The organism is Clostridium neuense (assembly GCF_045310695.1).
In the GTDB taxonomy this organism is placed as follows: Bacteria; Bacillota; Clostridia; order Clostridiales; family Clostridiaceae; genus Clostridium_S; species Clostridium_S neuense.
In genome coordinates, this window is the sequence record NZ_JBJIAA010000001.1 from 225822 (window position 1) to 324335 (window position 98514).

Below are 98514 nucleotides of genomic sequence, written 5' to 3' on the forward strand. Positions count from 1 at the left end.
ATACAAGGCCTTAGCATATTTTTATTATATGGTTGAATTGATCTTAATTTTTTAAAGAAAGGGTCTCTAAAAGCATCAATAAGATGCCTTCCTTTTAAATTAACTGTAGAAAAATGAGAAAATATACATGGTTCAACATCTTCTTTACAATTAACATGAAAATAATATTTGCCAGCTATACAACCTCCAACATATGGTGCATCGTTAAAGAAGTCAATTGTGAAATACGGTTTTGAAGCCCTTATTTCTCGTGACCTCTTACCAAGAAAATCCCTTTGTTCTGCTGTAAGCATCATATCAAAATCATTATCTTCACCATTTACAGGCATAAACAAAAAATACCAGCTCATTTTTGAGCCTTTTTCAATAAGCATATCTGTAAATTCATCACTCAATACAGTATCTATATTAGTCCTTGTTACAGCCGAAGATACTCCAAATAAAATACCTCTCTCATGAAGCAAATCCATAGCTTTTATAACCTTTTTGTATGTTCCTTTGCCTCTACGATCATCTGTATCCTTCTCAAAACCTTCAATTGAAAGCATAGGTATGACATTTCCGCATTTTTTAAGCCTGTCTGCTATTTTATCATTCAAAAGAAGACCACTAGTAAACGGCGTAAACATCACATCATCATACTTTTCATATAAATCAAGCAAATAATCATTAAAGAAAGGTTCTCCACCAAGAATTATAATATAATAAATTCCAAGATCCCTTGCCTCTCCTATTATTCTGTCGACTTCTTCAGGTGGTATATCATCTTTTTTGCTAAAACTTGACGCATAGCATCCCTTACAATGAAGTGGACATCGCATCGATGGGCTTATCAGCATAACAAATGGTATTTTAGTATTTTCCTTTTCCATATACTTATTTTTTTTAGGTTCTGCATACCAATTAGCATTAGCAAAAAAGTTAGTAAAAAATTTTTTCAAACACTTTTTATCAGTATTCTTTAAAATATCTTGAATATAATCATGTTTTGTTTTATCTTCTTCATAGTATTTATAGACATATTCAATTTGCTCTATTGCCACTTTATCTTTTGTTAAAAAACGAACTGCTTTAAATATCTTATCTACGTTTTCCTCTGGATTCTTATCAAGATATCCGACAACCTTATTTACGATAGCTTGCTTGGCTGCCTTTTCTAAACTATTCTTGATTTCCATAAATAATTCCCTCCTAATAAAATTTAATAATCTATAATTTCATAAATTATTATCTATTTAAAACTTAATTAGAGCGATTATTTATGCCAATTATACTGTATGCTCTGTATTACATATATATCCAAATAAATCATATAAAATTCGTGTATATAGAAATTCCTTAAATAAAAAATATTGCGAAATAAAAGTATTTTTTAACTTCAACACTTTTACTTCGCTTACAATAAACTTTATTATTTTTCATTTCTAACATTTCAAGTCTAGCAGCTAGTACTTAGAATTTAGGTAATTTTATAGGAACTTGAATTTCAGTTAACCATTCCTCTTCACTCTTTTTATTCCATATACCATCAATATATGACTCTCTTATACTACCTATGACCTCATAATTATTTTCTTCTATCCATTTAAGTACAAAAGCGTATGTCTCTCTAAAGTTATCATAGCTACCTTTATGAAGTATACACACTGCATTTTCTATACAATCAATTTCTTTAAATTTTACTATTTTACTGTCTTCCTTTTTAGAAATTACTCTTTCACATACTTCTACATCTATATTTTCTTCCTTATATTCTCCATCATGATAAATTGTAAAACAATAATTGGGCTCAAATCTTTCACATTGAAGCCTATTTAATTCCTTTTCCATAATATTACTACTAATGTAAAACAACTCATCATATTTGCTTATAGTTTTTCTTATAGATGCAACTATAATTTTAGGTATATCTTTTATAATAGGTGTATACTTAAAGTCACTTTCTTTCTGTGAGAACTTATAAAAATTCTTTATTTGCGCTAATTTCATTTCTTCATTTTCTATGTTTCTTTTTATTTCTTTGGCCTTTAGTTTTAAAAACAAATTTAAAGTTGCTTTATTATCAATAACTTCTTTTATATCTTGAAGCGAAAGCCCCATTTGCTTAAGTGCTAATATCTCGTGAAGCTTTGGAAGCTGCGCCGTAGTATAGTACCTATATCCAGTAAGTTCATCTACATGCTCTGGCTTAAGAAGTCCTATTTCATCATAGTGTCTTAAAGTTTTAGTCGTTATTCTATTTATTTTTGAAAACATACCTATTGTATACAATAGACACACCCCTTTCAGTGCACAATTCTTGTAAAAAGCAGAGTATAGATTAGAGTCAAAGCGACAGCGGAGAAAAATGATCCTTCACTGTACTCTGTGCTCTGTTTCTTCATTCCCACCTAAAAGTTTTTATTGATACCGCTGTACATAAAATTGCCACAACCATTATAAACACAATCGAAAACATAACATTATTTACTGGCTTTCCCAGTGAAATTCCTTTTAATATTTTTATACCTTGAGTAAGCGGTAGTATATTTGAAACTTTTTGAACACTCTCCGGAAATATCTCATATGGAACTGTAGCACCCGATAAAAGCAGCATTGGAAAATAACATAAATTGCATGCTAAATTTGCTATTTTCATATTAGGCGATAAACTAGCAATGAGTATTCCTATACTATAAACTGATATTGCAACTAAGGCAAATGCTAGTATAAATTGAACTGCTGATCCTAACATCGTATATGAAAAGGCAAACTTACATACTAAGAAAACTCCTAAAGCCGAAATGGAAGCAATTATAAAACATATTAGCACTTCAACAGATATTATTTGCACTGGGCTAACTGGTGTGACTTTAAACCATTTTAATATCTTTTTATTTCTATAATCCGAAATAATTATTGGAATTCCCATAAGTCCCGTCGCACAAATTCCTACAGCAATAACTCCTGCAAAGGATGCTTGCATCATAGTGTAATGTGCCCCTCTAAAAGCTGGTTTGTTTCCGTATATTACTCCTATTAAAGCTGCAACTGCCATTGGAAAAATTATTCCAAAGAAAATGCTCTCTGTGCAGCGTAATTCTAGCTTAAATTCTACTTTAAACATAGTTTTAAATGCTTTCATATTCTAATTCCTCCTCACCTGTATAATATAAATAAGCATCCTCAAGCCTTTCTTTCCCACTGCTTTTTATTACATTTTCAACAGTATTTGAGATAACCATATTTCCATCTTTTAAAATACAAATCCTATCACACAAATATTCAACCTCATCCATATAATGAGAAGTTAAAAAAATCGATATCCCTTTATTCTTTAGTTTTTTTAAATACCCCCATATGTCCCTTCTAGCTTTAACATCTAACCCCGTTGTAAGTTCATCTAAAAACACAATCTCTGGATTTGGAATAAGTGCAAGTAAAACAGATAACTTCTGCTTTTGTCCTCCAGATAAATCAGAAACAAAGTTATTTCTTTTATCATAAAGCTTAAAATCTTTTAAAATATTTTTATAGTCAGCTGGATTTTCATAAAGTGCCCCTGTCATTTCACATATTTCTTTAACTTTTATTTTGTCTTGATAATTAGATTCTTGAAGCTGAACTCCTACTTTTTGAAAAAGCTTTTTTCTATCCCTTGCTGGATTCATTTGAAGAAGACTTATTTTCCCACCCTCAAACTTTTTAGTTCCAAGAATGCACTCACTGGTGGTAGACTTTCCAGCACCGTTATGTCCAAGAAGTCCAAAAATTTCTCCACGTGCTACCTTTAGACTTAAATTATTTACAGCAGTAAAATCACCGTACTTCTTAGTTAGATTAGATACCTCTAATACAATATCATTTGCCATTTTATCAACTCCTCTTGTAAAAGTCTAAGGCTTACCCTAAGGGCAAAGTCAATAGCAAATATATTTTAGTTGCTAAAACATATTGACATTTTTGTTTAGCTGCTATAAAATAATTTTGGTGATGAAAATGAACAAAGAACTAGAAATCATAGAAAAAGCTGAACGTATATTAAATATTATGAATCAAAGCAATAAAAAGCCTAAAGACTATGGAACTGGTGATGTTCTTTACCATTCCGAAATTCATACTATTGAAGCAATATACAATCATAAAAATGTCAATGCAAGCGAACTTTCAAGCATTTTAGGCATAACCAATGGTGCTGTTAGTCAAGTTACAAATAAGCTTATAAAAAAGGGACTAATTGAACAATACCAAAGCCCCGACAATAAAAAAGATGTTTTTTATAAACTTACTAAGCAAGGTGAAAAAGTAAATACAATGCATAATGAATATCATAAAAAACTTTACAACAAAATACACCAATATTTCAGTACTTCAAGCGAAAATGACATTAAAGCCATAAATAACTTTTTAGATTGGACTATATTAAATTGGCCAAAGGACTAGCAAAAACTTGTAGGTAACAACTTAGAACCTAAAAATTCTAAATTAAAAGTTTTTAATGTACTATAAAAATTCACGTTCAAAATTCCGTAGATACGAAGGAATTTTTTCCTTGCACTACTGTGGAAGTGAAATAACAATGCTGAAGGAACGATTTAAATAAATTCTAATAAATCTTGGTTCAAAAATTGTAAAATACTTAGATATTTCAATCTGTCTGAGCGTATGCGAGTTATTGAAATATCTTAGCATTTTATGATTTTTAAACCTTAGATTTATAGAATTTCTTTAACGCGATAAAGCATTGTTACTTCACGGATTATGTTTTAGCTACTAAACTATTTTGAGGAGGATTTATTATGAATTTAATTACATTTTACAAATTATCAGGTATTTTTATTATTTTAGTTGGAATAGGTTTTGCCATAAGCAACATAGGCATTGCAAAACTTTTTAATTATCCAAGCATTCTTAGAGAACCAGTAGATTCAATTCTCAATAAATATCAAAGCTGCGGAAAGCCATTAAAGTTTTTTTGGATGCTCTTTGTCTTGAGTTCCTTAATGCTTATCCCTACATCTACAATTTTCTATAAAATTTTAAATACAAATAAAACACCATATTTAATTATTGGAACTTCTTTTGGCATTACAGCCGGCATTTTCTATTGCTTAGGTCTTATGCGATGGGTTTTTTTAGCTGATACTTTATCAAAAGCATATATAAGAGAAAATACTGATTCAAAAACTAAAGATACTATTGCTCTTATTTTTAACTCATTTCACGTTTATACAGGGAATTCAATTGGTGAAACAATGGGATTTTTATGCATGGGACTTTGGATATCTATTTTAGGCATTTCCATAATTTCCAACTCAATATTTCCTTCAGTAATAGGTATAATTTTTATTATTTCAGGTATCGGTGTAGCCTCTGGACCATTAGAGTGGATAGGTTTTAAATATGTGAATAAAATCAATAAGATATCAATTAAAATATGGGCAGTTTCTCTTTTAGTTTGTGGAATTATATTAGTAAAATAAAAAAAAGTGCAAAGTAACAGCATTTTAAGATGTTAAATGAAAATTATAAATCATCTCTTCAATACTGTTACTTCGCTAATCTTGAAAGACAATGAAGCGTTGTTACTTTACTAATTCATATATTTATCCACATTGTTCTTATCTACCTTTTCAAATGGCACCCATATATACTTACCATCACTAGTTAAATTTTGCAAGCCAGATAAAGTATCTCCTGAGCCTAACTTTACAGCTGCTTTAACTGCACTTATGCTTTGACCTTTTGCAGACTGATAAACTGTAAGTTTCATGCTACCATCTTTAATAGCATTAAGTGCATCACTTAGAGCATCAATTCCTAAGACAGGTATTGCCTGATTATTAATTTTATTTTCCTTAAGCGACTCTATTACTCCAAGTGCCATAGAGTCATTATTAGCAAGTACGCAATCAAATTTTTTCCCAGTAGACAAAAATATATTAAACATTTCTTTTGCTTTTTCTCTACTCCAATCCGCATGATCTTCAAAAACGTACTCTGCTTTTATCCCTCTTTCACGCAAAGTATCCTTTATTGCCTCTGTACGTTCTCTAGCAGTGGGACCTTTTTCCCCCTCAAATAAAACAATCTTAATATCGTTTTTATCTTTAAAGTAATTACTAATATACTCAGCTTGATACTTACCAGCTACCTTCTCATTTGAAGCTACATATATATATTTGTTTCTTTCTAATACACTATCATCTGGCATAGTATTTATAAATACTATTGGAATTCCTTTAGAAGCTCTTTCAAGTTCTAAGGATGTATTTGGATCTACTGGAGCACATATTATAACATTATACCTGTCCGAAGCGGCTTCTTTCATATGGGATACTTGTGCCTCTACAGAGTCAGCTGCATCCATAACTGTTAGTTTTATATTTTGACTTTCCGCATAACTTTTTGCATTATCTATCATCAATTTACGGTAGTCATCAGATCCATCTGATATTGATAGTAAAACTTTCACTTTATTACTTGAAGATGTTGTACTATTTGAACTACATCCTGAAAAAATAGTAAAAACCGTAATTATAATTAATAATATAGATATTTTCTTCCTCATCAATTTATCCTCCTTGAAAACTTTACTTGTAAAATACAATGTAAAATTATCTATAACTTAAATATTTGGATCTGCTTATCAAGTTCATCAGATGTATTTGACAGCTTTTCTGCATCATTAGATATCTTTTGGCTGTCTTCCATAATATTATTTGCTTGATTAACCATAACTTCTGAAGTTGCTGAAATTTCTTCTGCACTTGCAGCCTGTTCTTCTGATATAGCCGCTACTGATGCTGCAACATCATCTAAATGTCCTATTTTTTCAATCATATTTTGAATTAACTTATTTGTTTCATTAACCATTTCAAAAATATTATTAAAAGTATCTGCAGTACCACTTATCAAGTAACTACTTTCCGTAATACTATTTGCACTTTCATGTGATTGTTTTACAGTATCTGAAACCAGCTTATTTATTTCATTTATAAGATTTGAAATATCTTTAACTGACTTAGAACTTGTATTTGCCAGCTTGCCAATTTCCGAAGCTACAACTGCAAAGCCTTTTCCAGCTTCTCCGGCTCTCGCTGCTTCTATAGATGCATTTAACGATAAAAGATTAGTTTGCTCAGCAATATCTCCAATTATATTGATAATGTTAGCAATCTCAACTGAAGATTTTCCTACTTTATTTATAGCTTGTTCAAGAGATGTTACGGATTGTCTTATATTTTCCATAGCTGTATTTACCTTTTCCGCATCTTTTTTACCTTTTTCAGAAACACTAATAGTACTCTGTATCTTGTCGTCTACAATATCACTATCACTTCTCGTATCAGCAACAACATTGGCTAGTTTTGTTGTATTTTCTGCAACCTCATTAACTGATGTTACCAATTGTTCTACTGTATCATTTAAGTTTTCCATAGATTGAGATTGAAGTTTGGAGGAATCATAAAGTTCCTTCGAAATTATTGTACTTTCATTAGCTTGTCCGTTTAATTTGTTTGAAGCTCCTTCAATATTGCTTATCATATTACGCATCACATCTATAAACTTTTTTACACACTTAAGCATAACAGCAATTTCGTCGTTTCCCTTTACCTTTACATCAACTGTAAAATCGCCATCTGTCATTGATACAATCGCATCCGTAAGTTTTCTTATTGGTTTAATAACTATTTGCACTACTCTTTCTACAAAAATAGCTAATATTATAATAGATATAATAGCTACTATAATCATAAAATTACGAAGTCTTGAAACATCTGAAAGAATTGATTTAGTTGGAACATAAGATACGAGAATCCAATCTGTCCCTTGTACTTGATTAAATGAAACCATATTTCCTTCAAGTTCACATGAATTATACTGCTTATTATTAAGCTTTACAGCAATATCACTAAGAAACTTATTATCATTCCTTGAGCTAAGTTTAGTTGAAATTAGTGAACTATCTTCGTAAGCTAGTACCGTTTTATCATTTTTATTTACCAAAATACTTTCCGCATTTTTCATGTCAATAAGCGAATTTACAATTACTGATATTTTATCTAGCGAGACATCCGCAGATATCACCCTTACTTTTCCGGAGTTATCATTTAATATAGCAGAAGCGCTAATTACATTTTTACCTGCTTCATTTTTATAAGGAGTACCAAATGCCATATTAATTCTAGTAAGTCCCTCATTATACCATACCGAATTTAATATATCCTTATCAGTTTTATTCGATTTTTGTGCTTTTAATAATTTTCCACTTCCATCTGCTATGTACAATCCTTCTGGATAATTATCATTATATCCATAATATTTATTTAAAAGCTTTTGCAATTGTGTATCATCTAAACTTGTGTCTTCAATTAGATTTTTTGCAGAATTAAATGATGCTAAATTTTCATCTAACCATGCTTCAATTTGATTAACTTGTTTTTTACTTGAAGTTTCTAGTAAATTGCTTGCTGAATTAGTTATAATTCGCCTACATTCAATATACGAAATGATAATTAATGCTGCCACTGCTATAGCCATCAATGGAATAATAATTCCAAGTAACTTTACTTTAATAGAAATTTTGTACTGTTTTTTATTCATAAAAATTCCCCTCCATTGTTATGCACTTCCCGTCAACATAATAAAATCTATTACTAAAGATAAACTACTATGAAACTTGAAATTTATTTGTACCAAAATACCGTCTTCTAGCATTATGGTGCACATGATTTTCAATAGTTGAAGCGGTCTATCTATAAAAATAAACCCTCCTGAAACTTGAAAGTTATTATATATATTATCGTACTCTTAACAATTTACTATATATTCTCATATATTATTAAATTTCACATTTAGCAAACACATTGCAAGAACTTACGATTTTTCCATCTTAGACTTTATGTATTAAATTAATTTATATATAAACTAGAAACTCATTTCAAGTACAAAATTAACGTATGAATAATCACTTATTGCACTTAATATATAAATTTTCAAAAGCCTTATTTCAACAAAAATAAAATACTGTAAATCATTTTTCTATGTATTTACAGCATTTTATTCAATTAATAAAAATCAACTCTTTTATTTATTCCACACATATCCATAAGCATTAATAATGCCATTTTCTCTTTCTAGATACACTCCTTGAATTTCAGGTGAAAAGCCTGGAAACTTATTTATTCCATCTTTTAATATTAAAAAATATTTTTGTGCAACTTTATTCCATCTCTCACCAGGAGCAACGCAAAATATTCCAGGTGGATATGGCAGTGCACCCTCTAACGCAACTTCTCCCACAATATCCTCTAATAAAACAAGCTTACAGTTATTACGAACTAGTTCCCAATTAGCTTCCTGTGCTGAAATCACCTGCTCCGGAAAGGAAGCTGCTCTAAATAACTTTTGTTGGTACGCCTTTGCATTATTATTTTTATAAAAATCATGCATTTCCTGGCAAAGCATCCTAATAGTATATCCCTTATAACGCTCTGAATTATTGCTATAAAGTCTAGGTAATACCTGCTCTAGTGGCAAATCTTTTTGTACAAGTTCTTCAAATTTAACGAGTTGATCTATCATCTTGTTCATTTTTTCAATACTTTCTGCTGGTGTTAATAAAAATAATATAGAATTTAAATCATTCTTTTCTGGTATAATTTTATTTTCTCTTAAATAACTTGCAAGAATAGTAGCTGGAATTCCAAAATCCTCATATTCCCCGCTTTCAGCATCAATACCAGGCGTCGTAAGCATAAACTTATTTGGGTCTACAAAATACTGATTTTCTCCATATCCCTCAAAAGAATGCCACTTTTCTCCAGGCTTAAACTTAAAAAATTCAATATTATTAGCAATTTCTTCTGTATCGTATTCTTCCCATTTCATTCCATTAACTATTGGTGGAATAAATGGCTTAAATAGCGAGCATTTTTTCAAAACAGATTTTCTTGCTTCTATACCTAGTTTTATACAATCCTCCCAAAGCCTCTTGCCTGCTTCTCCCTCCTGCATTCTAGCATTAACATCTAGAGCTGCAAACAGTGGATAAAATGGACTTGTAGATGCATGAAGCATATAAGAATTATTAAAACGCTTATGATCTACATAACGTTTTTGCCCTCTTATATGACTATCCTTCTTGTGTATTTGAGAGGTTTGTGAAAATCCCGCTTGCTGCTTATGAACAGATTGAGTAACTAAAATACCTGGATCTTCTGGTCCAAGGTTTAATAGTAGAGGTGAACACTCTCTCATCATTGGAATAAACTGCTCATATCCAACCCAGGCTGAATCAAACAAAATATAATCACATAGATGTCCAATTTTATCAACAACATATCTTGCATTATAAATTGTTCCATCATAAGTTCCAAGCTGAATAACTGCTAATCTAAAAGGCCTTTTATTTTTAGCTTTCACAGCATCAACTTTAGCTGCCAAATCCCGTAAATATTCTTGATCAAAGCAGTGTTCATCTATACCTCCAATAAATCCAAATGGATTACGTGCAGTTTCTAAATATACAGGCTTGCCACCTGATTGAACCAGTGCAGAATTATAAACTGATTTATGATTATTTCTATCAAATAATACTAGATCGCCAGGAGCAACTACAGCATTTATAGCCACAGAATTAGATGTGCTTGTTCCGTTCATTACAAAATAAGTCTTATCAGCATTGTATACTTTTGCTGCATGAACTTCAGCCTGCATAGCAGGTCCTTCATGTATTAATAAATCTCCAAGCTCAACATCCGCATTACAAATATCTGAACGAAAAACATTTTCACCGTAAAAATCGTATAAGCATCTTCCTGCTGGATGCTTGCGAAAATATTCTCCTCCCTGATGTCCCGGACAATCAAACTGCAAGTTTTTTTGATTTGCATAATTACTTAACATTTTAAAAAACGTAGGTAATACCATATCCTCATATTTGCTTGCCGCAGCTTCAATATTCAAGCTGTAAGACTTTATGTTAATTTCATTTACCTTTACAGAACTATAAACCTTACTTGTTAGTTCATTGCTAAGCTTATTTATATTTTTCAAAACAACAAAAACTGGTATTTCAAATTTTGTATCATAAACCTTATTAATTAATTCCACATCAGAATCAATTAATACTACTGCAGCTACATCTGTATAATCAGTATCTTGCGCCCAGACCAAAGTTCTGGTAGTTGAAAAATATTTCTTTGCTTCATTGGTGCAAGCAATTTTCAAATACTTCATGGCGATCCTCCTACGTATTTAATATATAAATATACTATATATTGTGCACTGTAAACTAATTTTATATAGTTCACAATTTTGGGATAACTTTAAATTTCTAGGTAGTATATCTATACGCTCTTTTATCTGTTAAATTAAACCTTTCCAAGGTCCTATTTTATAATTTTTTAAATCCCTTTGTCAATATATAATTTTTAGTAATCTCTAAGAATTTTATACATTAAATTATTACCTTGCCGCCTGAATAACACCACATGCCAATCTTCTTCCAGAACCACCTGCTGGTTGAGTTTTATAATCATCTGGCCCTTCATGAATTACTACTGTCTTACCTATAATTTGTGGAACTCTAAACTTATTTGTAAAAAATGTCATTCTAGCATATCCATTATTTGAAAATAGAACTGGAAAATCTCCTGCATGATTACCATGAGGCTGATTCGTAGGATTCCAGTGCTCTCCAGCTGCTGTAAATGGCTGTGCATTATTCCCAACTCTACAGCTTCCACCTTGATGTATATGAAAGCCATGAGGTCCAACTTGAGGTCTTCCAGCTGCTCCAGGTCTATATGGAGGAAGTCCATTAACTTCAACTGAAACCTCAGTTCCACCTCTCACATCTGTAAATGTTACAGTACCTCTAATATTGGGTGCTAATGGTCCTCCTACTATATTTGCTACAGCTCTCCTAGGTCTATTATTCATATTCATCTCATTTCTGTATCCGCAGTAACTTTCATCTAAAAAAGGGCATTGATATTGATTAAAATACATAGCTACCTCCAATTTAATATTACATTTTAGTCTATGTAATTTTAAAAAAAATTGTTACAACTCTGATATTTAAGGTGATACAGCTATACATTACCAAGTATACAATTTCAGAAAAGTCTAAAACTAATACTGATATGGAGGTGTTTTTTTATGAGTCATAGACCATTAGTTCCAGGTGCAAGAGGAAAACTCGAAAAATTAAAAGAGGAAACTGCAAATGAAATTGGTATTAGATTTAATGAGGGCTATGGTGGCAATGTAGCCTCAAAATCAAATGGATATGTTGGAGGTCCAGTTGGTGGATTAATGACTAAGAAAATGGTAGAGGATTTTGAAAAAAAATTAGCGAAGAAATAATGCTTCGTCGCATAAAAAAAACTCTATAAATCTAAGGTAGAAAAATCATAAAATACTAAGATATTTCAATAACTCGCTGAGAAAATGCTCAGACAATTGAAATATCTAAGTATTTCATGATTTTTCCACCAAGATTTATTAGAGTTTTTTTTAACTGTTCCTTCAGCATTATTTCTTCGCTCCCACGGTAGTTCAAGGAAAAAATTCCTCCGTACCTACGGAATTTTAGGCGTTAAGCTTTATAGTTAAATAAATTTTGATAATTTACATTGTATTAAACGGACTATAGAAATATAAAGTATCTAACATTTTATCTAAGAATCATATTGTCCATCCAAACCCCGATATATGTATATTCTTTGCATTTTTAGTTCAGCAAAGTAACAACATTGAAGAAATAGTTTAAATAAAATTTTATAAATCTTATTTAATATTTCAAGATGTTGTTGCTTCGCTATTTTTTATTGCATGCTAGTAGACATATTTCTGCATTCAGTTGCACATTGCTTGCAGACATCTGCACAAGTTTTACAATGCTGATCTTGAAACATACTACACTCAGTTGCACATCTGTCACAAATTGTTGCACATACATTACATATTTCTTTTATACTTCCGCTGCCTCTTGACATAAAACAAGATGATGTAGAACATATTTCTGCACAGTCTTGAAGAGTTTTAATACAATTTCTTCTTGCACTTACATCTTGCTCTTGCAAGCACATATCCAAGCATTCTTCGCACACCTGAGCGCATTTTCCGCATGCATCTATACAAGTTTGATGTGGATTTCCTCCTGTTCTGAGTGATCCTGCTGGTATATTCATTGTTGCTGGCATAAACAATTCCTCCCATTAAACTAGATTTTTAATACAAAATTTATTATCTACTTTAAGGTTAGAAATTATTCTGCTGAATTATTGCTTTCTTAATATATTAAATACTATCCTAATTACAACTACCAATACTATAAAAGCTATAAAAAAAATAAAAGTTTCCATTTTTCTTCTCTCCTATATTACAAATCTTTCTTAGAATAAATGTTAATTGATAGTGCCATAGAAATACCAGTAATTATTAAAGTAAGAGCATAAGGTCCTAAATTCTGCACTAGTTTAGGCAATGAAGTAATATACTGAAAGTCAATGGTATTAGATTGCAGCGCCTTTGCTATATAACCTGAAATAAATGGTACTATAAAAATAACCATTACCATTATATTTCTTAATTTCGTAAAACCAAACTTATACAAGGCTGGTATGGTAATATCAAAAAAAGTAGCTACAATTAAAAGAGAAATTCCAATCTGAGAAATATTTATCTTAATTGCATTAGCAGGTACTACAAACTCTGCAATTGCATAGCTAATACAGCTACAAATAAAAATTATAAAAACCAATAAATACTTTGCCTCTACTAAGGCTTTTCGTGTATAGGGAGTTGTACAGAGTAATATGGAACCTTTATACTTATCTTCTAACTGCCATATCATAGTATTTAATGTATATTCAAGCACAATTATAGTAACATAGAATCCCAAAATTCCAACACTATTTCCTGAGCGTATATTAAGAAAAATTGGTGCTCCACCTGCAAAAATAATAAAAAGCAACAAATATTTCTTTACTAATAAAAAATCCTTTTTAATAAGACTAAGCAGCATTATTATCCCCTCCTATATATGCAAGCATAATATCTTCAATAGTTGGTCTTTCTATTATTACATTTTTTATTTGCTTACGAACAGCTTCTTTGTTATTTGTAATTCCTTCAAAATTGTAATTAGTTTCATGAAGCTTTAAAAATAATTTTCTTGTATTTTCATTAAGCATGTCTTTACTGCCCTTAACTAATCCATGAGTGTCCATTATTATGTCCTTTTCTTCATTCAATACAATCCTACCGTTATCAATTAAAATTAATATATCCGCTACTTTATCCAAATCAGATGTAATATGTGTAGAAAAAAATACGCTTTTGCCATCTTCCTTCATAAATTCTAAAAGTATGTCCATTAGCTCACTTCTTACTAATGGATCAAGTCCACTTGTTGGTTCATCCATAATAAGCAAATCCGCATGATGTGCTAGTGCCAAAGCAATACTATATTTCATTCTCATACCCTTCGATAATGTAGATATTTTCTGTTTAAGTGGCAGTTTAAAACGTGCTATATATTTTTTAAATACTGCTTCATCCCAATTTGAATAGGCAGGAGCAACGATATTTTTCATCTCCATAAGCGTCATATCATCATAAAAATATCCATCATCTAAAACAACCCCTATGCGATTTTTAAGTTCTCGTTCATTTGCTTCAATTTCCTTTCCAAATAATTTAATACTTCCTGCATCCTTTATATTAAGTCCAAGAATTGATTTTATTGTCGTGGTTTTTCCCGCACCATTTATACCAATAAATCCTGTTATGCACCCTTCTCTAAGTGAAAAACTAACATCTTTTAAACTAAAATTTTCAAAACTCTTTTTTAATCCATTTACCTCCAAAATATTATTCATTACTAATCCTCCTCAAATAATAAATCCATCATAGAATACAATTCTTTTTTAGAAATTCCAAGTGATTTGGCTGTTTCCCATGCCTCCAAAAGCTTTGTTTCCACCATACGCCTCTTTGATTCCCTCAAAAGTTCAAGATTTTCTGGTGCTACAAATGATCCTTTTCCTGCTTTTGTTATAACAAAGCCTTCCGACTCAAGTTCATCATATACTCTTCTAGTTGTAAGAACGCTAACATGTAAATCATTCGCTAGTGCTCTAATGGATGGAAGTGCTTCTCCATCTTCTAATTCGCCACTAATTATTGCATTTTTAATTTGTTCTTTTATCTGCTCATACAAAGGTTTATCTGATACATTTGAAATAATAATATTCATTTGATTTTCTCTCCATCTTCGATACTGTTAATGTATGTAATACACAGCATATACACAATACACATTATATATAAACACTATAACCTTGTCAACATTTTCTTGATACAAAAAATAAAATTCCAAAAGGCATTAAACCTTCTGGAATTTTATTTTTTTGCAATTATTTCAAACAAACTTTCTTTATATTCATCTGGTGCATTTAAAATAAGTACTGGATTTTGATTAGTTAATCCTATTTTTTTAAAATAGCATTCATAAAACCTTCCTCCTAAAATTCTAAAAACATTTTTTCCACCAGTAACATCTATTGCCAACTATTTATCTGTTTAACATACATTGCTTTTGCAAAACTAAAATAAATTATTTGAAGTAACAAATAGATCCCTACAATAATCATTAAATATAAGCTGAGGCTGGCTTGTAACATATTACTGAGAGCTGCTATTGCAAAACTTGTGTGACTAACGCCTATAACAAAAGGCAAGAAAAAAATTATAAGGCACTGAAAACTCACTATTTTTTTCACTTCAGTTCCAGATATGCCTATCTTCTTCAAGGATATGAATTCTTGCCTATCCTTTTGAATTTCATTAAACAGCTTAAAATAAAGTATACTGCCTGTTGCTATAAAAAATAATATTGCAATAAAAGTTCCTATAAAGAAGAAGATCGACATACCTTTCATATTACTAGAAAATGATATTACCCTTTCTGTAAACTGAGCTTTCATTTCTTTTGGTATCTCATTTTTTAGCTCACTAACAGCTTTTTCTGCTTTCATCCAATTTTTTATATTGTAACTATAATAAACGCTAAATTCTTCACCTGAAATTTTACTCTTAAGCAAACCAAATTCTTTGTCGTTAACTACAATTGTGTTAGTATTTATTTCATCTGCATTAATTACAGTACCTGCTGCTTCTTCAATTATATTATATTTAAGACTTTTATCATCAACCTTTAGCTCCAAATGCTCATTATCCTCTGAAGTTTTAACACTTTTATTTCCTTCAAAGCTATGAGAATATATAATTGCTTCTCCTTTTTTAAGTGAAAAGACTGGCTTTTTTTGCTGTTTTGCTAAAGAATTATAATCAGCATTAGACATAATATAAAATTGGTCTTTACTGTCACCATTGTTATACTTAAAAGCTTTATTTTTAAAAGGTGATGTACTAGTTCCATTTATAAGTATAACTTTATTTTTATATTCTATCTCGTTCCCGTATTTGTCAAAAACTTTTTCAGCCTTTTTAGGCATTATTACCTTATGAGTATTTATCCCCCTCTCAATAAAACTTACGTCATGTGGAGAATTTAAAATCGTATCATTTTCAATAGCTTTCTGAAATGAATACACACTAGCAGATGAAGTCAAAGTCACAGCTGAAAGTATTGACACAGCAAAAAGTATCTTTGCATTATCACTTAATTTATAAATCATTTGAGAAAGCGCTACCATATTAAGTCCTTTGTAAAAGAAATTCTTGTTATTTTGAAGCTTATTTGTAAAATATACACTAAACTGTGAATAAAGTAGGTAAGTTCCCCAAACCGTTAACCCTAAAATAGGAAACATAGTGAACACTATAGCCTGATATGAAAATGCTGCCATTAAATACCCAGCTACAATAAGAACTATAGACAAAATTGCTTTCTTTTTTGAGAACTCTGGTACTGGTTTTGCAATTCTTGCTCCTTTTAAAAGCTGTATTATGTTATTATTCTTAATTTTATGGCTCACTATAAAGCCCATTCCTTGAAATAAAACTAAGAAACAAGCAATAGTTAAAGCTAAAGCCTTAAATGATATTGTTAGTGTAAGTTCTGAATCCAAGGCTAAAATTGCTGAAACTGCCATAAAAAATAATTTAGAAAATAAAATTCCAAGTAATAATCCTGTTAAAATTGAAAGTAAAGAAACAATAAGATTTTCAAGCATTACATATTTTCTTATTTCGCTTTTTGTAAATCCAAACATAGATAAAAGTCCAAATTCCTTTTCCCTGGATTTTAAAAAGCTTGAAATAGAATAATTAGTAAAAACAAGGGTGAATACAACTATTACAAATTCACATAAAAGCATTATGTTTGACATAATTGCTCCCATTTGACCCATGGTCTTTACATTCTTTATATTAGGACTATATATAAAATTTGCAAATATAAAGAATACCATTACCACAAAAGCATTGCTTAAATAATACATTATGAATTTATTTAAATTTCCTTTTATGTTTTTTAAAATAATACTACGCAAGGTCATTGTTTTTTCCTCCTATAAGAGTAAGTGCATCCATAATTTCCTTAAAGAAAGCTTGGCGATTTCCACCTCTTACAATTTCCAAAAAGTACTTTCCGTCCTTAATCATTATAATTCGTTTACAAAAACTTGCTGAAAATGGATCATGAGTAACCATCATAATTGTAGCTTCATTTTCACGATTTAGCTTTTCCAGCGACTCCATAACATCTTCCGCAGCTTTTGAATCAAGATTTCCTGTTGGCTCATCCGCAAGTATCAAACTTGGATTGTGAATTAACGCCCTCGCACAGGCTGCTCTCTGCTGCTGACCTCCTGAAGTTTCATATGGCCTTTTTTCTAAAATCTTCTCTATATTTAGTATCTCTGCAATACTTTGAACCCGTTTTTCTATTTCACTAACTTTCATCTTATCCATTACAAGTGGAAGTATTATATTTTCTTTTATTGAAAGTGAGTCAAGTAAATTAAAATCTTGAAATATAAACCCCAATTCATTTCTTCTAAATAAAGCAGCTTTCTTATCATCAAGATTTGATATATTAGTCCCATTTATAAAAATTTCTCCTGAAGATGGAGTATCTATTGTTGCAAGAATATTTAAAAGAGTACTCTTTCCACTTCCCGAAGGTCCCATAACCCCTACGAATTCTCCTTTTTCAACATTTATATTAAACTTATCAAGAGCTTTTACTTTTAATCCGCCTCTTTTATCTCCATAAACTTTAGTTATATTTTCTGCTTTTAATACTGACATTTACAATTCCTCCAAACTTTATATTACATACACACTAAATTCATTGTTAACTGTGAATTGTGCTCTGATTTACCTCTATTATAAAAAAAATAGAGAAACCAATGTATCGATTTCCCTTTCAAACACAAATTTAATCTTACAATGTTGAAAGATTAAATATACTTTTATTCTTATAAAACTCAATAGAAAAAACAGCACCCTTTCCTTCTTCCGATTTTACATTGATGCCATGACCTAATTTATCACATATTCTTTTTGCAAGATACATTCCCATCCCCGTAGATTCATCTGTTTTTCTTCCATTCTTACCAGTAAAAAAGGCATTAAATACTCTTGTTAAATCCTCTTTTGGTATTCCTATACCTTCATCTTTTATAGACAATATAATTTTTGAAGCTTCTTCTACAATATCAAAAGTAATATGCTTATTTTCCCCTGCCTTAGCTCTAGAATACTTTATAGCATTTACTACTATCTGATTTATAGCAAAAGAAATCCACTTTCTATCTGTTTCTACTGCTATATTTTCATTATTAATTATCTTAGGGAAAATATGATTTCTTATTAGAGATTTTTTATTTTCGTTAATAACTTTTCTAACAATATCTATTATATCAAGCTTTTCTACGTTAAAATCACCATTAAACTCATTAAGCCTTGCATTGTACAGCATCATATCAAGGCCATGCTGAAGTTTTTCATTTTCTTCCGCTATGCTTTCGAATAATTTTTTATTTTCTTCATTCACTTCATCTTGAAGTATAAGATTAATAACTGATACAGGTGTTTTCATCTGATGTACCCATTGATTTACAAAATATATGTACTGCTTATGTTCTTCCTCATAATTTACTGTTTTATTATTGCAAATTTTGTATAACTTAATTAGAATCTTTTTAAATGCAGCCTGCTCTTCAGTATTAGGAGTTCCTAAGTTTAATATATAATCTAAATCATCCTCTGAATTTAATATTCTATTTAGCTGGCTTTTAAAGCTTTTACTTTTATAATAATCATATATTAAAAATACTATAAACAAAAATAATGAGATTAAAAAGGCATAAACTACATTGCCTTTTGAAAACTTAACTTTATTTATTATTAAAGACAAATACATTATTAAAATGACTAATGCATTACTAAAAAAATAAACTACCATATAAGACAATTTATCCTTCAAAAAATCCTTTAACTTCACTTGCTCACCCCATATATAGATAAACCGCTTCAACTATTTAAATTCATGTGCACCATAATGCCCAGAAGACGGCATTTTAGTACAAATAAATTTCAAGTTTCAGAGTGGTTTATCTTTAAAGATAGACAACTTAGAATATTAAAATTAGCTGAATTCTGTTTTGGAACATGTTGGTTATATGAACATATATCAGTTGACAATGGACAATTGACAGAGGACAGTGTCTGAGAGAAGCGAAAGATAAATCATCCTTAACTGTCAATTGTCCTCTGTCAACTATCCACTGTTATAAATTCCAGTTATTTATCAGTTTGTATCCCTGTCCTCGTTTAGTTTCAATAGCATTTTTAATTCCTATGTCTTCTAATCTTTTTCTAACCCTCGTCATATTAACAGACAAAGTATTATCATCAACAAAATCCACATCATTCCATAATCCTTCTAATAAGGTTTCTCTAGAAACAATCCTATTTATATTTTTCAAAAGTAAGTATATTATCTGAAATTCCTTATTGCTAAGTTCCAAACTTTTGTTTTTATATTCTATGGTATTTTGATCTATATGTAAAAATAATCCACTTACCTCAAATATATCACTACTTCCACTTTCAGCATAACTTCCATAAACTCTCCTTATAACTCCCTTTATTTTTGCAAGAAGAACATCATAAGAAAATGGTTTTGTTATATAGTCATCACCACCGTTTTCGATTGCCATAACCTGATCCATATCAGAATCCCTCGCAGATATAAATATTATAGGAACATTTGAAATTGTTCTTATATCCCTACACCAATAAAAACCATCAAATACGGGTAAATTTATATCCATAAGAATAATGCTTGGATTGCTTTTTACAAATTCTCCTTTTACATTAGAAAAATCACCTACAGTATATGTTTTATATCCATACTTCTCAAGATGATTTTTTATAAGGCTCGTTATCTTTTTATCATCTTCAATTATCATTACACTGTACATACATTATTCCCCTTTAGTTCATAATACTTTTATTGTATCACACTTCATTTATATGGATAAACTAATTTAAACACAAATTATAGGAGGGATTTTATGACGCTAAATATTCCAGCCACCACTAAAAGAGTAGAACTGCATACTAGTAAATGTACTAACCAAAGAATTAGAAAAGAAACTCTAGATAATATCTCAAGCTATACTAATAAATCAAATGAAGAAATTCTAGCTAGAATAAATGAGTTAAATAAAGAATGGGATATTGAAAGATTACTTGAAACCAATGCAGCAGCTGTTGTAATTTTAGGCACTGTACTTGGATTTACGGTAAATAAAAAATGGTTTGTCATTTCTGGAATAGCAGGAGGTTTTCTATTACAGCATGCCATCAAAGGTTGGTGTCCACCAGTACCTATTCTTAGGCGGTTAGGTGTTAGAACTTCTTCAGAAATAAATTATGAAAAAGAAGCCTTAAAGGAAATGCGAAGGAACAATGCTGAAGGAACAGTTTAAAAAACTCTAATAAATCTTGGTAAAAAAATCATAAAATATCTTAGAATTTTATGATTTTTTTACCTTAGATTTATAGAATTTTTTTAATGTGACAAAGCATTGTTCCTTCGCTCCCACAGTAAGTACAAGAAAAAAATTCCTCCGTACCTACGGAATTTTAGGTGTGAATCTTTATAACCAATTAAATTTTTATAATATATTAATATTGATTTTTATTTAGCTCCAAAAATCCATGTGAGATATATCTACCTTTTCTTTTGCATTTACGCTTATATCAAATTTACCACTTGCTTTTTCACCAGCAATTCTAATTGTATATTCCCCATCTCTAGGTGTAGTAAATTCTATGTTTCCTTTATCACTTGTTTCATTCTTTTTTGCCACAATATTATACTTAGAATCTAAAACTACAAGATAGAACCTTCCAGCTCCAATCTTTGTATTATCACTAATATTTATTTTATTTCCTTTACTAGATGTAAACTTCATAAAAGACCATCTGCCATCAAACTTTTTAAAGTCAAATTTTTTAATATTTCCGCTATCTTCACCATTTCCATCATACACTTCAAAGCTTTTTTGACTTTCACCATTACCTGATAAATATGCATTTGAATCAATATTAGATAAATGATATTTATATATTAAAATTCCTACAGCCATAACAATTATTATGCATCCCAAAATCAACTTTCTTATATTTTTCACTTCTTACACCCTCATTTCTAAAACATACTCAAATACTATTATACATTATTTGCAAGCAGCAATCCATTATTGAAACTCTACAATTTATTTACATTAATTCATTACAACTTGATATACCAGCAAATTGTATGGCATAATTAAAATAATTAGTTAAATTTTAAAATAATGCTCACAATTTATGTGCTTTAAGCACCAGGAAAGGTGTGATTAATTTTATGTCTGCATCACTTGTTACTAAAAATGCATTGGCTAGTTCCCTAAAATCACTTATGCAAAAATATCCCATAAATAAAATATCAGTAAAAATGGTCACTGATAAATGTGGTGTTACTAGACATACCTTTTACAACCATTTTCATGATGTTTATGAATTACTCGCATGGATATTTGAAAATGAGGTCATTGATGAACTTGATGAATATTGCAGTTTATCTAACTGGAAAAAAGGAATTTTTATTGTTCTTAAATATACCTTAGACAATAAAATCATTTGTTCTAATACTTGCAACTCATTAGGCCGTGAGCATCTTGAAATGTTTTTAACAAATACCTTTAACAAAGTATTATCTGGTGTCATATCAGATATAACTAAAGACATGAAGGTAGATGAAAAAATCAAAAATGAAGTTAGTGAATTTTTCTCATATGCTATATCAGGTGAATTTTTGCACTGGATTAATAGCGGCTTAAAAGAAAAAGAAGAAGATATTGCTGACAGAATTGAAATAATGTTAGATGGAACCATCCTTAGAATAATGAAAGCTAATAGCAAATAATTTACACACTTTATTGAATTTGTGCAATTTTTTCACAGATTCTTTTTTTGTTCATTGAATATCATTCCCGAAAAAATTAATATAGAGATAACAAACACATATGCTTAGTTTAGAAAGGAAGAGATATTTATGAATAATTATCAAAGAATCAATCCAATCGCACCTAAGAATATTGAAAAGAGAAATGCATACCTACTTGGAGGTGGAATAGGTTCCCTAGCTGCTGCTGCCTTTTTAATAAGAGATGCTCATATGCCTGGTAAAAACATTCATATACTTGAACAACTCGATGTTGTTGGAGGCTCAATGGATGGAGCTGGCACAGCAGAAAAAGGCTACACAGCAAGGGGCGGCAGAGAAATAGAAGAACATTTTGAATGCTTTATGGAGCTTTATAGTTTTATCCCATCTTTAAAGGATAAGAATAGAAGTGTATTAGATGAATTCCGCGAACTTAATATAGAAGAACCAATTGAATCTCACTGCAGATTAGTAGAAAATCAAGGAGAAAAAGCTGATTTTTCAAGTCTTGGACTATCAACTGCCAATGCTATGGAACTTGCAAAACTTCATATGGCAACAGAAGAAGCACTTGGAGCAACAACAATAGGACAATTTTTCTCTCCTAGCTTCTTTAAGACAAACTTCTGGTATTTCTGGGCAACAATGTTTGCTTTTGAAAAGTGGCACAGTGTAGTTGAAGTTAAGCGTTATATGGAAAGATTCATGCACTTAATCGGCGGTATGAATAAATTAAAAGGAATACTTCACACTGAATATAATCAATACGATTCTTTAATTCTTCCTGTTATTGTATGGCTAAAGGATCATGAAGTAAACTTTGACAGTGGCTGCAAGGTTACAGACATTGATTTTGATTTTTCTAATAATGAAAAAATAGCTACTAAAATTTGCTATACTAAGGCTGGTAAAGATGAAGTTATAAGTGTAAATAAAGACGATTTAGTGTTATTTACAAATGGTTCTATGACAGAAAACACAACTAGAGGTGATCTTGATCATCCTGCTATTATAAATAGATCAGAAGATAAAGGCTGCTTTAGCGTATGGGAAAAGCTTGCTAAAAAATCACCAGACTTTGGTCACCCAGAAAAATTCTGCAGTGATATTGATAAATCAAAATGGATGTCCTTTACTGTAACTTTAAAAGATGATGATATTGTGTTCCCTTATCTTTATAAACTTACAGGAGATAAACCTGGAATGGGCGGACTTGTTACAATAAAAGATTCAAGCTGGTTTATGAGCTGGGTTGTTCCAAAACATCCTCACTTTGCTAATCAACCTGACAACGTAAAAGTTCTTTGGGCATATGCTTTGAACTTAGATACACCAGGCGATTATGTAAAAAAGACTTTTTCAGATTGTACAGGTCGTGAGATGTTTGAAGAACTTCTTTATCATATGGGCTTAAAAGATAGAATTCCTGAAATTCTTTCACATACAGTAAATGCAATACCTAGCATGATGCCTTATATTACTTCACAATTTATGCCTCGTATACCAGGAGATAGACCAGATGTAATTCCAAAAGGAAGCAAAAACTTTGGTTTCCTTGGACAATATGCAGAGGTTCCTCATGATTGCGTATTCACTGTAGAATACTCAGTAAGAAGTGCAATGATGGCTGTATATGGACTAATGGGCTTAGAAAAGGAAGTAGATCAAGTATATCCAAGCCAATATGATATTCGTGTACTGACAAATGCAGCAAAAACTTGCCTTGGTATTGATAAGCTTCCATTAGAAAATATACCATTAGGTGCACTACTCAAGAACACAGAATTAAAAAATTTATTATAATTATATAACTAAACACTCTAAAATTTTAAAATGGCTAATACTAAGTTTATCCTGTTAAACCGGATGAATTTGGTATTAGCCATTTAATCTTTAAATTTGTCCATCTTTACATATTTTAAACATGCCTACAGCGATTTCTTATCAAGTCCTATTGATTTTGCAGCTCCTCCAAAAAACCACAATCTATAACCTAAAAAATTAACTATCGTACTATTAATAATATAGATGCTTCGTTATGTGGTATTTTTATGAAAGTATGTAATTATGTATATCATTTTATATAAATTTTATATATTTTTTATAAAATGAACATGAAACCTACACCTTAATAATGTAATATTTTAATATAAAAATTTAATTGTTAATTTAGGAGGCTAATGTATGAATGGAAGGTTAAATATAAAAAAAGAGAAATTTTGCATTTCATTAATACTAATACTATCTGTTATATTAAATTTTGCAAATTTAGGTATTGAGGGTTATGCAAATACATTTTATTCTGCCGGTGTAAAAAGTATGCTTATGAACTTTAAAAATTTCTTTTTTGCTTCCTTTGATCCTGCTGGTTTTGTCACTATTGATAAACCTCCTGTAGGCTTTTGGCTTCAAGCTATATCAGCAAAAATATTTGGATTTAGTGGATGGAGCGTAATCTTACCACAAGCTCTCGCAGGAGTAATTTCAGTTGCAATCATATATCATATTGTAAAAAAATCTTTTGGAATTAAAGCTGGCTTAATTGCTGCATTATGCCTTGCAGTAACACCAATATCCGTAGCCGCAGCCAGAAATAATACAATTGACAATATGCTTGTAATGTTCTTACTACTTGCATGCTGGGCTGGTCTTATAGCTGCTGAAAAAGGGAAACTTGGTTACCTTATATTAAGTTTAGTCCTGGTAGGCATAGGTTTTAATATAAAAATGGTAGAAGCATACATGGTAGCTCCTGCTATTTATATAACCTATCTTCTTGCATCTACTATGAAGTTAAAAAAGAGAATACGGGATCTTATTTTAGGAACTGTTATACTTTTAGTAGTATCACTATCTTGGGCTGTAGTTGCAGACTTGATACCCGCAAGCAGTAGACCTTATATAGGCAGTAGTACTAACAATTCAGTTATGCAGCTTATTATAGGTCATAATGGTTTAGAACGAATTGGGCTCGGTGGCAAACATGGTTCTAAAGGAGCTAAAAATTCTAATGGTAATTTTCAAGGAAGATCCTTTAACAATAGTAAGTTCAAAAATAGTACTCAAATGCAGATAGGATCAAATAAACTCAAAAATAACTTTAATTCAGAAAATAAAAATAAGCGTTCTAAAAACGGTATGCAAAACTTTATGGAAAACAACTCAAATACCGGTATTATTAGACTATTTAGTAAAGGCAACATGTCAGATCAAATATCTTGGCTTTTACTCTTTGCTATAATTGGATTTGCTGCTGCAGCAGTGCAGGAAAAGCTTAAAGCACCTTTTGATACAAGACGAAAACTGTCATTAATATTATGGGTTACCTGGTTAATACCTGAGTTCATATATTTTAGTTTTTCCAAAAATGTAACACATACTTATTATTTAACAACAATGGCACCTTCCATTGCTGCCCTATCCGGAATTGGATTTTCCGCCATGTGGCAATTTTTCAAACAAAAAGGAGCAAAAGCATGGTTTTTACCAATTTCGCTTATAGCTAATGGATGTATTGAAATACTCATTTTATCTTATAATTCCAATAGTTCAAGTGGCTATAAAATTTTAATTTTAATAACAGCTATTTTATGTATACTAGCCTCAATGGTATTGTGCATAATAAATTCAACTAGAAATACTAATAAAAACTTAGCTAAATCACTAACCAGTATTGCTTTAATAGGAATTTTGGCAGCTCCTACAGTTTGGTCCTTTACTCCAATGTTTTATCAGATGAATGGAAGCAGCCCGTCAGCTGGATTAGAACTTGCACACAATAACCGTAATTCAAAATCCAATGTTAGTAATGATTCAAAACTTATAAAATTTCTAGAAAGCAATAGAAAAAATGAAAAATATCTTGTTATGGTTCCTTCTGCTTCCTCTTACGGATCTAATTTAATACTTGAAAGTGGTGAACCTGTAATGGCACTCGGAGGCTTTAGCGGCTCTGATCCAATACTTACTTTAGATAAATTCAAAAAATTAGTTAGTGATGGTGAGCTAAGATATGCCTTAATAAGTACAGGTAACAGCAGAGGCTTCGGAAATTTTAGTAGAAATAGCTCAAATAGCGGTATTATGAATTGGATTAAGCAAAATGGAAAGGCTGTACCTACTAGCGAATGGAAGAACTCAAATGCTTTAAGCATTCAAGATAAAAGTCAAAGATTCGGCGGTCAAAATAATTCTATGCAATTATATGATTTGAAAAATTCCTAATAAATCTTGGTTCAAAAATTGTAAAATACTTAGATATTTCAATTGTATGAGCATTCTTTCAGCGACTTACTCTCACTTCTTGGTATTTTATGATTTTTGAACCTTAGATTTATATAACTATTTAAGAAAATACTTTTATTTAGTTCAAGAATCACATGGGCTAAACCGCCAAAACCCCCATCGGTTTATGCGACGAAGCATTGTTACTTCGCAGTGCAATATAAATATCAACTTCTCCATTTTCTGCATCACCATTTAAGTACTCCTCAAAATCACCAGTATAACTTCTATCCAAATCCATCTTCCAAATTTCACTCCAAGCCTCGCCAACTATTTGTGGCAGTGGTCCATGCATAGAAAACTTAGCATATTTTCCTGCAGGAATAATTTTAAGAGTAAGCTCATTGTTCTCTAATTTTGAAACCTCGCTGCCAACAGTAACACGATACTTATCATCTAAATAGTCAGAATAAAGTCCAATGGAATGCTTATTAACTTTATTTTTAATTGCGTTATGTATTCCATCCTGATATAACTTTTGCCAAAGCTCATCAATAATTTCACCCATTTTCGGATCAGAATTGCTAGTAATTGCACTGACACCTACAATTATTTTTTCATCTAAATTTACAATTTCATAATTCATTTTATAGCCTCCAAACATTTTACACAGCTATTATACCTTACTCATCATGACAACTATATGTCATATTAAAGATAGCATTTTAAAGTGTTCATAAGCTTAGTTTTAATAGCCTCTCTAATATCTGCAGGTTCTAAAACCTCACATTCTTCACCAAAGGATTCTATATATCCAAATATCCACTCACCCTTAGGATAAGTAACTTCTACAATAAAACTACCGTCTTCATTTTTCCTATAGTTATTAAATTCATCATATACTCTAAAAGCTGATCGTGGTGCAAATTTCAATTTTAAGTTTACGCATTCTTCCTCGCTTATGCTTTTACGAAAAAATACCTGTTTTGGTGCTTTGCGATCAAAATTTGCTTCTAATATCCTTAATTCTTTAATTCGTCTTAACTTAAAGAAACGATAATCACACCTTTTTTTACAGTATGCATATACATACCAGGCACCTGCTTTAAAACACAGTTTCAGTGGCTCAACTTCACGGGTAATTTGCTCACCTTTAGCGCTAGCATAAGAAAAAGAAATGATGTTTTTACTTAGTATTGCAGATTTAATCGTATTAAATATTTCAGTCTCATTTTTAGCATCACTCGCCCATGAAGAAAGATCCACTTCAATCCAATCTGTATTAGATTCTCCAAATAAGCTGCTGAGTTTCTTAAGTGCTGTATCCGTTTCAATAAGATTAATAGTTTTTAAAGCTTTTAAAGAAGATAAGATATCCTTTTTTTCTTTATCAGTTAAAACAACTTTATTTAACACAAAATTAGGCAGAAGTGAAATACCACCGCCTTTTCCCTTACTCATGTAAACAGGAATACCTGTAGAAGATAATGTTTCAATATCACGATATATAGTTCTTGTTGAAACCTCAAATCTTTCTGCAAGTTCCTTAGCTGTTGCTGCTTTTTTATCAAGAAGAATATATATAATTTCAAACAACCTATTAATATGCATATTATCACCCTATTTTAGTATACACTGATAATATGACTTAGTGATGTCATATTAAAAAATTACAAAGTAGCAATACAAGGAAAAAATTCCTCCGTACCTCCTGAATTTTAGGCTCGAATCTTTGCAAGTAATTAAATTTTGTACATGCTAGCATTAGGCCACTTATATTTAGCATTGTAACCTGTACCTGTTTCAACTGTATGATCTACACCAACCAACTTAGAGTATGCATAGTGATGTGTTTCCCATTTATCATATTCATATCCCTATACACTTGGTCCATAATGAATAATGTGATGTTATCATCCAACCAATACCTAAAGGCGATGTATAGTTTTCTATTTCCCTCTTGAATAAAAGTTTATATAATAATTTATTTTTATAATCTTATAAAAAAATCATAACCCAGATAAAATCATAAGAAGCAGTGGAATTCCTAAAATAACAATAGAGTACCATTTCATACTCCACATTATTGCTATATACTCTCTAATAAAAGCACTTGGCAAATAATATAACGCTGTTTTGCACCCTAAGCCCTCTGCTTTCAAATTAATTTTTTTAGCAAAAAGTCCAGTTCTAAAAACATGATAATTATTAGTGACAAATATGCATTTATAATTTTTCTTCTCATTATCCATTATCTTCTTTGAATACTTTAGATTTTCAAGGGTTGTTGTAGATTTATCTTCACAAATTATATTTTTCTCATCAATATTCTTTTCCAAAAGGTATCTTTTCATGGCCTCTGCTTCAGATATTTTCTCGTCAGCACCCTTGCCACCAGAAACAATTATCTTAGCTTTTCCATTGAACCTTTTAAAAGCTTCAATTCCCTTATCAATTCTTTTAGCTAATAATGGAGAAACCCTTTCACCATCTAAAAGACCTGCTCCATGAATTATAATATAATCGTAATTTTTCCCCTTAGGCAAAATGCAATATAGAGATGAATAAATAAGTAAGGCAACAAAAGTAAAACCTATATATAATACAACAATCATGCTAAAATAGGTGATACCAATAAACCACTTGGACATCAAATGACTTACTTCAAGTAAACAAAATAAAATAAGTGGAGTCCAAATTCCAATTCCAAAAGCAAGTGCTAATAAATTAGGAATTCTAAATCCTTCTCGCTTAATTGTGATAATTCCTGCAGCAATAAACAAAATTGAAGTAACCACAATACCAATTGGCATAACACACAGTGCTAAAGCCACAACAAGTAAATTTAGCATTGTATTTTGCGTTCCAATCATAAGAATTACGCTGTAAAAGCCCATATTTAAAATGGCACATAACAGATATACTGCGTTTTTAAAACGCCTTTTTTCTCTTATAAAAGAAATTCCAAATAAAATTAAGAATATTATTCCTATGTAACAAAAAATCATTATACTTTCTTATATGATATCTTCACTTAAATATCATACTTTCCCCTTTCACCTTATCTCTTGTTATACTTTAATACTAATTTAATATAAAGGTAATCTTTGGTTTAAATTATATCTTATATGATATTCTATATCAATATTCTTAATCTCACTGTTAGTGATATTTTCACCAGTATTATTATTTATCTTATAGTAACAAATCTTCAAAGGAATCTATATACCTATCGCAAAAAAGCTTCATTTCTTCTTTTGTTTTACCTGACGCTTCATCATATACCCCAATTGTATAAAAACCAGCCATTTTTGCTGTCTTCATTGCATAATCCGCATCTTCATAAACTATTGTATCCTCTACTTTAGCCCCCATCTTCTTTATAGCAAGATAGTAAACATCAGGTTTAGTTTTTCCAACACCAACCTCATCACAGCATACAATGCAGGAAAAGTATTGCAGCACATTAAGACGCTTAAGTGCTGCCTCTGAAAGTTCAAGTGGTGTAGCTGTAGCAATGCACATGGTAACACCATCGCTTTTTAAACTTGAGAGATATTCCTTTACATATGGCTTTAGTTGTATTTGGTATCTATACTTATCTTCAATTAATTTATTTATATCAGAAATAATTTTTTCTACAGAAGCCTTAATTCCAAATTCTCTTTTAAAATAATTAGCAGATTCTGTCATAGACATTGCATTTATAATTTCATTTAAGTTTTTGGGAACCTTAATTCCATTTTGATTTAGATAATCTTCACCTAACTTCTCCCATGCAGACATAGAATCTATGAGTGTACCATCCATATCAAAAATAGCATATCTACATTTCTTCAACATTCATCTCTCCATTTATAATTTCTGGGGTCATATTGCTTATGGTATCAATTAAAAACATACGAAACATCATGGTCCCGCCTTCAAATTTTTTCATTTTTTTAAAGGCTATTTCTCCACTCACCCCCATTGCTGTTACTGCCGCTGCTGCTGCCTCTAAAGTATTATCTGGATTTCCTCCACAAAAGGCACCTATTAATGCTGTGGACATACAACCTGTCCCAGTTACCTTTGCCATAATAGGATTACCGTTTCGAATTACATACGCTTTGTCTTTGTCTGCTACAATATCTATAGCCCCAGAAATAACAATAACACTTTTAAATTCCATGCTCAATCTCTTTGCTGCCTTTACTGTCTCTTTAAGATTATGTTCTGTAACTTTATCTGCTTCACTTGCATCCACTCCTTTTGTAATGCCTTCTCCATTTGCTACTGCTTTGATTTCGGAGATATTCCCTCTTATAACAGAAAAATTCATGTTTTGGGATAGCTCTTTAAATACTTCATTTCTTAGCTTTGAAGCCCCCATTCCCACTGGATCTATAACTATTGGATGTTTCACTTCATTGCTCTTTTTTCCTGCTAAAATCATAGCAGTTACATCATGTACATTTCCCATATTAAGCACAAGGCTTTGACTATTTTCAGTTATCTCTCGTACCTCATCCTTATGATGCGCCATTGTTGGTGAACCTCCGCCAGCAAGTATAATATTTGCACAATCATTTACGGTAACAAAATTGGTTATACAATGAACGATAGGTTTACTCTTTAACATATTTTCAAATATTGCTTCAAACATTTATTTTCCTCCTTTATAGATATACAACATGAAAGTTTGAAATGGCTAATTTCAAATTTATTCTGCAAAACCAGAATTTCACTTAGAGTACAAAGTACAATTTTAATTGTGCAGCATAAATTTTAGTTGCTCAAGCATTTTGGCTTTATCTAATGCTTTTAGTAATAAATATCCCATTGTTGCACCTACTAAAGATGCTGGAACAAAAAATGGGACATATGTAAATATAGAAGTCTTTGGTAGACCATAAAACATTCTCATAAATGGATAAGAAACAATTGCACTTATAATTCCAGTTCCAATTACCTCACCAATAACTGCCCAAATTAATTTGTGGAACTTTTTATACAATAACCCTGATAAAAATGCACCTATAACTGCACCTATAATTGCTAAAATGGTGCTTCCATTTAATATCATTCTCATAGAGCCTATAAGCAGCGCACAAATAAATCCCCAAACTGGTCCTAAAAAAACTGCCGCTATGACATTAATAAAATGCTGAAATGGAGCCATCCTTGGAAAGGATACAAAAGTATTTAGTACATATCCCATTCCAGCCAATAATGCTGTAAATATCTCCTTTTTTAAAATTGTTTTTTTCATGTTTTAATCCTCCTCATTTCTATTTATAAAAAAAAGCATAAAAAGTAAATACACCCGCGGTGGTGCACCCCTTTTTATGCTTTCTATACAATTTTTATTAGCAAATCTCTAATTGTTCTTTGAAAATCTAGCTGCTTCTACGAATTTTAAAATAAACAATTAGCTGATTTACTTAAAAATTTTTATACTACCATAAAAGTTACGTGTTACCAATATTAAGTTTTTTATAAAATTTAATTTTATCGCATAAAAAAATGCTCTAATCGTACAGATTAAAGCATCATAATATCATCCTAATTCACGCTTTGCTCCCTACGACAGTGTTAACTGACAGGTTCTAAGGGTCAGGTTTTATCCTTCTCAACTATAATATAGATAAACAATTTCAAGTTTTAAGGTAGTTTATCTTTAGTTCCCCTGCAAACATATTAAATTTCACTTTAGTATATCATTAATTCACCTTAAAAGCAATGCGTGTACATCAAAGTAAAGAACTATTGTTCCTTGTAATCTCCTAGTATCAATATTGACATTGTACAGCTGCCTATTCAGTAAGTTATGCCTCATATTTTGTTATCTAATTCTTAACATATTCATATCTATTTATATCTGTTTGGATTTTTCCTTATTTTTTGAAAATATCTTTTCTAAAGCACTTGGAAGACTAATCATTGCCGGTAAAAATGCTGGTAGCATTATAAAGCAAAGTACAATAAGTCCTGTAATTACAGCTATAGCCAGTTCAATTAAAAGTATTAATCCTGAAGGTGCAAGCGTTGCAAAGGTTCCTCCAAGTATTATAGCTGCTGACATTACAACGCTTCCTATATGCTCTGAAGCTAAAACTATAGCCTCCTTATGAGATATTTCAGTGTATTCCTTAAAACGCATCATTAGGAATATACTGTAGTCAACTCCTAACGCTATTACTATTATAAAAGCGAAAAATGGAACAAAGGAAGAAATCCCCTCATAACCTGCTAAGTTTATAAAAATAAAATTTATTATAAAAATAGCAGCATAGTATGATCCTATAAGTGATGCAATTATAACAGCAGGTTCCCATAAGGATCTTGTAACAATAACTAGAACTAGAAATACTCCTATGAGCACTACCACCGTTGCTCTATTAAGATCTCTGCCTAATACATTGTTCATATCATTTGTCATAGCACTCGATCCAGATACTCCAGATTTAGCCTTTGAAAGAACTGAGCCTTTAAGTCCATCTGAAACAGCATTTTTTATTTTATCTATAGTTTTTAAAGACTCTGATGAATAAGGATCATTCTTCAAAACAACAGTTATTTTAGTTATTTTTTTATTCTTTGACATAAAATTGTCTGTTAATTTCTTAAAATCTTTATTAGTAAGAGCTTCCCTAGGAATGAAGAAGGTTTTATGTGAATTAAGCTGAGTTAAAAAGTTATTGGTTTTTCCTAGTCCACCTGAAATCTGCTCTAATCCTTTGTTAACATCACCAAGCTTATTGCCAAAGGTACTAAATCCATTAATACCATCTACAAGTTTTTGCTGCCCCGATTTCATATCTCCTAAACCCGTGCTTACTTTATTCATATTAGTAACTATTGTGCCTATTCCAGAAGAAGCTTTATCAAGTCCACTCTCTAAAGTCTTTAAGCCATCATCCATTTGAGATAAACCACTGCTTATTTGAGATAGTCCTGCATTAGCTTTTTCAAAACCATTAGTTAGAGCACTGTAATTATCATTTAATGTTTTTATTCCTTCAGGAGTAATTTGACTTAAGGATGATAATAACTTGTCAACAGTGCCTTTTAGCATCATATAATTATTATCAGTTCCAATATTAGGATAGCTCTTTCCCATAGTATCTATCAAAGGTTGTATTTTAGACAATGCATCCTTTACACCAAGAAGTGCCTTCGCTATTTCTTGATAGCTGCTGCCCATTTTTGAATAACCATTTTTCATCTTATTATAATTACCAGCTAGTTCTTCTAACCCGTTATTCATCTTTGCTAAGTTAGCCTGTATAGTATTTATACCATAAGCTATGCTTTGAGAATTATTTGAACCATTTCCTATACCATTCTGAATTTGTTGCAATCCATCAGACATAGCACTGACGCCTGTTTGAAGCTTTGTAGTACCATCAACCATATCACTAACCCCAGAAAAATCCGCTGACCCTAGCTTATCTTGAGCTGTTTTCAATCCATCGTATATTTTATCTACTCCACCATTAGTTTTTGATAATCCTTCTGTAACTGATTTAATTTGTGTATTGGTATAAAAACTTTCAATTTCTTTACCATTTGGCTGAGTTACAGAAGATACCTGTTTTACTCCGTCGATGTTCTTAATTCTTTCTGTTATGTTGTCAATAACAGAAAGAGCTTCATTATTATCAAGTTCTTTATTATTTTCAATTACAACAGTAGCTGGCATTGCTTGCCCTTTTCCAAAATGCTTCGAAACCAAATTAAAAGCTTTTGAAGAAGGCTGTGAATCTCCTAATTCACCAACAGTATTAAAATTTAACTTTTGCTGATGAAAAATGATTGTTGGTGCTATTATCAAAAGTATAACTATAACTGATATAATAGGGTATTTTGCTGTAACTGAAGATACTTTACCCCAAAACTTATTTTTTCCATGACCGCTAATTTTCTTAGATGGCCAGAAAAGTTTGTTTCCCAAAAACTTCATTGCAAAAGGTGTTAAAGTTAAAATTTCTAAAAGCAGTACTGTTACACCTATTACTACAGCAACACCAGATCTATAGATTGGTGATTCTGCAAATATTAAGCTAAAGAAAGCAATAAATACAGTCAATATACTGAAAGCAATAGTTTTACCTGCAGTTTTATAGGTATTGACTATGGCATCATCAATATCGTACCCCTTTGATAATTCTTCTTTAAATCTGTTAAAGAGTAAAATATTATAATCAGTTCCTATACCAAAGAGTATAAGTACAAGAAGCATTTGAGTAAGATTAGTTATGGGAAAATTAGCTTTATCTATTAATTGAGCAACAATTCCCATAGAGCAAAGATACGAAAAGGCTACAGCAATTAAAGAAACAAAAGGAGTAATTATTGATTTAAACATAATAACCAAAACTACTAGAATAAATACAACCGTCAATATTGCACTCTTTTCTACTCCTGACTGAGATGCCTTCAAATAATCATTATTTATAAAATCTTGTCCACTAAAATAGTACTCAGCTTTCACCTGTTTCAATTTAGAATTTAATTCTTTCTCAATATCATCTACTTCTCTCGTTCCCTTATCAAGCTTAAAAGTCACCATTAAGGTTGTACCATCTTTGGAGAGCAGTGAACTTTTTGCTTCTGGCATACTGAATGGATCTATCATATGACTTATTCCAAGTTTAGAACTAATATCTAAAATACCTTTTACTCCATATCTAATTTGATTCATTTCAGCATCAGAAATCTTATTCTTATTGTAAAAGACTATAATATCACTGTCACCCTTAGATGTATCTAACTTACTTAATATAGAATCCGAAATTACAGATGGGCTATTCTTATTTAAAGCAGTTTGCCCTCTAAGCCTAAGTATTGCATTTATATTTGGCTGAAATATTGTTAACAGTATAGTTGCAATTATCCAAACCACTAAAATAATCCATCTACTTTTTATGATTTTTTTCATCTTGTATTCCTCCTGTTCTAATAATTACTAGCAAAATTGTAGCATCTGTTATGTGTATCAAGTGTTACATGTGACATTTGTAACACATAGTTATATATGCTATTATATAGATTGAAAATATAAAATCAATATCTTTAAAACAAATTAGACAAATTGGAGGATTTGTAACATGTATACTAGAAGTAAAAACTTACAAGCGCTTCAATCTCAAAAAATGATTACTAATGCGCTGCTTGCATTGATGAAGGTTTACCCATATAGTGATATAACAATCACACAAATATGTCAGGAAGCTAAAGTCGTAAGGCAAACATTTTACCGTAATTTTGAGACAAAATTAGATATTTTAGAATTATATCTTGATGACATGGCTAAAAAATATGAATCAGATTATTTCGATGCTAAATTAGATGCGTACCAAATACTTAAGGATTTTTTTGATTTTTCACTATTATACAAGGACTTGTTTAAATTACTAGAAAAAAATAATCTTTTCTTTTTATTAAATAAAGTGATTACCATGAATATGTTTAATTTTTCGTATATACCTAAAATTACAGCAAAAATTGAAGCTTCTAAATTAGATGCATATGTATCCGACTTTATTGCTTCAACTATTTGTTCAATTTTTTCATTATGGGTCAAAAACAATTTTCAAGAAACTACAGAAGCGTTGGCAGATCTTGCAAAAGTATTCCTAATGGGAGTTAATACTAATAAAGTTGGATAACACTCCACTTTCACTTGATTCTTTCATAAAAATCACTGATAAAAGAGCCAGCGAAAAACCATTGGCTCTTTATTTATGATTCTTTTTTATTATTCAATTCTAAAACGCTTATTTATATTTTTTAGTTTTACTAACTGGAAAATACATTTCCACTTCTAAATTTTCATCATTATCACGAATATCTGAAGGAAATATTTGAAAAGATGGCAGTATATCCATTTCATAATTTTTTTCCTCTAGCTTATACATAAAAACTTCATCAAAACTCTTTTGGTAATTCTTCATATCACCAATATGCTTATAAAATAAGTACTCATGCTGAGGAAGTACAAAACTTATCATATCATGTGGAACCTTTTCAATATTTGACACCTGCACTGCAAAAACAAAAGAAAAAATAGAATCTGGCACAATATCTTTTCCTAAGGAATCTACACCTGCAAAACCATATATCCTGCCCCTATTAACTACATTGGATATCTCCTCTGCTATATTATTAAATTCTCTAATAAATTTAGGAAAATCCTTTTTATTAATAAACTTTGTATAGTGAATTCCAACAAAACTCATAGTTTCTTTATGAACTATAGTTAGAGGCCTTGATGGTTCTTTGTCAAAATATTCTTCTTTAAATTTCTTTTGAAACTTCTTCTGAAATTTTAAATGTGATTCCTTTCTTTTTCTATATTTTGAACTTAGTACCGATAAACTCTTATCTACAGCCTCCAAAGTCTTTCCAATAATCTCAATATTTCCTTCTGGTTTAATATAAGTACAAAACAATTCAAATTGCCTCTGCTCTTCTTCTGATATATCAAAAGTTATAGTGTTTTTTATATTATAAGCTTTATTAGCATAATTATCATTTTTTAAGTTTTCTTCTATTCTATTTTGTATTGTCTTCCATTCCTTCTCGTCAGTATCTACACTGTCCATAAGTTCTTTAGGAATATTTAACTTTGGTATATTGTCCAAAACTTTAACTAAATCCATCCAGGCATTTTCCTTTTCTCTGCTATCCATAGGCTCCGTTAAAAAGCTCTTAAAACAAAAAGACAACACTTTCCCATAAATGCCCGGGAAAATTCTTTCAATTTCAACAATCATAAATCCTTCACGTTCTTTTTGATTCATTTCAAGAGCTTTACTTAATATATTCATATCCTCTGTAACTTTTTTTATATCAGTATTATCACTTTTTAAATCATTAACGCAAGAAGATAAGACAGTTTTGCACTTTTCCATTTCATTAATTTGTTTAGTTAACTTTTTCGTATACTCTGCCATTACATTTAAAAGAGCTTCTGGGCTTTTTAGCGCCTCTTTAATTTCTTTAACAGAAAGTCCAAAACGCCTTAAAGTAGCTATTTGAGTTAAAACCTCTACATCCTTATCAGAGTAATTTCTATATCCATTTTCCTCCAATACAGATGGTTTAATTAAACCATTTTCTTCATAATAATTAAGAGCTTTTTTAGTAAGGCCAGTTAAAGCCTTAACTTCACTTATTTTCATATTATCCTTCTTTCACCTTATATAGTGAAACTAGCTCAACTACAAACTATTTATGTACCATAATCCCTTGAAAATTGGTGTTTTGGAACATAAATAGTTTAAGTTTCGCAGTAGTTTCACTATAGATAAACCAATTTCAAGTTCTATGTGTTTTATCTTTATCTAAGTTCAAGCTTACTAAATAAAAATTCACTTAAATACAATAACACTATAATAATTATAGTAGAAATTATAACAAACACAGATAATGCTAATATTGCATTTTTCAGGTAAATTGCCACTAATATAGTCATCACTGTAGATGGTAGAAACATTAAGTATGAAAGTGCAGTAGAAATAATTGAATTTTTACCTCTATCACTAGGCGGTGTTACCAAAACAATAACTACAATACTAAAGTAACATATGCAAATTGATGTAATTGCTGTAAACCACAAAAATATTAATTGTAAAACTGAAGTTTTTGTAAAAAATAACAAAGGTAAAATCATCAAGGTATCTGTCAATAGATTATTTATCATAGGTTTAACATGTATAGCTAATAGTTTCCTCGCAGCACTTCCAGGTAATAAAAATATATATTGCTTTTTAATTTCATATTTAAGAGGCGATGATATTTTTGATGCACCAACAGCTCCTTGTAAAAATATTAGTACAAATAGTAGATAAAAACTATTGAATTCCTTTCCTCTTAAAAAGTAGCACATAACAATTGAAGCTATTAAAGCAATTACATATCCAATTAACTTACCATTTTTAGCAGTTCTTTTGTTTATTATAGAGCTTTTCCAGATAAATGCCCAGGCACCTGTAAATTCTTTCGTATTGAAATTTTTAACAGGCTTACTTTTCTTTGAATTATCTAGATTGTCTACCAAATCATATACTGTATCTCCTAGAGCAATATCATCAATTTTTTCATAATAGTTAACGCATCCCCCAGCTTCTTCATAATAATCATCAGCAAAATAAATTGCACAAGATAATATTGCTGCTGTAATAATAATTAATAAAACATTCTCAACCAAAGGTGCCTTATTATATATAAGAGGAGCTATTAACATATCTCTTAACCAGCCTACAATTGGGATATCAGAAAAAAATTCTCCGTTTAAGGTTTTCACCAGGGTATCCAAGATATTTTTACTGTTAACAATATTATAAAGTATAAATGAAATTATCACACCTAAAAAACCTAAGACACAATATTTTATAAGTTTACCCAAGTTAAATTTATTGGATAAAGTATATATAAAAAATGTCAAAGAATTTAGTAATATTGGGAATATCAATATTGCAATAATAAGATACATAAGATTAAATATATTGATATTGTGTACCTTTGATATGGCAATAGCCATTACTATAACTAGTAAAACCGCTCCGAGTAAATTTGCTATGCATTTTCTTATTATTGTCCATGCAAAAATTGTCCTTGGACTTATTGGCGATGGAAACAAATAATTAACATCAGCACAGCAAAACTGAGAAGGATTATATTTTGATATTGAATTATAAATCGTTAGTATAAATACTAAAAGTAAAACTGCCATGATTACAGCTGATAATATCTGAGGCTTAATTACAGCCTTAAGCATGGTAGAGGCTCCACCACCCTTTCTTGTATACACAAAAAGTATAAGAAAAAAAGGAAAAACGAAAGTGCCAATAGCCTTTACTGCTGTTAATGGATGTTTTAAAGCTTCTATAAAATTATTTTTTAGTTTAACTATTTCTACATATGCTAAAGAAATAAAATCCCAAAATGCACTATCTTTCATCTTCAGTCACCTCTAAGAATATATCTTCAAGTGAAGTCCCTTGTGAAGCTTTTATTTTATGTCTTAACTCTTCTATACTTCCTTCCTCAAGTACCTTTCCTTTTTTCATAACAATGATTCTATCACAAAGATTTTCAGCTGTGTCAAGCATATGCGTACTTATTAGCAGCGTTTTCCCCTTTTCTCTCAAAGCTTTAAAAGCATCCTTTAATTCTCTTACCGCCTTAGGATCAAGCCCTACAAGAGGCTCATCTATAAAGAAAATCTCTGGATTATGAATTAAAGCACAACAAATAGAAAGCTTTTGTTTCATTCCTTTTGATAAATTTTTGCCTAGCTCATTCTTCTTATCCAAAATATCAAAGTCAAATAATATTTTCTCTGCTCTTTCCTGCCAACCATTAATTTTGTATACCATAGCCATAAATTTTATATGTTCCCATACTGTAAGCATTGGATATATATCCGGCGTTTCAGGTATATATGCTAGTTTATATTTAACCTCCTTAGAACTATTATCTTCTCCGTTTATAAATATTTTCCCATCATTTTTTCTAAGTAGTCCCAAAATACACTTAATAGTAGTGGTCTTCCCTGCACCATTAGGACCAGTTAGAGCCACAATCTCTCCTTTATTTAGTGAAAAACTAATACCATTTACAGCATTAGTGCTTTTATAACGCTTTTTTAGATTTATAACCCTTAATACTTCTTGTTCCATGTTAACCGCTCCTTGCTCTTCAATGGTAAATTTATCAGTATAAACTTACCATTAGTAATTTTAACCTTTTAGCTTGTTCATCTATAATTCTAACGCGGTCCCCTGGGGAACAGTCAATAGAGTAATTAAAGATAAACCACTCTGAAACTTGAAATTTATTTGTACCCAAATGCCGTCTTCTGGGCATTTGGGTGCACATGAATTTCAATAGTTGAAGAGGTTTATCTTTAGTAACTCTATTCAATCTTAACCTACACTTAACCCAACCATAATTTTCCTTTAATATTTTTTTTATATCATATTTCTATAATAAAATAGCAATCTATAAATTAAGGGGGAACATTAATGAAAAGAAATAGTTTAGTCTTGCTTGGACTCATACCTGCTCTAATGCTGGTATCTCCTACAAAAGTTGTAAAAGCAGACAGTATAACCAATACACCTTACAACATCAATTTTCAAATGGGAGCTAATGCATCTGAAATGCGTTTTAATTGGTTCAGTCTTTATAACAACGGATCTGAATTAGAGATTGCAAAAGCAAACGATGTACAGAATGGTCAATTTCCTTCAAATTCAATAATAACAGGATCAGCTACTGCAGTAACAGCTACTGCAAGTGTTGAAGACAAACCTGGAAATCCAAATCAACCAGCAGTAGATGCTGCTACTGGAAAAAATGAATATGCTAATAGAGCAGCTGCTACCGGTTTAGCTCCTTCAACAAAATATATTTATCGTGTTGGTGATGGAACAAACTGGAGTCCTAATTATTCTTTCACTACCGGTAACCCAACTGCTGGTTTCAGTTTTGGAGTTTTTGGAGATCCTCAAATTGGTGCTTTTGATAGCAATAAACACTCCTCACTTCCTCATGCTAGTTTAGCAGACGACCAAAGCGGTTGGGCTAATACACTTAAAGAAGTTACTTCAAACCATGTTGATTTCTTATTCTCGCTTGGTGATCAAGTAAACAATTATGATGATCTTTCAAAGCAACAAAGCGAATATAAAGCTTTTTTCAATCCTGATTCAAATCAAAACTATTTTCAAGATTATCCGTTAGTTGCATTTGAAGGCAACCACGATCATCAAATGGGAACTTACTACAGCTTTCATTATAATCATCCTAATCTTTCAACCTTAGGACAATCCTCTAACAGTAATGTTGATAATAATGACGGTGATTATTGGTTTACTTATGGAAATGTTCTCTTCATGGTATTAAACGCTAATGATCCTCTTGATACAGCAGCTCATGATCAATTTATGCAGCAAGCAATTTCAGCTAATCCTAATGTAAAATGGAAGGTTGCTGCTTGGCATCAATCTGCATATAGTGAAGCAAACCACTCTGATGCTTCATCTGCTGATGATCCAATTATGACAATACGTAAGACTTGGCCTAAACTAATGGACAAGTATGGCATAGATGTTGTTCTTCAAGGACATGATCATGAATACACCAGAACTTTCCAAATGTATAACGGTGTTCCTGTTAATACTGCGAAAACAAATAGTGTAACAAATCCAAAGGGAACTGTTTATTTTACACTTGATTCTGGTAGTGGAAGTAAATACTATGATTTCAAGAGCACATCAGATCATACCTTCAGCAGTGTGTTCTGGCAACAATATGTACCTACTTATTCATATGTTACAATGAACGATTCTAAATTTACTATAAATACGGTACGTACCGACACCGGAGCATCAATTGATAATTATTCAATCACAAAAACTTCTGCTAATTCTGCACAAGGAACTACATCTACAGCATCAAATAGCACTTCAACTAATAGTGCAGCTCAAGTACAGAATCCAAAAACTGGGGATAACAATTCAAGTAATCTTGCTTTAGCTTCAATAGGTGGATTTTCAGGAATTATTGCCATTACAGCTATAGGAGCAATTATTTATAAGAGAAGAAAATAGTCATTTAAAACATATAAGCTAATCGATTCACAATTCACAGTTCATAATGATCGTGAATTGTGAATTTATTTACTTAAATTTTTTAATTTTAACTTCTTGTTTTTCTCTATAAAAGTCTATGTTTTAAAAGAATGTTAATATGAGATTATGCAATTAATATTCTTTTAAAAATAGACTTATAAAAAATAAACTTTTAGGAGCTTTTTATGTATAAAACAAAAATAAATAATAAAATTAAAATAATAATTTTGCTATTTGCATTATCTATATATGTTGTATCTGCCTGCGCTTTTAGCAGACATCAGTCTTATTATAATATGTATGGCCTTGGTAATGGTGATCGTATTTCTTATGAAAAAGCACGTGTTTTATCTGTAGACGTGCAAAATATTGAAGCTGATAAGCATTATAAAAATCTACTGTTAGGTTCACAAGAGATTACCCTTTGCATATTGACTGGTGAATTTAAGGGTAAACAAATGAAAATTACAAATGGACTTAACTATGATACAAATTATCTCCTTAAGGCTGGAAATACTGTAATAGTATCAGTAAACACTGCAGTACATTCAAAAACAAAAACCGTTAATGTTTTTCTCTATGGTCCCTACCGTGAGGTCTGGCTTTATGTTTTGATTGGTTTATTTGTACTTGCTTTGTGCTTAATTGGAGGCAAACATGGATTTAAGTCTGTTACTGCAATAATTTTTACCATCACAAGTGTTATCTTTATTTTTATTCCTCTAATTTATAATGGTTTTTCTCCTGTAGCTGCCGCTCTGCTTCTTGCAGTATTTACTACCTGCGTTACACTTTTTTTAACAACGGGCTTTGAAATAAAAACTTTTTCTGCTATCCTTGGAACAATTATAGGAGTTTTACTTTCAGCATTTATTTTGCTGATTTTTGAACATTTAACCTCACTTTCTGGCTACAATATGCCTGAATATGATTCACTTATGGCACTTTCTAGCCACACTGGTTTACGTGTAGATCAACTTTTATTTGCTGCAATTATTATTTCATCACTGGGTGCAGTAATGGATATCGCAATTTCTGTTGCCTCTTCTGTTCAAGAAATATATATGCTTAATAAAAACTTTGATACAAAATTGCTTTTTAAATCTGGTATTAATGTTGGTCGTGATATGATGGGAACAATGGCAAATACACTTATTCTTGCATTTACAGGTACTTCCCTCAATATGCTTATTCTTATTTATGCTTATAATATGAACTATTACCAAATCTTTAATTCAAATACTATTGCTATTGAGATTATCCAAGCTGTTTCAGGAAGTTTTGCTGTAATTTTTACAGTTCCAATTGTATCCTTTATTTCAGCAAAGCTTTTGCCATTATTTTATCAGAATACTATAGTAGATAGTAAAGATGACGTAGTACAGTAAATGATGATTTAACTTTCGATTCTATCAGGTAAACTTTAAACTTAAATGTTGTCAGCTTCTCTCTGCACCATATATGACACGACTACGTAACAAATAAAAAAATAAGTTTTTAGATTTTTCTACGCTGGCGGAGAAAAATCATCCTTCATTGTACTCTATACTCTAAGTTAAATTGTAATTTGTCAGGATAAACTTGGTATTTGCAATTTTAATGTTACAAATTATACATCTATATAAAGGAATGGTTTTATTATGTTTAAGAAATTATCAAATTTTATAACTACAAAAACAAGTAAACTTAATAATAAATTTGTCTTAATTGGCATTGTTTCAACAATACTTTTTGTCATTTGTATTATTGGTATTTCATTGCACTACATCGACAAATCGCATAATGTAAATTTAAATAAAAAACTCGTGCAAAAATATAAGCACCATTCCACTCCAAAAGCTGGTCACTATCCATCTGGAATGCTGCCAGAGTTCTATAAATTATATGATACTAATAAGGACATTAAAGGCTGGCTTTCAATTCCTAAAACTGTTGTCAATTACCCGGTTGTCCAATCAACTGACAATGACTACTATCTGCATAACAATTTTAATAAGATAGCTGATTACTATGGTTCTCTTTTTCTTGATTACAGAGACAATATAAACGTGCAATCACAAAATTTAATAATATATGGACACAATATGAAAGATGGACAAATGCTTACTTCCATAGTAAATTATCAGCAAACTGACTTTTACAAAACTTCATCACTTATAACCTTCAACACTATATATGGTCATTATTATTGGAAAGTCTTTGCCGCATTTATTGCCAATGCAGACCCAAAAGACGGTTATGTTTTTAACTATCTTGTGACAAATTTTCCTTCTAGCAAGGACTTTAATGATTTTATTAAAGAAGTACGAGCGCGTTCCTTAATAAATACGCCTTCGGTTGATGTTGTACCTGGAGACACTCTTTTAACTCTTTCAACCTGCTATTATAGCTCTAATGATGCCCGTTTTGTTGTTATGGCTAGAAAGGTTCGTCCTAATGAAAGTACAAATATGGAACCTGCTACAGGAAATAAAAATGCACTTTCTTCTACCTCAGCTATGCATAATTAGATTAAAATCCTCAATTTCACCTTCTCCAATAAGCTTTTCCTTTTTTAAAACTATTATTCTGTCACAAAGCCCCTTAGGGGTCCAGTCAACCAATAATCACATAAGGAGTTTTAACTAATATCACAACTAATTAAGCTCCCCTTATAGATATAAAAAAGCTTATTGTTTGATATTTGAACGAACTTTCCGCTATACTTAGTTTTTCTTTTATTTTTAAGATTAATTACATAGTTTTTATGCACGATAAAAATACCGCAGTTTGTAGTTATTAAAATATTTTTTTCATCCTCTGCATTTTTTAAAGATAACTTTTTAAAATTAAGGGTATCAATCATTAAATTTACTGTGTAAATAGAAGAAATTTTGCTTTTATCATTAAGAGAACCTATATACAAATTTCCTAAAGTATCTGAGCCAAGCAGCAGAGGATTTTTTATATTATCAAGTTTTAGGTATTGCGGTGTTTCATTAGCAGTAAAAGCTACAGGAACTATAAGGTTTTGTAATGCTTTCGGAAGATTATTATAGCCAAATTTAAAACCATTATATACATGAACATTGGTATATATATTGCTATTATTTAAATCTTGATACAAATAACAATAATCAATATTAACAGGACAAAAATTTATTATATCTGAAAATTCACTAGAGTTATATGGATAAATGTTCTGAGTACCTAAAGAATTGTTAACCGCTCTTAAAAAACTTACTCCCGAAGGATTTTGTATTTCAGCAATAAATCCGTTAGCAACGCTTATTGAACTTTGTAGATCTTTAATAGTAAAATTATTTTTACTTTTTGAATAAGAATTGTCTTGTAGTTGTATATTAGTTGAACTACTATAATTTGCTTTTAAAATATTATACTGTTTAATAGAATAACTTGTTTTTGCAGTTGGAGTCTTTAAAAGATAATAAATTTCATCTTTATATGGCATCCATTTAAAAAGAATAAGCTCTTCATCAGAGTTAACAGGTATTTTACTGACTTTTTTAGTGGTTAATTTACTTACACAAATGGTATTTCCAAGCGAATACGCTGCATACTTACCATCATCCGATATCTTTATATTATTTGCTTTTGAAGGAAGCTTAATTAAAGATTCATTTAGCGTGGAAGAAGATACATTTTTAGAAGTAACATAAAGTTTTTTTACTAAAAAATAATTGTTAAAGTATAAAAAGCATCCATTTTCAATTAAAATTCCAATTGTCATCCATAAAATAAATTTACGCAATCTTTTCATTTTTATATTCCTTTACAATTTTATTTTACATAAATTATTGAAGGTACTGCTCTGCCAATTGTTATATTAAATTTAGTGTTAACGCCAAACTTTAAAGTATCACCATTATAATACATAGAAGTAGAACCTCCTCCATCCAAATTATAGGCAGTTACCGCCCCATACTGAAGCATCAAATCTTGAATATCCTTTAAGCTGGCACCAAAATGAAAAGAAGCTGAAAGCCTTCCATCTGTTACTAGCATTATTATTGTACCATCAGCTTTTTGGCCTATAGCGGTCCTTGGTGCTATATCATAAAAACTAGTTTTAGTAACGACACCCTTTCCATCTACTACTAATGCAGGTCCAAAGCATACTGCTTCACTTACATTAAGTTGTTTTAAATCATTAATACTATAAGAACCAACAAGCATTTGTCCATCTTTTGTTATTACCATTGCATCTTCTTTTTCATTATGATTCTTAGATTCGCTATATTTTAAAATACCATTGCTAAATATAAAACCTTCTGGCATATTGTATTTCTCAAATGAAAATCCACCTGCATTAATTGCACAAGCAGCATTGTATCTTGACGCAAGCGTATCTAAATTCATCTTTGGAATATTAAAATCCATACTGTAACCAACTTTTACTCTTTTGGGATTATGTATAAGAAGAACATAACCACTAAAGCTTTTATTAGCATCAAGTTTTAAAAGTTCGATTTTATTATCAATTTTAAACTTTGAAGTATCCGCCTTTTGTGAATGTACCTTGGAATTTTTTGTACCTATTATATTATTTATTTCTTTATCCGATAGAAATATTTTAGCAACATATTGATGTCTTCCAGTCTCCATCAAACTCCCAACTAATGCTTGTTTTACATTTTCATATGGACCATAAAAAGCTAGAAACGGAGAAGTAATAGCTAAAAATATCACCTGAAAAATCAAGAAAAAAGAGGCTTGTACAACAATTTTTTTTATCTTATTTTTATTCACCTTTTATTCTCCTTGAATTTAATTTTATAAAATATGCACTATCATATTATACTTTTTAATTTCTAGTTTTGTATGTTTATTGCAATTATTTGACTTTTTGTTAACTAATTATTAATTTATTGCTTTTCCGTTGGATTATGGGTAATTCCAATAAAAAGAATCGTATCGTTAGATTTTATTGCAAAAATAAAAGGTCTGTTTAAAATCATTTTTGCCACTTCATTTTTAGATGGTGCAGAACCAGAATAATCAATTTTTGTAAATGCTGCTGCTTCTACTCCTTCTTCATCAATGGCGATATGCGTTTGCTGACTAATTTTTGATATAAAAGTTTTGTTATTAGTAATGCCTGAAAAATCTGCATTGTTTTTGAAGGCAGTTTTTATCCCCATACTTTTCAATGTATCATTTAAATCAAAATTATTACCATATGAAAATTTAGGTACCTGAAAGATTACTTTTCCAAAGGTGCTGTCTTGATTCTTAAAAAGAGCCGCAACCTTTTCTGGTGTAGAAATTAGGCTTTCTACACTTACTCCTTTATCTGGAAGAATAAATACCATGCTGCCTCTGTTTTTTAATTCAAGCGACGAAGCTGTATATCCAGAGCCTTTTATAAATCCATGTGAAAAATAGGTTCTATTCATAAAATCACATTGCGCTTTACTGCCATCTGATAAATAAAAAGTATCAGCTTTTGTTTTATTTTTATCAAACCTTTCAATCCATTCATCTTTAAAGTAAATTGTATTTAATATAGCCATAATCTGTTTTTTATCAATATTTATATCAGGTGATAAATTTCCATTTGTATTTTTAGAAATCCAGCTGCTCATAAGCTTTGAAGTATTTTTGCTATCAAAGTTAACGTTAAATAAGTAAGCATAAAATTTATTAACAACATTATCTTCAAAAGATTTATTAAAGAGCATATTATTTTGCAGCCATATAGAATTTGCTATTTTAAGCTTACCTATTTCATTATTACAATATAGCAACTTAAAAAGTTTGCTGTTTTGGTTAGAAACATAATCCACATCCTTTCCCCCCATGCCAAGAGCAGAAAAAATCTCATCCTGTGTAGTATTCTTTGAGCCTATTCCCGCCATAGATAAAGCAATATAAAGACTTGTCGGCGAATAGCTTATATTTTTATTGCTTCCACCTAAAATTTTAGAAGTAGATATAAAAGAAAATTTATTTAAAGACTGCTTAAACTTTTCGTCCAATTGGTTTTCCTCTATATTTTTCAATTTACTCTTTTCATCATTAAAAGAAGTATTCTTAGGATAAACAGGTGCTTTTATGGCTTTATTATTGCAGGCTGAAAGGTTTACTAGCATAGCAATGCTAATGACAAATAGAAATATTTTTTTCATCTAATTCCATCCCCATATATTTATTTTAAAGCAAATCTGTTATTCGTTTATACTATCTTATCACTATTTAGCCCCTATGGAAATATATTTCATAAATGCATTATTAATACTCTCAATTATTATAGATAGACAACATGAAAGTTTGAAAATGGTAATGCCAAGCTTATCCTGTTAAACTGGAATTTGAAAAGAAGAGTAGAGAGTAAGGAGTAGAGTGAATGTGAATTCGCCTTTCGCTTATCTCAGGTAAATCTTAGAACTTAATAGTGTCAGCTGCGCCAAGCACTATATTTTAAGCGCCTTGGGCGCAATAAGTTTTAGATTTTTCGAAGCATAGCAGAGAAAAATCATCCTTCACTCTACTCTCTACTCTATACTCTTTCTTTCAACTTCCAGTTTATACAGATAAATTTGGTATTAGTAATTTAAAGCTTCCAGCTTGTTTATCTATAATCCCATAAACAAGTAGAAGATATTTTATTACTCATTAAAAAAGTTAACAGTCAATCATACCTAGGTATAATTGACTGTTATAACTATATTCTACATAATTTCAACATGCAGCAGTTTATGCATTAATACATCAAGTCGCTTTAATTCTTTAATTTCTGCTTCATTAAAATTCATATAATTATTATTTTTTTCTATCTCTTTTATCAATTTATTGAAATTTATAAGTCTAAAATCAACGCACCTTTCACCTTCCATTTTTGAATAAACATACATAGGTCTAATTTTTATATCCGATATTATTGTTAATTCTTTTCCACTTATTTTTCCCTTAGATATATTTAAACGCAGCAAATTATTCAATCGCGAATTTGGGATATGTTCATGACAGGAAATGAGATCACCAAGAGCATAAATAATAAGCCCCTGCTTTTGTAATCCTGAAAATGGATCATGAAAAGCATACTTTTCCATAGGTTGAACTCCATGTGGATGATTTCCTACGATAACATCTATCCCTAAATCCGCTAGTCTATGTCCCATATCAATCACGTTTTGAATTGGATATGCTTCAAATTCTAAACTCCAATGAATACATGCAATAATCATATCTGCATTTTTCTCAGTCTTTGCTATATTAATCTGTTTTTCTATTAATGAAATATCGCAATCTGGTCTATTAAGTCTTAAATAGTTGACAAGATAGTCCTTTCCTTGTGGAACTACTTTGCCATTTACAGAAAAAGTATATGAAAGAAATGCAATTCTAATGCCATTTTTCTCAATGATAGGAATATCATCTCTTTGCTGCTTACTGCTCGCTGTTCCAACATGTTTGCATCCTTTCTTATCAAGGAATTCAAGAGTTTCAAGTAGTCCAGACTCCCCCATATCAAGGCAATGATTATTTGCAGTAGAAAAAAAATTTATTCCCTTACCATCTTTATAAATCAGATCAAAAACCTCTGGACTATTATTGAGAGCCGGTGCTTTTAGTATACTCTTTGGAACAAAGCTTGCAGCTACAGATGGAACTACTGGTGTCTCAAGATTGGCACAGCATATATCTGCCTCAAACAGAAAATCCTCTGCATCATCCCATAACTTAGATGTGTTATCTGTTCGTATATGATGAGAAGCCAGAATATCTCCTCCAGCTGTAAAACATAATTTTGAAGTTTCTTCAAACCCTTCTGGTAATATAAACCTAAGGTCCTGTTCTCTAAAATATTTTTCAATATTCTTTCCTTGTTCAGCTTTTTCTACCGGGTTAAAAAAATATTTATAACCCCACCACATTTTTTCACCAAAATTCATATATTCTGAATTTCCTTCAAGCTGTTGAGAATACTGAAATTTTTTATTATGCAGTAATCCATTAATTTTGCATACTAATTTTAACAAATTCGTTATCATGTTATCCCTCCTAAGCTTAAATAGTATTAAGTAGCTCATCTACTTTATCTATTTTCTTTACTTGAGGGTTATTAATTAAAGTTTTTCCTGTCATTACCATATCAATCCTTGACAATGCTCGTAAATCAGTTAATGGGTTTTCTTTTGTTACAATAAGGTCTGAAGCCTTACCAACTTCAAGAGTGCCTGTCAATTTATCAATTCCAAGAATTTTAGCATTTTTCTGTGTAGCATTATGAATAGCAGCTTCTGACGAAAGTCCAGCATATTTAGTAACATATTGAAGCTCACGCCATGTATTGTATTGTGTAACAAATGGACAGGAGGAATCTGTACCAAGTCCAGTTAAAATACCTGATTCAGTAGCTTTAACTAATCCTTTTACCATTCCATTAAGAACAATTTTGGCATTTTCAACATTTACAGAACTCATAAGAGTATCCTCAGGATTAAGCTCACATATTGCAACTGCGGCCTGAAGTGTTGGTATAAGACTTGAATATCCTCGAAGAGACTTTGGGTTATTTAGAAAAAGTTCAATTATTTCTTCATCAAAATCTGCACCATGTTCAATTGTATCTACTCCTCCCAAAAGAGCTATTCTCACCCCTTCAGTGCTTTCAGCATGGGCAGCTACCAATAAACCAACTTTATGTGCTTCTTCGCAGACAGCAGAGATTTCTTCCAAGGTCATTGCTAGACGACCAGCTTGTCCAACAACTCTACTATCAGTTACTCCACCAGTAACACATATTTTTATAAGATCAGTTTGCTCGTATACATTCTTACGTACAACTTTTCTCGCTTCCCAAGGAGAATCTGCCACATGAGCAAAACTGCCAGCCCCATGCCCACCGGTAACAGAAATAGCTAATCCTGCTGCCAGCAATCTTGGTCCATTAAGTTTTCCTGAATCAATCATATTTCTAAGTTTCACATCTGAATAAAATAGATCACCAACAGCTCTTATGGTTGTTACACCTGAATTAAGTGCTGTAAGAACATGTTCTTTTACCATACCATCGAGTATCTTTCTCCCAATTTTGGTTCTTAACATACTAACAACCTTTTCCTGCGATTTTCCTCCACCAATGGCTTTCATAGGTTTCCCACTGCCAAATAAATGTGCATGGGCATTTATTAGTCCAGGCATAACATATTTACCACCTATATCCAAATTAGTATACCCTTTCGGTACCTTAACTTCAGAAACTTTTCCTATTTGTTCTATCTTACCATCATTTACTAACATAGTCATATCTTCTTTTAAACCGGAATTTATACCATCTATAATATTACAATTTGTTAATACATAATTTGACATGATATCATCTCCTAATCTATAAAATTTATTTTAATATCACAATATTGACTTTATCTGTTTTCAGGCATAGTATTATAAATGACTTTTTGAATCTGTTTTGGAGGAAATTATATGAATATTACAAAACTTAAGCAAATCCGAAAATCTAAAGGTTATACCTTATCAACTCTTAGTAGTATAATTGGCTGCACCTCAAGCTACTTATCTCAATTGGAACGTGGTCTTAAGCAACCATCCCTAGAAATGCTAAGACGTATATGCGATTGCCTTGATGTTCCTATACTTATTTTCTTTTCAGAAGATGAAACTTCAAATTCCAAGGTTAATAATCAAGATAACAACGAATATAGCATCATTAGACATGACAACAGAAAAAAAATTGTCATACCAGATATATTAACTGAATATGAATTTATTACTCCTTATAATGTAGATGGAAGTGATAACTCTCGCATCGTTGGAATGTATACCACTCTTGCCCCTGGAAAATGGGCATGCGAAAAATTAATTTCACTTAATTTTGATTTTAGTGTTTTTATCCTTCAAGGAACTGCCACCGTCAGTTTGAAGGAAACTACATTAATACTCAAGAAGGGAGATAGCATATACTTTAACTCAGGAACTCAACATAATTTTTACAATTCAGGCAATGAACAACTTGTCATTATTGGATACGGTGAACGTAATAAATTAATATTAACTCACAGTTAATTAACTACAAGTTAATATTAATTTATATATTATACTATGTCAATAAAGAATACTGTATATTATTTACTACATATAAAAATCATAACTACCCGTAAAACGGATAGTTTGCTCTAGCCCTATAAGGGCGTATTACTGGCTGTCCTACTCGCACACTGAACGGTATGCCAACCGCATGCCTTTAATGGCTGCACCTAAAAGGTGCTTATTTTTTGCCTTTTTTTACTGTCTCACCCGTAAACGGGTCAATATACTCTTTGAAACTTATCTGTTCATATGCTAAATTTTCTTGTATCTGATTTTTTATATATTCTTCTATGACTTTTTTGTTCCTTCCAACAGTATCAACATAATATCCTTTACACCAAAATTGCCTATTACCATATTTATATTTTAAATTTGCATGTCTATCAAAAATAATCAGTGAACTTTTTCCTTTTAAATATCCCATAAACTGCGATACACTTAATTTAGGTGGTATGCTTACAAGCATATGTATATGATCGTTACATGCATTAGCTTCAATAGTTTCTACACCTTTTTGCTCACATAATTTTCTTAGTATTATTCCTATATCAACTTTTATTTTCCCGTATATTATTTGTCTTCTGTACTTTGGTGCAAAAACTATATGATATTTACAATTCCACTTACTATGTGCTAAACTACTATTGTCCACTTTGGACACACCTCCAATATATTTTAGTTGTGGTTGGCAAACCTACTTCTATTTTATATTGGAGTTTTTCTTTTTTCTACTCATAGCTATAAGCTTTCCGGGAACCACAGGTAAAACCTGTGGTATTCTAGATACAAAAACAGGGGTGACACATTAATTTTTTAATGCGTCACCCCCATTGACAGAAATTTGTGTAAAACTTCTTTGAAACTAAACCTTGAATTTTTCTATTAATACTCTTAATTCTTCTGAAATCATGGCTAAACTCTCACCTGCATTAGCAATATCTTCAATTGTAGCAGTTTGCTCTTCCATAGAAGCAGATGCCTGCTCTGTCCCAGCAGCATTCTCTTCTGATATTGCTGATAAATTTTGCGCTAATTCAATAATTTTGCTTTTATTTTTCTCCATTAAATTTGCAGAATCATTAAGCTTATTTATTACATCTTTGATGGCATCTATTGCCTCTGCTATACCTTCAAATTTCCCTTCAGTTGCTTCAACACTATAAGTCTGCTCTTCAGCGATCTGTTTTGTTTGTTTTATCAAATCAACTGCATTTTGCGATTTTATTTTTAGCTCATTTATTACTGTTTTAATATCATTTGTAAAGCTATTAGATTGTTCTGCAAGTTTCCTTATCTCATCAGCAACAACTGCAAAACCTTTCCCTGCTTCTCCTGCCCTTGCAGCTTCTATTGCAGCATTTAAAGCTAAAAGATTAGTCTGATCTGCGATGCTTTGAATCATAGTACTTGCCTCTTCAATTTTTTCTGCACTTTCATTATTACTTACAATAATTTTATAAACATTGCTAGAAGCATCATTATTTTTCTGAGTCTTATCAATAAGCTCTTTTAAAATTGAATATCCTTCTTCTTTTTGACTTTCAATTTGAGCTGCTGCAACATTAAGTTCCTTTATATAATTTAAATCTTGTTCTAATAAATCACCTAATTGTTCCACATTACTAGCTACTGTTTGAGTATCATTAGCCTGATCAACTGCTCCTTTTGCAATTTCTCCAATAGTTTTAGACACTTCATTTGATGCAGTAGCTGCTTGCTCAGAAGTAGCAGTTAACTCCTGTGATGAAGCTGCTACATGCTCCGCCGCCTCTGAAGTTTTGTGAATGAACTCTGCCACATTATCTCTCATAACTTTAAAAGCTCTCACCATATTTCCTGTTTCGTCTTTTCTATTGAAATATTTTATTGCGTCTGAGTTTTCATCTAACGAGAAATCCAAATTAGCAAAATCTTGTGTTCTATTTGTAATTGCCAATATAGGTTTTGTTATACTGCTGGAAACAAAATTAAATAAAATAAATGTTAATACTAGCAGTGCTAACGCAGAAATTATTACTATATTAATTATTTCTTTTGAACTATCCATTAATTCTTTTTCTGTGATAAGTGATGCTAATATCCAATCAGTTCCTTTAACCTTATATGGATTTACTATATATTTTTCACCATTAATAGTAACATCAAATGATTTTAAATCTTTAGCTAGGAGCTTATCTAAACCTTTAATACCAACCTCATCAACTTTTTTAAAATTGTTTTTAGGATTTTTTCCATCTGCCATTATATATCCTTTATTATGTACAATCATTGAATATCCTGTTTTACCAATTTTCATTTTATTTAGCATATCGCTGATCTCAGATTGTTGTACATCAATTCCTATTGCACCTAAAACCTTTCCATTTTTATCGGTAAACGAACGAGCATTACTTGTAACCATTAGAGATTTGTAAATATACGGTTCCGTTCTAATAATACTTCCATCCTTAGCCATTGCAGTAGTAAACCAAATTCTTTTTGAAGGATCATATCCTGCGGGAATGCTTTCTTCTGGCCATTGTATATATCTTCCATCCGATGTTCCCAAATATACATAGCTTGTACCTTTATGACTATTAGCATATTGTTCAAACACTTTATAGATTGTTTGTTCCATTCCGCCATTAGTAGATGGTTTCATTTGAGTATCCTTAGTTGCATTTTTATAAGTTGTGCCGCTATTACCAAGCATCATTACTGAAGGATTTGATGCTAACATATCAATGTTTTTGTCTATTTGTGCATAAAATATGTTAATTGCCTGGGAAACAATCTTCATTTGTTCCTGTGCATTAATAAAATAATCATTACGAGCCTTTTTATTTACCTTGTAGATTACAATACTGCTAATACTGCCTAAAGTTATCAAAAGAACTAGCATTGAAGATATTAATATCTTTCCCTTTATTCCACCAAACCTTTTATTCATAGTATAAGCTCCTTTCATCTGCCGAATGTCCAAGTCTCGACTATAATTGATATTGTTCTATATAGCAATTATAGATTACGCCTTATTTAACCACAAAACTTATCATAATGATAAAATTTTGCTCTTTAAATATGATTTAATATATAATTGAACAACTATTCTTGTCTAAAATTATACCTTCGGGTTTCCCTTTAGTCAACATTAAAGTTAGATTTTTCTGAATTTTCATTCGCTAGCAAAGCCAATAAATTTTCTACTATAGCCACTATCATTTTTTTATCTAACAAACAAAAATAATGCCACCTAGACTTAATAGTCTTTGGTGGCATTTTATTTTTCTTAAAGATAAAATTACAAAACCATTTAAAAAAACAACTCTCCAGGCTTATATCCTTCAGGTAGTTCTTCTTCACTTAAAAATTTAAAATTATCATCACGTAATATTGGTAAAAATGCTTCATATGGAGTTCTATTGAATTCACAGCCATAACTGCTAGCTCCAAACCATTTACCCTCTTTGCTGCTAAGGTTTAAATCTCTTGTGAACTTTGTATAATTTGAGCAATCATGAACTACTAAGTCCCATTTTTCTTCATCGGCTATCTTCATGAATTTTAAAGTCAGTTCTCTGCTCCAAGTTGGAGATATATATCCATGTCTAGAAATATACATATTTTCTCCATCGTAATTACCTATGTTATTTTCATTTAAATGTAATTCTGCACAGTTAATAAAATCAAGCTTTGTATCTAAAATCGCTTGCTTTTTCTTAAGGAAACCTTTGAAAAGCTCAGGGGTCATTGGAGTTTCAATACCTACATTTTTAATATATTTTTTTGCTATTTTAATATTTTCGATAACCTTGTCCGAACAATTAGAAGCTCCAAGGTTGAAACGTATCTCATCAAGACCAGCTTCTCCTAATGCTTTCAAAGTCTCATCTGTAGCCGCAATTCCATTTGTATATAAATGCTGATGAACCCCTGCAGCACTAAATTTCTTTATTACAGAATAGTATTTTTCAATTTCCATGAATGGTTCTAAATAAACATAGGCAACACCAGTAGGTTTCTTATGTATAGAAAGAAGTAAATCAATATCTTTATCATAAAATCTTGTACCACCAATTTCCCACATACCTTCGCCAATTGGAGGAATATCTCCTAGCACTCCATAATCATAGCAAAACTTACATGCAGCATTGCATTTATTTGTTTTCCTAATTGCACTCAAACCAGTACCCATTAAACAAGAAATACATCCTTTTGGAAATTTATCTTCACTTCCTACAAAAAAAGTTCTATCCTTCAAAGTTTTTAACCCTTTAATCTGAGACATTAATATATCATTTCTATGATCAATAGCTGCCTCAATTTGCGCAAATGTAGCATAAATAATTTCCTGCTGTTTTGTCATAAGCTCCTGATCTTCTGGCAGCATTGCAAAAAATTCAAACCATGCAAGTGCATCTTTCTTTGATATTTTCATAGTATATCCTCCTATAATCAGTTTTATATAATCAATGCTATAGTAAAATGTCATTTTTTAATATTCGGCTTGCTCTTATATATAAATTGAATCCGCACAAAGTATAATTATATCATAAATAATATACTCTTAATACTTTTCATTCCTAATGATTTTTTTCAGCAAATGATTCTATCTTACTTTTTACAATCTTTCAAGCTTAACGACGTTCTCTACATGCCCCGTCCAAGGAAACATATCTACCGGCTGAACTTCCTCCACCTTATATCCAAGTTCACTTAATATTCCTAAATCCCTACCCAAAGTTGCAGGATCACAGGAAACATAAACTATAGTTCTAGGTTCAGCATTTGCTATAGACTCAAGTAAAATCTTCTCACAGCCTTTTCTTGGTGGATCAACAACTACAACCTCTGGTTTTATTCCTCTTTCAATTAACTTTGGTATTTCATCTTCTGATTTTCCAACAATAAATTCAGTATTACTTACTTTATTTTGAGCTGCATTAATTTTTGCATTTTCAATTGCCTCTGGTATTATTTCTACTCCGTACACCATTTTTGCATTTTGAGATAAGAATAAAGATATAGTTCCTGTTCCACAATAGGCATCAAATACAATTTCCTTTCCTGTAAGCCCTGCATACTTAAGTGCTGCAGCATAAAGCTTTTCTGTCTGCACTGGATTAACTTGAAAAAAAGATTTTGAAGAAATATTAAATTTAAATTTACCTATGTAATCCTGTATTTGATCGTCTCCCCATAAAGTTATTTCCTTTTCTCCAAGAATTACATTTGTTTTTTTGCTATTGATATTTTGAATTATTCCTGTTATTCCATCAATATTTTGAGTTAGTCTTTCTATAAGCTCCTTCTTATGTGGTAAAGCTTCATTTACTGTAACCAAAACAAGCATTATCTGTCCTGTTTTAAAGCCTTTTCTTATCATAATATGTCTTAAAGTGCCCTTACCCGTCTGTTCATCGTAACTTTTTATTTTAAACTTATTCATCCACTCTTTAACAAACTTAATCATCTCATTTGCAGCTTCAAATTGTATATGGCATTTATCTATATCTATTATTTCATGGCTTCTCTCTGCATAAAATCCAATTTGAACTTCACCATTTTTTTCTCCAACAGGAAGCTGAACTTTGTTTCTATAATAATACGGCGGCTCCATTCCAATGGTGTCATGTACAGTTACAGAATTCATTTTAATTTTCCCTATTCTTTCAATACAATCAATAACCTTCTGCTTTTTAAACTCAAGCTGAACTTCGTATGAAAGATGCTGCATCTGACATCCACCACATCTTTTATATGCAGGACATATTGGTTCAATTCTATCTTTAGATTTCTCAATTATGTCCATAACTCTGCCAAAAGCAAAATTCTTGCTTACTTTAGTAATTTTCACCTTCACCTTTTCACCTTTAACTGCGCCTTTTACAAACACAGTAAAGTTATCTATTTTCCCAATGCCCTCACCCATGCTTCCAAAACCATCTATGTAAATTTCATAATCTTTATTTTTTTCTACAGGAATTATTTTGTTCATAAATTTCACCCTTCTAAGTATATTTTGAAGAGTACTGACTACAGGTTATAAAGCACAGTTAAGCATATAATTTTTAAAATTTTCTGCATCAGCAGAAAATTAACCTTCACTGTACTCTCTGCTCTCTACTCTTTACTCTGATTTCTTATTATATCATATTCATATTTTTTCTACATTAATTAACAATAAACTATTAAAAAGCTTACTTACTCAATAAGAATATATATTTTAACCGCTGCTCCTCCACAAGCATTATTGTTAGCTTCAACAGAACCTTTAAATTTATCAACTAAATTTTTAACAATATAAAGGCCTAATCCATAATGTCCCTTCTCCTTAAATCTAGATTCGTCACTCTGATAGAAGCTTTTAAAAACGTTTTTCTTATTAGAAAATCCGCCTTAAAACTTTTATTTATAATTTTATCTTTATTCTTATTAATATAATCTTCAACTTTAAGAACCTTGGAACTGTAATAATTTCCTGTTAATATTATTCCCTTTTCAAATGGGCATTTATCCTTGAAACTTTATTGCTCCAATTAAATTTTTATCTAAATTTAATTATAAACATATTTAAGCCTAAATAAAAAACCCCTCAAAATAAAATGTACCCTATAGAGTAAACATTATAAAAAAGTCTATCCTATAAGGTATTTTGTGTATAACGGAGTAAATAATATTAAGAGAATACAAATGAGCAAAGAAAAAGTTACTATACAAGATATTGCCGATTCATTAAATCTTTCTAGAAATACAGTATCTAAAGCCTTGAACGGAAATGATAGTATACCTGAATCAACTAAAAATAGAATTATAAAAAAAACTGTTGAATTAAAATATAAACAATTTGCTTTTATAAATAATGAAAATCTATCTATTCATATTATAAGGCAAGCTGAAATTGATGCGCTTATCCTTCCAAATAATTTTGAATTGAAGAATGTTGATGGGATAGTATGCATTGAGTTATTTAATAAAGCTTATACACAACTAATAAATAATCTAGGACTTCCTACTATTTTCATAGACTGCACCGCTTTAAAGCTTGACTTATCTTTTTGTATAACTGAAGATGATAAATTTCCATATGTAAGTCCAGATTGGATAAATAGCAAACTTGATGCTATGGATAAACTTCCTTCAGCATTCGTACACGTAAATGACTTTGTTGCAGTTGGTTTAGTAAAAGCTTTGAAAAATAAAAACATAAAAATTCCTGAGGATATTCTTGTAACTGGCTTCGATGACTCTCATGAATCTAGTATTATTGACCCTCACTTAACAACAGTCCATATATATAGTAATGAGATGGGTACTATCGCTGCAGATTTAATTTAACAAATATTTTTAAAAAATAATATATAACGAACATAAAAAAGGGCTAAATCTCTCTAGCCCTTTGATTTAAAGATATATTTACGTTCCATAAAACAAATCGTCTCAACGTGCCCGGTTTCTGGAAACATATCTACCGGCTGAACTTCCATATGTATTATGATATAATATAAGTATATTTTATACCAACTCGGAGGTAACGTGCATGATAAAATTAATTGCTACAGATATGGATGGAACACTGCTTAACAGCAATGGACAAATTCCTGATGAATTTTCAACAATTTTAAATAATTTATTTGATAAAGAAATTACATTTTGTGTTGCAAGCGGAAGACAGTATTTCACCCTAAGGGATAACCTTGCTGATTTTAAAGATAAGATTACTTTTATAGCTGAAAATGGTGCCTTTATAGTTAAAAACGATAAAGAATTATTTTCCAAAACCTTAGACAGAGTAATGGTTACTGAAGTTATCAAGGATCTAAACAAACTTTCTGATTGCAAGGCAGTTTTATGCGGCAAAAAAAGTGCATATGTACTTGATAAGTCTGCTGAATTTGTTGATGAAGTAAAAAAGTATTATCACAGATGTGCTGCAGCCAATAGCTTTGATGAAATTGATGATGAGCTTTTTAAGATAGCTGTATATGACCCTAAAGGGCCCGCAAATAATTCTAATTTAGCTCTATCTGAAAAATGGAGCAAACGCCTTCAACTCACAATTTCAGGACAAGTATGGCTTGATATAGGACGAAATGACATAAACAAAGGAACTTCAATAAAATTTCTTCAAGATTATTTTGGAATAACAGAAAATGAGACCATGGCATTTGGTGACTATTATAATGATGTCTCAATGCTTCAAAATGTATATCACAGCTATGTTATGGAAAATGCTCCCGATGGAGTTAAAAAGCACGGACGGTTTATTGCTAGAAGCAACGATGACAACGGAGTACTACGAGTTATCAAACATAAAGTTTTACAGGTAGAAGCCTAAGAAATCAGAGTAAAGATGACAGAGTACAGTATAAGTTTTAAATTTTCTGCTTCAACAGAAAATTAACCTTCACTCTGCTCTCTACTCTATTTTCATCCCTATTGCTCTACAAAGGTTTCACATTCTGTTCCTTCACTAGTAACTGCTCCAGGTCCGTAAATCTGCACAGTTCTAGCTATACATTCTTTGTTTGCATTATGCTTACAATTTACAGCCTGACATTTTATTTTAGGACTCATTTCTATAGAACTTCCTGCAAAAATTTGTCTTATTTCTCCTGGTATATTCATATTAGTCAAATTAGAAAGAGCATTTCTTATTCCTCTCTCTGCAAAAGTCTCACATTCAGTTCCATCTGAAGCATGAGCCCTTATTCCATGAACATTTATAGTACTTGCTGTACATAATCCATTTATATTATTTACACAGGTATTAGCACTGCACATTAACTTAGCCATAAATTTCCCTCCTGCAATGATTAGTTTACATTATTATTTCACTTTAAAGGAATTTTTATGTATAGTAATAAATTTTAATGATGTCACCATATTTATCACAAATATCAAAAATTAATACATTTATAAATGTTCTAACGGAAATACTATAAAAAAACTATTTATGAAAAGAGGCTCCTTAAATGAAGAAAAAATTAAGTTTATTATTATTCAGCGGTGAATATGATAAGGCTTTAGTTGCTCTTATTCTTGCAAATACAGCAGCAGAAGCAGATATGGATGTAAGTATCTTTTTTGCCTTCTGGGGACTTTTTATTTTAAGAGACCCAGACAAAGTATCTGAAGAAAATAAGACTGCAATGGAAAAAATGTTTGGTGCAATGACTCCAAAGGGTCCAGAAGAACTTCCACTTTCCAAAATGAATTTTTCTGGTTTGGGTAAAAAAATGCTTCAAGCTATGATGGCTGAGGATGAAACTCCAACTCTAAAAAACTTTTTAAATGGCGCAATAAAAAAAGGAATTAAATTTTATGGATGTAAGCTCTCAGTAGACGTCATGGGTTTTAAAAAAGAAGAACTTTTACCACAGCTTGAAATTATTGAAGCAAAAGACTATCTAAAGGATGCTACTTCATCAGATATTCAGCTATTCATTTAAAAATAATGCTAAGTAACAATGCTTCGTCGCATTAAAAAAATCCTATAAATCTCAGTGGCAATTCTAAGCGAGTGCTTGCTTGAAGTATAGAAGGATAATGCGCAAAGCCCAAACCTCGTGCATGTTTACTCGCTGAAAAAACGCTCAAACAGATTGAAATATCTAAGTATTTTATGATTTTTGAGTCAAAATTTATTAGGATTTTTTTAAATCGTTACTTCAGCATTGTTACTTAGCTCTCACAGTAGTACAAGGAAAAAATTCCTCCGTACCTACGGAATTTTGGCGTAAATCTTAGAACTTAATAGTATCAGTTTCGCTGGACACTATTGTTTATGCCATGTGCAAGCATTAAGTTTAAGATTTTCCCCAGCAGTAGCGAAGAAAAATCATCCTTCACTCTACTCTTTACTCTGTACTCTGATTTTATTATTTCGCTGCTGTTTCTCCTAGGTATGCTTTCTTTATTTCATCATTATTAAGCAGTTCTTTTCCAGTACCACTCAAAGTTATTCTTCCTGTTTCCATGATGTAGCCAATATCAGCTATTTTTAGAGCTGCGTTAGCATTCTGCTCTATTAAAAGAACGGTCATACCATCTTTATTTATTTTTTTTATAATCTCAAATAATCCCTTTACTATTATAGGTGCAAGACCAAGAGAAGGCTCATCCATCATTATTAATTTTGGCCTTGACATAAGAGCTCGTCCTATGGCAAGCATTTGCTGCTCTCCACCAGATAAGGTTCCAGATAGCTGCCAGGTTCTTTCCTTTAACCTGGGAAATAAAGAATAAACCTTTTCCAAATCATCTTCTATGCCTTTACGATCTTTTCTAGAATAAGCACCTATTTTTAAATTTTCAAGCACAGTTAAATCTTCAAAAACTTTTCTTCCTTCTGGCACCAAAGCTATTCCATTTCTAACCATACTCTCAGTACTAATCTTTGTTAAATCCTTACCTTCATACTCTATAGCTCCACTTTTAGGTTTTACAAGTCCAACTACCGCTTTTAATGTTGTACTCTTACCGGCTCCATTAGCTCCAACCAAGGTAACTATTTTGCCACTTGGCACCTCTAGGCTTATACCTTTTAAAGCCTCTATACCACCATATGCCACTACTAAATCCTTTATTTTAATCATCCTCGGATACCCCCAAATATGCGTCTATAACCTTCTTATCATTTTGTATTTGAGAAGGAGTGCCTTTAGCTATGGTAATTCCATACTCAAAAACCTGTATCTTATCTGACAAGCCCATGACCATACTCATATGATGCTCTATCATAAATATTGATAATTTATATTTATCCTTTATCTCTTTTACAAATTCAGAAAGTTCATCCGTCTCTGTTGGATTCATACCTGCTGCTGGTTCATCAAGTAAAAGAAGCTTTGGATTAGTTGCAAGCGCCCTTGCTATTTCAAGCTTTCTCTGTTTACCATAAGGAAGTGAGCTTGATTTCTCGTATTTTAAATCTTCTAAGCCCAAATCCCTTAAAAGTTCAAGAGACTTATCAAGCATTTCTTTTTCCTCTCTTTTGTATTTTGGAAGCTTTAGTATAGCTTCAATAAAATTTGATTTTATATGAACATGATTAGCTATCAATACATTATCAAGTACATTTAAATCTTTAAAAAGTCGTATATTCTGAAAGGTTCTTGCAATTCCCTCTTTTGTTATAAGATCCTGCCTTTTGCCTGTAATATCCTTACCATTAAAAATTATTTTACCTTTTGTAGGCGTATAAACATTCGTTATCATATTAAAAGCTGTAGTTTTACCTGCTCCATTAGGTCCTATTAAAGATACTATTTCACCTTCATTTATCTCAAGATTAAAATCTTTAACAGCAGTAAGGCCTCCAAACTGCATTGTAGCATCTTCCACTTTAAGCAATGCCATTAGTTTTTCCCTCCTTGTTTTAGAGGTTTTTTAGTAAAAATTCTAAATATAGATTTCCAGCTAAACTCTTTTGTCCCCATAATTCCATTTCTAAAGAATAAAACTATAACCATTAAAAGCACTGAGAAAACAACCATTCTTAATCCCGGTATACCTTGAAACTTAATAAACCCAATTCCAAATTCCTTTTCCATATCCAGAAATCTCAGTAACTCACCTAAAATAGTTACAACAAAAGCTGAAATTATAGAACCAGTCACACTTCCCATTCCACCAATTACTACTATAAGGAGTATATTGAAGGTAAGTACAAATTTAAACATGCTAGGGTCTATTGTTCCAAGCAAGTTTCCTAAAAGTCCTCCTCCTATTCCTGCGAAAAAAGCACCTGTAGTAAAAGCTATGGTTTTATGCTTAAATAAATTAATTCCCATACTTTCAGCTGCAATAGAATCCTCTCTTATAGCCTTTAATGCTCTTCCAAAAGAACTATTTATAAGTGAAACTATCACTATAACGGTAAAAATAGCAACTCCAAAACTCCAATATAAATTTGTAGTATTAGGAATACCTCTAAGCCCTAAAGCACCATTAGTTAAACTTTGTAAGTTATTCAAAATAATTCTTATTATTTCAGCAAAGCCTAAGGTTGCAATTGCAAGGTAGTCACCTTTAAGTCTAAGCGCTGGTGCTGCTATTAAAAATGCCAATACTGCAGAAACAATTCCGGCTATAATTAATGCTGGAAGAAAAGAAATTGATATATGATTTAAAGGTGATATTAAAGGTTCCATAAAAAAATTCTGATTTTTAACCTTAGGAGCCATTGTAAGCAGAGCTGTTGTATAAGCTCCAACTGCTATAAAGCCCGCGTGTCCCAATGAAAACAGTCCAGTAAATCCATTTATAAGATTCATGCTAAGTCCCAAAATTGTATATATTGCACATAGATTTAAAATTCTTATTTTGTAATTATCCAAATAATTATCTGCAAAAATTAAAAGTAAAAATATAACCAAAATAAGTGCTATATTTAAAAGCTTGTTTTTTTTCAACATAAGTTTACACCTTCTCTGTTAAATTTTTGCCCATTATTCCAGTAGGTTTAAATATTAATATTACTATTAAAAGTACAAAAGCAAATGCATCTCTATATCCAGTTAAACCTGGCAAAAATGCTACTAACATTATTTCACCTATTCCAAGAATAAAACCTCCAATAACAGCTCCCTTTATGTCTCCTATACCGCCAATAACTGCTGCTATAAAGCATTTTAAGCCTGGTATCATTCCCATAAGTGCAACTATCTGTGGATATTTAAGTGACCACATAACAGCTCCTATAGCCGCTAGCATGGAACCTATGCAAAATGTAAAAGAAATTATTCTATTTACGTTAATACCCATAAGCTTTGCAGTATCTACATCCTTAGAAACTGCTCTCATAGCCATACCAACATTTGTTTTATTAACTAAATATAAAAGTAGAAATAAAAGCACTATAGTTACCACAGGAATTATAAAACTAAGGTTTTGAATCGATACACCACCTATATTAACTACATTAGTAAATATCTTTGGTGTTGGAAATGCTTTTGGTCTTCCACCAAATAGAACTACAGCTAAATTCTCAAGTAAAAAGGATACACCAATTGCTGAGATCAAAATAGATATCTTTGGTGCTGATCTAAGCGGTCTATACGCCGCAAATTCTATTGTCATTCCCAGTATACCTGTCATAGCTATCGCTATTATGAATGCAAAATACCATGGCAGTCCAAAGGTTGCTACTCCAAAGAAAGCAAAATAAGCTGCCATCATAAATATATCACCGTGTGCAAAGTTTATAAGTTTTAATATACCATAAACCATTGTATAACCTATAGCTATAAGTGCATACAGGCTTCCAAGAGAGATTCCATTAGCCAAATGCTGCATAAAAATTTCAAAAGTCATATTATTAATCACCTCATTCTATTTTCCATTTGCTTTTATAGTATCAAGATAAGTAAATTTTCCGTTCTTTACTACTTTTAACACTGCATCTTTAACAGCATTATTGTTTTCATCGATAGTAATAACTCCTGCTGCTCCAGGGAAATTTTTAGTTTTAGCAATTGCATCTCTTATTTTCACTGGATCTACTGAATTTGCTCTTTTTATAGCATCAAGTATTACCAAATAAGCATCATATGATAAAGCCGTAACCGCTGCTGGTTCTTTCTTATATTGTGCTCTATAAGCTGCAAGGAATTTTTTTGATTCTTCAGTTATAGGCTTTTCAGTTGCAAAGAAGGTTGAAAAAACTGTTCCTTCTACTGCCTCCTTGCCTATATCTATAAACTCAGGTGTTTCCCAAGTATCTCCCCCTATTATAGGAACTTTTATTCCAAGTTGCCTAGCCTGCTTTATTATTAAAGCTCCTTCTGTAAAATTACCTGGTGCAAATATAGCATCAGGATGCTTACTTTTTATAGTTGTAAGCTGTGCTGTAAAATCTTGATCACCCGTATTATAATTTTCTTTAGCTATAATAGCATTTTCATTTTTAGTAAGCTTTTTAAATGCATCAGAAAAGAACTTACATATTCCCACCGAATAATCGCTTGATACTTCTTGAAGTAAAGCTACTTTTTTAACCTTTAATTCATTTGCTGCATATTTAGCCATAACAGTTCCTTGAAAAGGATCAATAAAACAAACTCTGAAGTAATAATCATTACCTGCTGTAACTAATGGGCTTGTACATGAAGCTCCCACGGTGGGTATCTTCGCTTCTTTAATAACATCGCCAGCAGCCATTGAATTTCCGCTTCCCCAACTTCCTATAATAGCATTTACATTTTCTTGTTCTACAAGATTTGAAGCTGCACTGGCTGCTTCTACCTTGTCCGATTTATTATCAGCAAAAACCAATTCCACCCTTTTTCCATTAACTGTTGGATAAAGTTTATTTGCTAATTTCACCCCTTCAACTTCAAGCTCTCCACCTGCTGCATTAGCACCAGTCATCGGCTCAAATACACCAATTTTTATTACATCACTACTAAATTTCCTTTTCCTATTCGCTTTAGCACTGCATCCAGTTAAAACAAAAGATGTTAGCATAATTAAAGCCAAAACGAATGAAAGTCTTCTTCTCATTAAAATAGCCTCCTGCTTTTCGCCTTTTTTAGTACCTATTCAACATATTTATTCTATATTAAATACATACGTATGTCAATGAAATACAAAATGCAATTTATTTCCATCGAGTTAAAGCGGTGCATCTATATATTCTAAAAAGCTATGTTTTAAATAAGTGCTTAATTTTTATACTTATTTAAATGAAGGCAATAAAAAAAGCACCCTAAGGTGCAAGTAGAATAAATACCGCTTTAGCTGCCATATTTAAATTAAATTTTTAACATTTAGAAAAAAAAGCAGATTTGTTATGAAAAATTTTAATATAAACGCGGTATAGGTTAAAAGAATCAGTTGCCATTTAATTCTTTTTATCATTATATTTTATCATCTTATCATTTTAACCACAATAGCAAAATAATATACATAATAAAAAAATTTTTTAACATAAATAAAAAGAGACTGCAAATCCTTATGACAAACAGTCTCTTTCTTTTCAAGCTCTAACTATTTTATATTAGCATTTCCAGAGTAAACAATACCTCTTCCTGCATCTAAAGTAACTTCTGAGCCAGATTTTATAAGCTTAGTTGCTGCTCCTGCATTCACTATAAGAGGAATATCTTTTGATAAACACTCAATAGCTAAGTGTGAAGTTAATCCACCTTTTTCAGCTATTACACCAGCTACTTTGTCAAGAACATTTATATAATCTTTATCTAAAGTCTTAGCAACTAATATATCACCTTTTTCAATTTTTGCTTCTGCTTCTTTTGCATCATTTACAACTTTAGCTATTCCACGTCCAAAATTGTGTGCTGCACCTTTTCCTTGAACAAGTACATCACCAACGATGTGAACTTTTAACATATTAGTAGTTCCTGACATATCAACAGGTATTCCTGCTGCAACAACTACTAAGTCACCCTTCTTTACATATCCTGATGCTAAAGCAGTGCTTACTGATGAATTTATAAGTTCGTCAGTTGATTCAAATTTATCTGATACTATTGGATATACTCCCCAGTTTAATGCAAGCTTTCTTGCAACACTTTCATTTGGAGTAACTGCTATAACTGGAACACTTGGTCTATATTTTGAAACCATTCTTGCAGTATTTCCTGTTTGAGTTGCAGTTATTATTGCTGAAGCTTCTAATTCCATTGCAGTTGTGCAAGTAGCAAGACTTATAGCATTTGCTACGTTTGGTATTGTAGCTTCTCTTCTCTTAGCTATAAACTCTTTATAGTTAATTTGTGATTCTGCTTCTCTTGCTATTCTTGACATAGTCTGAACAGCTTCTACAGGATATGAACCATTAGCACTTTCTCCACTTAACATTATAGCATCTGTACCATCATATATTGCATTAGCTATATCTGATGCTTCTGCTCTTGTTGGTCTTGGGTTTCTTATCATCGAATCAAGCATTTGAGTTGCAGTTATAACTGCCTTTCCAGCTTTATTACATTTTTTAATTATCATCTTTTGGATTAATGGAACTCTTTCTATAGGAATTTCAACTCCCATATCTCCTCTTGCAACCATTACACCATCGGAGAATTTTATAATTTCATCTATATTGTCAACACCCTCTTGGCTTTCAACCTTTGAGAATATTTGAATATCACTTCCACCATTTTCTTCAAGTACTTTTCTTATTGCAAGTACATCAGCAGCTTTTCTAACAAATGATGCTGCAACCATATCTACTCCAATTTCACATCCAAAAATAAGGTCTTCCTTATCCTTTTCAGTCATTGCTGGAAGTTGAATTGAAACGTTAGGAACATTTATTCCTTTATGGCTTCCAACTAAACCAGTATTTGCAACAACACAGTTTATATTTGTTCCTTCTACTGACTCAACTGTAAGTCCAACCAAACCATCATCAATTAATATAGTATTTCCAGGTTTTACATCTTTATATAAACCTTTATAGGAAATTGAACATTTTGTTGCATCTCCAACTATATCTTCTCCACATAAAATAGTGAATTTTGAACCTTTTTCAAGTTCTAATTTTGAAGGATTAAAGTCTCCAGTTCTGATTTCTGGTCCCTTTGTATCAAGTACTATTGCTATTGGTTTGTTATACTTCTTAGCAACCTTTCTTACAAGGTCTATTCTTCCTTTGTGCTCTTCATGGTCTCCATGTGAAAAATTGTGTCTTGAAGCGCTCATTCCTGCTTCAATAAATTTTGATACTACTTCTTCATTTTCACTTGCAGGTCCAAGTGTAAATATCATTTTTGTTCTTTGCATTATATTACTCTCCTCATTTCTTATAAAATATGATTTGAAAACTTAAATATATATATATAAATTTATTTTGAAAGCATATTAGCTATATTATAAAGCTCTTCATTGAATTTTCTTGGCATAGCCAAGGCATCATCAATGTCATCATCAACTATTTTATTATCTCTTATTCCAACTACTCTAGATGTTTTACCTTCTATTAAAGCTTCCACAGCTCTTACTCCCATTCTTGATGCAAGCATTCTATCAAAAGCTGATGGACTTCCACCTCTTTGGATATGCCCTAAAATAGTGGATCTTGTTTCTATTCCAGTAACCTCTTCAACTTTTTTTGCAAGTTCTGCTGCACCGCCAACACCTTCTGCTAGAATTATCAAATTATGCATTTTACCATTTAGTTTTCCTTCAAGTATTGTTTTGCACAATTTATCAAAATCATAGCCTTTTTCCGGTATAATAACACTTTCAGCTCCACCTGCAATTCCAGAATACAATGCTATATCACCACAATCTCTTCCCATAACCTCAACTATACTTACTCTTTCATGAGAAGTTGAAGTGTCTCTAAGTTTATTGATAGCATCAAGTACAGTGTTAAGTGTAGTGTCGAAACCAATTGTGTAATCAGTATAAGATAAATCATTATCAATGGTACCTGGAAGACCCACAGTTGCTATTCCTAATTTAGATAACTTCTGTGCTCCCATAAAAGAGCCATTTCCTCCTATTACAACAAGACCATCAACGCCAAATACCCTTAAGACATCTGCCGCTTTTTTTCTTCCTTCTTCTTTTAAAAATTCAGCACATCTTGCAGTTCTAAGTATTGTTCCTCCTCTCTGAATTATGTCAGAAACACTATGTCTCTGCATTTCAAAGAGCTCACCATTTATAAGGCCGCTGTATCCTCTTTGTATTCCCATAACTTTAAGACCTTTATCTAGTGCAGTTCTAACTACCGCCCTAATTGCAGCGTTCATTCCTGGTGCATCTCCACCACTTGTAAGTACTGCTATAGTCTTCATATTCATATACCTCCTACGACCGCAGGGACTTAACTTGTCCCACATATTTTACAACTTGACAATAGTAATTTACAATATTAAAACAACTAGACTTCTATTTAATTTTAATCGAAAACAAATAAATATTCAATGCCTTGTGTAAAATAAACCCTACATATAAAAATATTAAGACATTTTTATAAAACTTCTATTATTATTTTATTTAATGTAACAAATGAATTAACATCCAAATAACATTATAGCACTTTTATATTAGTTTCGCCAAATTTATCTTTTAAAAAACTCATTGAATCAACATTTTTTTCAACCCACATGGATTTATCAATTAAAAATTTTTTTCTTTCTTTTTTAGTACATAAATAAATTGGAATATTGCCTTTATATACAAGTCCAATCTCCCTTATTTTGCTTAAAGCTGCTTTAACTTCACTTTCGCTTTCAACCAAAATATAAAGTTTTTCATTGCTTATTTTTATGAGAGGTGAAATATCTTCACATAATATTTTAGGCTGTTCATCCTCTCTTTTATTGATTCTACCCTTTATTATTACCAGCTCATCTTCTTTTATGTATGAAATATTTTTTTCAAAAATTTTAGGAAATACAACAATTTCTATACCAGCATACATATCCTCAACTCTTATAAAGGCCATCATAGTATTATTTTTAGTTACCTTCTTCGTAACTTCCGTAACTATTCCGCCTATAATAACCCTGGCTCCATCTACTATTCCATTATCCTGCTCTAAGCTTTCACCGTCTTCTAAAGATTCATTTCCAATTATATCCGATATTTTTGTATTAGTAACACTTTCCAAAGTATTCTCGTAATCCTCAAGAGGATGACCTGAAAGGTATATTCCCGTCATTTCCTTTTCCATTGCAAGTATATATTTTTTATCATATTCTTTTATGTCAGGATATTTTATTTCAATATCATCGTAAGTTTTTTCGTTAAAGTCTGTAAATAAGTTCATTTGACCTTGTATATTTTTCTTTTGCTGGTTTGATACTCCATCCATAACTTTTTCAAACACTGAAATAAGCTGTGATCTATAAACACCAATACTATCAAAACCTCCAGCCTTAATTATGCTTTCAACTGCCTTTTTATTAACGCAAGACATATCGATCTTATTACAAAAGTCGGTAAAGGATGAAAACTTTCCACTTTCATTCCTTGCTTTTACTATGCTTTCCACTACATTAACTCCTACATTCTTAATGGATGCCATTCCAAATCTTATAGTCTTACCTTTAACTGTAAATTTTGAATAGCTTTCATTTATATCTGGATGCAAAATTTGTATTCCAAGCTTATCTGCAAATCTTGTATAAAATGCTACCTTCTCGTTATTTCCAATAACACTATTAAGCATTGCAGCAATATATTCTGCTGGATAATAGCAAATTAAATATGCAGTTTCATAGGCAACTACAGCATAAGCGGCAGCATGAGACTTGTTAAAAGCATAGCTTGCAAAATCCATCATTAAATCATATATTTTATTTGCAATTTGTTCTGATATTCCATTTCTTACACAACCAGGAACTTCAACTTCTCCCTTTTCGTTTGTGATTCCATATATAAAATTATGTCTTTCTTCTTCCATAACATGATGCTTCTTTTTAGACATTGCACGCCTTACGAGGTCACTTCTACCCATAGAATACCCTGCAAGATCTCTTACGATTTGCATTACCTGCTCCTGATAAACCATACATCCATATGTAACCTTCAAAATAGGCTCAAGCTCTGGTGTAAGATACTCTATTCCAACAGGATTATTTTTATTTTTTATGTATCTAGGTATTTCACTCATAGGACCAGGTCTATAAAGGCTTATACCGGCTATTATATCCTCTAAACTATCTGGCTTTAATTCCTTCATAAAGCTTGTCATTCCAGGAGATTCAAGCTGAAAAACACCAACAGTTTTTCCATCACCTATCATTTTATAAACTTTTTCATCTTCAAAGCTTATTTTATCTATATCTATGTCTATACCTTGATTTTCTTTAATCATATCTATGGTATCTTTTATAACCGTCAAGGTTCTGAGTCCCAAGAAATCCATCTTTAAAAGTCCAAGTTCTTCAAGTATTCCCATAGTAAACTGTGCAACAATTGAATCTTCATTTTTAAGAAGCGGTACGTAATTTACAAGCGGCTGAGATGATATTACAACACCAGCAGCATGTGTTGACGTATGTCTTGGAAGTCCTTCTAATGTTTTTGCAACGTCAATAAGATCCTTTATTCTATCATCTGAATCGTATGCTTCTTTAAGTTCAGGATTAAGTTCAAGTGCCTTTTCTATAGTTATATTAAGTACTGATGGAATCATTTTAGCTATTCTATCAACTTCTGCATAAGAATAGTTCATAGCTCTTCCAACATCTCTTATGCAAAGTCTTGCCGCCATAGTTCCAAAAGTTACAATTTGGGAAACACAATCCTTACCATATTTCTCAACCACATAATCTATAACCTTCTGCCTTTTTACATAGCAAAAATCACTATCAATATCAGGCATTGATACTCTCTCTGGATTTAAAAATCTTTCAAAGATCAAGCTATACTTAATAGGATCAATTTTCGTTATTCCAAGTGTATATGCAACAAGTGACCCTGCACCTGAACCTCTTCCCGGTCCTGTTGGGACATCATTTTCCCTTGCAAATCTTATAAAGTCCCAAACTATAAGAAAATAATCAACATAACCCATTTGCTTTATTACTCCAAGTTCATAATAAAGCCTTTTCTTGAGTTCATCAGTTATACTGTCATACCTTTCTCGAAGACCTTTCATGCACAAATCCTCTAGATACAAATAGTGATCCGTACCTTCTGGAAGTGGAAAATTAGGAAGCTTTGATTCATGAAATTTATATTCAAAGTTACACTCATCCGCTATTTTGGAAGTGTTCAAAAGTGCTTCCTTTATATATGAAAATTGATTATACATTTCTTCTTGAGATTTTAAGTAAAACTGTTCTGGAACATATTTCATTCTATTTTCATCATCAACAGTTTTTCCTGTTTGTATACATAAAAGTATATCGTGAGCTCTTGAATCCTCTTTATTTATATAATGGACATCATTAGTTGCAATAAGAGGAATATCAAGTTCTTTTGAAAGCTTTATAACGAGTTCATTTACTTTTAGCTGTTCACTTATTCCATGGTCCTGAAGTTCTAGATAAAAACCATCTTTAAATATATCTTTATAGAAAAGTGCCGTTTCTTTAGCCTTTTCAAACCTACCCTTAAGTAAATCAGACTGTATTTCTCCAGCAAGACAAGCACTTGAAGCTATAAGTCCCTCACTATGCTCTTTCAAGTAATCGTGATCAACTCTTGGTTTATAATAAAATCCATCTATAGATGCTTTTGAAACAATTTTCATGAGATTTTTATAACCAGTTTCATTTTTAACAAGAAGCACAAGATGATGCGTTTCATTTTCAGGATCATTTTGTTTGATCTTCATTGATTTAGATGCAACATAAATTTCACAGCCTATTATTGGTTTTATTCCTACTTCTTTAGCCGCTTTATAAAATTCAACGCACCCATACATAGCTCCATGATCCGTTATTGCAAGAGCCTTCATCCCGAGTTCTTTTGCCCTTTTAACGAGCTTTTCTATCTTTCCAGAACCATCTAGAAGACTATATTCTGTATGTACATGTAGATGAACAAAATCTTTAAAAATATCCTCCATATAATTTCCTCCTTTCTAAGATATAAATTTTCTTACGTTTTGTATTGTTGTTAAAAAAGTAGTTACTTATGGTTATAGAAGGATAATGGGCTCACGCCCAAACCCCGCATCCTTACTTTTAGCTTTTCTTACGTTTTGTATTGTTGTTAAAAAAGTAGTTACTTATGGTTATAGAAGGATAATGGGCTCACGCCCAAACCCCGCGTCCTTACTTTTAGCTTTTCTTACGTTTTGTATTGTTGTTAAAAAAGTAGTTACTTATGGTTATAGAAGGATAATGGGCTCACGCCCAAACCCCGCGTAGGATTATTGTATTTTTAGGATTTTGGCGGAGAGTATTGATCTAGCTATATCTTCACCATCATCGTTAACCATTTCCACCTCAACCTTAGCAAAAAATCCTCCAAAGTCTATCACTCTGGTATATATATTAATACTACTGTCCATTTGCACTGGTTTCATAAAATAATTTGATATACTGTCAACAGAAACATTTATATTATTTTTATTTTTCAACGTCATCGTAGCCGCTGTCGATAAAAGCATGCCTAAAGAATTCCAAGAAGCTGCTCCAAGTGGTTCTAGCATTTCAGATACTATTTTACCATAGAAATGCATGCCATCCTCTGTATATGAATATTCAAAGTTCTTAAGTATCATATCTTCAATTGTTTCGCCTGCTTGAGGCTGACTGAGAGCATACCTGATTGCTCCAAATATCTCTTTTTGTCCTATTGTTCCAATAAGTCTTTTACTATTATCAACCACTAAGCACATATTTATATTTTTCCATCCCATAATATGTGCTGCGTATGCCACAGTTGTTTTGCAATCTACAATTAAAGGTTCCTCATTTATAAAATTTCCAATAATATCCTCGCTTTCTATTTCATCCCCCAACCCTTTAAAATTAATAATACCCATCACCTTTTTATTCTTATTTACAACAGGTAATTTATGTATATCACTGATTTTTAAATATTTCTTAAGCTTTTTAACAGGATCATCGTACTTTAGGCACTGTGGGTTATCATTCATAATATCTTCAACTAAAATTATATCCTTCTTGATTAAATTTTCAGATATAGCTTTATTAATTATACTCGCAATAGTGAAGGTATCATAATTTGAAGATATAACGGGAAGTTCTTTTTCGTCCGCTAACCTCTTAATTTCATCACTACATCCAAATCCACCAGTTATAAGCACTGCTGAATTGTTAAGAAGTGATAGCTTTTGAGCATCTTCCCTATTTCCAACTATAGTTAAACTTCCTGGACTAATATATTTAATCATAGCCTCTGCTGTCATAGCGCCTATAACAAACTTGTTAAGAGTTTTATCTATACCATTCTTACCGCCAAGTATATTTCCATCTATTATACTTACAATTTCTCCATAGGTAAGCACTTCTATATTTTTTTTCTCAACTTTATCTATTTTTATAGTTCCTACCCTCGGTATAGTAGTTACTAGTCCAAGTTTATCACACTCCTTAATTGCTCTATATGCTGTTCCTTCACTAACCTCTAACTTATTTGCTATACTTCTGACGGAAATTTTAGTACCAGCCTTAAGCATCATAATGTGGTTTATTATTTCCTCATGCTTTGACATTAAATTTATTTTCCCTCCTTTCTTATTTCTTCTGCAATCTTTTCTATACGTCTCAGCCTATGATTAACACCTGACTTTCCAACAGGCGGATTTAGCATTTTTCCAAGTTCCTTTAAAGATTCATCTGGATAATTAAGCCTTAAGTCTGCAATTTCACGTAAATTTTCTGGAAGCCTTGCAAGCCCAATTTCTTTCTGTATAAGTTTAATACTTTCTACCTGCCTTACAGAAGCATTAACCGTTTTACTTAAGTTCGCTGTTTCACAATTTACTAACCTATTTACGTTATTTCTCATTTCCTTCATAATTCGTATATTTTCAAGTTCTAAAAGATTAGTATGTGCTCCAATAATATTTAAAAGGTCAACTATATGCTCTCCTTCTTTTATGTAAACTACATAGCTGCTTTTTCTTTTTATCACCTTTGAATTTAAATTGTACGTGTTTATTAAATTGCTTAAATCATTTGCATATTCTTCATCATGAGTTACAAATTCAAGATGATACATCTTTTCAGGATTACTTACACTTCCACCTCCTAAAAATGCCCCTCTTATATACATCTTTCTATTTTCTTCATCCTTAACAAGTTCAGGAGGTATACTATAATTAATCTCAAGTACATCATCTTCATTTTTAAGTATACCCATTTCTTTAAGTAAATTTCTTACTCCCATTTCTTCTGTTATGCATACTACATACACATTATTTTTCTTTAAAGAGTTGCTTTTCTTCACCATTAAATCCGTATGAATTGAAAAAAACTCCTTTAAAAGCTTAAAAATAAGCCTTGCTATAGCTGGATTTTCAGTTACAATTCTAAAGCTTATTTTTCTATTTCCTTCAAGTGATAAAGTTCCACTTGACTTCATAATAGCCGATAAAAGAGCTACAGCATTGCTCCTATCATATTCACTGTATCTACAAACTTCTCCTTTTACTTTTGATGAAAACGACATTTTTTATTACTCCCTATTTTTAGTAACCTTATTTTCTTTTAATCTTTGTGATAAATAGAAATATTCTATTATTTTCTTTTTATCGTAGAACAACTTCTTATCCATAATGGTCTCAATTAAAATTGCTGCTAATTTGTCAGAATCATGTCTTACAAGACCATCTTTTACTTTTATAAAATCTCCTTTAATAACTCCAACTCCAATTTTGCTTAATTCCTTTTCATCTATTTCAACAAGTTCAGAGGTTTTTTCAAAATACTTACCTTTTAAATTTTCGTCAATACCACCTACATTAACAACGGTATAATCTACAACTTTTCCTCCAACATGTTTAAATATTGCCTTTATATGATCAGATACACTAAAATCGTCTGTTTCTCCTGGCTGTGTCATTATATTTGAAACATATAATTTAAGCGCCTTTGTTTTTTGAAGTGCAACAGCTACATCCTTTACTAAAAGGTTTGCAATTACACTTGTATACAAGCTTCCAGGTCCTAAAATTATGGCATCTGCATCCTTTATGGCTTCTACAGTCTCCTTAAGTGCCTTTGCATCCTTAGGATCTATAAAAACTTTTTCTATAGGGCTCTCATATAGGTTTGCCGCTTCTGGTATATTTGATTCACCTTCTACTATAACTCCATTTTTTAACTTTGCCTTTAAAACCACATTTTCAAGTGTAACAGGGATTACTTTACCAGTTACTGCAAGTACAGAGCTCATTTTACGAACAGCCTCTTCAAAATTCCCTGAAATTCCATCCATTGCTGCAAGGAATAAATTTCCAAAGCTTTGATTTTTTAGCCTTCCATCCTTAAATCTGTATTGAAGTAATTCCTGCATAAGCGGTTCTGTATCTGATAAGGCAAGTATGCAGTTTCTTATATCTCCTGGTGCTAACATTCCAAGGTCTTCTCTTAGATCACCTGAACCTCCTCCATCATCTGCAACGGTAACAACTGCAGTTATATTAGAAGTATAATCCTTAAGTCCTCTAAGCATAGTTGAAAGCCCTGTTCCGCCTCCTATTGCAACAATCTTAGGTCCTTTAACAAGAAGTCTTTTTTCATATATCAAATTGCTTAATCTTCTAGAATCCAAGGATACGCTCAAATACCCTTTATTTATAAGCGATATTACAGAGCGCATTCCTTGAGTGATTGAAATATAAACTATAAAGCCACCAGTTATGATTAGAAAAATATAAAATGCTCTATAATAAATATTATAGAAGATTCCCCATCTTATAAGTTCTGCAAGAGCAAAGGCCATAAAAAAAATTCCAATGAGACCAAGCATAATCCATCTCTTGAGTCTAATACCAGGCTTTATCCAATCTATAAATTTCATAGTTTTTTACCACCTTTATTAATATCCTCTTCAATATCTCTATGATCAATATTAACAATTTGCCCATCTTTTTTTAACCTTTTATAGATTTCATTTGCTATAGTTACTGAGCGATGTCTTCCTCCTGTGCAGCCTATTGAAATTATGAGCTGCCTTTTGCCCTCTTTAACATAGTTTGGTATTAAAAATTTAAGCATGTCATGAAGCTTATCAATAAAACTCTGTGTTTGAGGAAAGGACATTACATATTTACTTACTGGTTCTTCATTTCCAGAATAGTGTTTAAGGTCTGGTATATAAAATGGATTAGGTAGAAATCTGACATCAAAAACAAGATCGGAATCTACTGGAATTCCATATTTGAATCCAAAAGATACTACTGTTACTATAAGTTTAGTCTCAATTTGGCCTTCCTTTTGATATATTAATGTTATCTTTTCCTTAAGTTCTCTTGTTGCAAGCTTTGAAGTGTCAATTATATTATTTGCCATATTTCGAATTTCTTCTAATTTTTTTCTTTCAAGCTCTATGCCATTAATAATTCTTCCTTCTGGTGCAAGCGGATGCTTTCTTCTAGACTCCTTATACCTCTTTATAAGAACTTCATCTGAAGCATCAAGAAATAATATTTCATAGTTATAGCCATTATTTTTAAGGTAATCCAAAGCCTCAAAAATATTATCAAAAAATTTTCCACCTCTAATATCTAATACTAGAGCAACTCTATCTATTATTCCTTGGGTTTGAAAACATGCCTCTGCAAACTTTGGTATAAGTGTTGAAGGCAAATTATCAACGCAAAAATATCCTAAATCTTCAAGACTCCTTATTGCCTGAGTTTTTCCAGCCCCAGATAATCCTGTAACAATGACAAATCTCATTTTTACCGCCTCCTCATTTTAGTACTTATTGTGGTAAAATCACCTTAATTATAACACAAAATGCTGAAGTTGCTTATACAAAATAACTGTACAACTTCAGCAGATAATTTAACGAAGCTAAAGATTTCTATCTATCCTCTCCCCAGATTCTAACTTCTGGCTCGAGCTCTACATCAAATTTGTTTTTAACTGTCTTTTGAACAAAATGTATTAAATCTAAAATATCTTTAGCTGTGGCATTTTCCTTGTTAATAATAAACCCAGAATGTTTATCAGATACTTGGGCTCCTCCCATCTGAGCTCCTTTAAGTCCACTATCTTGGATGAGTTTTGCGGCAAAATGTCCCTCTGGTCTTTTAAAGGTACTACCTGCAGAAGGATATTCAAGAGGTTGTTTTTCCCTTCTCCTTCTCATAAGATCACTTATTCTTCCAGCAATTTTATCATGATCTCCTTTTTGAAGCTTAAAGCTTGCTTCTAATACAATATAATTATGTTTCAATATTATACTGGTCCTATATCCAAGTTCTAATTCTTCATTGCTTAATCTCAATATTTGTCCATTATCATCCATAACCAGTACGCTGTCTATTACATCCACTATTTCGCCATTATATGCACCAGCATTCATTGCAACTGCTCCCCCGATTGTACCAGGAATTCCACATGCAAATTCAAGACCAGTTAAGCTTTCATCACGAGATCTTATGCTAGCATCACCAAGTGAAGCTCCCCCTTGAGCTATAAGTTCTTCACCATCTATAGTTATATTATCAAGCTTTGATAGTTTTATAACAACTCCTCTAAGTCCGCCATCTTTTACGAGAATGTTAGATCCATTACCTACTATATAGTAATCTATATTATTATCTTTACATAAATCTATTATTTTACTTACATCTTTATATTTTTTAGGTGTCACAAGTAAATCAGCATTACCACCAACTTTAAAAGATGTGTACTTCTTCATAGGCACATCAATTTTAATATCATCCTCATCCATAAACTTATTAAGTTCTGCCACAAAATACTGAATATAATTCATAGTACATCTCCTCAAAATATTAATATAAAGTTAGTATAATTTAAAGTAAGCCCATAATCAAGTTTAAATATCAATCAACTTTCCTTTTGACTTCAAATAATCAAAAATTTTACTTTCTTTGTTGTTTATTATTAGCTCCTCAGGCATATTCACCCTTTCCACTATTTCTTGTGCCTTTTCAAATTTACCTATTTTTAAAGATATGTGCGCATCTGTAGATAATATAACTTTTACTCCATTTTTTTTACAAAGCTTAGCTATCTCAATGCAATTTTCCTTGCTTCCTTCTCTAGAACCTGTTAATGAACCATTATTTATTTCTATAATTACATTTGCCTCTTTTGCTTTTTTTACTACAGCCTCTTTATTAATTGGAAAAGCAGGATTTCCTAAATGACCAAGTATATCTATTCTTTCATTGTCCATAACCTTTAAAACTGCTCTTGTATTTTCTTCAATAGTTCCAGGAGTAATACACACATCATGAAGACTTGCTATTATATAATCTAGTTTTTCTTGAGTCTCTTCCGGTAAGTCTATATTACCTTCATAATCAATTATATTAGCTTCACAGCCTCTTAATATAGTTACACCATAAAGTTCTCTAGGAATATTTTTCTTCATATTACCAAAATAAAATATATGTGGTCCACCAGGCATGTTAGGTCCATGTTCACTAGTACCAAGTACTTTTATTCCATTTAAGCCTGCTTGCTTTATATTTTCAAAAAGCGTTGTAAAAGCATGCCCACTTACTATACTATGAGTATGCAAATCAACTATGTATTTCAAAATATCAATCCTCCCAACTATTACAATTCACAGTGCACAATTCTCAGTTATTGTGCATTGTGGACTGTGAAGTTCTTTTAAAGTATTGAATAATACTTTCGGCTGCTTTTTTACTTATAGATGGTGTTTTTATTAGTTCCTCGTAGGTTGCTTTTTTTATATTTTCTATACTGCCAAAAGCTTTAAGCAATTCTTTTCTTCTAGCAGCTCCTATATCAGGTATATCATCTAATACTGAATGAAGAACTCTTTTATCTCTTAAACTCCTATGATAAGTTATAGCAAACCTATGCACTTCATCTTGAACCCTAGTAACAAAATGCATTATATCAGAATTTCCCTTTAAATTTAATTCTTCATTGTTATATATTATGCCTCTTGTATTATGTCTGTCGTCCTTAACCATTCCGCACACTGGAATATCTATATTAAATTCTTTAAGTACTTCAAGAGCTATATTTATTTGCCCCTTACCTCCATCCATTAAAATAAGATCCGGGAAAACACAAAATTTTCCTGCACTTAAAGATATTTTACTCTCTGCAATTGCTCTAACTTCTTCCAATCCATGTCTAAATCTTCTTGTTAAAATTTCTCTCATACTTTCATAATCATTAGCACCCTTTACAGAATTTATTTTAAACCTTCTGTAATCACTATTTTTTGCTTTTCCGTCTTCAAAAACAATCATTGAACCAACAGAATCAACACCTTGAATGTTTGAAATATCATATGCCTCTATTCTGTGTGGTATATCATCTAATTTAAGAAACTCAGCCAATTTCTCAACAACAGCTGTATTATTCCTTTTATCACTAAGAAGCTTCAACTTAAATTGTTCAAGCATAATTTTAGAATTTCTGCCCACCATATCAAGCAAATCCTTTTTTTCACCCTTTTGTGGTATCTTAATATTTACCTTAGAACCTCTTTTCATTGAAAGCCAATCCTGTAAAAGCTCTACATCATTAACGCATGGAACATATATATCTTTTGGTATATATGCTGTTCCTCCATAAAATTCTTTTATAAATTCAGATATTATTTCTTCACTGCTTTGTCCGCTTGTATTATCAAAAGTAAAATGCTCCCTACCTATAATTTTTCCAGCTCTAACAAAAAATATTTGAACACAGCTATCTTTTTCATCACTGAATACATTTATGAAATCCTCATCTTGAAAATTGCTTCCTATTATCTTTTGTTTTTCAAGAATCTTTTCACAAGCATTTATTTTATCTCTATAGGCTGCTGCTTTTTCAAATTCAAGCTCTTCTGAAGCCTTATTCATTTTTTTCTTTAAGTCATTTATTATCTCAACATCTCTTCCAGAAAGAAGTGAAAGTATATTTTTTATCATAATACTATACTCTTCTTTACCTACTAATCCTGCACATGGCGCATTACATCTTTTTATGTAATAATTTAGACAAGGCCTAACTTTTTTCTGCCCTTCCTTAATTGCCATTTTGCAGCTTCTAATAGGAAAAATCTTTTTGATTAAATCTAAGGTCTCATGTACTGCTGAAACTTCAGGATATGGTCCAAAATATTTTGTTCCATCCTTTACTTTCATTCTAGTCATTATTATTCTTGGAAAATCCTCATTTATAGTTACTTTAATAAAAGGATAGTGTTTGTCATCTTTTAAAAGTATATTATATCTAGGCCTATACTTTTTTATTAAGTTACATTCTAAAATAAGAGCTTCCATTTCAGAATCTGTAACTATATACTCAAACTCAGCTATATTTTTAACCATAGCCTTAACTTTTTCGGAATGATTTTTTGAACTTTGAAAGTACTGCCTAACTCTATTCTTTAATATTTTTGCCTTACCTACGTATATTATTTCTCCCAAGGAATTCTTCATAAGATATACACCTGGTCTATCTGGAAGAATCTTTAACTGATACTTAAAATCAAACAAAATACACCCTCCTTTCTTAATCTCTTTCGTAAATTTTATTTTTATTTGTTAAGTGCAGTTCCCATTACCTGTGATGCAATTTTAGCAGCTGCAACACCACCTTGCCCTCCGTCTTCAACTATAACTGCTACTGCAACCTTAGGATTATTATATGGAGCAAAGCCTATAAACCAAGAGTGTGGTTTTGCGTCCTTCCCATTCTCCTGATGGTCTGCTGTACCTGTTTTACCGCAAACATCAACACCTTCTATAGCTGCATTAGAACCTGTTCCCTCTGCCACAACGTTTTTCATAAAACTTCTCATAGTAGCTGCAATATCACTAGATATTATATTTCCATTGCTTTCTCCCTGAATATCCTCAACAACACTTCCGTCACTAGCTAAAATTTGCTTTACAAGATGAGGTTTCATCATAACTCCGTCATTTGCAATAGTGGCTGACACAAGTGCCATTTGCATAGGAGTAGCAAGATCGCTTGCCTGACCTATTGCACTTTGAGCTTTATTTCCAACTTCATAGCTTTTAAGTGTTGGAAACTTACTTTTATCTATAACTATCCCATCACAAGGTATATTCTTATTAAAATAAAAATCTTCTGCTGTTTTCCTAAGCTTATCATTTCCTAGTTCCATACCTAATGTTCCAAACACAACGTTGCTTGAGTGCACATAAGCATCCTTAAAACCTATATTTCCAAAAGATTCTCCCTCAAAATTTCTTAAGGATTGTTTAGAATTAAATACAAGTACACCATTATCATTAAAGGTTCTATTTTGAATTCCAGATATATTTTCAAGTGCACTAATTGCAGTTATAGTCTTAAAGGTAGATCCCGGCGGATATAATCCTGAAACTGCTCTGTTTAAAAGCGGTATATTAGGGTCACTTCTTAGAGAATTCCAGTTTGCTTTAAGTTGATCATCATTTGGATCAAAGGATGGCTTTGATACCATTGCTAAAATTTCGCCGCTTTTAGGATCTAAGGCAACAACAGCTCCTCTATTATCGCCAAGTGCATCAAAGGCTTCTTTTTGAACATTATAATCCAAGGTAGTTATTAAGTCGTCGCCTTTTTTATCTTCTGCTTGCACATTGCCCTTATTTTTTATTACATCATTTAAAAATTGTTTTAAACTCTCATCCTTTGCACCCATTAAATATTGATCATACTTAGCCTCAAGTCCAGTTATACCATAGGTTGGATTTACATAGCCAAGTACATGTGAAAACAATGCTCCTCCCGTATAGCTTCTTTTTTGAGTAAGTGTATTTACTCTTTCACTGGTTGTTAAAGGCTTTTTATTCCTATCATATATAGTACCTCTTAAGACCTCATTTCGCTTTGCCCATAATCTTTTATTATCTGTATTGTTTACAATCTTAGGTCCAGTTACCATCTCAAAGTATGTTATATAGGATATTGTAACAATAAAAAATATTATAAAAACCATCAAAACTTTTTTTATATTATTTGAAATATCATTCATTTATTTTCCTCCCTCTGATATCTTCTGGATTATACCAAGGGCAACAAAGATTATTATCATTGAACTTCCACCAGAACTTATAAGTGGAAGAGTTATTCCAGTTAAAGGTATCATTCCAGTAACTCCACCAACTATTACTAAAACCTGAGAAGCTATCATAGCACTATATCCTACCGCAAGAAGTCTTGAAAAATTTTCTTCTGCATATACAGCAGCTCGCATACACCTGTAAAAAAGCAAAAAATAAAGAATCATTATAGCAAAACCCATTAATACACCCATTTCTTCGCATATGGCAGAAAATATAAAATCAGACTCTCTCACAGGTACAAAATTAGGATATCCAAGTCCAAGTCCTGTGCCAAATAATCCACCCCATGCTATAGAATACATAGATTGAACTAGCTGATAACTTTGATTTGCCTTATACGGCCATGGATTATTCCATATCATAAATCTTAAACGAACATGACCAAATAGTTTATAGCTTAAAAATCCGCCAATTATAAACAAGACTAAGCACACAAGTATGTACTTCAATTTAGAGGTTGCTATATAAAGCATAGTAATGGAAATTCCAAAAAATAGCAAAGCTGAACCCAAGTCATTCTGAAGCACCATAAATCCTAAACTTACCATTACTACAACAGCTGGCTCTATTAACTGCTTAAAGTTTTTATAATCCTTTAAAGCAGCAGCCAGATATGCAACAAAAAATATTTTTCCAAATTCAGATGGCTGAAATCCCATTCCACCAATATAAACCCAGTTTTTAGCACCATACTTTGCTGTACCATGAATAGATGCCATTGCCATGAAAATCAAGCAAATAACCATATATACATATTTATATTTTGCATACTTTTTAAGCTCCGGAAGGAGTACAACAATAAGTATAAATATTGCAATTCCTGCTATAAACCAAATAATTTGTTTTACAGCAAGATCTGTCTTGATTCTATACAGCATAACCAATCCTATAGATGACAAAATGCACGAAAATATAAGTACATACTTGTCTCCATCAGGATAAAACTTTCTAAGTATAAAATGCGAATATGCCATTAAAAAACATATTATTCCACATAATACAAGAGCACCTTTATCAAAAGGATCCTTTGTTATAAATAAATTAAAAAAACAAACCAAGCAAAAAAGATAAGTATATCTTAATAACCTCTTCTCGTCCTTTACGCTGTTATACATATCATAATCACCTATCCTATTACTTTAAATAATGCACTGCCTATTTTTATCTCGTCTCCTGCTTTAATATAAACTTTCTTTTCAACTTTTTTACCATTTAGTATAGTTCCATTAGTACTATTTAAATCTTCCATTATGTAATCTGTATTTCTTAAGTATATCCTTGCATGATGACCAGAAACATACCCTTCTTTAAGAATTACAGAATTGTCATCTCTTCTGCCTATTGTAGTTTCCCTATTGATAGGTATTACAGAACCTCTCCTTAAATTTTGATTATCACCAGGTTCTACAACTTCAAGTCCAAAAGTCTTTTTTCTTGAAGGCTTTCGCGAGCCACCATTCTTTATATCCTTATACATTATTCTCAGAGCAAATAAAATTATTACATAAACTATAACAATAATTATTATCTTAAAAATCAAGCTTAATTTGCTTAGACTAGCACCAATTGATCCCAGATATAAAAACAAACAAAACACCCTCCTACGCTATAATCTCTTTAATAAAGCTAAAGGCTAGCATTTTTACTTACGCTAGCCTATACAATTATAACATTTTTTTTAAGTATTGTCCTGTATATGATAAAGTATTTTTAGCCACATCCTCAGGCGTTCCAGTACATAGAACTGTTCCTCCTCTTTCTCCCCCCTCAGGTCCAAGGTCTATAATATGATCTGCACATTTTATTACATCAAGATTATGTTCTATAACGACCACTGTGTTTCCAGAATCAACAAGTCTTTGAAGTACCTCTATAAGCTTACTTACATCATAAGTATGAAGTCCCGTAGTTGGCTCATCCAAAATATATAGAGTCTTTCCAGTACCTCTTTTGGATAGTTCATATGCAAGTTTTATTCTTTGTGCTTCTCCTCCTGAAAGCTGAGTAGATGGCTGTCCAAGCCTTATATATCCTAATCCAACCTCCATTAAAGTTTCAAGCTTATTTTTTATTCTTGGAATATTGTTAAAGAATTCAAGTGCCTCTTCAACTGTCATATTAAGTACATCATCAATATTCTTACCTTTATATTTTATTTCAAGAGTTTCTCTATTATACCTTTTTCCGTTACAAACATCACAAGGAACATATACATCGGATAAAAACTGCATTTCAATTTTTATTATTCCATCACCTTTACAAGCCTCGCATCTTCCGCCTTTTACATTAAAGCTAAATCTTCCTGCTTTATATCCTCTGACTTTTGAATCCTGTGTTGAAGCATATAGTTCTCTTATTATATCAAAAACCCCTGTATAAGTGGCAGGATTTGATCTTGGCGTTCTACCAATAGGACTTTGATCGATATCTATAATTTTATCTATATTTTCAATCCCTTTAATTTCCTTGTATGCTCCAGGATTTGCCTTTGCCTTGTTCAATTTTTTATTTAAGCCTTTATAAAGTATCTCATTTACAAGTGTACTTTTTCCAGAACCAGATACCCCTGTAACGCAGTTAAATACCCCAATAGGGAATTTAACATTTATATTTTTTAGATTATTTTCTTTAGCTCCTATTACTTCTATAAACTTATTCTCTAGCTTTCTTCTTTTATCAGGTACAACTATTTTCTTCTTTCCCGTCAAATACTGGCCTGTAATTGACTGATCACATCTCTTTATATCATCTATTGTGCCAGCAGCAACTATATTTCCACCATGCTCTCCAGCTCCAGGTCCAACATCGACGATATAATCTGCAGCTTTTATAGTATCTTCATCATGTTCAACAACTATAACAGTATTACCTATCTCCTTTAAATGCTGCATAGTGGCAATTAGCTTATCATTATCTCTTTGATGAAGTCCTATACTAGGTTCATCTAGTATGTAAAGTACTCCAACAAGACTTGAACCAATTTGGGTTGCAAGTCTTATTCTCTGAGACTCTCCACCTGAAAGAGTTCTTGCATTTCTTGTAAGATTAAGATAATCGAGTCCAACATCCACAAGAAATTTAAGTCTGCTCTTTATTTCCTTAAGTATTTGATTACTTATTATAATATCCTTTTCTTTAAGTTTTAATCCTTCTAGGAATTTGATTTCATCCCTTATTGGCATAGAACTCAATTCAATTATATTTTTATCACCTACAAGTACAGAAAGAGCCTCTTTTTTTAATCTTGCACCTTTACACTTAGGACATGGTTTATCACTCATATAATTTTCAATTTCCTGCTTTATAGCTTCTGAGCCTGTTTCCATGTATCTTCTTTTCATTTCATTTATTATGCCTTCATATGCATGATTAAATTCCATATTTCTGTCATCTTTTACATAATAAACTTTTACTCTTTCACCCTGAGTTCCATACAAAAGCATATTTACAACTTTCTCATCAAGCTTTTCAATAGGAGTGTTAATATCAAATTTATACTTCTTCATAAGCGCCTTAAGTATACAGAAGGTCCAGGATTCCTCCTTAAGCCTCCCCTCACCCCAAGGTGCTATTGCTCCTTCCATGATGCTTTTGCTTCTATCTGGAATAACTAAACTTTCATCAATCTCCAAAAGTGTTCCAAGTCCATCACACACATCACACTTTCCAAAAGGCGCATTGAAGGAAAATGTTCTTGGTGCAATTTCTCCTATACTTATCCCACAATCTGGGCACGAAAAATTTTCACTAAAGAGCATATCTTCTTTATAATCAACATTTGCAATTACAAGGCCTGAAGATAATTTTAAGGCTATTTCAATTGAATCTGAAAGTCTTCCTTCAATTCCTTCTTTAACAACTATTCTATCTATTACCGCCTCTATATTATGTTTTTTATTTTTTTCAAGCTTAATTTCTTCATCTTCAAGTTCATACATTTCTCCATCTATTCTGGCTCTTACATATCCATTTTTCTTTATGTTTTCAAGTACTTTTACATGTTCTCCTTTTCTACCTCTTACTATAGGTGATAAAATTTGAATTTTTGTTCTTTCTGGCAGTGACATAATTTTATCCACCATTTGGTCAACTGTCTGCTGGGTTATTTCTTTTCCGCACTTAGGGCAATGTGGAACCCCTATTTTAGCATACAAAAGTCTTAAATAATCATATATTTCAGTTACAGTTCCAACCGTTGAACGTGGGTTCCTACTTGTAGTCTTTTGATCAATAGATATTGCTGGAGATAACCCCTCAATATACTCAACATCTGGCTTATCCATTTGTCCTAGAAATTGCCTTGCATATGAAGATAATGATTCAACATATCTTCTTTGGCCTTCCGCATAAAGAGTATCGAAAGCCAGAGAAGACTTTCCAGAACCAGATAAACCAGTAAATACTACGAATTCATTTCTTGGTATTGTTAAATCTACGTTTTTCAAATTGTGAACTTTAGCACCTTTAATTACGATTTTTTCCTTCATTTCATCACCCTGTTTTCCTTTATATAGTGAACCCATTAATTATAAAAGTGCCTAATATTTTTGGGTATCACTTAAATTTTATACAGAGTAGAGAGTAGAGTGATGGTTGATTTTTCTCCGCTAACGCTGGGAAAAATCTTAAAACTTATAGAAAACAATGATGTTCAGCTTTGCTGAGCGAATATAATTATGTCAGCATTAATTTTTAAGATTTTCCATAGTGAAACGGAGGAAAATCCACATTCACTCTACTCTTTACTCTTCTTTATTTTTTTGCTTTTAGTTCTTTTTTCAACTTCTTAACTTTATCCCTTAAGTCTGCTGCTCTTTCGAATTGAAGATTTTTAGCAGCTTCCTTCATTTCATTCTCATATTTTTCAATTAATTCTTCTATATTTTTATTATTGGCTTCAAGTGCTTCATTTAAACTATTATATTCCTCTTTTTCCTCTGCAATTTGAGTTATTCCTATAACTTCTCTTATGTCCTTTTTTATAGTTTTTGGAACTATATTATTTTTAGTGTTGTAATCCATTTGAAGTTTTCTTCTTCTATTAGTTTCTTTTATAGATTTATTCATAGCATCCGTAATTGAATCCGCATACATTATTACCTTACTTTCAGAGTTTCTTGCAGCTCTTCCTATTGTCTGTATAAGTGAAGTTTCAGATCTTAAAAATCCTTCTTTATCTGCATCTAATATTCCCACAAGTGCTACTTCTGGTATATCAAGCCCTTCTCTCAAAAGGTTTATTCCAACAAGGACATCAATTTCAGCTGTTCTAAGTTCTTTTATTATTTTCATTCTTTCAAGGGTATCTATGCCTGAATGCATATATCTTGTTTTTATACCCAATTCCTTTAAGTACTCTGTTAAATCCTCTGACATCTTTTTAGTCAAAGTTGTAACAAGCACACGAAAGCCTCTTGCTATTGTACTTTTTATTTCACTATATAAATCATCTATTTGTCCTGTAACCGGTCTTACCTCTATTTCTGGATCAAGGAGACCCGTAGGTCTTATAATTTGTTCTGCAGTATTCTCCGAATGTTCAAGCTCATATTTAGCAGGAGTAGCGCTTACAAATACTACTTGATTTATTTTCTTCTCAAATTCTTCAAATTTAAGAGGTCTATTATCAAAAGCACTTGGAAGCCTAAAACCATAATCCACCAAGGTATTTTTCCTTGATCTATCTCCACCATACATTGCTTTAACCTGCGGCAGTGTAACATGGCTTTCATCAATGAACATAAGAAAGTCCTCTGGAAAATAATCAATTAAAGTCTTAGGTGGTTCTCCTGCAGTTCTACCATCTAGTATCCTTGAATAATTTTCAATTCCAGTACAGTAGCCAACTTCTCTCATCATTTCTATATCAAAATTAGTTCTCTGTTTAAGTCTTTGTGCTTCAAGGAGTTTATCCTCCGAGGTAAGTTCTTGAAGTCTTTTTTCGAGTTCTGTTTCTATATTCTTTATAGCTATCTCTATTTTATCTTTGGAAGTAGCAAAATGAGATGCCGGGAATATAACTGCATGCTTTAAGGTTCCAAGCACGTTTCCAGTCAAAACATCTATTTCTTTTATTTTGTCTATTTCGTCTCCAAAAAACTCTACTCGTATTGCCTTACTTGTAGATCCTGCTGGAAAGATATCTAGGGTATCTCCCCTTACTCTAAAGGTTCCTCTTACAAAGTTGATTTCATTTCTTTCATATTGTATTTCAACGAGTTTCTTTAACACTTCGTCTCTATCTTTAGTCATGCCTTCCCTTAATGAAATTGATAATTTTTTATATTCATCAGGATTACCAAGTCCATAGATACATGAAACCGAAGCTACTATTATAACATCTCTTCTTTCAAAAAGAGCCGAGGTAGCTGAGTGTCTTAATTTATCTATCTCATCATTTATAGATGCGTCTTTTTCTATATAAGTGTCAGTCTGAGGCACATAAGCTTCAGGTTGATAATAATCGTAATATGATACAAAGTATTCAACACTATTTTCAGGAAAAAATTCTCTAAATTCCCCACAAAGCTGTGCTGCTAAGGTTTTATTATGTGCAAGCACCAAGGTTGGTTTTTGAACCTTTTCGATTATGTTCGCCATAGTAAAGGTCTTTCCAGAACCAGTTACTCCCAAAAGAGTTTGGAATTTATTATTATTTTCCACCCCATTTGCAATACTATCTATTGCTTGAGGTTGATCCCCTGTAGGCTTGAACTTTGAATGTATTTTAAAAACACCCACTATAATTACCTCCATCAAACATTTGTTCGTATTTAATTCTAATATTACTTTTTTATATTGTCAATAGATTGTCAGAACATTAAATCACACTAAACTTTTTATCATAATATCACTTTAAATATGACATACTGTAGTCATATTTAAGGTGATATTATATTTTAGCAGATATAATATTATGAAGCAAACACAAAAAGTTGGTAAGGAGTTATAAATATGGATTGTAGCATTAAATCGCTTTATCTTTGTGTTAAGAATATGAAGAGAGCCATTGCTTTTTATGAAGATTTGCTTGAACAAGACGTAACTATCAGGGATGATATTTATAGTGTATTTGATATCAATGGCTTTCGATTAGGACTATTTGCTTATGAAAAAATGAACGAGCATCATACATTTGGCTCTAATTGTTTGCCAAGCCTGCAAATTAGTGATATTAATGTGCTAAAAAATAAATTATCAAAATTAAAAGTTGTATTTCCAATAACAAAAATAGGAATAAACTGGGTGGCAGAATTTGAAGATAGTGAAGGTAACCATATTGAAATAACAGCCCCTTGTAATTGACTTTTACTCTAAATTCATTTCTTTTGTTCTTTTCTCTGCTGCTTTAATTGCTTCAGTGCCAGCCTTACAGAGAACATTAATTCCTTTTACAATTGTTACAATTACAAAAGCCTCTGTCAATTCCTCCATAGTTAGTCCTGCTTCTACAGCTGCAACAGCATGAGCCTTTGCACCACTTACTTCATCATCTAAACTATCCAATATAGTGAAAATTAGCTCTCTTGTTTTTTTATGCAAGTGACCATTTTGAACTCCTTCACGCATCACTAAATATCCTTTTAGCCCATCCGGACAGTATTTAGAAAGTGCATCTGCAAACGGTGGATTCCATTTCAATTCATCCTTGTAATACTTCAGTATACTTTCAACATCATTCATAATCAATTTACCTCGATTCTATTTTTTAATTCTAAATAGTTGTTACATTTATCTGCCTTAATAAAGTATCCATATTTATATAGTCCATTATAGTAAGAACAAATCTTACTATTGTAAAATTTTTCGGCATTTATAGTAAGTTTCCCATATTATAAAATTATGTTTCTTAAACATGTGTACATCCCTTTTTTGTACACTCAATCAATCTAGTGCTCTGTTAAAGAATTGTGTTGATAATCTATTCAGGTGAATGACTCAAAAGTTTAAAATTAGTACTATCAAATTCATCCTTACAAACCGGAATTTATTGAAGTAATATTAATTGGGATATTAAATAAGGCTAATAAATCTTGATAAAAAATCTTAGATTTATAGAGTTTTTTTAATGTGATGAATTATTGTTACCTCACCTTCTTTTATGCTCTTAACACAAAAAGGCACTTCATAGGCAAGCATAATAATCCATCCACCTAGGCAGCTAAATGCTATACCGTAGATACCCATTTTAGGTGCAAGTATGTACGAAAATATTACTCTTCCAAGCATTTGTATAAAAGTAGATCTTAAAGTTATTTTTAAATCACCTATTCCTCTAAAATAACCTTGAATCCCATTTGTCCAACTTGGAAGAAGATAAAAGAACGCCATAAGCTGTAGATAATTTACTCCAAGGTTTACAACTCCCACTTCACTATTTTTAACAAATAACTTCATAATGCTCTTTGCTCCAAAGTAAACTACTACAGATAAAATAATCCAATAGCCTGTCTCTATCTTCATTCCAGCTAAAAATCCTTTCTTTATACGTTCAGGCTTTTCAGCCCCCCTATTCTGTGCTAAAAAAGTCGTCATAGCATGGCTTATATTTTGCTCTGGTGTATATGCAAAATCATCTACACGGTTAACTGCATTAAAAGCTGCTATAGCATTTACTCCTAACGGATTTACTGCACCTTGCACAAAAAACTTACCAATCTGAATGCAACTTTGCTGCATAGCAGTAACCCAACTGTAACTAATTGTTATCTTTAAAAGACTTTTATCAAGTACAAAATCCTTTAATGAAAATCTTAAAACAGGTATGTTTCGATAAACATGAACTATGCAAAAAACACTGGCCATAAACTCTGCAATAGACGTTGCAATAGCAGAACCAGCAACTCCCATCTTTAAATATATTACAAATATAACATCCATTATTATATTTAAAACAGAGGATATAATTAAAAACAAAAGAGGATTTTTTGAATCCCCTGTACTTCTAAGCACAGCAGCATAAGCATTATATAAGAATGTGAAAATAAGACTAAAAAAGATGATTCTTAAGTATATTGTTGTATCCTCCATAATTTCTACTGGAGTTCTTACTAACTTCAATATCGGTCTCGTAAATATCACACAAAAAACAATAACTACAATGGTAAATATAATACCTCCAATTAATGTTGTAGAGACCTCTCTTCTAAACTTCTTTATATTACCTGCTCCAAAATATTCACTCATTAACACAGAAGCACCTAATGTTATTCCAATTATAAAAAACATAATAATATTCACAATTGGATTTGCCGTCCCCACAGCTGCCAAAGCATTTTTTCCAACAAATCTTCCAACAAAAATAGAATCTATAGCATTATAGCTTAATTGAAAAATATTTCCTAGCACTAAGGGGACTGCAAATTTTACTAAGTGTTTAGAAATATTTCCTTTAGTCATATCTGTCGCCAAATTTAGTCACCATCCTAATTTAAAATTACGCACACGTTAACAAATGTATTATAAACTTTAACCACATGTTACAAGTATATAATACTTTATTTATACTCAAAAGTCTAATTATATTCTCACAATTTAACAAACCTGCTATATAATATTTTCCGCAATGATATAGAATAAGATTGCTCTCTACAATCTATATTCCCACTCCAATGCTTGCCATAAGCAAGCGAGGCATTCCCGGCATTCTAAAGATTCCAGCGTCAGTCTACCAGTCCTCTATAAATTACACGCAAAGATTCACGCCAAAATTCCGTAGGCACGGAGGATTTTTTTCCTTGCACTACCGTGGTAAGGCTAAGTAACAATGCTGAAGGAACGATTTAAAAAAATCCTAATAAATCTTGGTTCAAAAATTGTAAAATACTTAGATATTTCAATTGTCTGAGCATCCTTTCAGCGAGTTATTGAAATATCTTAGTATTTTATGATTTTTAAACCTTAGATTTATAGGATTTTTTTAACGCGACGAAGCATTGTTACTTAGCCTATTTTTTCTTTGCTTTTTCTAATACACTTTCAAAGGATTCACTGTCAATTTTCATGACCCTACTGCCTTCTGGTACAATTTTAGGCACAAATACTAAGCCAAGCTTTTTAGTACTATTCATATTATTGTAGCTTACTTCACTTAATTTACCTTGTACATCTTTTATTTTAAGCCATATATAATTAGTAACGTTTGATAACGATTTTAAAATATCTTCTTCATTAATTATTTTTGTATCATTTAACTCAACAAGTATATCTCCACTTTTTATTCCCATCTCATATGCAGGTGAATTAGGTGCAACTTCTAAAACCATTATCCCCTCATCATTATTGATATATCTTGGTTTTCCTGACATTTCCATGTACATTTGAAATCTAAGCATAATTTCATGCATTACAGGAGCTAAGACACATAACAAAAGCTGCTCAAATATATTATATTTCAATATCAAAGATAGTATAAGTAAAATGGTCCCATAAAAAATTATGCTTAAACCAGACGAAACAATTTTTTCGTTCTTGGTTTTAGTGAAGGTGTAGGTACTGTATCCTAACACACCGTAAAACGCTCCAAAGCCTATTATGGAATCTTTTAAAATACTAAGAGAGTTACCTTTTATAAAGCTCCAAATTTGAACCGCAGACATTTGTGGACTATACATAAGATTTTGATTACCAAGCATAAATAACATAGCAACAGGTAAAAGCCAATATCTCTTAAACGCAAAACCACCAATAATGTTATTATTTCTATTTGTAAACACAGGGATAACACCAGATTTTCCATCAAGTAAAACAAGAATTCCTTCAACAATATGAAGTATAGCAATTAAAGCCATAAGCATATTTACATCCACCTGCAAATAGCTTATATAGCTTACATTTATTCCATCGGATGCCATACTACTAATTGTTAAACTAGCAATTCCAAGTAATGCTCCTGAATATGAAAAGCAGATAAATCTGCTTTTCAATAGCATCAAAAATATTGATATAATAAACAGCAAGAATATTGCACCATCATCCTTAAAAACCACACCAAAGTACGATAACAATACGCTACCAAGCATACCTGCTAGCATTCCTAAAAGTATCTGAGACAATGTAAGTTCTAAAGGAGATTTTAAACTGTCTCCTATAATCATTTTTTGCATAAGTGTTGTTTTTCTATTTCTTCTGTAAAATATTACTGCCATTATTATAAGAATCAGCACATAAGAAGGCGATAAAATAGCCCTCGATAGTGCAATTAAAGTATTCATTATAATATTCATTAATGCAAAATTCTCCTCTCCAAAATCTTTGAACTATTTAGTTTTAGATTTTATTACTTCAAATGCTTTTTGAAATTGTGGATCTACATTTCTATCATAAGCTTTATTCTTAAGACTATCCGGATATTTTATTTCTATGTCTGGTTTTATTCCTTTATGATGTATATATTCTCCATTTGGCGTATAATATTTTGCTATTGTAACTTTAAGTTGAGTGTTATTTCCTGTATCAAAAACATTTTGAACTATACCTTTTCCGAAAGTTTTTTCTCCAATTAAGGTTCCTAATTTATAATCTCTTACAGCTCCAGAAAAAATTTCTGATGCGCTAGCTGTTCCACCATTAACTAAAACAACTAATGGCATTCCTATATAATTTCCACCTTTAGACTTAAACTCTTCTTTAGCTTTATTTTTATCAATAGTTGAGACTATAACTTTATCTTTAGGTAGAAAATTTGATGTAACATCAATACATGAAGTCAAAAGTCCACCAGGGTTATCTCTTAAATCAAGAACAAGAGATTTCATTCCCTGTGATTTTAATTCAGCCATCTTCTTGTTAAAATTTGTACCAGTATTTTCATCAAACATTTGTATCTGTATATATCCTACCGTATTATTTAGCATTTCTCCAGTTACAGTGTTCATAACTATTTTTTTTCTTTCAGCTGTAATATTAAAATTTCCTTTACTTGGTCTATACAAAGTCAATGTTACAGTAGTTCCTTCTTTTCCCTTCATCATTGCCACAGCCTTATCAAGTTCCTTGCCAGAAACATCTTTTCCATCTATTTTAAGAATAACATCTCCACTTTGCATTCCTGCCTTCTTAGCTGGTGAATCATCAAATGGAGCTACAACCGTCACTTTATCATCTTTAGCTTCAACCTGCATTCCAAGTCCAACATACTCTTGACCTTGAATTTGAGTATTAAATTCTTTTGTTTCCTGCGCATCCATATAAACTGTGTAAGGATCATTAAGGGATGATGTCATACCCTTTATTGCTCCATTAACAAGAGTACTATCATTGATTGGTCCGTTGTAATATTTATATAACTGATCTCTAACCGCAAACATTTTCTTAAACTTCATTATTTCATCATATGTATTTTTATCAATAACAACACTATTTCCAGAAGATATAGTCAAATATTTACTTCCTAAAAATAGGCTTATTGCATTAGTTATAAAAATTATTAAAACCGTTATTATAATCCATTTTTTCTTGTTATCTATTTTTCTCAATATTTTCACCATCCTAAATGCCAATTTTATTTATATGATTATTGTTATCATATTACCCCATATTATTTATATAAATTATAATTAATTATAGCACTTATAAATTTCACTTTTCAAAAAATATGCTATATAAAACAAATTTCAGGCAGACGATTATAATTCATCCACCTGAAACATAGTATACCATACTTTTTTAAACTATACCTCTAAGAATTTTCTTATAGAAATAATACTTCCTAATGCTCCAATAAACATTCCTGCAAGTATAAACTTCCATGACATTGATGACCATACATATGAAGTTGATACTAACGAGCTCATCATAAAGCTATTTGAAACTTTAGAATAAAACAATTTATAAACATAGTACACAATTACAGTAGAAAATATAGCCCCGATAAAACCAAGCACCATTCCCTCTATTACAAATGGAAGTCTTATAAACCAATCCGTTGCACCTATATACTTCATTATTCCTATTTCTCTTCTTCTAGCATAAACTGCTAATTTTATAGTATTGCCTATTAAAAACAAAGAAACTCCAATTAAAATTACGAATATAACAATGCCTATCCATTTTATAGTATTTGTTATTGAAGTAATTTTATTTACATACTCTCTTCCATCATTTATCTTATCTATTCCCGCAATAGGTTTTCCATTACTTTCTAGTGCTTTTACAATAGTTGCTGAATATGAAGGATTAGCTAAGCTAATTATGTATGAATTTGGCATAGTTTCTGACGTATCAAGCCCGTCCAATAATGATTTATTCTTATCTCCTAATTGCTTTTTAAATTTCTGAAAGGCTTCATCCTTACTTTCAAATTGTATACTTGTTACACCACTTATATCAGTTATCTTATTTAATATCGTAGTTTGTTGATTTATAGTAATATCATTCGTAAAATAAACTTGTACCTGTATTTGAGATTCTATATCTCCAATACCACTTCTAACATTTAATAGTATTAAAAACAAAATTCCAAGTATAAAAAGTGTGGCCGCTACTGTTGCTGATGATACTGTACTTAAAGTTTTATTTCTCTTTATACTTTTTAATGCATCACTAAAAAATAATTTTAATGTACTAGTCTTCATAATAATATCTTCCCTTTCGTTCATCTCTTACAATAGTTCCATTTTCAACTGCTATAACACGCTTCTTCATGTGATTTACTATTTGTTCTGCGTGAGTAGCCATAATTACTGTTGTTCCTGCTTTATTAATATCACTTATCAAACTTACAATTCCCATTGCAGTTTCTGGATCAAGATTTCCAGTAGGTTCATCAGCTATAAGAAATGAAGGATTATTAACTATAGCTCTTGCTAAAGCAACTCTTTGTTGTTCTCCACCTGAAAGTTGATTTGGAAAATCATTATGTTTATCAGATAAACCTACAAGTGACAACACAAGAGGAACTCTCTTTTTTATTTCTCTATAACTTGCTTCAACAATTCTCATTGCAAAAGCTACATTTTCATATACACTTAATGTTGGAATAAGCCTATAGTCTTGAAACACCATTCCAATTTTTCTTCTGTAATATGGAATTTGCTTCCTCTTTAATGTTGTAATATCTGTATCATTTACTATTATATTTCCTTTTGTTGGTTCAATTTCCTTCATCAATAATTTTATAAAAGTTGATTTTCCTGCACCACTTGCTCCTACAACAAACACAAATTCTCCTCTATCTATAGAAATACTTACATTTGAAAGAGCAGTTACATCATTACCGTAAACTTTGCTTACGTTTTTAAATTCGATCATTATTTTCTCCCCGCTTATCTTTATCTTTTTCTACAAAATTATTTTAAATAGCTATAATTATTATACCACAATATACTTTTATATAAAAAAAAGTTTTTTAACATACTATTAATTTTTTGCCATATTTGAAGTCATATGCGCTCCCGCGCAAACTCTAGATTATACATAGTAGCTCTATCTTGCTTCGCTTTACATCGTCTCTTATTTTATTTTTTGAAGTCATATGCGCTCCCGCGCAAACTCTAGATTATACATAGTGA

The 98514-nt window shown here is 31.3% G+C and carries 81 protein-coding genes, 1 pseudogene and 1 riboswitch (1 of these 83 cut by a window edge); of the genes and pseudogenes, 16 read left to right on the top strand and 66 right to left on the bottom strand.

Features of this window, described 5'->3' with window-relative positions; all coding sequences use genetic code 11:
• From ACJDT4_RS01015 to ACJDT4_RS01030, 4 genes are all read right to left on the bottom strand, one after another.
• Nucleotides 1–1178 carry the 5' portion of a radical SAM/SPASM domain-containing protein gene (locus ACJDT4_RS01015; RefSeq protein ID WP_406785664.1) on the bottom strand. It extends 205 nt beyond the left edge of the window, so the window shows 1178 of its 1383 coding nt (coding positions 1–1178); it begins with the start codon at nucleotides 1176–1178; the stop codon falls past the left edge of the window.
• 274 nt (nucleotides 1179–1452) lie between these two features.
• Entirely contained in the window at nucleotides 1453–2271 is an 819-nt protein-coding gene (locus ACJDT4_RS01020; RefSeq protein WP_406785665.1) for a MerR family transcriptional regulator, read from the bottom strand.
• A gap of 109 nt (nucleotides 2272–2380) precedes the next feature.
• A complete protein-coding gene (locus ACJDT4_RS01025) occupies nucleotides 2381–3124 on the bottom strand; it encodes an ABC transporter permease (RefSeq protein ID WP_406785666.1) in 744 nt (247 codons plus the stop codon).
• A complete protein-coding gene (locus tag ACJDT4_RS01030) occupies nucleotides 3111–3851 on the bottom strand; it encodes an ABC transporter ATP-binding protein (protein WP_406785667.1) in 741 nt (246 codons plus the stop codon). Before ACJDT4_RS01030 ends, ACJDT4_RS01025 begins: the two co-directional genes overlap by 14 nt.
• 127 nt (nucleotides 3852–3978) lie before the next feature.
• Between ACJDT4_RS01030 and ACJDT4_RS01035 the strand changes: the two genes are divergently transcribed.
• Both ACJDT4_RS01035 and ACJDT4_RS01040 read left to right on the top strand, forming a co-directional pair.
• Nucleotides 3979–4422, top strand: a complete 444-nt coding sequence (locus tag ACJDT4_RS01035) for a MarR family transcriptional regulator (RefSeq protein ID WP_406785668.1) — start codon at nucleotides 3979–3981, stop codon at nucleotides 4420–4422.
• Nucleotides 4423–4778: 356 nt separating this feature from the next.
• On the top strand, nucleotides 4779–5462 hold the full coding sequence (locus tag ACJDT4_RS01040; protein ID WP_406785669.1) for a DUF4386 family protein: 684 nt from the start codon (nucleotides 4779–4781) through the stop codon (nucleotides 5460–5462).
• Nucleotides 5463–5572: 110 nt separating this feature from the next.
• Here the strand turns inward: ACJDT4_RS01040 and ACJDT4_RS01045 are convergent, their stop codons facing one another.
• The 4 genes from ACJDT4_RS01045 to ACJDT4_RS01060 all read right to left on the bottom strand — a co-directional run bounded on the left by ACJDT4_RS01045 (nucleotide 5573) and on the right by ACJDT4_RS01060 (nucleotide 11997).
• Nucleotides 5573–6550 carry a substrate-binding domain-containing protein gene (locus ACJDT4_RS01045; protein WP_406785670.1) on the bottom strand — a complete coding sequence of 326 codons (978 nt, stop codon included), beginning with the start codon at nucleotides 6548–6550 and terminating at the stop codon, nucleotides 5573–5575.
• 50 nt (nucleotides 6551–6600) lie between these two features.
• Nucleotides 6601–8586, bottom strand: a complete 1986-nt coding sequence (locus ACJDT4_RS01050; protein WP_406785671.1) for a methyl-accepting chemotaxis protein — start codon at nucleotides 8584–8586, stop codon at nucleotides 6601–6603.
• A gap of 483 nt (nucleotides 8587–9069) precedes the next feature.
• On the bottom strand, nucleotides 9070–11223 hold the full coding sequence (gene speC, locus ACJDT4_RS01055) for an ornithine decarboxylase (RefSeq protein ID WP_406785672.1): 2154 nt from the start codon (nucleotides 11221–11223) through the stop codon (nucleotides 9070–9072).
• Nucleotides 11224–11451: 228 nt separating this feature from the next.
• Nucleotides 11452–11997, bottom strand: coding sequence for a superoxide dismutase family protein (locus ACJDT4_RS01060; RefSeq protein ID WP_406785673.1), 546 nt, complete (start codon nucleotides 11995–11997; stop codon nucleotides 11452–11454).
• Between the two features lie 150 nt (nucleotides 11998–12147).
• On the opposite strand from ACJDT4_RS01060, the gene ACJDT4_RS01065 reads away from it, so the two are divergent.
• Nucleotides 12148–12354: an alpha/beta-type small acid-soluble spore protein gene (locus ACJDT4_RS01065; protein WP_406785674.1), complete on the top strand. Its 207-nt coding sequence runs from the start codon at nucleotides 12148–12150 to the stop codon at nucleotides 12352–12354.
• A 461-nt stretch (nucleotides 12355–12815) separates the two neighbouring features.
• Here the strand turns inward: ACJDT4_RS01065 and ACJDT4_RS01070 are convergent, their stop codons facing one another.
• The 9 genes from ACJDT4_RS01070 to ACJDT4_RS01110 form a co-directional block, all read right to left on the bottom strand.
• A complete protein-coding gene (locus ACJDT4_RS01070; RefSeq protein ID WP_406785675.1) occupies nucleotides 12816–13193 on the bottom strand; it encodes a four-helix bundle copper-binding protein in 378 nt (125 codons plus the stop codon).
• Nucleotides 13194–13372: 179 nt separating this feature from the next.
• Nucleotides 13373–14017, bottom strand: coding sequence for an ABC-2 transporter permease (locus ACJDT4_RS01075; RefSeq protein ID WP_406785676.1), 645 nt, complete (start codon nucleotides 14015–14017; stop codon nucleotides 13373–13375).
• On the bottom strand, nucleotides 14007–14873 hold the full coding sequence (locus tag ACJDT4_RS01080) for an ABC transporter ATP-binding protein (protein ID WP_406785677.1): 867 nt from the start codon (nucleotides 14871–14873) through the stop codon (nucleotides 14007–14009). The genes ACJDT4_RS01075 and ACJDT4_RS01080 overlap by 11 nt, the downstream gene beginning before the upstream one ends.
• Before the next feature lie 2 nt (nucleotides 14874–14875).
• The gene (locus tag ACJDT4_RS01085; protein WP_406785678.1) at nucleotides 14876–15250 is read right to left on the bottom strand and encodes a GntR family transcriptional regulator; all 375 of its coding nucleotides are present in this window, start codon (nucleotides 15248–15250) and stop codon (nucleotides 14876–14878) included.
• Between the two features lie 146 nt (nucleotides 15251–15396).
• Nucleotides 15397–15564, bottom strand: a complete 168-nt coding sequence (locus ACJDT4_RS01090; protein ID WP_406785679.1) for a hypothetical protein — start codon at nucleotides 15562–15564, stop codon at nucleotides 15397–15399.
• On the bottom strand, nucleotides 15555–17516 hold the full coding sequence (locus tag ACJDT4_RS01095) for an ABC transporter permease (protein ID WP_406785680.1): 1962 nt from the start codon (nucleotides 17514–17516) through the stop codon (nucleotides 15555–15557). Before ACJDT4_RS01095 ends, ACJDT4_RS01090 begins: the two co-directional genes overlap by 10 nt.
• Nucleotides 17503–18270: an ABC transporter ATP-binding protein gene (locus tag ACJDT4_RS01100; protein ID WP_406785681.1), complete on the bottom strand. Its 768-nt coding sequence runs from the start codon at nucleotides 18268–18270 to the stop codon at nucleotides 17503–17505. The genes ACJDT4_RS01095 and ACJDT4_RS01100 overlap by 14 nt, the downstream gene beginning before the upstream one ends.
• A gap of 136 nt (nucleotides 18271–18406) precedes the next feature.
• Nucleotides 18407–19468: a sensor histidine kinase gene (locus ACJDT4_RS01105; protein WP_406785682.1), complete on the bottom strand. Its 1062-nt coding sequence runs from the start codon at nucleotides 19466–19468 to the stop codon at nucleotides 18407–18409.
• Nucleotides 19469–19754: 286 nt separating this feature from the next.
• On the bottom strand, nucleotides 19755–20450 hold the full coding sequence (locus tag ACJDT4_RS01110; protein WP_406785683.1) for a response regulator: 696 nt from the start codon (nucleotides 20448–20450) through the stop codon (nucleotides 19755–19757).
• Between the two features lie 93 nt (nucleotides 20451–20543).
• Between ACJDT4_RS01110 and ACJDT4_RS01115 the strand changes: the two genes are divergently transcribed.
• Nucleotides 20544–20960, top strand: a complete 417-nt coding sequence (locus tag ACJDT4_RS01115) for a YgaP-like transmembrane domain (protein WP_406785684.1) — start codon at nucleotides 20544–20546, stop codon at nucleotides 20958–20960.
• Nucleotides 20961–21176: 216 nt separating this feature from the next.
• On the opposite strand, the gene ACJDT4_RS01120 is transcribed toward ACJDT4_RS01115, so the two are convergent.
• Nucleotides 21177–21668: a hypothetical protein gene (locus tag ACJDT4_RS01120; RefSeq protein WP_406785685.1), complete on the bottom strand. Its 492-nt coding sequence runs from the start codon at nucleotides 21666–21668 to the stop codon at nucleotides 21177–21179.
• Nucleotides 21669–21883: 215 nt separating this feature from the next.
• Between ACJDT4_RS01120 and ACJDT4_RS01125 the strand changes: the two genes are divergently transcribed.
• The 3 genes from ACJDT4_RS01125 (at nucleotide 21884) to ACJDT4_RS01135 (ending at nucleotide 26689) form a co-directional block, all read left to right on the top strand.
• Nucleotides 21884–22444 (top strand): TetR/AcrR family transcriptional regulator C-terminal domain-containing protein, encoded by a 561-nt coding sequence (locus ACJDT4_RS01125; RefSeq protein WP_406785686.1) that lies wholly within the window; start codon nucleotides 21884–21886, stop codon nucleotides 22442–22444.
• A 129-nt stretch (nucleotides 22445–22573) separates the two neighbouring features.
• Nucleotides 22574–24268 carry an oleate hydratase gene (locus tag ACJDT4_RS01130; protein WP_406785687.1) on the top strand — a complete coding sequence of 565 codons (1695 nt, stop codon included), beginning with the start codon at nucleotides 22574–22576 and terminating at the stop codon, nucleotides 24266–24268.
• A 381-nt stretch (nucleotides 24269–24649) separates the two neighbouring features.
• A complete protein-coding gene (locus tag ACJDT4_RS01135; RefSeq protein ID WP_406785688.1) occupies nucleotides 24650–26689 on the top strand; it encodes a glycosyltransferase family 39 protein in 2040 nt (679 codons plus the stop codon).
• A 160-nt stretch (nucleotides 26690–26849) separates the two neighbouring features.
• On the opposite strand, the gene ACJDT4_RS01140 is transcribed toward ACJDT4_RS01135, so the two are convergent.
• The 8 genes from ACJDT4_RS01140 to ACJDT4_RS01175 all read right to left on the bottom strand — a co-directional run bounded on the left by ACJDT4_RS01140 (nucleotide 26850) and on the right by ACJDT4_RS01175 (nucleotide 35612).
• On the bottom strand, nucleotides 26850–27335 hold the full coding sequence (locus ACJDT4_RS01140) for a GyrI-like domain-containing protein (protein ID WP_406785689.1): 486 nt from the start codon (nucleotides 27333–27335) through the stop codon (nucleotides 26850–26852).
• 65 nt (nucleotides 27336–27400) lie between these two features.
• The gene (locus ACJDT4_RS01145) at nucleotides 27401–28300 is read right to left on the bottom strand and encodes a helix-turn-helix transcriptional regulator (protein WP_406785690.1); all 900 of its coding nucleotides are present in this window, start codon (nucleotides 28298–28300) and stop codon (nucleotides 27401–27403) included.
• A gap of 131 nt (nucleotides 28301–28431) precedes the next feature.
• Nucleotides 28432–28518, bottom strand: coding sequence for a hypothetical protein (locus ACJDT4_RS01150; protein WP_406785915.1), 87 nt, complete (start codon nucleotides 28516–28518; stop codon nucleotides 28432–28434).
• Nucleotides 28519–28698: 180 nt separating this feature from the next.
• Nucleotides 28699–29697 carry a YdcF family protein gene (locus tag ACJDT4_RS01155; RefSeq protein ID WP_406785691.1) on the bottom strand — a complete coding sequence of 333 codons (999 nt, stop codon included), beginning with the start codon at nucleotides 29695–29697 and terminating at the stop codon, nucleotides 28699–28701.
• Nucleotides 29698–29884: 187 nt separating this feature from the next.
• On the bottom strand, nucleotides 29885–30529 hold the full coding sequence (locus tag ACJDT4_RS01160) for an HAD family hydrolase (RefSeq protein ID WP_406785692.1): 645 nt from the start codon (nucleotides 30527–30529) through the stop codon (nucleotides 29885–29887).
• A complete protein-coding gene (gene thiM / locus ACJDT4_RS01165; RefSeq protein WP_406785693.1) occupies nucleotides 30516–31334 on the bottom strand; it encodes a hydroxyethylthiazole kinase in 819 nt (272 codons plus the stop codon). The genes ACJDT4_RS01160 and thiM overlap by 14 nt, the downstream gene beginning before the upstream one ends.
• Nucleotides 31335–31436: 102 nt before the next feature.
• On the bottom strand, nucleotides 31437–31940 hold the full coding sequence (gene thiW / locus ACJDT4_RS01170; RefSeq protein ID WP_406785694.1) for an energy coupling factor transporter S component ThiW: 504 nt from the start codon (nucleotides 31938–31940) through the stop codon (nucleotides 31437–31439).
• A 292-nt stretch (nucleotides 31941–32232) separates the two neighbouring features.
• A riboswitch (TPP riboswitch) is annotated at nucleotides 32233–32369 on the bottom strand.
• A 174-nt stretch (nucleotides 32370–32543) separates the two neighbouring features.
• A complete protein-coding gene (locus ACJDT4_RS01175; RefSeq protein ID WP_406785695.1) occupies nucleotides 32544–35612 on the bottom strand; it encodes an MMPL family transporter in 3069 nt (1022 codons plus the stop codon).
• A 169-nt stretch (nucleotides 35613–35781) separates the two neighbouring features.
• On the opposite strand from ACJDT4_RS01175, the gene ACJDT4_RS01180 reads away from it, so the two are divergent.
• Entirely contained in the window at nucleotides 35782–36342 is a 561-nt protein-coding gene (locus ACJDT4_RS01180; protein ID WP_406785696.1) for a TetR/AcrR family transcriptional regulator, read from the top strand.
• A gap of 108 nt (nucleotides 36343–36450) precedes the next feature.
• Here ACJDT4_RS01180 and ACJDT4_RS01185 read toward each other — a convergent pair whose 3' ends face one another.
• From ACJDT4_RS01185 to ACJDT4_RS01195, 3 genes are all read right to left on the bottom strand, one after another.
• A complete protein-coding gene (locus tag ACJDT4_RS01185; protein WP_406785697.1) occupies nucleotides 36451–37857 on the bottom strand; it encodes a MerR family transcriptional regulator in 1407 nt (468 codons plus the stop codon).
• A 158-nt stretch (nucleotides 37858–38015) separates the two neighbouring features.
• Entirely contained in the window at nucleotides 38016–39638 is a 1623-nt protein-coding gene (locus ACJDT4_RS01190; protein ID WP_406785698.1) for a putative ABC exporter domain-containing protein, read from the bottom strand.
• Complete coding sequence (locus ACJDT4_RS01195; protein WP_406785699.1) at nucleotides 39628–40359, bottom strand: ABC transporter ATP-binding protein; 732 nt, start codon at nucleotides 40357–40359, stop codon at nucleotides 39628–39630. The genes ACJDT4_RS01190 and ACJDT4_RS01195 overlap by 11 nt, the downstream gene beginning before the upstream one ends.
• Before the next feature lie 345 nt (nucleotides 40360–40704).
• Between ACJDT4_RS01195 and ACJDT4_RS01200 the strand changes: the two genes are divergently transcribed.
• The 3 genes from ACJDT4_RS01200 (at nucleotide 40705) to srtB (ending at nucleotide 44825) form a co-directional block, all read left to right on the top strand.
• Complete coding sequence (locus ACJDT4_RS01200) at nucleotides 40705–42294, top strand: purple acid phosphatase family protein (RefSeq protein WP_406785700.1); 1590 nt, start codon at nucleotides 40705–40707, stop codon at nucleotides 42292–42294.
• Between the two features lie 206 nt (nucleotides 42295–42500).
• The gene (locus ACJDT4_RS01205) at nucleotides 42501–43703 is read left to right on the top strand and encodes a YibE/F family protein (protein WP_406785701.1); all 1203 of its coding nucleotides are present in this window, start codon (nucleotides 42501–42503) and stop codon (nucleotides 43701–43703) included.
• A gap of 252 nt (nucleotides 43704–43955) precedes the next feature.
• Nucleotides 43956–44825, top strand: coding sequence for a class B sortase (srtB, locus tag ACJDT4_RS01210; RefSeq protein WP_406785702.1), 870 nt, complete (start codon nucleotides 43956–43958; stop codon nucleotides 44823–44825).
• Between the two features lie 110 nt (nucleotides 44826–44935).
• Here srtB and ACJDT4_RS01215 read toward each other — a convergent pair whose 3' ends face one another.
• The 5 genes from ACJDT4_RS01215 to ACJDT4_RS01235 form a co-directional block, all read right to left on the bottom strand.
• Entirely contained in the window at nucleotides 44936–46075 is a 1140-nt protein-coding gene (locus ACJDT4_RS01215; RefSeq protein WP_406785703.1) for a hypothetical protein, read from the bottom strand.
• A gap of 20 nt (nucleotides 46076–46095) precedes the next feature.
• Nucleotides 46096–47064 carry a phosphodiester glycosidase family protein gene (locus tag ACJDT4_RS01220; RefSeq protein WP_406785704.1) on the bottom strand — a complete coding sequence of 323 codons (969 nt, stop codon included), beginning with the start codon at nucleotides 47062–47064 and terminating at the stop codon, nucleotides 46096–46098.
• 116 nt (nucleotides 47065–47180) lie between these two features.
• A complete protein-coding gene (locus tag ACJDT4_RS01225) occupies nucleotides 47181–48443 on the bottom strand; it encodes a serpin family protein (RefSeq protein WP_406785705.1) in 1263 nt (420 codons plus the stop codon).
• A gap of 543 nt (nucleotides 48444–48986) precedes the next feature.
• Complete coding sequence (locus ACJDT4_RS01230) at nucleotides 48987–50309, bottom strand: CapA family protein (protein WP_406785706.1); 1323 nt, start codon at nucleotides 50307–50309, stop codon at nucleotides 48987–48989.
• A 16-nt stretch (nucleotides 50310–50325) separates the two neighbouring features.
• A complete protein-coding gene (locus tag ACJDT4_RS01235) occupies nucleotides 50326–51633 on the bottom strand; it encodes an amidohydrolase family protein (RefSeq protein WP_406785707.1) in 1308 nt (435 codons plus the stop codon).
• Nucleotides 51634–51744: 111 nt separating this feature from the next.
• Between ACJDT4_RS01235 and ACJDT4_RS01240 the strand changes: the two genes are divergently transcribed.
• Nucleotides 51745–52344, top strand: coding sequence for a helix-turn-helix domain-containing protein (locus ACJDT4_RS01240; protein ID WP_406785708.1), 600 nt, complete (start codon nucleotides 51745–51747; stop codon nucleotides 52342–52344).
• Between the two features lie 202 nt (nucleotides 52345–52546).
• Here the strand turns inward: ACJDT4_RS01240 and tnpA are convergent, their stop codons facing one another.
• The 5 genes and pseudogenes from tnpA to ACJDT4_RS01265 form a co-directional block, all read right to left on the bottom strand.
• On the bottom strand, nucleotides 52547–53020 hold the full coding sequence (tnpA, locus tag ACJDT4_RS01245; protein WP_406785709.1) for an IS200/IS605 family transposase: 474 nt from the start codon (nucleotides 53018–53020) through the stop codon (nucleotides 52547–52549).
• Nucleotides 53021–53230: 210 nt separating this feature from the next.
• Entirely contained in the window at nucleotides 53231–55297 is a 2067-nt protein-coding gene (locus ACJDT4_RS01250) for a methyl-accepting chemotaxis protein (RefSeq protein WP_406785710.1), read from the bottom strand.
• A gap of 363 nt (nucleotides 55298–55660) precedes the next feature.
• On the bottom strand, nucleotides 55661–56785 hold the full coding sequence (locus ACJDT4_RS01255; protein ID WP_406785711.1) for a radical SAM protein: 1125 nt from the start codon (nucleotides 56783–56785) through the stop codon (nucleotides 55661–55663).
• Nucleotides 56786–56968: 183 nt separating this feature from the next.
• Nucleotides 56969–58345, bottom strand: coding sequence for a 23S rRNA (uracil(1939)-C(5))-methyltransferase RlmD (gene rlmD / locus ACJDT4_RS01260; protein WP_406785712.1), 1377 nt, complete (start codon nucleotides 58343–58345; stop codon nucleotides 56969–56971).
• Between the two features lie 206 nt (nucleotides 58346–58551).
• Nucleotides 58552–58716: pseudogene (locus ACJDT4_RS01265) on the bottom strand (ATP-binding protein); the annotation flags it as partial.
• Between the two features lie 324 nt (nucleotides 58717–59040).
• On the opposite strand from ACJDT4_RS01265, the gene ACJDT4_RS01270 reads away from it, so the two are divergent.
• Nucleotides 59041–59685: a LacI family DNA-binding transcriptional regulator gene (locus ACJDT4_RS01270; RefSeq protein WP_406785713.1), complete on the top strand. Its 645-nt coding sequence runs from the start codon at nucleotides 59041–59043 to the stop codon at nucleotides 59683–59685.
• A gap of 202 nt (nucleotides 59686–59887) precedes the next feature.
• Nucleotides 59888–60685, top strand: a complete 798-nt coding sequence (locus ACJDT4_RS01275; RefSeq protein ID WP_406785714.1) for a Cof-type HAD-IIB family hydrolase — start codon at nucleotides 59888–59890, stop codon at nucleotides 60683–60685.
• Nucleotides 60686–60783: 98 nt separating this feature from the next.
• Here the strand turns inward: ACJDT4_RS01275 and ACJDT4_RS01280 are convergent, their stop codons facing one another.
• Entirely contained in the window at nucleotides 60784–61143 is a 360-nt protein-coding gene (locus ACJDT4_RS01280) for a DUF1540 domain-containing protein (protein WP_406785715.1), read from the bottom strand.
• 179 nt (nucleotides 61144–61322) lie between these two features.
• Between ACJDT4_RS01280 and ACJDT4_RS01285 the strand changes: the two genes are divergently transcribed.
• Nucleotides 61323–61799 carry a DsrE/DsrF/DrsH-like family protein gene (locus ACJDT4_RS01285; RefSeq protein WP_406785716.1) on the top strand — a complete coding sequence of 159 codons (477 nt, stop codon included), beginning with the start codon at nucleotides 61323–61325 and terminating at the stop codon, nucleotides 61797–61799.
• Nucleotides 61800–62228: 429 nt separating this feature from the next.
• Here ACJDT4_RS01285 and ACJDT4_RS01290 read toward each other — a convergent pair whose 3' ends face one another.
• The 20 genes from ACJDT4_RS01290 to uvrB form a co-directional block, all read right to left on the bottom strand.
• On the bottom strand, nucleotides 62229–62945 hold the full coding sequence (locus ACJDT4_RS01290) for an ABC transporter ATP-binding protein (protein ID WP_406785717.1): 717 nt from the start codon (nucleotides 62943–62945) through the stop codon (nucleotides 62229–62231).
• Nucleotides 62938–63708, bottom strand: a complete 771-nt coding sequence (locus ACJDT4_RS01295) for an ABC transporter ATP-binding protein (protein ID WP_406785718.1) — start codon at nucleotides 63706–63708, stop codon at nucleotides 62938–62940. Before ACJDT4_RS01295 ends, ACJDT4_RS01290 begins: the two co-directional genes overlap by 8 nt.
• Entirely contained in the window at nucleotides 63708–64766 is a 1059-nt protein-coding gene (locus ACJDT4_RS01300) for a branched-chain amino acid ABC transporter permease (protein WP_406785719.1), read from the bottom strand. The genes ACJDT4_RS01295 and ACJDT4_RS01300 overlap by 1 nt, the downstream gene beginning before the upstream one ends.
• A gap of 4 nt (nucleotides 64767–64770) precedes the next feature.
• The gene (locus tag ACJDT4_RS01305) at nucleotides 64771–65664 is read right to left on the bottom strand and encodes a branched-chain amino acid ABC transporter permease (protein WP_406785720.1); all 894 of its coding nucleotides are present in this window, start codon (nucleotides 65662–65664) and stop codon (nucleotides 64771–64773) included.
• Between the two features lie 18 nt (nucleotides 65665–65682).
• A complete protein-coding gene (locus ACJDT4_RS01310) occupies nucleotides 65683–66852 on the bottom strand; it encodes an ABC transporter substrate-binding protein (protein ID WP_406785721.1) in 1170 nt (389 codons plus the stop codon).
• 486 nt (nucleotides 66853–67338) lie between these two features.
• A complete protein-coding gene (gene pyk, locus ACJDT4_RS01315) occupies nucleotides 67339–69096 on the bottom strand; it encodes a pyruvate kinase (RefSeq protein WP_406785722.1) in 1758 nt (585 codons plus the stop codon).
• Nucleotides 69097–69158: 62 nt separating this feature from the next.
• Nucleotides 69159–70118 (bottom strand): 6-phosphofructokinase, encoded by a 960-nt coding sequence (gene pfkA / locus ACJDT4_RS01320; RefSeq protein WP_406785723.1) that lies wholly within the window; start codon nucleotides 70116–70118, stop codon nucleotides 69159–69161.
• 236 nt (nucleotides 70119–70354) lie between these two features.
• Entirely contained in the window at nucleotides 70355–73846 is a 3492-nt protein-coding gene (locus ACJDT4_RS01325) for a DNA polymerase III subunit alpha (protein ID WP_406785724.1), read from the bottom strand.
• 306 nt (nucleotides 73847–74152) lie between these two features.
• A complete protein-coding gene (locus ACJDT4_RS01330) occupies nucleotides 74153–75463 on the bottom strand; it encodes a DRTGG domain-containing protein (RefSeq protein WP_406785725.1) in 1311 nt (436 codons plus the stop codon).
• A 5-nt stretch (nucleotides 75464–75468) separates the two neighbouring features.
• Nucleotides 75469–76422, bottom strand: a complete 954-nt coding sequence (whiA, locus tag ACJDT4_RS01335) for a DNA-binding protein WhiA (RefSeq protein WP_406785726.1) — start codon at nucleotides 76420–76422, stop codon at nucleotides 75469–75471.
• Nucleotides 76423–76428: 6 nt separating this feature from the next.
• Complete coding sequence (locus ACJDT4_RS01340) at nucleotides 76429–77775, bottom strand: gluconeogenesis factor YvcK family protein (protein WP_406785727.1); 1347 nt, start codon at nucleotides 77773–77775, stop codon at nucleotides 76429–76431.
• Nucleotides 77772–78656, bottom strand: coding sequence for an RNase adapter RapZ (rapZ, locus tag ACJDT4_RS01345; RefSeq protein ID WP_406785728.1), 885 nt, complete (start codon nucleotides 78654–78656; stop codon nucleotides 77772–77774). The genes ACJDT4_RS01340 and rapZ overlap by 4 nt, the downstream gene beginning before the upstream one ends.
• Before the next feature lie 127 nt (nucleotides 78657–78783).
• Nucleotides 78784–79701: a UDP-N-acetylmuramate dehydrogenase gene (gene murB / locus ACJDT4_RS01350; RefSeq protein ID WP_406785729.1), complete on the bottom strand. Its 918-nt coding sequence runs from the start codon at nucleotides 79699–79701 to the stop codon at nucleotides 78784–78786.
• Nucleotides 79702–79764: 63 nt separating this feature from the next.
• Nucleotides 79765–80493, bottom strand: a complete 729-nt coding sequence (locus ACJDT4_RS01355) for a phosphatase (RefSeq protein ID WP_406785730.1) — start codon at nucleotides 80491–80493, stop codon at nucleotides 79765–79767.
• Between the two features lie 43 nt (nucleotides 80494–80536).
• On the bottom strand, nucleotides 80537–82423 hold the full coding sequence (gene uvrC, locus ACJDT4_RS01360) for an excinuclease ABC subunit UvrC (protein WP_406785731.1): 1887 nt from the start codon (nucleotides 82421–82423) through the stop codon (nucleotides 80537–80539).
• A gap of 41 nt (nucleotides 82424–82464) precedes the next feature.
• Nucleotides 82465–83913: a peptidoglycan D,D-transpeptidase FtsI family protein gene (locus tag ACJDT4_RS01365; RefSeq protein ID WP_406785732.1), complete on the bottom strand. Its 1449-nt coding sequence runs from the start codon at nucleotides 83911–83913 to the stop codon at nucleotides 82465–82467.
• The gene (locus ACJDT4_RS01370) at nucleotides 83914–85119 is read right to left on the bottom strand and encodes an FtsW/RodA/SpoVE family cell cycle protein (protein WP_406785733.1); all 1206 of its coding nucleotides are present in this window, start codon (nucleotides 85117–85119) and stop codon (nucleotides 83914–83916) included. It abuts the gene before it with no gap.
• Nucleotides 85120–85130: 11 nt separating this feature from the next.
• Nucleotides 85131–85592, bottom strand: a complete 462-nt coding sequence (locus ACJDT4_RS01375) for an FHA domain-containing protein (RefSeq protein WP_406785734.1) — start codon at nucleotides 85590–85592, stop codon at nucleotides 85131–85133.
• Between the two features lie 76 nt (nucleotides 85593–85668).
• Nucleotides 85669–88491 carry an excinuclease ABC subunit UvrA gene (uvrA, locus tag ACJDT4_RS01380; protein ID WP_406785735.1) on the bottom strand — a complete coding sequence of 941 codons (2823 nt, stop codon included), beginning with the start codon at nucleotides 88489–88491 and terminating at the stop codon, nucleotides 85669–85671.
• 265 nt (nucleotides 88492–88756) lie between these two features.
• A complete protein-coding gene (uvrB, locus tag ACJDT4_RS01385; RefSeq protein WP_406785736.1) occupies nucleotides 88757–90745 on the bottom strand; it encodes an excinuclease ABC subunit UvrB in 1989 nt (662 codons plus the stop codon).
• A gap of 213 nt (nucleotides 90746–90958) precedes the next feature.
• On the opposite strand from uvrB, the gene ACJDT4_RS01390 reads away from it, so the two are divergent.
• Nucleotides 90959–91309, top strand: coding sequence for a VOC family protein (locus tag ACJDT4_RS01390; RefSeq protein WP_406785737.1), 351 nt, complete (start codon nucleotides 90959–90961; stop codon nucleotides 91307–91309).
• Between the two features lie 3 nt (nucleotides 91310–91312).
• Here the strand turns inward: ACJDT4_RS01390 and ACJDT4_RS01395 are convergent, their stop codons facing one another.
• The 6 genes from ACJDT4_RS01395 to ftsE form a co-directional block, all read right to left on the bottom strand.
• Nucleotides 91313–91687 (bottom strand): carboxymuconolactone decarboxylase family protein, encoded by a 375-nt coding sequence (locus tag ACJDT4_RS01395; protein ID WP_406785738.1) that lies wholly within the window; start codon nucleotides 91685–91687, stop codon nucleotides 91313–91315.
• 369 nt (nucleotides 91688–92056) lie between these two features.
• Nucleotides 92057–93415, bottom strand: coding sequence for an MATE family efflux transporter (locus ACJDT4_RS01400; RefSeq protein WP_406785739.1), 1359 nt, complete (start codon nucleotides 93413–93415; stop codon nucleotides 92057–92059).
• A gap of 536 nt (nucleotides 93416–93951) precedes the next feature.
• Nucleotides 93952–95229, bottom strand: coding sequence for a PDZ domain-containing protein (locus ACJDT4_RS01405; RefSeq protein ID WP_406785740.1), 1278 nt, complete (start codon nucleotides 95227–95229; stop codon nucleotides 93952–93954).
• Between the two features lie 33 nt (nucleotides 95230–95262).
• Nucleotides 95263–96471 carry a S41 family peptidase gene (locus ACJDT4_RS01410; protein WP_406785916.1) on the bottom strand — a complete coding sequence of 403 codons (1209 nt, stop codon included), beginning with the start codon at nucleotides 96469–96471 and terminating at the stop codon, nucleotides 95263–95265.
• A gap of 204 nt (nucleotides 96472–96675) precedes the next feature.
• A complete protein-coding gene (ftsX, locus tag ACJDT4_RS01415) occupies nucleotides 96676–97578 on the bottom strand; it encodes a permease-like cell division protein FtsX (protein ID WP_406785741.1) in 903 nt (300 codons plus the stop codon).
• Nucleotides 97568–98254: a cell division ATP-binding protein FtsE gene (ftsE, locus tag ACJDT4_RS01420; protein WP_406785742.1), complete on the bottom strand. Its 687-nt coding sequence runs from the start codon at nucleotides 98252–98254 to the stop codon at nucleotides 97568–97570. Before ftsE ends, ftsX begins: the two co-directional genes overlap by 11 nt.
• Between the last annotated feature and the right edge of the window lie 260 nt (nucleotides 98255–98514).

Bases quoted from the DNA above. Each gene is read 5' to 3' on its own strand.
- ACJDT4_RS01025 (WP_406785666.1), bottom strand. From the start codon at position 3,124: ATGAAAGCATTTAAAACTATGTTTAAAGTAGAATTTAAGCTAGAATTA.
- ACJDT4_RS01030 (WP_406785667.1), bottom strand. From the start codon at position 3,851: ATGGCAAATGATATTGTATTAGAGGTATCTAATCTAACTAAGAAGTAC.
- ACJDT4_RS01035 (WP_406785668.1), top strand. From the start codon at position 3,979: ATGAACAAAGAACTAGAAATCATAGAAAAAGCTGAACGTATATTAAAT.
- ACJDT4_RS01040 (WP_406785669.1), top strand. From the start codon at position 4,779: ATGAATTTAATTACATTTTACAAATTATCAGGTATTTTTATTATTTTA.
- ACJDT4_RS01045 (WP_406785670.1), bottom strand. From the start codon at position 6,550: ATGAGGAAGAAAATATCTATATTATTAATTATAATTACGGTTTTTACT.
- ACJDT4_RS01050 (WP_406785671.1), bottom strand. From the start codon at position 8,586: ATGAATAAAAAACAGTACAAAATTTCTATTAAAGTAAAGTTACTTGGA.
- speC (WP_406785672.1), bottom strand. From the start codon at position 11,223: ATGAAGTATTTGAAAATTGCTTGCACCAATGAAGCAAAGAAATATTTT.
- ACJDT4_RS01060 (WP_406785673.1), bottom strand. From the start codon at position 11,997: ATGTATTTTAATCAATATCAATGCCCTTTTTTAGATGAAAGTTACTGC.
- ACJDT4_RS01065 (WP_406785674.1), top strand. From the start codon at position 12,148: ATGAGTCATAGACCATTAGTTCCAGGTGCAAGAGGAAAACTCGAAAAA.
- ACJDT4_RS01070 (WP_406785675.1), bottom strand. From the start codon at position 13,193: ATGCCAGCAACAATGAATATACCAGCAGGATCACTCAGAACAGGAGGA.
- ACJDT4_RS01075 (WP_406785676.1), bottom strand. From the start codon at position 14,017: ATGCTGCTTAGTCTTATTAAAAAGGATTTTTTATTAGTAAAGAAATAT.
- ACJDT4_RS01080 (WP_406785677.1), bottom strand. From the start codon at position 14,873: ATGAATAATATTTTGGAGGTAAATGGATTAAAAAAGAGTTTTGAAAAT.
- ACJDT4_RS01085 (WP_406785678.1), bottom strand. From the start codon at position 15,250: ATGAATATTATTATTTCAAATGTATCAGATAAACCTTTGTATGAGCAG.
- ACJDT4_RS01095 (WP_406785680.1), bottom strand. From the start codon at position 17,516: ATGACCTTGCGTAGTATTATTTTAAAAAACATAAAAGGAAATTTAAAT.
- ACJDT4_RS01100 (WP_406785681.1), bottom strand. From the start codon at position 18,270: ATGTCAGTATTAAAAGCAGAAAATATAACTAAAGTTTATGGAGATAAA.
- ACJDT4_RS01110 (WP_406785683.1), bottom strand. From the start codon at position 20,450: ATGTACAGTGTAATGATAATTGAAGATGATAAAAAGATAACGAGCCTT.
- ACJDT4_RS01115 (WP_406785684.1), top strand. From the start codon at position 20,544: ATGACGCTAAATATTCCAGCCACCACTAAAAGAGTAGAACTGCATACT.
- ACJDT4_RS01125 (WP_406785686.1), top strand. From the start codon at position 21,884: ATGTCTGCATCACTTGTTACTAAAAATGCATTGGCTAGTTCCCTAAAA.
- ACJDT4_RS01130 (WP_406785687.1), top strand. From the start codon at position 22,574: ATGAATAATTATCAAAGAATCAATCCAATCGCACCTAAGAATATTGAA.
- ACJDT4_RS01135 (WP_406785688.1), top strand. From the start codon at position 24,650: ATGAATGGAAGGTTAAATATAAAAAAAGAGAAATTTTGCATTTCATTA.
- ACJDT4_RS01140 (WP_406785689.1), bottom strand. From the start codon at position 27,335: ATGAATTATGAAATTGTAAATTTAGATGAAAAAATAATTGTAGGTGTC.
- ACJDT4_RS01145 (WP_406785690.1), bottom strand. From the start codon at position 28,300: ATGCATATTAATAGGTTGTTTGAAATTATATATATTCTTCTTGATAAA.
- ACJDT4_RS01155 (WP_406785691.1), bottom strand. From the start codon at position 29,697: ATGATTTTTTGTTACATAGGAATAATATTCTTAATTTTATTTGGAATT.
- thiM (WP_406785693.1), bottom strand. From the start codon at position 31,334: ATGTTTGAAGCAATATTTGAAAATATGTTAAAGAGTAAACCTATCGTT.
- thiW (WP_406785694.1), bottom strand. From the start codon at position 31,940: ATGAAAAAAACAATTTTAAAAAAGGAGATATTTACAGCATTATTGGCT.
- ACJDT4_RS01175 (WP_406785695.1), bottom strand. From the start codon at position 35,612: ATGAAAAAAATCATAAAAAGTAGATGGATTATTTTAGTGGTTTGGATA.
- ACJDT4_RS01180 (WP_406785696.1), top strand. From the start codon at position 35,782: ATGTATACTAGAAGTAAAAACTTACAAGCGCTTCAATCTCAAAAAATG.
- ACJDT4_RS01185 (WP_406785697.1), bottom strand. From the start codon at position 37,857: ATGAAAATAAGTGAAGTTAAGGCTTTAACTGGCCTTACTAAAAAAGCT.
- ACJDT4_RS01190 (WP_406785698.1), bottom strand. From the start codon at position 39,638: ATGAAAGATAGTGCATTTTGGGATTTTATTTCTTTAGCATATGTAGAA.
- ACJDT4_RS01195 (WP_406785699.1), bottom strand. From the start codon at position 40,359: ATGGAACAAGAAGTATTAAGGGTTATAAATCTAAAAAAGCGTTATAAA.
- ACJDT4_RS01200 (WP_406785700.1), top strand. From the start codon at position 40,705: ATGAAAAGAAATAGTTTAGTCTTGCTTGGACTCATACCTGCTCTAATG.
- ACJDT4_RS01205 (WP_406785701.1), top strand. From the start codon at position 42,501: ATGTATAAAACAAAAATAAATAATAAAATTAAAATAATAATTTTGCTA.
- srtB (WP_406785702.1), top strand. From the start codon at position 43,956: ATGTTTAAGAAATTATCAAATTTTATAACTACAAAAACAAGTAAACTT.
- ACJDT4_RS01215 (WP_406785703.1), bottom strand. From the start codon at position 46,075: ATGAAAAGATTGCGTAAATTTATTTTATGGATGACAATTGGAATTTTA.
- ACJDT4_RS01225 (WP_406785705.1), bottom strand. From the start codon at position 48,443: ATGAAAAAAATATTTCTATTTGTCATTAGCATTGCTATGCTAGTAAAC.
- ACJDT4_RS01230 (WP_406785706.1), bottom strand. From the start codon at position 50,309: ATGATAACGAATTTGTTAAAATTAGTATGCAAAATTAATGGATTACTG.
- ACJDT4_RS01235 (WP_406785707.1), bottom strand. From the start codon at position 51,633: ATGTCAAATTATGTATTAACAAATTGTAATATTATAGATGGTATAAAT.
- ACJDT4_RS01240 (WP_406785708.1), top strand. From the start codon at position 51,745: ATGAATATTACAAAACTTAAGCAAATCCGAAAATCTAAAGGTTATACC.
- ACJDT4_RS01250 (WP_406785710.1), bottom strand. From the start codon at position 55,297: ATGAATAAAAGGTTTGGTGGAATAAAGGGAAAGATATTAATATCTTCA.
- ACJDT4_RS01255 (WP_406785711.1), bottom strand. From the start codon at position 56,785: ATGAAAATATCAAAGAAAGATGCACTTGCATGGTTTGAATTTTTTGCA.
- rlmD (WP_406785712.1), bottom strand. From the start codon at position 58,345: ATGAACAAAATAATTCCTGTAGAAAAAAATAAAGATTATGAAATTTAC.
- ACJDT4_RS01270 (WP_406785713.1), top strand. From the start codon at position 59,041: ATGAGCAAAGAAAAAGTTACTATACAAGATATTGCCGATTCATTAAAT.
- ACJDT4_RS01275 (WP_406785714.1), top strand. From the start codon at position 59,888: ATGATAAAATTAATTGCTACAGATATGGATGGAACACTGCTTAACAGC.
- ACJDT4_RS01280 (WP_406785715.1), bottom strand. From the start codon at position 61,143: ATGGCTAAGTTAATGTGCAGTGCTAATACCTGTGTAAATAATATAAAT.
- ACJDT4_RS01285 (WP_406785716.1), top strand. From the start codon at position 61,323: ATGAAGAAAAAATTAAGTTTATTATTATTCAGCGGTGAATATGATAAG.
- ACJDT4_RS01290 (WP_406785717.1), bottom strand. From the start codon at position 62,945: ATGATTAAAATAAAGGATTTAGTAGTGGCATATGGTGGTATAGAGGCT.
- ACJDT4_RS01295 (WP_406785718.1), bottom strand. From the start codon at position 63,708: ATGGCATTGCTTAAAGTGGAAGATGCTACAATGCAGTTTGGAGGCCTT.
- ACJDT4_RS01300 (WP_406785719.1), bottom strand. From the start codon at position 64,766: ATGTTGAAAAAAAACAAGCTTTTAAATATAGCACTTATTTTGGTTATA.
- ACJDT4_RS01305 (WP_406785720.1), bottom strand. From the start codon at position 65,664: ATGACTTTTGAAATTTTTATGCAGCATTTGGCTAATGGAATCTCTCTT.
- ACJDT4_RS01310 (WP_406785721.1), bottom strand. From the start codon at position 66,852: ATGAGAAGAAGACTTTCATTCGTTTTGGCTTTAATTATGCTAACATCT.
- pyk (WP_406785722.1), bottom strand. From the start codon at position 69,096: ATGCAAAGAACAAAAATGATATTTACACTTGGACCTGCAAGTGAAAAT.
- pfkA (WP_406785723.1), bottom strand. From the start codon at position 70,118: ATGAAGACTATAGCAGTACTTACAAGTGGTGGAGATGCACCAGGAATG.
- ACJDT4_RS01325 (WP_406785724.1), bottom strand. From the start codon at position 73,846: ATGGAGGATATTTTTAAAGATTTTGTTCATCTACATGTACATACAGAA.
- ACJDT4_RS01330 (WP_406785725.1), bottom strand. From the start codon at position 75,463: ATGTCAAAGCATGAGGAAATAATAAACCACATTATGATGCTTAAGGCT.
- whiA (WP_406785726.1), bottom strand. From the start codon at position 76,422: ATGTCGTTTTCATCAAAAGTAAAAGGAGAAGTTTGTAGATACAGTGAA.
- ACJDT4_RS01340 (WP_406785727.1), bottom strand. From the start codon at position 77,775: ATGAAATTTATAGATTGGATAAAGCCTGGTATTAGACTCAAGAGATGG.
- rapZ (WP_406785728.1), bottom strand. From the start codon at position 78,656: ATGAGATTTGTCATTGTTACAGGATTATCTGGGGCTGGAAAAACTCAG.
- murB (WP_406785729.1), bottom strand. From the start codon at position 79,701: ATGAATTATATTCAGTATTTTGTGGCAGAACTTAATAAGTTTATGGAT.
- ACJDT4_RS01365 (WP_406785732.1), bottom strand. From the start codon at position 83,913: ATGAATGATATTTCAAATAATATAAAAAAAGTTTTGATGGTTTTTATA.
- ACJDT4_RS01370 (WP_406785733.1), bottom strand. From the start codon at position 85,119: ATGTATAACAGCGTAAAGGACGAGAAGAGGTTATTAAGATATACTTAT.
- uvrA (WP_406785735.1), bottom strand. From the start codon at position 88,491: ATGAAGGAAAAAATCGTAATTAAAGGTGCTAAAGTTCACAATTTGAAA.
- ACJDT4_RS01390 (WP_406785737.1), top strand. From the start codon at position 90,959: ATGGATTGTAGCATTAAATCGCTTTATCTTTGTGTTAAGAATATGAAG.
- ACJDT4_RS01395 (WP_406785738.1), bottom strand. From the start codon at position 91,687: ATGAATGATGTTGAAAGTATACTGAAGTATTACAAGGATGAATTGAAA.
- ACJDT4_RS01405 (WP_406785740.1), bottom strand. From the start codon at position 95,229: ATGAATATTATAATGAATACTTTAATTGCACTATCGAGGGCTATTTTA.
- ftsX (WP_406785741.1), bottom strand. From the start codon at position 97,578: ATGAAGACTAGTACATTAAAATTATTTTTTAGTGATGCATTAAAAAGT.
- ftsE (WP_406785742.1), bottom strand. From the start codon at position 98,254: ATGATCGAATTTAAAAACGTAAGCAAAGTTTACGGTAATGATGTAACT.